Genomic DNA, 99,950 nt, shown 5'->3' with positions numbered 1-99,950 from the left:
ATTTTGGATTTTGGATTTTGGATTTTGGATTTTGGATTTTGGATTTTGGATTTTGGATTTTGCGAAAAAAAGCTGCGCTTTTTTTACTGATTGACTCAATCTGCAATCTATCCAGAGGCTTCGGGACTAAAAAACAAAATTTCCCTTCTGCCATCTTGTCATATTGATCGTATTTACGCTATCTTTGCACTTTGAAATTTTACAATGGAAAAGATTATTGAAGAAAGCAAACAGGGCGAAAGTCTTGTTTTGGAAAATAAACCCGGGAATACTAAAAAACTCTTTATAGAAAGTTACGGCTGTGCAATGAATTTTTCGGACAGTGAAGTCGTAGCATCCATTTTATCTGACGGAGGCTATAACACCACTACCGTTTTAGAAGAAGCCGACCTGGTATTGGTCAATACCTGTTCTATCCGTGATAAGGCCGAACAAACGATCCGTAAACGTCTCGAAAAATATAATGCCGTAAAAAAACGTACCAACCCAAAAATGAAAGTTGGAGTTTTAGGCTGCATGGCCGAGCGCCTTAAAAGTCAGTTTCTGGAACAGGAAAAAATAGTTGATCTTGTTGTAGGGCCTGATGCTTATAAGGACTTACCCAATTTACTGGCAGAGGTCGAAGAAGGACGTGATGCTATTAACGTAATCTTATCAAAAGAAGAAACGTACGGAGATATTGCACCGGTTCGTTTAATGAGCAACGGAATTACCGCTCTGGTTTCGATTACACGAGGCTGCGATAATATGTGTACGTTCTGCGTAGTACCTTTTACACGCGGACGTGAACGAAGCCGCGAACCTCAGAGCATCATGAAAGAAATTCAGGATTTATGGGATAACGGCTATAAAGAAATTACACTTTTAGGTCAAAACGTAGACAGTTACCTCTGGTATGGAGGCGGTTTGAAAAAAGACTTTGTTAATGCTTCTGAAATGCAGAAAGCAACCGCAGTCGATTTTGAGCAGTTACTTGAAATGGTCGCATCCGGTTTTCCTAAAATGCGCGTTCGTTTCTCGACTTCAAATCCGCAGGATATGCACGAAAGCGTCCTGCATGTTATTGCAAAATACCCTAACATCTGCAAACACATTCACCTGCCGGTTCAGTCGGGAAGTAACCGGATTCTGAAAGAAATGAACCGTCTGCACACCCGTGAAGAATACATGGATCTGATTGACAAAATCAAAACCATAATTCCGGATGCCGCTATTTCACAGGATATGATTGCCGGTTTCCCAACTGAAACAGAAGAAGATCATCAGGATACTTTAAGTTTAATGGAATATGTGAAATACAATTTCGGTTATATGTATTCGTATTCTGAACGTCCGGGAACTCTGGCCGGAAGAAAAATGAAAGATGATGTAGAGGAAGAAACAAAAGCCCGAAGATTACAGGAAATTGTCGATTTACAGCAAAAACATGCCGGATACAGAACCGAACAATTTGTTGGTCAGACTGTAGAAGTTTTAATTGAAAAAGTTTCTAAAAAGTCTCAGGACGAATTCTCGGGAAGAAATTCACAAAGTATAACCGTAGTTTTCCCTAAAGAAAATTATAAAATAGGTGATTTTGTAAACGTTAAAATCACCAGTTGTACATCTGCCACTTTAATTGGCGAAGCGGTTGGAATGAGCGAAATGAATTGATTTTTTTTTTTTGCCACAGATTAAAAGGATTAAAATGATTTATTTTTATATTATTTTTCTTACTTTTAAATTCGTGTTAAAAATAAAAATTCATGCAGTATTACAGAGAACGAGAAACTTACAAAATTATAGGGATTTGCATGGAAGTGCATCGAAATCTTGGATCCGGCCTATTAGAAGTAGTCTACAAAGATGCTCTGGAAATAGAATTTAAAGAAAACAATATTCCTTTTGAAAGAGAAAAGGAATATACAATTGAATATAAAGGCAAAATTTTACCTCATAAATTTTATGCAGATTTTGTAATTAACAAAGACATAATTTTAGAAGTAAAAGCTACAAAAGAGTTTTCGGGTGAACACATTGCTCAGATATTAAACTATATAAAACTTTCAAACTCAGAAGTGGGATTATTAATAAATTTTCAAACAAAATCACTTCAATATAAAAGATATATTTTATAATTTAGAAAATCTGTGTTAATCATTTTAATCTGTGGCAAAAGAAAAAATACAAGCCAAAGTTTAAAAGTTAAAGGCAAATTATAAAACCTGAAAACTGAAAACTTGAAACAAAAATCGATATGGAAACAGTTCAAGCAATAAAACAACGATTTGAAATTATTGGTAATGACCCCAAACTAAATCGTGCCATTGAAAAAGCCATTCAGGTTGCCCCAACTGACATTTCAGTCATGGTAACCGGAGAAAGTGGTGTTGGTAAAGAAAATATCCCCAGAATTATACATTCGCTTTCACACAGAAAGCATGGTAAATATATTGCCGTAAACTGCGGTGCTATCCCGGAAGGAACTATCGACAGTGAACTTTTCGGACATGAAAAAGGAGCTTTTACAGGTGCTACCAGTACTCGTGAAGGGTATTTTGAGGTGGCTGACGGCGGAACAATCTTTCTTGACGAGGTGGGAGAACTTCCTTTAACCACTCAGGTAAGACTGCTTCGTGTTCTTGAAAACGGTGAGTTTATTAAAGTAGGTTCCTCTCAGGTTCAAAAAACCAATGTACGTATCGTGGCAGCCACCAACGTAAACCTGTTTAAAGCTATTGAAAAAGGAAAGTTCCGTGAAGATTTGTACTATCGTTTAAGTACGGTCGAAATTACACTGCCACCTTTGCGCGAGCGAAATGACGATATTCATTTATTGTTTAGAAAATTTGTAGCCGACTTTGCTCATAAATATAAAATGCCGCCTTTAAAACTGGATGACGATGCTGTACAGCTCCTGCAGAAATTCAGATGGAACGGAAATATCCGTCAGCTTCGAAATGTGGCTGAACAGATCTCTGTTTTAGAAACAAACCGGGATATTTCAGCTTTTACCTTACAGTCTTATCTCCCGTCAGCAGAAGGAAGCAACCTCCCTTCGGTAATAAGTGAAAACAAAAAGGAAAGTGATTTCAGTACCGAAAGAGACATCTTATATAAAGTGCTTTTTGATATGAGAAGCGACTTAAACGACCTGAAAAAACTGACTCTGGAATTGATGAAAAACGGCGGCTCTTCAAAAATGCAGGACATTAATCCCAATTTAATTCAGAAAATATACGGCTCACAGGAAAACGACAGCGAAATTGATTTTGAAGAAGAACCACGAACTGCCGTGATGACACCAACAGTAAGAGAAGACAACTATCAGATTCCAGATGACAATTATCTGTTTGCCGAAACCATCGAAGAAGAAGAGATCCTGCGCCTGGAGCAAAAGGAAATCGAAATGATCAAAAAATCATTAGAAAAAAACAAAGGAAAACGAAAAGCTGCTGCAGACGAACTGGGAATTTCGGAAAGAACTTTATACCGAAAAATTAAACAGTTTGATTTATAAAAACTGCTAAAATTCAATATTAAAGTTTCAAACCCAAAATTGCAGTTTTAAAGAAACGTAAAACTCCAGTTTCAAATTAGTATCTTTGAGAAAAATTAAATTCCGTTTTAGGGAATTTCACTAATACCTATGAAAAAAATATATTCCTTATTTGCCTTACTCAGTCTGTTTATGCTAAGCGGCTGCGGTTTTTACAATTTTACAGGAGCTAAGCCAATCAATGCTAAGACCTTTCAGGTTAACTTCTTCCATAACAATGCCGATCTGGTTGAACCGGGAATCGACAGGGATTTTACACTGGCACTGCAGGATTTGATTATGAACCAGACCAATCTGAATATGGTCAGTAACGGAGGAGATTTGACTTATGAAGGAGAGATTATTGATTACCGAATTACGCCAATGACTGCTACGGCAGACCAGACAGCAGCACAAAACCGTCTGACCATTCGTATCAATGTACGTTTTACCAATAAAAACAAAGAAGCCGATGATTTTGAAAAACCTTTTGAGTTTTATTACGACTTTGCAGGAACATCACTCCCTACCGGAAGCGTCCTGAATGAAGCTATAAAAACAATATACGAAAGGATTACCCAGGATATCTTTAATGAATCACTGGCAAAATGGTAGTTTTTTAGATGTAACTGTTACATCCAGCTATTTGTTACAACGATAAAAACAAACCTTACAATTAAACCAATAAACGATTAAACTAAAAAGAATGAACGTTACTGATTATACCTACTTAATGAACAAACCCGATGCTATTACAGAAAAGCAGGTAGAAGCATTAGGAAGTGTTTTGAATGAATTTCCGTATTTTCAAAGTGCCAGGGCGCTTCGATTAAAAGGACTTTATGATCAGAACAGCTTTAAGTATAATTATGCTTTAAAAGTAGCAGCGGCTCATACTGCAGATCGTTCGGTCTTGTTTGATTTTATTACTTCGGAAACTTTCACTTCTATCCAAAATGATTTTTACGACCAAAAACTGAGGGACTTACTCGAAATAAATGTTTTCGACAGTGAAGTTGTAACCTTTGAAGAAGTTAAAAAAACACCGGAAATCCGTATTGATCCTATCGAGCAGTCTATTCTGAAATCAATTAAAGAAGCGACTACTGTTATTTTTGAGGAGCCTTCCAAAATCCAGGAGAGAGCTGCTGAACAGGCTGCATCGGCTCTGACAGAATCAGATACAATTCAGGAAACTACAGCTGCAGAAGAAAATACCATCGAACCTGTAGAGCAATCTATTGTAATCCCTACCGAAGAGGAAATACTAAGCACATTTGTAGAGATAAACAATACAGAGGAGCCGGCAGAAACTCCGGCGGCTGAATCTTCTATTGTAATTCCTAACGAAGAAGAGATTTTTAATTCTTTTGAAAAAGTCTCTGAAATTAACAGCCAGACTGCTGAAGCTGTTTCAAGCCCGGAAGAAGCTGCTGCCGTTTTCGGACAGACTCCGGAAATTGAGAATATAACGGTAGATGCCATTGTGAATGAGTCAATTCTGACTCCAAGTGAAGAAGAAATATTAAATACTTTTAAAGCTGTAAACGAAATCGAAGCTCCTGTTGAGCCTATCGCTGATTTAAGCGAAGATGAAATACTGAATACTTTTGAAGAAGTAACAGAACCTGAGGAGGCCGTTACAGAAACTGCCGCCGAAAAAACAGCGATAGAAGAAACCGTTGTAAATACGGCTAAAGAAACAGCCGCTGAAAAGACCACTGTAGATCCTATTACGATAAGATCAGCTGTAAGAGCTACGTTTTTTGATGAATTTGTAGACGACGACATTCTTGAACTGCATAGTGACCGAATCGAAAAACCTGTCTTAGTTTCTATAAAAGAAGCCTCAGCTGCTCCTTTTGAAAAACCACAAATCACAGAAGAACCAAAAACTATTGAAGCAGCTGCAGAAACTGAAGTTCCGGAAATCGAAATCCCGGAGATTACATTTCCGCTGAATGTAAGAGAAGCCAGAGAAAGTTTAGAAATAGGAAAACCAATTGACTTTTCTTCCAGAGAAAAACATTCTTTCCAGGAATGGCTTCAATTATCAAGAGCTGAACCAATTGACCGCAGCGGAGATATAGAAAACAGTGAAAAAAAAACCACTGAAACTATCGAAGTAATTTCTGTTGAAGAACAAAAAAAGAAAAAGGCAGAAATAATTGACCGGTTTATAGAGGCCAATCCAAAAATTTCGCCAATAAAACCTACGATGGCTAATCCGCCTATACAGTTTAATATTAATGAAGAGGAGAATTCATACCTGATGACAGAGACTCTGGCCCGGGTATATCTGGAACAAAAGAAATATACAAAAGCCATACAAGCATATGAAATATTAATTTTGAAATATCCAGAAAAAATTAGTTTCTTTGCAGACCGCATTTCGGATATAAAGATTTTACAACAAAATAACAATAACAATTAATACAAATGAGCACATTTTCAATTTTCTTAGTTTTAATCACAATAGTTTGCTTTCTATTGATCGTAGTGATTATGGTACAAAACCCTAAAGGAGGAGGATTATCTTCTACTATCAGCGGAACTCAAATGCTGGGTGGTGTACAAAAAACAACTGACTTTTTAGACAAAAGTACCTGGACATTAGCTACTATTCTGATTGCTTTAATCCTGTTATCAAGCTTAAGCTTTACAGGAGCTTTAGGTGATACAGGATCTAAAATTATTGAAAAAACAGAAGCACCTGCAGCTGCTCCTGCAGTACCTGCACAGCAGACTCCTGCTACTCCTGCTCCTGCAGCAAAATAATTTCATTTGTTTGATACAAATAAAAATGCCAGCCTGTCAAAGCTGGCATTTTTTTTAAGAAATAATGTCAGTTTATGGAGCATGGCACAATTTCTGAAAGTTTATAGAACATTAAAAAAACGTATAACTTAATAATAATATAATATCATGGCTTTAAACATTAAACCGCTTTCAGACCGCGTACTTATTGAGCCTGTTGCAGCTGAAACTAAAACTGCTTCAGGTATTTTTATTCCGGACACTGCCAAAGAAAAACCACAAAAAGGAACTGTTGTGGCAGTAGGAAACGGATCTAAAGATCATACAATGACTGTAAAAGTGGGCGACACTGTTCTTTACGGAAAATATGCAGGTACTGAATTAAAATTAGAAGGTACTGATTATTTAATTATGCGCGAGGACGATATCTTGGCAATTATCTAAAAAATATTGTATTAAGTACGAAGTATTAAGAATTAAGAACTTCATTAACTTTAAACAAATCAAACTTTAAACAAAAAATTAAAATGGCAAAAGATATAAAATTTGATATTGAAGCACGTGACGGACTAAAACGTGGTGTTGATGCATTAGCAAATGCTGTAAAAGTAACCCTTGGACCAAAAGGTCGTAACGTAATTATCGGAAAATCATTTGGCGGGCCTACCGTTACTAAAGATGGTGTTTCGGTTGCAAAAGAAATCGAATTAAAAGACGCACTAGAAAATATGGGTGCGCAAATGGTGAAAGAAGTGGCTTCTAAAACCAATGATTTAGCTGGAGACGGAACTACAACTGCTACCGTTTTAGCTCAGGCTATCGTAAAAGAAGGTCTTAAAAATGTGGCTGCAGGTGCAAATCCAATGGATTTAAAACGCGGTATCGACAAAGCGGTTGAAACTATCGTAGCTGACTTAGCAAAACAAGCTAAAGTGGTTGGAAGTGATTCTGACAAAATCAAACAAATTGCTTCTATCTCTGCTAACAATGACGAAGTTATTGGTGAATTAATCGCTACAGCTTTCGCTAAAGTGGGTAAAGAAGGTGTAATCACTGTTGAAGAAGCGAAAGGAACGGATACTTTTGTGGATGTTGTAGAAGGAATGCAGTTCGACAGAGGATACCTTTCTCCATACTTCGTAACAAACCCTGAAAAAATGGAAGTTGAATTAGACTCTCCATACATCTTATTATACGATAAAAAAGTTTCTTCTTTAAAAGAATTACTACCTGTTTTAGAGCCTGTTGCACAATCAGGAAAACCATTATTGATTATTGCTGAAGATGTTGACGGAGAAGCTCTTTCTACTTTAGTAGTAAACAAATTAAGAGGTGCCCTTAAAATTGCTGCTGTAAAAGCTCCTGGTTTTGGAGACAGAAGAAAAGCCATGTTAGAAGACATTGCTATCTTAACAGGAGGAACTGTAATCTCTGAAGAAAGAGGGTATACTTTAGAAAATACAACTATCGAAATGTTAGGAAATTCAAAAAGAGTTTCTATCGACAAAGACAATACCACTATCGTAAGCGGAGCCGGTGAAGCAGATATCATCAAAAACCGTGTAAACCAGATTAAAGGTCAGATGGAAACTACTACATCTGATTATGATAAAGAAAAATTGCAAGAGCGTTTGGCTAAATTAGCAGGAGGTGTTGCTGTTCTTTATGTGGGTGCTGCTTCTGAAGTGGAGATGAAAGAGAAAAAAGACAGAGTAGATGATGCTTTACACGCAACCCGTGCCGCTGTTGAAGAAGGAATCGTTGCTGGTGGTGGTGTGGCGCTATTAAGAGCTAAAGCTGTTTTAGCTGATTTAAAAGCTGATAACGCTGACGAGGCTACCGGAATTCAGATTGTTTCCCGCGCTGTTGAATCTCCTTTAAGAACTATCGTTGAAAACGCCGGTCTTGAAGGTTCTGTTGTAGTTGCAAAAGTTTCTGAAGGTTCAGGAGATTTTGGATACAATGCTAAAACTGACGAATATGTAGACATGCTAGCAGCCGGAATTATCGATCCTAAAAAAGTAACCCGTGTAGCCCTTGAAAATGCGGCTTCGGTTTCCGGAATGATCTTAACTACAGAGTGCGCTCTAATTGATATTAAAGAAGAAAATGCCGGAGGCGGAATGCCAATGGGAGGCGGAATGCCGGGAATGATGTAATTCATTCTCTTCTTAAAACTTAAAAGCGTCGGATTTCTTATCTGGCGCTTTTTTTGTTTGCCACGAATTGCACGAATTTCCACGAATTAATTTTTTCAATCTTTTGCACATATTTTAATTAGCCACAGATTATACAGATTAAAAGGATTTTTATTTTATGCAGATCTTAGATCATAAAAATTAAATTAATCTGCGTGAATCTGTAAAATCTGCGTGAAAAATTTTTAATGTATCCAATAAAGAAATCCTTTTAATCTGCATAATCTGTGACAATTTCTTTTACACAAAGCATTAGTGAAAATTAGTGCAATTCGTGGCAGCCTTTTTTTTATTTAACATTCTCTTTTTCTTTAAAAAATCTGTTATCTCTACCTTTGCGGTTATAATAAATTCAAAAAATGAAAAAGTATTTTTCCTTTCTCTTCTCTTTAGTTTTTCTTTCACTTTCCTTCTTTTTACAAGCCCAGAATAACAAAGACAATTATGTAGTTTTAGTTTCTATGGATGGTTTTAGATGGGATTATGCGAAGCAGTTTCATCTTCAAAATCTACCGCAGATTGCTAAAAAAGGCGTTCATGCCAAATCGATGAAACCCTCTTACCCTACCAAAACTTTCCCAAATCACTATTCAATTGTAACAGGACTTTATCCGGATCATCACGGAATTATCAACAATGTTTTTTATGATACTTCTTTAGATCAGGCATTTTCATTGTCCAGCAAAGCCAAAAATGATTCGCGTTTCTATGGCGGAAATCCTATTTGGAATGTCGCTGAACAGCAAGGCGTAAAAACTGCTTCTTTCTTCTGGCCGGGTTCTGATATTAACAAAAGAAATCCAGGTTATTATAAAAATTACGACAATAAAATCCCATACGGCGCCAGAATTGACACTGTTTTAAAGTGGCTGCAGCTTCCGGAAAAACAAAGACCTCATCTGGTTACTTTGTATTTTGATGAACCGGATCATTCCGGGCATAATTTCGGACCACTTTCGCCAGAAACTAAAAAAGCCGCCACCAAAATGGATTCTATTATGGGAGAGTTATCCCGTAGATTAGATCAATTGCCTATTGGAAAACAAATCAACCTGATTATCGTATCAGATCACGGAATGGCCGATATCAGCAATGATAAAAAAGTAGCGATTCTGGATTATTTAAAACCGGAATGGCTGGGCTATAAAGATGTTATAAACCCAATTATGAGCCTGCAGGCCAAAACAGGTTATCAGGATTCTATTGCAAATGCCCTGAAAAAAGTACTGCATATTAAATTCTGGAAAGCAGCTGATGTACCTGAGAGATTACATTACGGAACCAATCCCAGAGTACATGATTTTGTAGTGGAAGCCGAAAAAGGATGGAGTCTCGTAAGCAAAGAAAGTACTCATATAAAAGGCGGGACGCACGGTTATGATAATAACAATAAGGACATGCACGCTATTTTTTATGCAAAGGGCCCGGCTTTTAAAGTAAATAAAGAAGTAAAAACGTTTCAAAATGTTTCGGTGTATCCTTTAATCGCCCATATTTTAAGACTGCAAATCGACCCGGTTGACGGAAAACTAAGTGATGTACAATCAATGCTGGTTAATTAAAGAATGTGGTAATTAGAGAATGTGTCAATTTGATAATTAGATAATACCTATCTAACTATACAATCACAGGAACAGTCTTCGGCTTTAGACGGAACCTATTAAAGCTTTAGCCAGCTTATTGTTTGGCTAAAGCTTTTTTTATTGTTTAAAAACCTTTTAATGGCTGTTTTCTCCTGTTATCCTTATTAACTTCAGGGCTTAAATAGGTTTTTATGAAAAAAGTGATTACCCTTTTTGCCGCGGTTTTATATTTCAGCGTTATGTTCTTATCAAGAAAATATCCTGATATTCACATCCTGATTTTCTTTTTGGGTGTTTTAACCACCTTAATAATCGTGTTTTTTGTTTACAAAACCTTATCCAAAAGAAGCCCTAAAAAAAACTCTTAATCATCACATTTTCTAATTAGATAATATGTCAATTTAATAATATGTCAATTAGAATATTGGACAATTACTTTCTAATACTATAAGAGCTTATCAAATCCTGTGGCTGAACATAACCAAAAGGCTTTATCCTTTCGGATAAAGCCAAAAGCAGTTCAAACAAAAATGAAGTATCCAATTGTCACATTTTCTAATTATCTAATTGACAAATTATCTAATTACCCCCTTAAAATCCAGTCGAAATCGAAACCTTTTTCCAGCTTTCCAGTTCCCCCTGAACACTTGCAATTTTCTGGTTTGCCATATTATAAGCATCTTCTCCTAAAAACAAATGCAGCGGCGGATTTTGATCTTCGCTTGCTTTAATCAACGCTTCGGCCAGTTTTACAGGATCTCCCGGCTGATTTTCGTTGATATCATCTTTATGCGCACTTTCAGATTGTCTTACTTCTTTATAATCTGCAATTGGATTTTGAGGCAATAACAACGAACTGTCTTTTAAGAAATCGGTTCTAAAATAACCCGGATAAACAATTGTTGCATGAACTTCAAACGATTTTACCTCTGCAGCCAAAGATTCCGTTAAGCCTGCAACAGCAAATTTTGTAGAACAGTAAATCCCCCAGCCTGGAAATTCCCCATAATAACCGCCAACAGATGAGATATTAAAAATATGTCCTGTTTTATTAGCACGAAGAATTGGCATTGTATTTCTGATTACATTCAATAATCCGAAAACATTTACTTCGTAGTTTTTTCTGGATTCTGCATCAGTTAATTCCTCCAATGCCCCTAATAAACCATAACCGGCATTATTTACTAAAACATCAATTGTTTTAAAATGGTTTATGGTTTTGTCGATTGCATTTTTAACACTTTTTTCATCAACCAAATCCATTTCTAAAGGAAGAAAACTATTCGAAGTATTTCCTAAAACTTTAGTCAAAGCTTCTTCACTTCTTGAAGTTGCGGCCACTTTATATCCTTCTGCTAATAATTTTTTAGCCAATTCTAATCCAAGTCCTTTTGAAGCACCTGTGATAAACCAAACTTTTTTATTGTCCATGATTTTAATTTTTTACGTTATAATTACAAGACAAAGGTATTGGCAGAATGCTTCTCAACTATTAAAGCAATCAAGCAGGAAGTTGCAAAAATCAAACAATTTCAGCCAGACGATAGTTTTTGGGTGAGATCCGGGTGTTTTTCTTAAAGAAATTAATAAAATGCGACAATTCTTCGAAGCCCAGACACCAGGCAATTTCACTGATATTCCAGTTGGTCTGTTTTAAAAGAATCATTGCTTCCTGAACAATTCTTTCCGAAATAATCTGTGAAGTCGTTTTTCCGGTAGTTTCTTTTAAAGCTTTATTCAAATGATTAACATGCACATTTAACTGACTAGCATATTCTGAAGGTGACCTGAAATTAATCTGCTGTGTAATCGATTCGATGGGAAACTGACGTTCGAGCAATTCCAGAAACAAAGACGAAATTCGAATCGTAGCGTTGGATTTACTGTATAATGAAGTAGTTACCGTCTGCGTTTTCAATGCCAGATGAATAATTTCAAAAACCAGATTCCGAAGCACATCATATTTAAAGGCATAATCAGAATTGATTTCGTCAAACATTCTTAAATAAACCGATTTCAGAGATTCCGCCAGTTCCATTGTGATAGGTACAATTGGATTTCCTCCCGGCTGAAACAACGGATATTCTTTTAAATTACCATACTGACTAAAAAAGGCATCGGTAAAAATGCAGAAAAATCCGGTTTGGTTTTCATCGACCTGCTCCCAGTTATAAGGAATCTGCGGATTGGCAAAAAACAAAGCCTGATCTTCAATCACAGCGATCTTATCAGCATAATGCACTTTGTTTTTTCCTATAATCAAACTTATTTTATAAAAGTCTTTCCTGGTGTAAGGAAATGGCTTACAGATACTCCCAACAAAATCGTCGAGTTTAAAAACATTAAAATGTCCGATCTCCTTTTTAAGGTTCTCTGGCATTCCGTTTACTTTTATCGTGTAAAAATCTTCTAAGGTTTCTGTCAGTTTCATTTCGTAAAGTTACAAAAATCAATCTTTCTAATAAGATAATGAGATAATTTGTCAATTAGATAATGATACATCGCAGCTGCTTCGCATCGCTCCATTATTCTCAGCAGGCGTACAAAAACCAAACCCTACAGGCTTTATCCCGAGGCTTCAGGACTGTCGGGTTTAATTCGCAAAAATTATCAAGTCCCGTTAATTATCTCATTTTCTAATTATCAAATTGACTAATTAAAAAAATCTAAGACACCACCTTATACGTAGGATCTTCGATAACATTGACATTAATTATGGCATCGGCATTTTTAAGCAATTGTCTGCAATCGGCGCTTAAATGCTGTAATTCTACTGTTTTATTTTCCTGTTTGTATTTTTTGGTAATATTATTTAAAGCTTCAATGGCTGACATGTCGGAAACACGGCTTTCTTTAAAGTTAATAACAATATGATTGGGGTCGTTCTGTACATCAAATTTTTCTAAAAAAGCAGTTGTTGAACCAAAAAATAACGGGCCGTAAATTTCATAATGTTTTACTCCGTTTTCATCGATATAATGACGGGCACGGATTCTTTTGGCACTTTCCCAGGCAAAAACCAAAGCGGAGATAATAACACCAATTAAAACTGCTAAAGCCAGATTGTGCAATACAATCGTAATAAGAGCCACTAAAATTCCAACAAAAATATCATGTCTGGGCATTTTATTGATAATCCTGAAACTCGCCCATTCAAAAGTCGTTACCGCCACCATCATCATCACCCCTACTAAAGCCGCCATAGGCAGTTTTCCAATTACCGGAGCACCAAAAAGTATAATGATCAAAATCGTAACAGAGGCAATAATGCCCGAAAGTCTGGCTCTTGAACCTGCACCCAGATTTACCAGAGTCTGTGCAATCATAGGACAGCCGCCCATTCCGTAGAAAAACCCGTTTAAAATATTAGAACTTCCCTGCGCTATACATTCTCTGTTACTGTTTCCACGGGTTCCGGTAATTTCATCAACTAAATTCAGCGTAAGCAAACCTTCGGTTAAACCAACAGCCGCTACAATAACCGAATACGGAAAAATCACTTTGAAAGTCTCAAAAGAAACAGGAATATCCGGAATATGAAAAGGAGGAAACCCGCCCTGAACCGATGCAATATCCTCGACCGTTTTGGTCTCAATATTACAAACAATTACCAAAGCAAAAACCACCATAATCGCCACTAAAGAAGCGGGAACTGTTTTGGTTATTTTCGGAAAAACCAAAACAATGGCAATCGTAAGTGCCACCAAAGCCAGCATGATATACAATGGTGTTCCCTGAAGCCAGGAAACCTGCCCGTTTACGATTGTCTTAAACTGTTCGAGCTGCGACATAAAAATCACGACTGCCAGTCCGTTTACAAAACCAAACATAACTGGCTGCGGTACTAAACGGATAAATTTTCCGAGTTTAAAAAGCCCAACTGCTATCTGCACGACCCCTCCCAGCGCCACGGCTGCAAAAACATATTCTATTCCATGTGACTGCATTAAGGCAATTAGTACGATTACCGTAGCTCCTGCCCCGCCGGAGATCATTCCCGGCCTTCCGCCAAAAATGGCGGTAACCAGTCCGGCAATAAAAGCCGCGTACAAACCTACCAGAGGCGGAAACCCGGCCAGAATAGCAAACGACAGCGATTCCGGAATCATGGTCATGGCCACTGTTAAACCCGCTAAAATTTCATTTTTATAATTAACCTTCTGGTTAAAATCAAAGAGTTGGAACGCTTTTTTCATAGGCACAAATGTAGAAAATTATGTGCATACCACAGCTTATCTTATCAGGGACAGACTCAGAAAATACGCTTTTCAGGATTCCGGATCACGCCATGGAATTCAAACATACCGAAGCTTTAATTAAAGCCAGTCCTTTTATATGACGAAGCGGAAAATCTTTGGGTTCAAAGCGGCTGTCTTCGCTTACAAGTTTCACATACTCATTCCCTAATTCTGATTTCTGAATCCATTTAATCATGACAAATTCATCACCATCATCGTTAACGAGAACCACCAGGTACATTTCGCCCCAAAAAATACTGTTCAGGGCAGTACCTACTTTTTTATACAATATGATATCTCCGGCTTTTATTACCGGATACATACTGTTGCCGCTCACACTAAGCGCACCGTCGCATTTAGGAAGATTGGGAATAGTAATATAATCCAAAGGTTTTTCGTTATGATCTTCTGCAAACAATACTGCCGCCGCCTGCTGCTGCAGGGCATACAAAGGCACGACCTGTCTTGATGTAACGCTGTCTGCCGGCAGGGTAACCTTATAAGAGACGTTTTCTTCTGCTACATCCTTTTTTTCCAAAGAAGACAACTTCCTGATCATCCCCCCTTCGCCCATTAATAGCCAAAGCGGATCAATATCCGGACAATTGTCTATTATTTTTACCAGAATGCTTTCGCCTAAATCAGCATTTCGTTTTAACTGTTTTCCTAAATAACCATTCGAAAGACCAATATTTTCCTCAAAAGGCTTGGCTTTTATGCCTTTATACTCCATATATTCATATACTCTTTCGATAGCCTTCATAAAAAAAATAGAAAAAAGTCTAGTATTTTTCTTGCAAAATAGAAAATTGGTTATATATTTGCCTTTGCAATAAGAAACAATAGGGGAAAATGAGCAAAGAAACAAAAAAAAACAAAAAGTACACTTACGATCAAAGAATATTAAAAGCTTTGGTGGATAAGTACGGACTGACCGTAGTATACATACGGCAGTGTTTGAGCGGACACAACCTGAGCCCTACAGCTGACAGAATCAAAAGCGATTATAAAGAAATTGAAAAAGCTTTTCAAATCGTACTTACTGACCTTCTTAAAAGATAAACCATTATTAAATACTGGATATCGATCTCACAACCAATAGTATACATTACACACTTTACCAAACATGAAAACTTATATCAAAGCAGTCTTATTTTTCTGCGTTTCAGGATTACACTTTTCCTACGCACAGGTAGGCATACCCAACAATAACCCCAATAAAAATGCGGTTTTAGATCTAAATAAAACAGACGGTACTAACGACAAAGGTTTACTGCTGCCCAAAGTAGCCCTTCGCAGCACCAACGATCCCGCACCAATGGAGGCCCATGTGACCGGAATGTCAATATACAACACTGCCAATGCAGGAACAGGTATTTATGCCGTAACACCGGGCGAATATTACAATGACGGTACACAGTGGCTACGTGCAGCTTCTAATTCCTGGCAGCAGGGAGGAAACATCAACACCTCAATTAAAACACTGGGTACTAAAGACAATTTTGACCTTTCTGTTAAAACCAATAATACGGAAAAAATGAGAATTACTTCAGGCGGACAAGTATTGGTAAACACTGCGAGCCCCCTAGCCGGAGGAAGCAGTGCCAAACTTCAGATTAATAACGGAACGACAAATGGAGCTCTCCAAATTACAGACGGCACACAGGCTGACGGAAAGGTTTTAACTTCTGATGCTAACGGAGTAGCCACCTGGAAAACCCCTGCTGTACAATATTCTATTGCAGGAGTTATTCCAGCAGCTTCGGTTACTGTTGGCATGACTTCATCCAATACAACCTTTTACACCGGCTGTTATATTGATCTTCCTGCCGGGCAGTGGAATATTTTTACAACCCTGTACATCGATGCCGGAGGCACCGCCCTTAAAACTCCCGCCAGCAGCAATACCGGTTTTATGTCTTATTTCCTATCCACTTCCAGCTCTATTATTTCACCGCCAAATTACGCCTCTAATATCAAATCGATTATTTTACCTCCGGCATTTTTTAACAACTCTACTTTAATCCGGTGTTATGGAACCGGCGCTATCCCCATAACCCTTAACACCTCTCAAAGAATATACATATGGGCATTTCTGCTGAATGAAACCTTTAATTCACTACCTGCTGCCCCCAATACAGCAATAGCCAATGCTACCAGTATAAATAACTCTGCCTACACACAGCTGTATGCCGTTCCCATAACTTATTAATACTTATTTTTCCTGAAACCCTTTATTTTCAAACAGTATGAAGACCTATTTTAAATCAAGTTTTTTATTTTGCTTTCTGCTGGTAATGACAGCTGCCTATCCACAAGTAGGTATATCCACCAATACCCCGAATATAAATGCCGTGCTGGATCTCAACAAAACCAATGGCACTCATACCAAAGGATTACTATTACCCAAAGTTACCCTTACCAGCACTAACAGTTTCCTTCCCATGGATGCTCATGTTACCGGTATGGAAGTTTACAATACCGCAACAGCAGGAACAGGCATTTACGCTGTTACACCCGGTGAATACTATAATGACGGTACACAGTGGGTACGTATAGGAACTAATCCCTGGCAGATAGATGGAAATACTAATGCGGCCGTTAAATCAATAGGAACCAATGACAATTTCGACCTGCCTGTCACTACTAACAATACCGAAAAAATGCGAATTACTTCCGGAGGACAGGTACTGGTAAATACGGCCGCCTCTTTGGGAGGCGGTGCCACGGCAAAACTGCAGATTAATAATGGAGCCGTTCCGGGAGCTTTGCAGCTCTCAGACGGTACACAGGGAAACACCAAAGTTTTAATATCTGACGCAAATGGCGTGGGCAGCTGGAAACCCGCCGCAAGTCAGTATACCATTTTAGGAATAATGCCTTCTACCGAGATCAACGCCCCGGTTACTGCAAGTAATACCATCTTTTATACGGGCTCCTACATTGACCTACCTCCAGGACAATGGAATGTATTTGCTACTATGTGGCTCAAAGCAAAAGGAACTAATGTTATTACCCCTATGTCATCAAATCAGGGATTTATGTCTTTTTTTCTTTCAACCTCCTCATCGACTAATTCCCCGCCCAATTATGCTTCCAATGTAAAATCAATTATTTTACAGCCTCTGTACTTCAGCGGCTCTCCACAGATTGACACTTACGGAACCGGAATCATCCCAATTACCTTAAATACCTCTCAGAGAATATATGTCTGGGGATATGTCAATCCGGGCACTTACAGTTCACTACCCACTGTTGCGAATGCAGCAGCAGCCAGTATATCCTGTTTTAATTCTATTACCGGAACTTATGGTCCTTATACACAATTATTTGCTACCCCGGTAACATACTAATTGTAGTAAGAAAAAAATACTTCAAAAAACAATTTACTTCGAATTTTATGAAAACATATTTCAGAATACTATTGCGTTTTAGTGCCCTGTTTACCATTTCGGTTTATTCACAGACCGGTTTACAGGGAAACTCTCCCAATAAAAATGCCGTACTGGATTTGAATCAAACCAACGGCTCGAGCACCAAAGGATTACTTTTACCTAAAGTTGCCCTTAACAGTACTAATGACTATGCACCTTTGAATGCTCATGTTGCCGGAATGAAAATATACAATACAGAAACTGCGGGAACAGGAGCATATGCTGTAACGCCAGGCGAATACTATAATGATGGCAGCCAGTGGATTAAAATATCTGCTAATCCCTGGGTTTTAAACGGAAATACTAACGGCTCTGTTAAAACCATAGGAACCAATAATAATTTTGATCTGCCCGTTACTACCAACAATACCGAAAAAATGCGTATTACTGCCGGAGGACAGGTATTAATAAACACAACTTCTCCTTTGGTTGGCAGCAGCACTACAAAGGTACAGGTATATAACGGTAATACACCCGGAGCTATCCAAATTATCGATGGTACACAAGGAGCCGGGAAAGCTTTAACTTCTGATGCCAATGGAGTAGCCACCTGGAAAGCCCCCAGAAATCAGTATACCATTTTAGGAACCGTACCTGCCGCTCCAACTACCAGTCCCGTTACAGCAGCCAATACCTTTTTTTATTCCGGCTGTTATATTGACCTGCCAGCCGGACAATGGAATGTTTTTGCCACTATGTGGTTTACCGCTCAGGGAACCGGTGTTATTACAAACATGAATTCAAATCCGGGTTATATGACTTTTTTACTTTCTACCTCTGGTTCAACTGTCAGTACACCTACCCATCTTTCTAACATTCAGCAATATATTTTACAGAACCTGTATTTTAGCGGTCCATGGCTTAGTCAATATGGGGGCGGTTCGATTCCGATTACAGTAAACTCTCCCCAAAGAATATATATCTGGGGGTATGTAAGTCCAAATACGTACACTACATTGCCTTCAACTGCAAACACAACTGTAGCAAATGTATTAAGTTATAATAGCGCAACTGGGTCATACGGCCCCTATACCCAGCTATACGCCACTCCAATTAATTTTTAAAAGTCCTTTTGTGTCTTAGACCCTGATTACAGTAATAAACAAACAGGTACCCGCCATTGTAAGGCGTACCTGTTTTTTTTATTCTAAAAAGCAAATTTTACAAAGATCTAAAAACACGATTAAAACTGTACGTTCACCCTAACCGTGGCTTTTACCAGTGCCAGGGCTTTGATACTGCTTATGGGAAACTCTATGGTTTGGTACTGGCTGTTTTGAGAAACAAACTGCACATAAGAATCCTGATCGGATTTTTTTAGAAAACGGGTAAAAAAGTAGTCATTCCCATCGTTACTAACATACACCAGGTACATTTCGCCCCAGATAATATTGTTTTGGGGATTGTTAATTTTTTTAAAAACTACAATATCACCGCTTTTTAACAGCGGATACATACTGTCGCCGGTAACATAAAGTGCTCCGTCTGAATCATACACTTTGGCAATACTCATAAAACTGACTGGCTTTTGACCGGTATTTTCGGTAAACAAATCTTTAATCCCGGCAGCCGAATCGATATCATACAGTGGAATACTAAGATGAAGGTCCGGTTTTTCTTCTTTTTGAAGGTTCAATTTTAACATATTTCCCTTTCCGGTCAGAAGCCATTCCGGGTTAAGATCAGGAAATTGATGTAAAATTTTACATGCCTTGTCAGTCCCCATATTACTGCTATTGTCTAAAAACTTATTAGAGAAACCCAGCAATTGCGCGAACTTATACCTAGTAATACCTTTTAAATCAATATACTCCTTCACTCTCTCGGTAGCACCCATAAAAACGATTAATGTAATTTTTTACGTTAAAAATTTGTTTTGATGTAAGATTTTACACCATCTTTGTCCCGACTAAAAAACAAACAGAGCAATTCAACAAAACAATACACAAAAATATAAAAACAAAACTGAGTTATAATCAAGATACACTTAAAGATTGTATATAAGCTTTATATATGATCTTAGGCTGTGCTTATATATATCAATTTTTTTATAAGAATACAGCCTGCCCATTTTTTGCAATACCGTAAACGCCATTTGAGTCCGGTTTCCTAATATAAAACCGGTTTTCTTCTTTTATTCACACCCGGCTTTATACACCTTATTTTTTATTTTGTTTCAATACCACTTCCCGAAACAAGTTAAATTTTACCCAAACACTATTTCCAAAGACAGAAGTATGCCCTGTTAGTTTCTTATTTGAAAACAAAAACAGGCAGTTTATTTTTTTTGAAAAACTTTTTTTGAAAAGGTTTACTAAATCCCGGTCGTCCATCTTCTCAAAAAAAAAAAAAAAAACAATACAACAATTGATTTAATTAAACATAACGGTCCCTGCCCGGACCAGCATTATTCTATTATAAACTATGAAAAAGTATAGTAAAGCAATTCTATTTTTATTTTTTTTAGGATCACACTTTTCCTACGCACAGGTAGGCATCCCGAATAACAACCCCAATAAAAATGCAGTACTCGATTTAAACCGAACCGACGGCACCAGCACCAAAGGACTTTTACTGCCCCGTGTAGCCCTTACCGCTACCAACGACTATTTACCTATGGAAAACCATGTGGCCGGAATGAAAGTATACAATACAGCCATTTCAGGAACCGGAATTTATGCTGTGACCCCGGGAGAATACTACAACGACGGCACCCAATGGATCCGTGCCGACTCCAATTCGTGGCAGCTGGACGGGAACACCAATGGAACCGCCAAAACCATAGGCACCAACGACAATTTTGACCTGCCTGTAGAAACCAATAATACCGAAAAAATGCGAATTACCACAGCAGGACAGGTACTCATAAACACCCCGACACCGTTGGGAGGAGGCAACACCGTGAAACTACAAATTAACAGCAGCACTGCCGGAGCGCTTCAGCTGAAAGACGGCACCGAAGGCAATAACAGGGTATTAAGCTCCGATGCCAACGGAGTAGGCACCTGGAAAACTCCGGCCATACAATACTCTATTCCGGGTTTTATTCCCAGCACCGTTACCAGCACCCCTATGATATTTAGCAACACCACCTTTTATACCGGCTGTTATATCGACCTGCCGACCGGACAATGGAACATCATTACCACCCTGTTTTTTACAGCCGGCGGCAGCAGCCTTAGAACTCCTGCTACTTCAAATCCTGGTTTTATGTCTTATTTTTTATCTACTTCCAGCACCGTAAATGCTCCTCCGGTTTACGCCTCTAACATCAAATCGATTATTTTACCTGCCTTGTATTTTAACGGCGCCGCATCAATTGGCTGTTTTGGAACCGGAGCCATTCCTTTAACCATAAACAGCCCTCAAAGAATATACATCTGGGGATTTGTTGATGCCGGAAACTTTAGTTCCCTGCCAGCAACAGCCAATATATCAACAGCTTATGCATCCAGTGTAAATAACAGCGGCGGCGGCTACACCCAACTGTATGCTATTCCCATAACTTATTAAGTATTAAAATTTTGACAAAATACCTAATCCTTTTACGATTATGAAAATCCATTTTACAACCGTGCTAACCCTTTACTGCTGGGTATTAACCACCCTGTCTGTTTTTGCGCAGACCGGTATTCCCAATAACAATCCTAACAAAAATGCGGTACTCGATTTAAACAGAACCAACGGCAGCCATACCAAAGGCCTGTTATTGCCCAAAGTAGAACTCAGCAGCACCAATGACTATGCCCCTCTGGACAGCCATACAGCCGGAATGATTGTATACAATACTGCCACAGCAGGCACCGGAAACCATGCCGTAACCCCGGGCGAATATTATAACGACGGTACACAATGGGTACGCATCATGAACAACTCCTGGCAATTGGGCGGAAACAGCAACGGTAGTATAAAAACCATAGGAACCAACGATAATAACGATCTCCCGGTTAAAACCAACAATACCGAAAAAATGCGTATCACCACTAGTGGACAGGTCCTAGTTAACACCACAACCCCCTTAGCAGGAGGCAGCACTGCCAAAATGCAGATTAACAACGGTGCTATTGCAGGAGCCCTGCAGCTGGCAGACGGTACACAAGGTACCAATAAAGTTTTAACCTCAGATGCAGACGGAATAGGCAGCTGGAAAACAGCCGCCAGCCAGTATACTATTTTAGGAGTAATACCTTCAACCCGGACAAGTACTGCTGTTACTGCATCTAACACCACTGTCTATACGGGTTGTTATATCGATTTACCGGCCGGACAATGGAATGTTTATGCCACTACCTGGTTAAAATCTGAAGGATTAAATGCCATTAGCCCCAACAAATCAAATCCGGGTTTTATGTCTATTTTTCTTTCTACTTCAGATGTAACCAACTTACCGCCAACCTATGCTTCCAATATTAAATCGATTATCCTACAGCCCTTGTATTCTAGTGGTTCCTTATCAAATGAGGTTTACGGAAGCGGCTCCATTCCCATTACCCTGGCTGCCCCTCAAAGAATATATCTTTGGGGATATGCCAGCCCTGCCGCCTACAGCTCATTACCAGCTTCACCCAATGCGGCAACAGCAGCTCTTGCAAGCCTGAACGGACAGCCCGGAACCTATGGCCCTTATACACAACTATTTGCAACCCCTATGACTTACTAAACTTTAGATCTGAGGAACCACCTTATTCAAAAACAATTTATTTTAGAATTTATGAAAACGCATCTTATACTATTTTTCTGGCTGTATGGTTTGTTTACCATACCCTTTTATGCCCAGACCGGACTGCCCGGAAACAACCCTAATAAAAATGCCGTATTAGATTTAAACCCAACCAACGGCGGCAATACCAAGGGCCTGCTATTGCCCAGAGTAACCCTTAGCAGTACCAGTCTCCCTTCTCCCCTGAATGATCATGTAGCCGGAATGACCGTATACAATACAGTCGCTGCCGGATCTGGAGCCACTGCCGTAAGCCCGGGAGAATACTATAACGACGGCACACAATGGATACGGCTTACCGCCACTCCTTGGCAGATGGACGGTAATACCAACAACGCTGTTAAATCCATAGGAACCAATGACAATACAGACCTGCCCATTGTTACCAATGCTGCCGAGAAAATGCGTATTACTTCCGGCGGTCAGGTATTAATAAATACCGCAGCCCCCTTAACCGGAGGCGGCAATGCAAAAGTACAGGTAAACAACGGGACTACCGCAGGAGCCATTCAGATCACAGACGGCACACAGGGAGCCGGTAAAATTTTAACATCAGACGCTAACGGGGTGGCCAGCTGGAAAACATCAGCCAACCAGCAGACCATTTTTGGTACCATCCCGGCACCCACTTTAAACGCTGTTATCTCCACCGATACCTTCTTTTATACGGGCTGTTATATTGATCTTCCCCCGGGACAATGGAATGTTTTTGCTACGATGTATTTTATTGCCGAAGGATCGGCCGCTATTACCCCTATGAATTCAAATCCGGGTTTTATGGCCTTTTCACTCTCCACTTCCAGTTCTGTCAGAACGGCTCCTGTATACACTTCTACCATAACCAATTATCTTTTACAGTCGGTATATTTTAGCGGCTCAAATCTTAGTAATTACGGAAGCGGCTCCATTCCTATTGCCACAACCGCAGTTCCTACTCAAAGGATATACATCTGGGGATATGTACATGCAAGCACCTACAGTTCTTTACCGGCGGCGGCCAATACGGCTGTAGCACGTGTACAAAGTATTAATGATTCACCTGGAATGTACGGCCCCTATACACAACTATACGCTACACCAATAAATTTTTAATATCCGAGTACAGGATAAAAAAAAATAACACAAAAACACCTAACTCTTTAAAAATCAAGAAACACATGAAATAAACTCACAAAAAATAGAGTCCTTTCCCGAAGCTCCGGAGCAGCTGCCCTATGTTAACACAAATAAAACGTATTGGGGCAAATGCTCTATGGGAGCCATACTAGTTTTGCAGTAAATTTTTTTAAGTTTCGTAATAGGAAACTTGACTTTACAGAACTTTTTTATTTCAAAACAGTATGAAAACATATTTTACTTCTATTTTACTGCTATTAGGCTGTGCATTGGTATCTCTGCCGGCTTGTGCACAGGTGGGGATACCCAATAATAATCCTAACAAAGATGCCGTACTCGATTTAAACCGGACAGACGGTACCAGCAATAAAGGACTTTTATTACCTAGCGTAGAACTTACTGATACAAACGATTATGCCCCAATGTCTGCTCATGTAGAAGGAATGAACATTTATAATACCGTAACAGCAGGAACGGGATCCACTGCAGTAGCACCAGGCGAATATTACAACGACGGGACCAAATGGGTACGTATACCTATTGCTACTTGGCAGTTAAACAATAATGAAGCAACCAATCCTTCTGTAAATTTTATAGGAACCAAAGACAATCAAGACTTTGTAATCCGTACTAATAATACAGAACAAATGCGCATTACTAATACTGGAAAAGTTTTAGCAGGAACAGCCAGTGTACCTACAGGCAGTGCCAATGCAAAGTTGATTATATACAACGAAACTATGGCCGGAGCCCTTCAAATTAAAGATGGAACGGAAGCGGCAGGAAGGATATTAACCAGCGATGGGAATGGTGTTGGCACATGGCAACCTTTAAATATAGGATATAAATTAACAGATATTGACTATTCAGCACTTTCTTCCATAACAACATTAACCACAATTGGTATTGCTCCATCTACAGTTTATCAGTTTTTACCAGACACTTCACTAACCATCACTATACCAACCGGATATACAAACACTAAGATTGCCATACGATGGAATTTTGTAGCAGAAGTATCCACTTCAACAATTATTAACAATCAGGGGAATATTCGTTTTGCTATTAAACAAACTGGCACCTCTTCTGATCAAATTAATAGCATTTGCATGGCAGGCTGGACTATGCCAAGTAACACAAAAACAGTTAGATATAATGCTCCGGTTGCCTACATTATTAATGGACTTGCTCCTGGAAGCTATACTTTTCAACTTGGTATTGCAAGAGAAAATGAAATTTCTACCTCAGTAACTCATAAATGTACAATTGTAACTGGAAAAGCAGAAGTGTATGTGCAATAATTATTTTAAAACAACGAAGATGAAGAAAAATATAATATTAATTGGGATAGCAGTATTTTGTACAGCTTTTAATATTACCGCACAAGTAGGTTTTATGGGTAACATCTCAAATAAAGATGCTGTGTTAGACCTAAATAGCAGCAATGAATCTAACACTAAGGGATTACTATTGCCAAGAATGGCTTTAACTAGTCTTACGAGTGCAAATCCATTGACAGCACACGTAAAAGGAATGAAAGTATACAACACAGTTATTGCAGGTAACGGTACTACACAAGTAGTTCCAGGTGAATACATTAATGACGGGACGAAATGGGTTCGTACTTCATCATCTGCATGGCTGCCAACCGGAAATTCTCACACCACAGCAACAGTTAACAGTTTAGGAACCACAGACGCTACTGACTTAGTAATAAAAACCAATAATACAGAGCAAATGCGCCAAACTAAAAATGGAAATATATTAATAGGATCCACCACTCCTCCAGCCGGAGGTGAAACTACAAAACTAAGCATAAACAGTACTATTGCAGGTGCCTTGCAAATAAAGGATGGTACAGAAGGGAATGGTAAATTTTTAGTAAGTGATGCAAATGGCAAAGCAACTTGGGAGACTGTGGATTTAGGAAAAAGAGCCGTTAGCACTGATTTATGTTCAGTGATTAATAGTAAAACAACAATAACAACATATACTAATGCTTCATACAATAATTATCAACTCATACCTAACACAGTTTTAACTGTAACTATACCTTCGGGCTATGCTTCTTCCACAGTTGTTATACAGTGGGATGCATGGGCAGGTATAGAAATAAACGGCGCTTCTCCTAACCAAGGATCTTTACGTTATAGCTGTATCAGGACCGGTACATCTTCTGCTGTAACAGCTGCGGGTATGTCTCAGTGGACTAGATATCAATCAGGTTATATCCGAAGTGCCATTCCAATTGTACAAACATTTCAAAACTTAAGCCCTGGAACTTACAGTTTTCAACTAGGAGTTACAAGAGAAGATGAAACTGGTTCAGCCCCAACTTTAAATTTTTGGGGTGTGCAAGGTAAGGCAGAAGTTTACGTAGAATAAGGATACACCTTTTAATTTTGAAACTATGAAAATATATATAATAATGGTAAGCCTGTTAGTAACACTAGTAACTAATAAAATTTCTGCACAGACAGGAATAACAACCAATAACCCTAATAAAGATGCTGCATTAGATCTAAATAAAACTTCTGGTACCAATACCAAAGGACTTATATTACCAAAAATGGCTTTAATAGCAACAGACAGTCCTCTTCCTTTATCTGCTCACATAGAAGGAATGAAAGTCTACAATACAGCTACAGCGGGAACAGATGCTACAGCAGTTACTCCAGGAGCTTATTTTAACAATGGTACCCAGTGGGTTCGTATTCTTTCCAGTGCATGGGAATTAAATGGGAACATCGGAACTATTCCTACAATAAACTTTATAGGGACTACTGATACTGCAGACTTTGTACTAGAAACAAATAACACAGAACGCATGCGAATAACAAGTACTGGAAAAATTTTAGCAGGAACCTCTAATGTACCAACAGGAGGTGCAAATTCTAAAGTAATTATTAACAACGGAACCACAGCCGGGGCAATACAAATAAAAGATGGAACAGAAGGAATTGGGAAGCTACTCGTTAGTGATGCAAACGGTGTAGCTAAATGGCAGTCAATAAGTCTTGGATATAGATTAGTCAGTGCAGACATGTGCTCAATAATCAATACTCCAACAAATATAACCACCTTTAATAATCCAAATAATTATGTAAATTGGCAATTTATTACAGGATCTGCCCTATCAGTTACTGTACCTGCAGGTTATACTACCGTTAACGTTTTGATAAAATGGGATATTTGGGGAACTGTAGCATCTAGTGTCAGTAAAAATCAGGGATCTATTCGTTTTGCTATTAAACAAACTGGTACCTCAACAGCTCAGATAGCAAGCATCTCAATGACAAGCTGGGCAGTAGCAGCAAATAGCACAAGTACTTCATTTAATGCTCCTGTTGCATATAGTATATCTAATCTTGCTCCCGGAAACTATACTTTTCAATTAGGAATGGCTAGAGAGGAAGAATTTTCCACTGCTAATCCTTGCAGTCTAGAAGGCATACAAGGAAAGGCAGAGGTATTTGTAAAATAATAATCCCTGTCATATAGCCCTTATGTATATAATTGTCAATGTTTTTAGCTCCATCTTACAGAAATTTACAGCCCTTACACACAGTTATACGCTACGCCCATAAATTTTTAAGTATCTCATTTGAGTATTAAACTAAAAGTTACTTTTTAAGTTTTTTTCCCATCCTAACCAACCTTAAACCACTAAGGCACGAATCGCAGGGTTCGTGCTTTTTTTGTTTAGTATAAAAATACAATTGAAAAACAATCTGTAAAAACAGTAAACCTAGAGCTGTTTCAGCCATTCCAGCAGAGCCACCAAAAGCGAAAGAATAAAACCGGTCATCGTATATTTTTAAATTTTCAGAAGAAATTATCGTACAAAACTATATCAAAAAGCGAAATATACAGCTGCGTATTTCTACCTGTTTTTTAATGGCAAAAATCAATGGCAATTTCAATTTCAATGGCAATCAAAATAATAAATGGCATTAACAATCGTCATTTTAGCTATCCCCAACAACTCATAACTCATAACCCATAACTCTCAATCGAGTCGCACACAAATATATCCCAGACGGTTTACACACTCGATGATGATCTTCCAGCGGGGTTTAACGGCTTCGACCCTGAGGATTTTATCGCAGTCTTCGAGATCAAAATTAATTTTATAATCCGGAAAAAGTCTACGGATTACGGCTATTACAGAATCAGTATCGGATTTACTGTATACATTGGTTTTAAAAATTTCAACTTCCATAACTGGTATCATTTTATGCTGTATTACTTTTTCTGAAAAAGATTATAAGAGATTCCCATTCTGAAATACCCCTGCGGATCTTCTTTATGATCGTATACATAACGGCTCGTGCGTTCTCCTTTTTCGGTAACACGTGCACTCAAAACATGATTGACACCGCCTTTTACAAAAGCAATAATTTTGGGTGTAAAACAATATTCGTAGGTAATCCCGGATTTGAGTTCGAGCTGGTTGAGTTCGTAAACGCCTTTAAAATTGGGTGTATTCAGGTTTAAGTAAAAATTCTCGGTATTGAGTTCCGTTCCCAGCGAGAGCCTTCCGTTTTCAAGTAATTCCCTTCTGAACAGCAAACGCTGCGGCAGGATAAAATCCATATCCCATTTAGAATCTTTAAACTTATGGTTCAGCGTAAACAAAGGTGTCATAGGCACAATAGAGGAAGGATCGAGCAAAACCAAAACTCCGGCCGTAATAGTCGTATTGGGCGTTCGTTTTAGCACTAAAGCCCCCGAAACAAATCCTTTTACACGCTGAAGGTTGTCTTCGTTTCCGTCGACAATAGCTGTGGCATTGTAAATAACAGGTTTTTTTAAAAGCGACGACATATAGGTCGCACTTACCGCTCCGGCCCAGTAATGAAACTCCCGAAGGTCCCTCGTATACGTTTGCGTGGTATTGTAATTATAAATATTGCCAAATTCATAACTTTCGTATTTATAACGCAGCGAAGTTGTTAGTACCAGCCGTTTGGATTTCGAAGTATAAAAAGGCAGGTTAAAAGCGGCCTTAAAACGGTTATGCCTCTGGATACGGCCTCTTTCGAAATTATTTCCCATAAAATCAGAATCGTAGTTTGAAGGTCCCAGTGCTTCATATTGTACATCAAAGGTTCTGGTAGTGGGAAATTTGTCCACGAGGGCTTTTCCCAACGTTTTCATTCCCGGTTCTTTTTCCTGTGCGAATGCCTGAAGAGACGTAAAGACAACAACAAACGAAATGATTTTTGATTTCATAAATTTAGGATAATATAAAAATTGTATTGGGGGTTATATTTGAAATTCAGGGTCAAAAATAAGCGGGCCGTTCTTATTATAACAGAATTTTTATACCAGCGCCGTATCATTTATACGAACGCCATTGGTATAAATTATCCTTTACAAAGTGTTATAAACTATACGATTATAGTATTTTTGCCGTTATGACGATGCTTAAAATTTATCAGAACTTTTTTCTCCGCAACCTCATCGTAAACAGCTTTATCTTTGTGATTATTTTTGCCTGCGTTTACGACGAAATCCGATTAGACGGCCACGATTTGTCGTATATGCTCAGCAAAATAAGCGTGGGCTATTTTCCGTGCATTGTATGGATTACCATTTTTAACCTCTTTATCATCAAGCCTTTTTTGTTTAAGAAAAGGCTGAAAACTTTTTTTCTTCTCTTTGCCCTTTACTGGACGGCTTTTTATTTTTTCATGAACTGGTTTTTTCCCTTGGTCGGTCTTGGAAATTTTAAAACCCTTCAGATATTATCGCTGATTATCAACGGGATGTTTTTCTTTTTTATTCATGTGGTCATTACCAAAAAAATCATGGATACGGATAAGGACATTATGAATTTCAAATCGGAACTGTCGTTTTTAAAACAGCAGCTTAATCCGCATTTTTTATTGAATGCCATGAACAACCTGTACGGTGAATCCCTGGCCGAACCGGATAAGGTTCCGGACCGGATTCTAAACCTTTCGGACCTGCTGCGCTATCAGATCGAAGCCACCAAAAAAGATTATGTACTGGTGGAAGAAGAAATTGCTTTCGTTAAAAAATACATTGAATATTATACCTTTCGCAATGAGCGTTTAAAAGTGCAGCAAAATTTAGAAGGGGATTTTGATACACTCGAAATTCCGCCTTTGTTCTTTTTACCCCTTGTTGAAAATGCCGTGAAATTTTCCGGCGAAACAACGGAACCTTTTATTCTACTGGATTTAAAAGTAAAATGCCGACATTTGACTTTTACTTTAAAAAACAATTACCTCGATTCGGGTTCCCGACTTTCCGGCACCGGAATCGGGATTCAGAACCTCAAAAGGCGTCTGGAAGTGTATCATTTAAAACACGACCTGAGCTGTACGAAAGAGAAAAATATGTTTGTTGTAAAATTAAGTATATGGCACTTACCTACCGCTGTCTTATAGTCGACGACGAATCACCGGCCCATAAAGCGCTGGTTTCGCATATCTCCAAGTTTGACGAACTGGAACATTCCGGCAGTGCATTTAGCGGTATGGAAGCCCTGAAACTGCTGAATGCCAATACCTACGACATTATTTTTCTGGACATTAATATGCCTGTTATTTCGGGTGTCGAACTCATGGAACTGCAGCCCAATCGTCCGCTTACGATTATCACCACCGCTTATTCTGATTTTGCCCTTTCGGCCTATCAAAATGATGCGATCGATTATTTGTTAAAACCCATTTCACCTGAAAAATTTGCCAAAGCCATCGAAAAAGCCAAAACCTATTTTTGCGGAAACAGTCTTAAAAAAGAAAACAGCCCTGCCAAAGTCCTCTCCTACCGCCTCAACGGACAAATGACGGATATGCCGCTCAACGATATTATCTACATCGAAAGCCTGGGCAACTACATGAAACTCTACAGCAGCAGACTGCCTTTACCGCATATTATTTACGGTTCGCTCTCCAGCATCGCCTCCGAAATTGACCACAATAGTTTTATTCAGGTACACCGTTCGTTTATCGTAAACACGAATAAAATTAAAGCGGTCACCTTTAAAAACCTTACCATGTGCAACGATGAGGTAATTCCCGTAGGACGCAAATACCAGATTCTGCTGGATAATCTTTCGATTAGATAGTTTTTTTAATTAGATAATTGAGCAATTGGGATAATTGAAATAATTGGATAATTCTATCTCCCCCCTTTTTCTATTGTTTCTTAGATTGTTTGAATTTTAACTAATAGTAAATTATCCTGAATACAAGCAGTTGTCCTATTTATTTGGACAAACTAAACCGATAACCTCCTAAAAATGAGTATTTATACGCATAAACACCTCATGCAATAAAAATAAATTTGCTGTAAGATTTTAAGTGTTTATTTTTATACAAAAATTAAATTCCAACCTCCAAATTTATCTGTCATGAACAAAAAGCTGCTAATAGTACTTTTTCTATTATTTAATTCTCTTTTATTTTCACAGGTTAATCCCACGCTGGCGGTTGGTCTTGAAAAGTTGACCATGAACAAAGGGACTATTGATGTTGAGGTATTAACCCAGATTATCATTAGTAAACAAAAAGAACTCAAACAGGAAGCGCTTAAAAGGTTTATGTTCAGACTCTTTCCGGAAGCGAATTTTACCACAAAATACTATGTCCAAAATTGTTTGAATATTCTTTTAAACGAAAAAAATCCACAGGTCATCGAAAAAGAAATACTCGAACTTACTACGAATTATGCATTGTCATTAGGAGTCGCTTATGCTGTTATAAAATCAAATGACTCTGAACTTATTAATGTTAATAATACTTACAATGATTATAAAATATATTCTTCTTACTATCAAAATACACTAATAAGAGAAAAAGAAAATGAGTTTAAAAAACTAAGCAAAAGAGATAAACTACAGGCTTCAATTTCTGAATATGAGAAAAAAATTAAGGACATACTCCCTACCTTAAATAAAAAAGAGGATCTTAAAAAGTTAAAAGAATACAAAAAGTGTCTTGACAAATACAAAAACAAATTAGCCCGTTTAAATTTAAAAAACGGAATTGCAACTGATAACAAACTTGTAATTGAAGAAAAAAAAGAAGAAGCCCTGAAGCTTATTACAAAAATAAAGGAGTATTCCGGCAAATTGGGGATAATTCTGGAAACAGCAACTTTGGATGAAGTAGAAAAATATTTAAAAAACACTTCCAATACTGATAAAGATATTTTGCCTATAACCAATATTTTAAACGAAATCAATACAAAATTAGTTGAAATTACAGAAAAAGAAAAAGCTTTATCAACTCAGCTAGAAGCTGTTAAAACAGAAAACAAAGCGAATCAAAAAACCAACACCAAAAACCTAAAAGAACAAACTGCTTCAATAAACAAAGTAAAAGAGGAACAGGACTTAAAACAGCAGATTGAAAAATTAGATCTTGAAAACGAATTAGCTGCTGTTAATGCCGATATTAATGATTTAAAAAAATACATCATCGAAGTTCCTTTTGGAATCATCCTGGATGTGGTGAGCCTTTCATTATCGGACATACCCGAATTGCAAAAAAAAGGTTTTTTTAAAAACAAAATTGATTATCGTTCCGGTGAGTTTTACTTAAAATTAAGTGATGGTAAAGGAGATGTTGTTACTGCCAAAAACTTCAGAAACAGTCTTGACAATTTAAAACTGCATGTCTGCAGTAAAATCAGGCCTTATGTTCAGAACTATGATATTATCAATGAATTTCTAAAAAAGAACAAAGGCAAGAAAGTCAATGATATTATGAATGATCTGGAAGATGAAAGTATTGGTCTTATTGCTCCAATGCTGAATGAAAAAAAATGGGTCAGTATATATCCTAAAATAAAAAGCACACTTGATGATATAACCAAATTAGAGAATGCTATTCGAAATATAAACTCCAGTATTATTTCGCGTACTCCCGGACAAAATATCTTCACTCCCGTTGACTGCAGTGATGCCTGTGGCAGAGTCTTTCTTTCGGCTTACAAAGAATCTATCCAGTTTCAAAATTCTCTAAAAGCATTTAATAAAACCATTTCTGTTTCGGATGACGATATTAAAAGTAAGGCCGAAGGGCTTTTAAAACTGGTACCGTTATCAGCATTTGATTTTCCGAATAAACCAATGCCGAAATTAATTCTGCTGGAAAACACCGAAACTGATGCAGTTAAAACAACTATCAATAATTCGATCACGGCAATAAACAATAAAATTGCCAAATTAAACAAAACCAATAGGAACGAATTAACGGTTGAAATACTTACTGATGCCATTCAGCTGGAGAAAGACATTACTCCGCTTACAGCTAATGACAGCCTTATTTCTGTTATAAAGACCAATGACTTAATAAACGGCAGTTATATAACCATGAAGATGGACGATTTTAACACCCAAGTTGATAAAATAGAAAACTTAGTAATGGTGCTTTTCTCTACTATCGAAACCCGTAACAAGGAAAAAGAAAAGAAAAGAGAAGACAGTAAAAAAGAAATAAAGGATAAATACAAAATCATCGCCAAGTCTAATGATTTTTACAATGAATATTTAACTCTGGTACTGAATGAAGTGACAGCAACTGACAAGTTTAAGGTTACTGATTTAGATTCTGTTACTGTTTCTAAAGCTTCTCAGATTCTGCCCAATATACATGCCAAAATAAAATCGCTTATTAATAATTATGATATTCATATGAGCGATATTGTTTATATCGACGAATATATAACCGAAAAAATGATTGAGCTTAAAATAAGGGATCCTTATAATGACAAAGTATATAATAAAATCCTTGCCCATACTAAGATCATAATTCCGTTATTAAAAATCAAAGCTTTACAAAACATAAGCGGAATAGTCAATTATGACGAGGAACTAATGAACTTATTCGAGTTTATCGCTAATTTAAACAATCTTGACAAAGCGGAAACCTACCAGAGTATTGTTAATATGTTGAGGGACGGCAGTAAAAAAGTACAGGATAACCTTACCGAAGGAGAATTTAAAGACGGTTATACCCTTTTTATCAATGCCATGAAAAAATATACGCTTATTAACCCGTCTGAAGAATATGTTGAAATTGATGTCGCTTCTTTTTTAACTGACCTGCAGCAGTATTATGACCGAAACAATAAATCAAAATTCGCATTATACTTAAGTTTAGGATTAAATCAGAATTTCTTCTTTAATGATTTCAAAACTGCCGATCAGGAGTCTATAAACAATATTGCTTTTGCCTCAGAAAAAATTGGGGCAAAATGGCGTTTTGTAAACTTTAAGTATTATCAGGGGTATGAAAATGTAGTTAAAGACGATGTTTATCTCAATAAAAAAGCTCCATTTGTAAACGAGATGTATGCTTTGGTTTACGGAGCAGGATTACTTTATTCTGTAGCCAATACCACCACTAATGAAAATTTTGATTTTCCTCATGTAGGCACCGGAATCGGAATTCGTTTCTATAATGCTTTAGACTTAAACCTGATTGTCGGGTTTCCTTTTGTAAAAGATCAAAAGTTTGGTAATAATGCTTTTTGGGGCTTTGGACTAGATATACCTTTAGGAGAATATCTGGAAAAGCTGGGCAGTAAATAATGGCAGGATTGGTTCTGTCAGTACAGAGAATTTCACCTCTTTGCACTGCTGCATTTTTATTTGTTAAAAACCATCCTAATTAACTCGAATTTTCTTTCTTTGTAATTCAAAACCATAACTAATCCTAAATCTATGAACCTATTAAAAACAGCCCTTTTTCTATCGGGTTTTATTTTTTTATCCGGATGCAATCCTGAAGAATGTACCAAAGTTGTTGACATTCCTGAACATATGGTACAAACCGCAGCGGGTGTGACGTATGTTCCGGGGCAGGAAAAAAGAGTGCCTTGTAATTATGTGGAGGAAACCAATTATGAGGAAAGTTTCGAGCTTAAAAACTTCTCTTATGAGATTATCAGCTTTACATTTACTCCTGACACCGGAAACAATACATCAAGGCTGCAGTATGAAATTAAACTCAAAAACAATAACAATTTTACTGTTGCAGGAAATCCGGCTCTATCGCTGAACGCAGACGGAACGGTCTCTACCGCTTATCTGGGATCGTGTGAAACCATAGAAGCCAATTCGTACTGCACTATCTCGTTTGACCAGGAGCAATCTTTAAACTTTGGTTTAATCAAATCTGTTAAACTGGAATCTTTAAAATACATCTTAAAAAGGGTCGAATAATTATTCTTCCTTTTAAAACACAAACCTGCGCAATCCTGAAAATTTCAGGATTGCGCTTTTTTTATTAGAGAAATTAGTATTTAAAAATCTGACAGCCATTCGACCGGAGTACCGGAACTTTCCCCTGCAAAAAACCGTATAAACCCCTGACAACATGAATTTTATTATTAATAATTTTACTTTAAAAAAATAGTTTTTTCTGTTTTTCGGTTATCCTCCGTTGTTTTCATTACCCTCTCTTCAATCAGCCCGGCCTGATCTTCGCTTCGAAAAACAGGATTTCTTTTTTACCCATACGATTTCACCCCCAATCCAATTGTTGAATCAAAATCAAAACTCATGAAATCAATTAAAAAAAATGCCACCGGTAAATTAGTCTCTTTTTTGAAAAAGAACCTCATTAAATTGGGATACAGCGTAGATGCTACCGATCTTTTTGATGATGCTGTAGATACTGCCGTAAAAGAGTATCAAACCCAAAAACAGCTGAAAGTAGACGGTATCGTAGGAAAGGATACCTGGACTGCAATTTATATTGATACGGTTGCTCCCCGGACATCCGGTTCCAAACTCGACCGCGGCGACAATGTTTTACTACTGCATCCTGTAGTACGAAAAGCTGTTATTGCGACTTATGTACAGCTGCAGTCAGAAGATATTCCGTTCAGGATTTTCGAAGCTTTCAGAACTCCGGACAGACAAGCCGATTTATATGCTCAGGGACGCACCAAACCCGGAAACATCGTAACCTACGCACAGGCCTGGTCATCGTACCATCAATATGGGCTGGCGGTTGATTTTGTGCTTTTTATAGACGGAAAATGGTCATGGGAAGACAACACCACCCAAAAGAGACAATGGTGGAAAAAACTGCATACAATTGGTGAAAACGAAGGCTTAATGCGTCTGGATTTTGAAACACCACACCTGCAGCTTGCCGGAACCAGTTCCAGTGCATTAAGAGCCGGACTCTATCCTGCCAATGGAGACAGTTCCTGGAAAAACAACTTAAACACGGCCATTAGCCAGTGGAACAAAACACCTGCCGCACCTCCAAAAGTGCCTTAAAAAAATCAAAAACAGGTATAAATACGTGTTGCCACAATGATAATAAGTGGTAACATTGCGAAGAATAATTTTTATTTTAGAATGTAGTGTTTCCGCAAGGAAGCTTTTTAATTTTGTCACTTTTTTTTTTGGAACAAAGGTGGGATTTCAAATCGCTGGTAACGATTAGAAATCCCACTTTTTCTATTATTTCCCCTTTTTACAGGCGTCCAGCTGTTCTTCAAGATGGCGGTTGATCTTTTTAAGACCTTCAATTGTTTCCTGTCGGGCTTCCGCAAGTGCTTTATAATACTTCGTCTGCTCAGAATCTGACCCCTCATTTCTGTTATAAGGCTCTGCATCGTCGTTCAAAACGTCGAGTTTTGTCATGTTTCCAGCTCCGGTTAAGAGCCATACCGGGTTAATTTCAGAATATCTCTTTAGAATATTCTCTAATTTGTCAACACCTATCGTTCTGTTGTTCTTTAACTGGCTGGCAAAAGAACCATTTGACATGCCAACCTCTTTCTCAAAGGCACTTACATTACTGCCTATAGAGTCAATATAAATCTTTATTCTTTGTATAGTGTTTTCTTCCATTGTGTAATTTATTAGAAAATATCTTAAATTTTTATTGCAATTAAGAAATATCTTACTATATTTGTCTCATTTTTAATACAAATACAGCGATGGACAAAAATAGGAAAAGTAAACCAAGTTATAATCAAGATGTGCTAAAGATTATAAAAAATAAATACGGGTATTCTTACGACTACATCCGTAAATCGATTAGAGGCGACCGTGTAGGCGAAATCAGTGAGACGATTAAAGCCGAATACAACAAGCTCAACAGCGAAGCACTAAAGGCCATAAACCTGCAGGCCGACAAGCTTTAAACCGCCAAAATTCCCCCAGGAACACCAATACCACCAACCCGCTCACTTTTAAAACCGCAAGAGCAAACCTCCAATAAAACCACTGAAGTCCGCCCTAAACAACTTCACCCCTTTCCAAAAACTTAGCATTTCCTTTGCGGTAAAAAACAAAGTCTCCCAAAAACAAAACCTTCCCTGCTTTTCAAAAAAACTTCGCGTCTTTGTGCCTTCGTGGCAAAAAAACAGCTTTTCAAAAAAACTTCGCGTCTTAACGTCTTTGCAGCAAAAAACAAAGCATCCCCAAAACAAAGCCTTCCTTACTTTTCAAAAAGAAACTTAGCGCCTTTGCAGGAAAACCACCCCTACTTTTCAAAAAAAACCGTGCCTTTACAGCAAAAACCTCCTATCCTTTTCAAAAAAACCTAGTGCCTTAGCGCCTTTGTGGCAAAAAAAACAGCTTTTCAAAAAAACTTCGTGCCATTGTGCCTTCGTGGCAAAAACCTCCTCCCCTTTTCAAAAAAAAACTTAGCGCCTTTACAGCAAAAAAACAAAACCTTAGCAGCAAAAAATTGTACCTTTGGCTGCTCTGCGCCTAAAAACAAATTAAAGCCTCACAATCAATATGACACGAGAACATTATATTCCGTTTAATAAGGAATTTTTGCTCGGGCAGCAAATGGCCGCTTTTGCCCACGACCAGCAAAAGGTCGAAGATTTTAAAAAACTGTTCGATATTATCGAACATTATTACCATTACGAGTCTTTTAATTTAAACCGCAGCTTAAAGCAAAACTACGCCCTCTATGATCCTGATTTAAGCGAAAAAGAGCGCGAAGGATTTATAGGTAAAAGCGATTTCTCGATTTTCAAACAAACCCTGCTTACTGTTCTGGAGCGCGGCAATTATTACCGAATCAGTGAAAACACCCTCAAGGAAGCCATTGCAGAATCTGATTTAATAGGGCTGCGCCTGGCTATCGATTTTAATGCTTTTAAAGATTATGAACTGTATGCCCGCGGTCATCATAAGGCCAAAGAAAAAGTTAAAAAATTCTTCTTCTGGAAAAAAGAAGTCGAAATCGAATATTATGACCGGGTTTTAATTTACCTCAATTATAGTGATGCCGACTATCTGGCGCAGAAAAAGGTCAAATTAGGCAAAATGCCGATTGACCCGGGATCTATTGCTTTAAAGATCTTTAAGCGTGTGCCTAAAAATGATCTCGAAACTATTTTCCCGAATGCCATACCCAAAATGTCTTTAAAAGACAAACTGCTGCTTTGGGTTCCGGGAATCTTTGGAGGAATTTCGTTATTGAGTGCCAAAGTAATTCCGGCACTGATCAATATGTACGAAGCTTATCAGACCGGAGAAACAATTGATTTATTAAACAGTAAAACCTCGCTCAATCAGGGACTGATTGCTTTGGGGATTTTATCGGCCTACTGTTTCCGTCAGTACAATAATTTTATCAATAAAAAAATCAGGTATTCGAAAACCCTTTCGGACAGTTTGTATTTTAAAAATGTCGGCAACAACAGCGGGGCTTTTTATTCCTTATTAAATTCATCTGAAGAAGAAGCTTTAAAAGAAACCATTCTGGCTTATACTTTTTTAAACAGCAGTACGGATCCGTTAACGGCTGCCGAACTGGATTCGCAGATAGAATCCTGGTTTTCCGGTCACTTAAAAACCGACCTGGATTTTGATGTCAACGACGCTTTATTAAAATTAAAAAGTATTGGTCTGGGCACAGAAACCAACGGAAAATGGGAAGTAATCCCGCTAAACGAAGCTCTTATAAAAATAGACGAACTGTGGGACAATATTTTCGATTATAACCAGTCCTGATACTGAAACTGTTTCCTGATCTCTTACTTTAAAACTAAAGCTGCCGGAATTTAAAAAAAAACTATATTTTTAATATTCATTTCACCCGTTGGGTGAAATGGAATAAATAGCTTCATTCAAGAATTAAAATCTAATTTGATCTGCTAAAATCCTTTAAAATCTGCGTGAAATCTTTTTGCTTATAAATTTTTCACGCAGATTCATACAGATTAAAGCAGATTTAGACAGATTTATATCTAAGCTGATTTAATAGAATTGAAAAAAATAATTTCACCCAACGGGTTATTCCTTTCTAATGATACTGTTTTGAGCAAGACTTTTAAGGAAAAAATTATTCCGCTTATCGTAATGGTCGTATTAGGTATTCTGATCTTAAAGGGAATCGGGATATACCGAAAAACGTTTATCGACTGGTACCTGCTTTGTATTCCGGTACTTTTGGGTCCGGTTATCCTTTATCCGTTGTTAAAACCACTGTTCCTAAAATCAGGAGAAAACAAAAAAGGAGCCGCAATAATGACTTTTCTCTTTACAGCACCAGTCCTTTACTATTTATTTCTGGCACTTAACTTTTACTGCCCTGATTCTGAAAACTGTAATCAAAAGCTTTTAAAAATAAACCAGACAGGGAAAATGTCTGGTAAAAGCAAATCTGTATTTGCACCCTATATCCTGGTTCATTTTAATCAAATCGATAAACAGTTGATTTTTCCTCAGGAAGAACAGGCTCAAATAACCCAATCATCACATATCAAAATAGAATACTGCAAAGGTTTACTGGGATTTTATATCGTTAAGGATTATACGTTTCAACCGTAATCCGGCATACTTTTACTCAAAAAAACTGTTATCTTTTAAAAACTGCACCTTTGAATACGATACCCAATTATACCTGCTCCTGCTGCGGCCAGACGTTTAACGAAATGCCTTTATGTTTTGGCAGTGAATTTCCGGCTTATTATTTTGCCATACCGCCCGAAGAGAGGGAACAGCGTATTGAATACAGCGAAAGCTGGTGTTATGTAGACGAAGAACATTTTTTTCACAGAGGAAGACTTACGATTCCGATCATCGATTATCCCGAAAATCTCGTTTTTAATGTCTGGACCACTATCAGCGAAAACCATTTTGTATTACGGATGGAATTATGGGAGAATCCGGACAGGATACATCAGGAACCTTATTTTGGATGGATGCAGACGAATGTACCAACATATGGCGAAACACTTTCTTTAAAAACCATTGCCATTGAACAGGAACCCGGACTAATTCCCGAAATAAAAATGATAGAAGAAAACCATCCCTTAACACGGGATCAGGAAAATGGAATTACGTTTGAAAAAGCCGTTTCGATTGTAAATGAAATAATGAAAATACAGCACGGTAAAAACTAACCAAAATTTTATTAGATTTACGCTAACTAACCTTAAAACCAACCAAAATGAGAACATTAGACCAATGGTTTGCCGAATATGCCGTAAGTCATCAGAATCCTGTAAACAAAGCCATACACTATATTTGTGTACCGGCAATTTACTTTTCTATTGTAGGTTTACTAATGAGTATTCCGGCCGGTATTCTTGCCAGTACGCTTAAACTGAATCTCCCGGTAATCGAAAACTGGGCTTTTGTGGTTTTACTCTTTGTTTTGGTTTTCTACATTCGGTTATCAGTTGCTATGGCAGTCAAAATTGCTCTTTTTTCGGGAATCTGTTTAGTGGTCAATTATTATATTTCACAGTTTTTCCCTTTATGGATATTTTCGATTGCCGTGTTTGTAATCGCCTGGATCGGGCAGTTTTACGGTCATAATGTAGAAGGTAAAAAACCATCGTTTTTAAAAGACCTGCAGTTTTTGTTAATCGGTCCGGCCTGGGTCGTTGAAAATCTGTTTTCTAAAAAATAATATTCTTTCGGTATGTTTGATTTTTTCAAAAAAGACAAAAAGCTTCCGGAGTTTAGCTTCATCCTTACACATCCTAAAAAAGACCTGTATTTTTACCGAACAAAAAAATGGGGCCGACTGAATCCGGACGAAATTTTTCTGGCAGATAAAGACGAAAATGATCAGATAAAAATGATTACTATGGACTTTTGGTTTCAGGAAATGTTCCTGGATGCCGACGGACAAAAAACTATAGCAGAATATCTGCCTTTACTAATCAGACAATTTCAGGACAGCAAAATGAAAGTCCCTGCTGATCTGGACGAATTTATGATTGAAACTCTCGAAAGCCTGAAAAACGATTTACAGGCTATTGAATTCAGTACTGTTCCTGTTGAACCGGCTCCTGAATTCAATACTGCTTTGTCTGATAAAAAGTAAAATTAACCCAAAAAAAATATCATTTTATTCGTACATTAGAATGGAAACCTGCCGGATTTGTGATTTACTCACAGGCCAAAAGCTATCAGGGAACTTTAGAGTTAAAAAGAAGCAATTCTTTTTAATCCCTTACTACCATATTTTTTCGGGTTTAAAGTCAGCTGGCTTTAAACCCGATTTTTAGTATACCCTTTTTCATCTTCCAGCTATTCTTTAAGAAATCTCCTAATGTTTTCTTAATAAAAAAACAAGCCGTCAAATAATCGCTAATTTTAGTTACTCTTAAATAACTAACTAAATACCAGCGTTCACATGAAAAAAGTTTTCTTTTTACTATTCTTATGCCTTGTTAATACTGCGTTTTCCCAAAGCGGTAAAGTATACCTGAAAAATTCAAAATTTACTATCGGCGGTGAGAATACCTATGTTTATGAACCTCCAAAAGGCATGGTTATTAACAATGATTCTAGAGCTAATGTTTTATATTCCTTCCTCTCTGATTACGGTAATCTGTCGCAGAAATTAATCAAAAAAGGGAAAAACTACGAGTTTACAGCAAAACTGCCCGACTCAGCGAGAACCGCCGCTGTAGTGATTACCAACCTTCAAACCATTACAGACCATAATAATGAAAAAGGGTATATCGTAAATTTGAGAACAGAAAACGAATCAGAATTAAGCAAAACACTGGCCAATGCCATTTTTATACGTTCGTATATTAATTATGCTTTTAAACTAAAACAGGATGTTAAGCCGGAAACGCAGATCGCCGAATATGAAAAATTATTTGAAAAATATCCTAAGTTAAAAGAAGACAAATGTTATGTCTCCTATCTGTATCAGAAATACAATAAAAATCCGGAAGAAAGTCCTGCAGAGAGTGCCGCTTTTGCCGCAAAATGCCTGAAAAAAAACACCGAAGAATACACCATGCTTGCTTATGATTTGTACGATACTGCTAAAATGCCGGACGAAAAAGAAACGTTAGAAAAGGAAATCCTAAAGCAATACCCAACGGGGACTCTGGCAAGATATCAATACGTTAATCGTGTACTAAGTAAGGAAAACAAAACCGAAGAGTACCTGTTAAAATGTATCGACACCTGTAACACAAGATATAAGAATAACCCAAAAGGACTTATGATACGCTTTTATTTCGTTTTAATGGATATCTATCTAAAAGAAAAGAACTTAGAAAAAGCAAAAAGTATCGAATCCCACTTTTTTAATCCCGCTTATGATTACAATGAACTGGCCTGGAAATTATCAGGCGGCGACCTCACACTTCCTGTCGAGGATATTGATTTTGCTATTCAAATTTCTAAAAGATCATTAGACCTGCTGGAAGAAAACAAAAAGGAAAAATTCTATCCTGAATATCAAAACGAGTTCAATATGTATGCCGATACCTATGCCCTTTTATTGTACAAAAAGGGCCGGTATGACGAAGCATTTCAGTATCAGGACCGTGTAAGGGAAGCAGGCGGTCTGGATACCGGAGGTAAAGAACGTTATTTGGCCATACTTGAAAAAGTAAAAAGCCAGGAAGAAATCAAATCCTATATTGAAAATGAAATCAACCATAACAACGTTACTCCTGCCGGATTTCTGCCTAAACTGAAAGAGATCTATATTGCCCAGAACATTCCTCTGGAAGCCTATGAAAAACTAAAAGAAAAAGCCGATCAGAATGCTAAAGCGGAAAGATCTAAAAATGTCCTCGACCAGTTTGGAACCAAAACCGCTTTTGACTTCAGTCTGAAAAATATGGAAGGAAAAGAAATCAGGCTTTCTGATTATAAAGGCAAAGTGGTTGTTCTTGATTTTTGGGCTACCTGGTGCGGTCCTTGTAAAGCTTCGTTTCCTAAAATGCAGGATCTGGTTACGAAATATAAAGATAAAGACGTTGCTTTTTTATTTGTAAATACCTTTGAAAATAAAAAAGAAGAAGATGTTCTAAAAAACGTAACGGCTTATATCAGGGAAAAAAAATATGATTTTAATGTCGTATTTGATTCTAAAACTGAAGTAGCCACTAATTATAAAGTAAGAGGAATCCCAACCCGGGTTGTAATTGGCAGAGACGGAAACATTCTGTTCTCCGACAATTCGAACACCAACATAGCCGAACTGATTGAAGAACATTTAAAATAGAATAGAAAAATTTTTAACACGGAATGCGCAGCTGATAACTGCGCATTTTTTATTGGTATCTTTATTGAACTTAAAATCAGGCTATTATTAATTTAAAAATCAGATTTTATGAAAGTTACTTATTACGGACATTCGTGTTTTTCGGTTTATGCTAATGGAAAATACCTTCTCTTCGACCCTTTTATTACAGCAAATGAACTGGCCAGTCATATTAAGGTGGATGAAATAAAAGCCGATTATATTTTTATTTCACACGCCCATTATGACCATATTCTGGATGTGGAAAGAATTGCTAAAAATACAGGAGCAAAGGTACTGGGGAATTTTGAAATCTATAACTGGCTCTTAAAAGCCGGAATTGAAAATGCCCATCCTATTAATCCAGGCGGGAAATTCAGCTTTGATTTTGGAACCGTAAAATGTGTCATTGCCCAGCATCCAAGCAGTTTTATGGATGGCAGTTATGGCGGTATTGCCTGCGGTTTTGTACTGACCACCCCGGACGGAAATTTTTATTACAGCGGCGATACTGCCCTGACCCTTGACATGAAACTGATTCTAAAATTCACCAGACTCGATTTTGCTGTTTTTCCGGTTGGAGATGGTTTAACCATGGGAATCGAAGAAGCTGTCGAAGCTTCTAAACTGGTGGAAGTAACCAACGTTTTAGGCGTTCATTATGATACTTTCGGCTTCATCAAAATGGACCATCAAAAGGCTCTGGACGAATTTCGAAATGCAGGCCTGAACCTTTTTCTGCCTGAAATTGGCGAAACTATTGAACTGTAACAGTCTCTATATTTCGTAAAAAACCGTTTTTTTAGCGAAATAAAACCACAAAAACCGGCCTCCTTTTTCTTCAAAGCCTGATTTTAAATATTTTTCTCAACGGGCATTAAAATTGTTTCTTATTTCATTATTAATCAAAACTTTAAAATAATGAGCACATCAAAAATAGATGCCTATAATTCCGAAACGCAGTTTGCGGATTTTTCAGACCGAAAAATCGCGTACCGATCCATTGGCGAAGGAACCCCGATTATTTTAATCAACCGTTTCAGAGGAACACTTGACACCTGGGATCCTTTGTTTTTAAACCTGCTGGCAGAGAAACATCAGGTCATTACCTTTGATTACTCCGGTATAGGTTACTCGACCGGAACATTACCAACTGATGTTAAAGAAGTGGCTAAAGATGTAAAAGACCTGACCGGTTTCCTGAAAATAGAAAAAGCCATTTTAATGGGCTGGTCGTATGGCGGACTGGTTACGCAGGCCGCAACACACCAATATCCGGAACTGGTTACGCACACCATACTGCTGGGAACGGGCCCGATAGGAAAAAGAGTGGTACCACTCGAACAGTCTTTTCTGGACCATGCTTTAAAACCTGTAAATGATTTTGAAGATGAAGTAATCCTTTTCTTTGAACCTGAATCTGAAGAAAGCAGAAAAGCCGCAAAAGCTTCGCATGACCGAATTGCGAAAAGAATCGATGTTTCTAAAATACCATCAACTATGGAGGTTTTTCAGCTGTATTTTGCCGGAGGTGAAAATGCTGCCGAAGACAAGGAAAATTACAGGGATAAACTGAAAACTACCCAAACACCCATATTAATCATTTCCGGGGATCATGATACGAGCTTTGCTGTAGAAAATTGGTATCCGTTGACCAAACAGCTGCCAACATCACAGTTAATCCTTCTGCCTCAGACAGGGCATGCTCCTCAGCACCAGAATATTCCGCTGGTTATACATTACATTGATAACTTTTTGCAGCACAGCTAAAAGATCTCCGGAAATTTATTTTATACAGAAGGGCAGAAAAAATTATTCATTTCTGCCCTTTTTTATGTTTGAAATGAATTTGTCTGTATTTTTACGATTCCTGATAAAAACAGCGATCACATTGAATACAAAAGAACAGCTTACTGAAATAATACAGCAGGTTTATACTAAAACCAATAGAAACCTTTTTACTTTTTTGACCGGGGCAGGAATTTCTTCGGAAAGCGGAATTCCCACTTACCGGGGAACAGACGGCATATGGGTGAAAGGAACAAAATTTCACAAACCCGAAGAATTTGGAACTTTTAAATACTTTAAAGAAAATCCCGAAGAAGTCTGGCAGTATGCTCTTTTTAGAAAAAAAATGTTCGAAAATGCCCAGCCTAACCAAAGCCATCACGAGATTGCCGCAATAGAAAACCTTTTAAAGGAACGCTTTCATTTAATTACCCAAAACATCGATAACCTGCACAGACGTGCCGGCAGCAGCAGCCTGTACGAAATACACGGAAACAACCGGGAAATGAAATGCGCTAACGGCTGTAAAGGAATAGAAGTCCTGCCTGCCGAAATTAAAGGAAAAGACATAGACGAAGACCTTACAGAAAAAGATACCGAATTGTTAAAATGTAAAGAATGCGGCGGCTGGCTGCGGCCTAATATTTTATGGTTTGACGAACGTTATGACGAAAGGACACACAAAAGATTCAGTGCTTTAAAAATAGCCAAAAATTCAGGAATTCTTTTTATTACAGGAACTTCGGGCGCTACTAATTTACCAATGGTTATTGCCGAAACAACATTAAAATACGGTGGCACCATCGTAGACATCAATACCGAAGACAACCGGTTTACGGAACTCATCCAAAACAAGAAGAATAAAATAATAATCCGGGAAACAGCATCAACCGTTTTAAAAACAATTAGGGAAATTATTAAAGAGACAGTCAACAGATCATAACCCAATCTACTTTTAAACAACCAAAGAAACCTGATTAAAAAACAATAAACAGTTTATTAAAAACTACATGATTGAAATATACGATGCGGTTATATTCGGGGGCGGAATTTCGGGATTCTCAACTGCTTTACGATTACAGAAAAAAGGACTTAAAACCATTGTTCTGGAAGCTCACGGACAGCTTGGAGGCTGCGCCGGGTTCTTTTCGAAAAAGGGATTTTCTTTTGATGTGGGCGCTACTACCCTTGTAGACTTTGTGGAAGAAGGTGTTGGAGGGCGTTTTTTTAAAGAAATTAATTTAGAAATCCCAAAAGGGGAATATATCGATTATATTGCCTGGCTTCCTGACAGAAAAGTAACCCTTTACCGGGATCCTGAAAAATGGCAGAAAGAACGGCTGGAGAAACTGGGTTCCACCCAAAACCATATTCAATTCTGGAAACTTATGGACAAAGTAACCGAAGTATTCTGGAGAGCCAGCCGACAGAACACTAAACTGCCTGTAAGCAGCGTAAAAGATGTCATTACAGCTGTAAAAGCAATAGGAATTAAAGATCTCCACTTGTTAAGATATTTAAATGCCACTATGCTGGACGTACTTAAAGCATTTAAACTGGAAAGCGAAAAACCGCTTGTTGGGCTATTGTCGATGTTAATTGAAGATACGGTTCACAGCAGTATTGAAGAAGCTCCGTTTATTAATGCTGCTCTGGGTACCACCATCCGGGGTGCCGGTTTAATGCGTGCCGAGGGAGGTATGAAAAGTTTTTGGGAGTATCTGGCTGCTCATTATATACAAATTGGAGGAACCATAAAAAAAGGAAACAGAGTAACCGGCTTCAACAAGGCTGATGGAATCTGGATTACCCAATCGACAAAAGGCATTTTTAAATCCAAAAAAATAATCAGCTCCTTAGCTGTCGACCTGACTTATAACCTGAGTCCTGAGTCAGTAAAAATAAAATTAGAGCCGTATATAACCCAAAACGAAAAATACCATGGAAGTGCCATTGTGGTTTTTCTGGGCGTACCTGAAGCCGAAGTTTCCGGCCAGTCGTTAACCCATCATCAGATCCTGCTTAGTTATGAAAACAAATTAGGTAATGGAAATAATATGTTTATTTCTGTTTCCGCCAAAGACGATATCAACTCCGCACCTTCCGGGTTCAGATCTGTAATGCTTTCCACACATTGTGAAATTTCAGAATGGCAGAACCTGTCAGAAGAGGAATATCTGCTAAAAAAAGAAAACACCGGACAATACCTGATTCAATGTGCCAGAAAAGTATATCCGGATCTGGCATCCAATCCCGTTGTTTATGAAATAGGCACACCGCTGACCTACGAGAAATTTACTTCCCGAATAAAGGGAAGTGTGGGCGGATTTAAACAAACCTTACAAAACACTAATTTCAAGGCGGTTCCGCAGGATATTGGAGTTAAAAATTTCTGGCTCGCAGGAGACAATACCTGGCCGGGACTTGGTACTGTGGCGGGTTTAATTTCGGGCAGAATAGCCAGTCAGTATGCCGAAAAACAGCTGTGATTTTTTTTATTCAAAAAAGATTCAGATTTCAACATACCGTTTTTCAATATATTGCGTTTGTTTAGTACATTTATATTCCGTCAAAACATTCTTATTATGAGAAAAATAATTGTTTTATCGATGATTTCATTAGATGGTGTCATGCAGGCTCCCGGCGGACCGGAAGAAGATCCGTCTGGCGGATTTAAATATGGCGGCTGGACGGCTCCTTTTGGCGATGCTGTTTACAGTAAGGCCGTAGAGAACGAACTCCGGCCTGCAGATTATCTCTTAGGCCGGAAAACTTTTGAAATCTGGGAAGAGTACTGGCCTAAAAATGCCCAATTCTGGCCGGGAATTAACGAAGGGCGCAAATATATCCTTTCGGCTTCCCGAAAAAAATCTGACTGGAAAAACTCTGTTTTTATCGAAAGTCTCGCAGAGATCAAAGAACTTAAAAATTCCGAAGGACGGGACATTCAGGTTTGGGGCAGCAGCGAACTGGTTCATTTACTGCTAAAGCATGACTTAGTTGATGAACTCCGTTTAAAAATCCATCCTGTGCTGCTGGGCAAAGGGAAAAAACTATTTGATGATGCAGCGCATCCGTCGGGATTTACATTAACCGAAAATACAATGACTACAACCGGGGTAATTCTCGCCACTTATAAACGTGCGGGAGAAGTCCAAACGGGCAGCGCCGGGGAAACCATTAGATGATCTTTTTAATTAAATCCATACAGGAATCTGACTATTTTTTATAAACCAATGAACAAAAAACTAACCTCCTTTATTTTAACCATCTTTAGTATAACTCTTTTTGCTCAGGACAAAATCACAGATGAATTAAAAACTTTATCCGACACGGAGCAATATAATACTATAATTGATCAGTACACTTCGGCATATAAAGACTATTCGGCAAAATCCCTGTATTATATTGGAATTGCCTATTATATGAAAGAAGACGATGCCAACTGTATCAAATTCATGGATTTGTCTCTACATAAAGACGATAAAGATCCTGCTGCATTTTATATAAAAGCTTCAACCTTAAATTATATGGGAAAGTATGATGAGGCAATATCCTGTTTTCAAAAAGCAATCAGCCTGAAAGCAGATGATGGTGAATTCTACAGCGGTCTTGGAGATTCGTATTATCAGACTAAAAACTACGCTTTGTCTCTTGAAAATTATAAAAAAGCAACGGAACAGACTAAATGTCCCGACAGACCTTATTTGATGATTGCCCAAATTTATTCTGACCAGAAAGATACTGATAAAGCACTTGAAGCCTACTATAAGGCCAAATCCAAAATAGCCATTGGGTCCGTTTCCTATACAAACAATTTATTTAATATTGGCCTGCTGGAATCTCTAAAAGAAAATTACGACAAAGCCGAACCGGTATTTATTGAACTTATTCAGCTGAACCCTTCAGATTATCATTCTTATGCCAAACTTATTCAGATATGTTATCACAGAAAAGAATATGAAAAAGCAAAACCTTTTAAAGACAAATTGTATGAAGCCTATGCAAAAGGAGAACTAAAAGACAACTTAAAAGACATGTTCTGTTTTGACCAGTTTAAATGGAATGGTTATCTGGTACAGGTATTTGAACGCTATGAAAACCAAAATAAAGGAAATATTTACAATAAACATCTCTTTTACTTTTTTGATAATAATGATAAACTTGCTTTAAGGGTTCAAACAGAATTCTCTCCGATTTCTATTGAATTAGGCGGGCCAAAATATTTACTTTGTGCCAGCAAAGGAAGTACGCATTACAATCCCGGAATAGGATTTAATGATGACTTTAAATATGATGATTTAAAAACTCAGGCTCTTAAAGTTTTTGATAAATATACAAAGTAGAAGATAACTGACCCGAATTCACGAGCTATCTATGGGAAATATTTTTCATATAACAGCATAGACTTCTTTATTATAATTCTATATTCGCTAAAAGAAAAACAGTTTAATACAGCTCGTTTTTACAATAAATAACCTGCTGATCAATACTAAAAGTTATGGAAAACAAAAACAATAATGTTCCTGTATTTACTCTAAGCATAGTAGCTGTCATTGTAGGTGCTGCTTTGTGGAAACAATTTGATTTTAAAACCCTGGAATTTGAAAAACCGGCACTCTCGGCTGTTTATCTTATTGTCTTTGTGTTTTCTGTTTTTGTACTGATCAAAAACGCCAGAAAAAAACGATCGCAGAAATAAAAAAAGCCCTCATTCTGTAAGGATGATGGTTACTTTACGATAAGTCTTCATTAAAATTCTGTCGGCCAATTATTGAAATTATTTCAATTCTGTTATCATTCATTACACGATAATAAATCGTATCCACACCACATACGCAATACCGATATCCCGATTTTATATAATCCGCTGATGGAAATAAAAATGGATTTTTTTCTATCCTTTCAAAACAGTCATATATTATATGATAATATTTATCCGCCTGATCTATTCCAAATCTGCCAGCGCCATAATAATAAATTCTCTTTAAATCTTCTTTGGCCTCACTACTCAAAAAATAAGTATACATCTCACAATCCTTTCTTGAATTCTGCCAGCATTTCTGCTCTGCTCTGCTTTTTTTCAAAGCCGCTTTTCTCACCCTGATCTAACTTATTACGGACAAATTCATAATATTGCTCCTGTGAACGGGCTTGTTTAATCAGATAATTGATCGCTTCGCTCTTACTTGAAAATTCCTGATTTTTTACCTGTTCTTTTAACCATTCATCATTTTGACTGGCCAATGAAATAGTTTGTCGTGCCATAACGATTTTTTTATATGGTGTAAATTTACACCATTTTAAATGAAATTAAATAACTTTTTCTAAATAGACCTGCTTATCTAAATTGATAATCGTTACTTCAAAGAACATATAACTTCTACTCAACCCAAAAAATAATTTTTAACTATATTTGAGCAGGCTATGGTTTTCTTATTGGCTTCAAAAAAAGGCAGATAGTACAACCCTGGCAAAAGCAGACAAAAGCAATCAGAAAAATGAAAGTTTTCGTTCTTTTATAAGGAATAGTTTCGAGAAGAAATCAAAATATAAAACCAAAATTTTAAAAATGAAGAAAAAACTAACAGCCCTTTTATTTATCTGCTTTGCTGTAAATATGTCCGGGCAGGTACCCGCCGCATCAAATCCTGATAAAACCAGTTCTTCAAACAGCAAGTTATCTCCTGCTGAAATAGTGACTAATAAAGCCTTAAAACCGGTTAAAAAATGTACTTTAGACGAAGCTTCTATTCTGATTTATGATTACGACGGCTCTCTTTTTTCATACGATTTAGAGTCGGAACAAATTGGCTGGACCGTAAAAGCTTCAGATGCCCATACTGAAATGTGCGGTAATAAAATAACCCTGAAGAACGGAGTAGTATATGTTCCGTTTATAAACGGTGAAATTTATGCCGTAGACAATATGACGGGTGAGTTTTTCTGGAAATCCAGATTAGGCAATATCACAGATCAGATCGTTTTAAAAGACCAGACTCCGGTTATTCATGAAGGGAAATTGTATATAACTGCCCAAAACCAGAACCAGGGCAGTAACCTGTATGCCCTGAATACAAAAGACGGTAGTTTAATATGGACCTGTAAACTGGATTCGCCGGCTAATGATATTACTCCACTTCTTTTTAACGGCAAAATTTTTATTCCGAGTGCCACGAGTTTTTACAGCATCGATGCCAATACCGGAAAAGTCCTGAACCAAAAAACATTTGAAGAAAACCTGTCCGGAAAACCGGTAACAGACGGCGAAAATATATTTGTGGCCAGCGAAAAAAACACGCTTTTTGCTTTAACTCCGGACAAACTCGATTTGGTATGGCAGTTTAAACTCGACGAAAACCAATACAACATCAAGGAACGTATCGTCTGTAGTGACAAAAAATTGTATTTTGCAGCACAGGGCACCCATACAACCTCTGTATACGCTGTTGATTCCAAAACCGGAACTCAGTTATGGAAAACGGATTTTAAAGACGACAACATCGAATATATCGTCAAAGAAAATGAAAACCTTTGGGGCTATACCCGTAAAGCAAAACTTTTTGAATTAGACTTAACCAATGGCGAAACCGCATTTGAATTAAAACTGACTACCCTGCCGGTTTCCAACATCGAATTCCCTGCTGATGATAATTTATTCTATTATTATTGCGATGCCGGTTTAATTCAGTTTGATTTAAAAGAGAAAGACGAAAACGTTTATTATATGCGAACCTCTCTTAAAGACAATATTTACAGTGCTTATCTGAAGATTATTCGAGAATAGAAAAAGGCCCGGGGATTTAGATTTCCGGGCTTTTTTGTCTATTTTTCTACCTAACAAATTCAGGCGATTAAGAGAATACTACTTATATTTTTAATATAGCTAATCCACAAATTCTCTTTTATGTTTTCTGATATACACAATTTGTAATTGCTGCAGGTTTTCCTTTTCATACAAGTCATAAAATTCATCATCAAACTTGTTTAACGGATTGTTTTCATACGATTTACTAAATCCCTCTATTGTCCCGTCCTGATATTGTGTTATTTTTTTATTCTCTTTTTCATAAGTGTCATTAGCCCGTTTTGTCAGGTTGGCGAATTTCTTTGCCCCCACTAGTTCCAGAGCATTTGGTAAATGTTTGTAAAACTGTCCGCTTGCGTTGTTGTAAAACTGATTATAGCCGCCATTATTTACTTCTCCTTCTAAAAGGCAAATCATATAAACAGCCTGCTTTGATTTGTTCCATGACAATACAAAATCATAGTGTTCCTGATTCTGAAGCGGCTGTTTTTTATAAAGATTATCAAAAATGACTTCCACTAAATTTTCATCCGAAATAGTATCAATCACCTGTTCAGTCAATGGATTCTGAAGCTTTTTAGGTGTGAACATTTCTATTAACTTCTCATTTCTTTTTTCTGCTTCATTGGTCAGCTGGTCGTTTTCTTTTTTTGTTTGTCCTGAACAGCCCAAAAGATTTAAGATTACTGCTAAAAAGCCTATACCTATTAGTTTTTGTATCATTGGTGTCTTCCTCCTAGTTAAATTTTACAATGGATTATTTTTAGAAAGTTACTATATCCCGTTTTGTAATTCGATGTTTTTAATCCATTCCTTTATGTCCTTAACGGCTTCCCGAACATCCTCAATTTTATATTCGTTCATCCTGGGATTGTAGTCAAAAAAGTCCTTTTTAAAACATAACTGGAAAGTTTGTTTATCCAATTCATAGCTGTTTGAAACCATCTTGGTAGAGGATCTGCTGCAGAAGCCATTAGTCTGTGTAATACTAATACCAGTTTTATTAGCCTTAATATAAAACTCACTCAGTTGCTTGGTTTCTATACAGTAATCTACAAACGCTTTTATCTCATTGGCTTCCCAATTGTACATGGAAATGTTTTTATTAAAAAAATCTGAAATTGCATTCCATTGTCTTTCAGAATTCATTTCACACCAATATCCCGAATCTCTTTGGTACCAGCCTTCACAAAGCTCTTTTACCGAACCGGATACCAATTGAAATTCCCCATCCCAATGATTATTGTAATGTCCCCATATGCCATTTTCATCTTTTCTGTAACCTATTATCAAATCGGAGTCGTCATAAAACTCGCCTATCCGTAAAAAATTCTTTTCCTTATCAATTTGCAAATTCTCATGCGGATACAGCATTTGACATTCAACCGCATTGAAAAGACCCAGGGAGTAATACTCCTCTAAATATTCTGAGCAATTATAGCCATCGGGCTTAGATTTCATAATTCAATTTAAATAGAATGCAGCAAGTTTATTTAATAATAGAAGTTACGTTACCGCTGTTAAAACACCTCTTTTAAACAAATATAAAATTAATATCTTAACTATAAAATCAGGTTCATTTACAAAGAAGAAAACCAGGTCTCGTTTGAAATTCCTTACACTAGTGCTGTAGAAAATTAAAAATTGCAGGGCAATCAAAAAGCCTGAGAATTTAAATTCTCAGGCTTTCAAAATTTATAGTGACCTTAGCGGTACAGAATTCGAACCATTTCGTGGAGGGTTTAAGATTTTAAAAGATGTATAATCATTTGATTTATGTTAATTCAACTAGTTTTCAGCTATCGCATTCTTATCCATCTAGTACGAAAAGTATAGAATCACTTAAAAGCCCTTTCGATCATTTTTAAGCTTATTATTATATATTTGATAATAAGTAAGATGCCAATTTTCACCAGACATGTCTGCCCGATTTTGGGTTGATATGTCCGATGTTTTAAATAAATAAACTTCTGGAAAAAGAGTCGTTACTGGCCACGGTGCCATAATTTTATGTAGTAACCTAAACAAATCTCAATTAAAATGAAAGTATTTAAATCCATAAAATTTATTGGTTTGGCGGTAATCTTATTTATAAAGACAGGTTATGGACAAACAAGAAATGAAGCAGCAATTAATGAGTTTTTACATTGGAAACTGAACCCAAAGCAATCTACTGAAAACAATGCCGCTCAGGCGAATCTTCCTATTGAATCAATTTCTCATAAGGTAGTGCCAGTTGCCGTGTTAAGTAATCAGACAATTAAATTATACAAGATTGACAAATTGTTGACAAAGGCTGATATTATAACCATGAATCAGCAAATAAAATACTGGAATAATACAAAAAAATGGGACTCAAAAACTTATAAATTTCCATTTATAAATCCAGATACTTTGACCGACCCTGCAGCACCATTTTTAGAATTGTCCATCCCAATATTTTCAAAAAACAAACAAATTTGCTTGCTCAGATCCAATATCAGCTGTCATCAAAATTATTGTCATGACGAAATGATCGCCATTTATCAGAAAAAAAACATCGGGGAATGGAAAATAATTAAAGTGATACATCATGTAACTTTTTAGTATATAACTATTTAATTTTGACATCAGAACAATAAAAACTACTTAACAAATAGACAACAAAAAAGAAAAGCGATTGCGTACAGCGAGATTTACGAAATCAGAAGAATTGGCTTAATCTAGTTCAAACCCTCTGTAGTACTGGGAGTACACAGTAAATAACCGAAACACTCAACAATGGAAATACTCATAATACTATTAAGTATAATTGCAGGATTAATAATTTTATATTTTGGATTAGCATTTATTTTAATTCAAATCCGCAGACCAAAATTCAATAAAAAAGGTTATACGAAACTTGAAAAAAAACTTTTGGATATTTTTACATCTATGTTTGATCCTGATTCAGCTGACAAAATTAAGAAGCAAATTGAATACTTCGAAAATAAACGTAAATGGAGGCAGTACTGGGAGAAGAGTATGTCAATAGAACTATATGGAGATAAAAAAATGCCGTCTGACTTAAAATACTCAAGACAAGATGATAGTAAAATCGCAACGATTAGATTTAAAGTAAACGAAGAAAAATACAGTATTGAATTTGATAGTTATGACGGTAGGATTTGGGGATGGAAAATAAGACCTAATCCCAGCCGAATTCAAAAAACAGACAATATTGAAGTAATTAGTAAAAAGATTAACAATGATCCAAATGAGAAAGTTGTAATTAGTATCGAAAAAACAGAATTCAGGACAATTCCAAATTTTGAAGGCGTGATTGGAGAGATTGCAAAAGTGAAACCAATTAAAACCGCCTATAATCCGTTAATTCCACAGCAAATTGAGATATTTAAACTAAAAATTGATTCGGTACTCCCAAATGGTTACATACAAATCATTGAGCAAACCGAGGGCTTGGAATTTCTGGAATTTCGAATTTCAGGAATTTCTGAAATACAGAGAACCGGATTAGATGATGGAAATTATTTTCATTTAGCCGAATTTGACGATGGAATAATTGCCGTAAAAGAAAATGATAAAAATGGTGAACTTTATTTTTGCCATTTTTCAAATGGATTGATTGATAAATTGGGAACGGATTTTGACACGATATTAAAAGAAAAAATCGCGTAACTACACAACATAGCAGCTATTACAAAGTTATTCATGATTTTGAATTTGAAAAAAACTGGCGACGAATTTAGGAATGATACTAAATAATTGATGCAAAAAAAGAATCCTTGATTGGATTCGAACCAAAAAAGCCTGCAAAATATACTCTTTGCAGGCTTTAATTTTTTTTATAGTGACCGCGGAGGGGTTCGAACCCCCAACCCTCAGAGCCGAAATCTGATATTCTATCCAGTTGAACTACGCGGTCAAAAATATTTAAAATTCAATTTTTTAAATTGAGCTTTCCAATTTGGAATTTGGAATTTCCTATATTGGAATTTCCTATTATTGGAATTTATTACGAAAGTAATCTTTTTACAATTGTAGAAATGGTTTTTCCTTCAGCAGTTCCGCCCAATTGTGCCGATGCTAATCCCATTACTTTACCCATTGAAGCGATTCCGGAAGCACCTGTTTCAGCGATGATTTTCGCTATTACGGCTTCTACCTCTTCTTCACTTAACTGAGCTGGTAAAAATTTCTCAATTACAGCTACCTGAGCCAATTCAGGTTCAGCTAAATCGGGACGGTTTTGCTCTGTAAAGATTCTGGCGCTTTCTTTACGGGTTTTAACCAGTCTCTGTAATAATTTTATTTCATCATCTTCTTTCAGGTCTTCTTTTGATCCTGAAGAGGTAGCTGCCAGTAACAATTCTGATTTAACTGCTCTTAAGGCTTCTAAAGCTACGGTATCTTTTGCTTTCATGGCCGTTTTGATTTCGTCCATGATCTTTGCTTGTAAACTCATTTTTATTTGTATTTAAATAAGCTGTGCTTATCAATGAATATCTGTTGAAAGTATTTCTACTCCGCCTGAACTGACAGCAAATTTAACTTTAAAAGTCAAATAAAGAAGTCAAATTTCTAAATTCTGTGCGAAGATAAAAAAAATAACCCGAAAATTAAATCCAATTTTCGGGTTACCCTTATATTAAGATTGAAAAATTAATCTACGTTGTCGTGCAAAAAGGAATTATTGGAACGAAGCTGTAAATCATTATTACTGTCTGTTCCCACCGAAATCCTTGAATTAGTGTTGTTTGACTGTGAATTAGACAAATCAATTCCTAATCTTTTGTAAGCCGGTTCTTTTTCAAGTTCATCGATTCTGGAAACATTATTATGGAATTTATAATTAAATTCTTTTAGTTTCTTTCTTCTTTCTTCAGCTCTTAAACGAAGTGTTTCCTCAATTGTTAATTCCATTGGAGAAACTTCAGACGTTGTGGTAAAATCAGGCTGGCTAAAGTCAGCTCTTGATTTTAAAGTAATATTCAATTCTTCAGGAACAGTTTCTTCTGCCACTTTTTCAACCGGTTTAGAAGCCAGTAAGTCGTTTTCGACCTCCATATATTCTTCTAACGAATATTTAATGATTCCGTTATCTGAAAGTTCTGTTACCGGTACAAATGAAACCGGATCATTTACTTTAATATTACGGGTATCATTCGACAATTCGAATACAATTTTATTGTCCTGTTCTGCTGCAGGCTCTCTTTTTATTTCCGGCTCCGATTTGAAAAGCGGCAAATCGAATGAAAAAGTAGTTTGTTGTTCTTCTCTTTCAAAAGTTCGCTGCTGTACCGGTTGTTTTATTTCCTGAACCGTTTCGGCTGCCGGAGTTGTAATTTTAAAGTCAATATCGGTAATTGGTGAAACAATTTCAAAAGTGACATCCAGATTTTTAATAAACTCAGACATTACAACCAGTTCTTCCTGATTGATGGTAGGCGTTGTTGGAGCCGCTGGAGTCTGTACGGGAGCAACCATATCGTCTTCCATTAAATCAAACACGATCTTTTCTTCTGATTTTGCTGCAGGTGTTTCTGCATTTACATCAAAAGAAGTAAGCGGTCTGCTGGTTAAATTATGAACACTTCTCTGTTCATCTTCTAACGTGTGAATGATTTTTTTAGGCTCTGTATTTACAATTTCGTTTTGCTGTTCTACATCAAAACCGGTAGCAATAATAGTTACCGCAATAGCATCACCAAGGCTTTCGTCTTCTCCAACCCCCATGATAATATTGGCATTATAACCTGCTTCTGCCTGAATATGATCGTTGATTTCCCCGATTTCGTCAAGCGTTATCTCGTCAGATCCAGAAACGATAAGCAACAATACGTTTTTGGCACCTGTAATTTTGTTATCATTTAATAATGGGGAATCCAATGCTGATACGATAGCATCTTTGGCTCTGTTTTCTCCCTGCGCCACAGCAGATCCCATAATAGCCGTTCCGCTGTTTGCCAAAACGGTTTTGGCATCACGTAAATCGATATTCTGGGTATAGTGGTGCGTAATTACTTCGGCAATACCTCTTGAGGCTGTTGCCAAAACTTCATCGGCTTTAGAGAATCCGGCTTTGAAACCTAAATTTCCGTAAACTTCTCTTAATTTATTATTGTTGATTACAATTAAAGAGTCAACCTGTTTACGTAATTTTTCGATTCCTAATAACGCCTGTTCCTGACGTACTTTCCCTTCAAACTGAAACGGAATAGTCACGATACCTACGGTAAGGATTTCTCTTTCTTTGGCTAACTGAGCGATAACAGGAGCTGCCCCGGTACCGGTTCCTCCCCCCATACCAGCGGTAATGAATACCATTTTGGTCCCGCGGTCTAACATTTTTTCGATGTCAGCGATACTCTCAATAGCCGATTGCTGTCCTACATCAGGATTTGCACCTGCTCCAAGACCTTCTGTTAAATTTACTCCTAACTGAATTTTGTTAGGTACTGAACTGTTTTGCAGTGCCTGTGAATCGGTATTACAAACTATAAAATCAACCCCTTTAATACCTTGTTTAAACATGTGGTTGATAGCATTGCTACCGCCGCCGCCGACACCTATTACTTTGATTACATTTGACTGGTTTTTTGGTAAATCAAATGAAATACTTCCAAATTCTGAGTTGCTCATCATCTTTTTGGTTTTTGAAATTCTTATTTAGTACATTTTTTACTTCTTGACTTGGGGCCAGAAAGTAATCCTTCTCTTTTATTATTCTGCGTTGTCTAAAAAATCCTTGATTTTATCGACATATCTGTCAAAAAATGATCTTCTGATTTTTGTTTCTGTAGATTCTGCTCCGGCCTTTACTGTTTTCACTTCTCTTGGCTGTTCGATTGTTTCTACTTTTTCAACGTAGTTTTCCTCAACTTCGTATCGCTGCTGTACAGGCGGTTCGATATTTCGGTACACTACTTTTGGCTGTTCATTTACAACTTCTATTCTGACAGCACTCTGTGTACTGTTTTCGATGCTGTTCATTACTAGACCTACTGCCGTTGCAAATAACGGACTTGAAATTTCTTCGCTTGAGTTTCCTGCTAAATGCTCATTCGGATATCCAATTCTGGTATCCATACCTGTAATGTATTCTACTAACTGTTTAATATGTTTCAGTTGTGCACCACCACCGGTAAGAACAATTCCTGCAATTAACTTTTTACGCGGATCTTCGTGTCCGTAAGCTTTGATCTCGGCAAAAACCTGTTCTACAATTTCCACTACTCGCGCATGGATGATTTTGGAAAGGTTTTTTAATGAAATCTCTTTGGGTTCTCTGCCTCTTAATCCCGGAATAGAAACAATCTCGTTGTCTTTATTTTCGCCCGGCCAGGCTGAACCGAATTTAATTTTTAAAAGTTCGGCTTGTTTTTCGATAATCGAACAGCCTTCTTTGATATCATCCGTAATTACATTTCCTCCAAAAGGGATTACAGCGGTATGACGGATAATACCGTCTTTAAAAATGGCCAGATCGGTAGTTCCGCCGCCAATATCGATAAGGGCCACTCCCGCTTCTTTTTCTTCCTGACTCAAAACGGCATCAGCAGAAGCTAATGGCTCCAGGGTTAATCCTGATAATTCGATTCCGGAACTCTGAATACATCTTCCCACGTTTCTGATAGAAGAAGCCTGCCCTACTACTACGTGAAAACTGGATTCTAATCTTCCGCCGTACATTCCGATAGGTTCTTTAATTTCAGACTGTCCGTCGATTTTAAATTCCTGTGGTAAAACGTGAATGATTTCTTCTCCCGGTAACATGGCCAGTTTATTTACCTGGTCGATTAAAAGCTGAATGTCTTTTTCGCCAATTACTTCCTCCGGATTGTTACGGCTGATGTAATCCGTATGCTGAATACTTCTGATGTGCTGTCCGGCAATACCTACCACCACATCTTTTATTTTGTAACCTGAATTATTTTCTGCCTCAAGTATTGCCTGCTGGATAGACTGAATAGTCTGCGTAATGTTGTTAACAACACCTCTCGCCACTCCCAGGCTTTTGGATTTTCCAATACCCAGAATTTCCAGTTTCCCATACTCATTTTTCTTGCCTATCATGGCAACTATCTTTGTCGTTCCAATATCTAGACCTACTGCAATGTTATCTTTTTCCATTTTCTATTATTTTGTGCAAACTACTTGTTCCGTAAACCTAAGGTCAATTTTATTGTATTTGTATAACGAACTATCCAAAACAGCCTTTTGAAAAAAGGCTTTATAGTTTCTAAATTTTTTATCAACATTCATTGTACGACCAAAATCTATGAAGTAATCATAGTTTCGGTTAAACATTTTTAGGCTGCCATTAGGCATAATTTCGATTGCAATGATGTTTTTTTTCAAAAACGCATCGTCGTAAATTGTGCGAAATAAAGCAGCTAAATCTTCGTTATTTTTTTCATTTATTGCCCCTGAAACAAGAGGAACTCTTGCGGTGAAATTATCAGATAAGGGCATTTTATTTCCCTCATAGTCAATATAAAAAGAGCGACCACCATCATAGACTCTTGCTACTGGTGTCTTCTGTTTTACTACCGCTTTCAGAACGCCGTCGATACTTACAAAAACATCAGAGCTTTCGATCATGTCTTGTGTATTGAGGGTTTTCTCTATCTTATTCAAATCTACTTCATCTTTTCTAATACTGGAAGCGTCTCTTTTATTTTCTATCAACAATTTATTAACCGTTTCCGGCTTTACGAAAAGCGTATTTTCTCCTACAAAAACAACCATCGATTTTTTCAGTTTTCGGTCTCCGTTTCGGTGCTGCGCAAACGAATATAAAAAGAGCACAAGACCCAAAATAAGCACTAATCGAATATTGGTCCAGTTAAATATTTTCATTTAGCATTTTTTTAATTGACGGTACCATTTCACCAATATCACCAGCTCCAATTGTTACAATTACCGGCGCATCACTGGCTTTGATTTCCGCTAATAAATTTTCTTTTGCAACAATCTTTTTGTTCGGATTGGTCATTTTACCCAGCAGCCATTCTGATGTGATTCCTTCCATCGGTAATTCACGTGCCGGATAAATATCCATTAAAAATACATCATCAAACTGCGACAGGCTTTCAGCAAACCCATCGGCAAAATCCCTTGTTCTGCTGAACAAATGCGGCTGGAAGACAGCCAGAACTTTACGCCCCGGATACAGCTCCCTAACAGCCTGATGCACAGCGTTTATTTCTGTTGGATGATGCGCATAATCATCGATATACACTAAATTTTCAGATTTAATCTGATACGAAAAACGTCTTCTGATTCCGTTAAATGAAGCAATGGCTTTTGCAATAGCAGCGGTTGGGGTGCCATACGTTTTTGCCATCGCAATAGCCATTAATCCATTCATCAGATTGTGTTTTCCAGGCAGTCCGAAACGAAGGTCTTTCATAATTTCTGACGGTGTCTGCACGTCAAAAACATAACTTCCATTCTCAATTCGCACATTGTATGCTTTATATACTGCATCTTCATTTATAGCACACTGAACACCATCAAGAGGCAGTTCTTTGGTGATAAACAATTTGCTTTTATCTTCTACTTTCGAGGCAAATTCCACAAAAGAGGCCTCAATAGCATCACTCGTCCCATAAATATCCAAATGATCAGCATCCATTGACGTTACACAGGCAATATCCGGATGCAGATGGAGGAACGAACGGTCAAATTCATCCGCTTCTACAACAGTAACTGTTTTTCCGGTTCCAATTAAATTAGAATTGTAATTTTCTACAATCCCGCCCACAAAAGCCGTTACATCAGCACCGCTTTCATATAAAATATGACCTAAAATACTCGATGTTGTGGTTTTACCATGTGTTCCGGCAACTGCAAAACTAAAAGTGTCCTTGGTTATAATTCCTAAAACCTCGGCACGTTTTTTAATTTCGTAATTTCTCTCAATAAAATAATGCCATTCTGAATGCGAGGCAGGTACAGCAGGTGTAAAAATTACCAGTGTATTCTCGGCATAATAATCCTTCGGAATCAGACCGATATTATCTTCAAAATGAATATCAATACCGCTTTCAATTAATTCACTGGTAAGCATTGACGGCGTTTTGTCGTAACCTGAAACCTGTTTCCCAATATATTTGAAATAGCGGGCCAGGGCACTCATTCCGATACCTCCGATACCAATAAAATAAACGTTTTGTATTTGATTTAAATTCATTTCTTTTTTGCTTTTATTTGCTTTAAGCAATAGGCAGTAAGCTTCAGGCTTTCTACCTTTGTCTTTATTTTTTCTTATTCTCTTACTTTGTTTTAGTTTAAACTGCACGCAAAAAGCTTAAAACTTATGGCCTGCGGCTTACAGCTAAATCAACTTCACAATCTCTGCTACAATATCTTGTGTCGCTTTTGGTTTGGCCAGTTTTTTAATATTAGCACTTAATTGTTTTTGTTTTCCATCATCTTTCAGCAGCGCTTCAAAAACAATGCTAAACTGACTGTCCAGTTCTGATTCTTTCAACAAAATTGCGCCTTTGGCTTCTACAATAGCCTGAGCATTTTTAGTTTGATGATCCTCAGCCACATTAGGCGACGGAATAAAAATGACCGGCTTCCCTACAATACATAATTCCGATACCGAAGAGGCTCCTGCTCTTGAAATAATCACATCGGCAGCCGCATAAACAAAATCCATTCTTTCAATAAAATCAACCACTTTTACGTTTTGCTGATTGTATTTTTTGTACTCTTCAAAATACAGCTTTCCACACTGCCAGATTACCTGAACTTCTTGTGACAGAAAATTGGACAGCTCCTTTTCAATTAACTGATTGATTCTTCTGGCGCCTAAACTTCCGCCCAGAACCAGCAGTGTTTTTTTATTGGGGTCTAAACCGTAAAAAGCAATGGCCTCATCACGTTTGCTCTCGATATCTATCAAATCCTGACGAACCGGATTTCCTGTCAGAACGATTTTTTCTTTTGGAAAAAACCTCTCTAAATTTTCATAGGCTACACAAATTGCATTTGCCTTTTTACTCAGCAGTTTGTTGGTAATGCCCGGAAAAGAATTCTGTTCCTGAATTACCGTCGGGATTCCCGCTGCACCTGCTGCCTGTAATAACGGGCCACTGGCAAAACCTCCTGTTCCGATTACTACATTGGGTTTAAATTTCCTGATGATCCTTTTGGATTCCAGTAAACTCGAAGCCAGCTTTAAAGGAAACATCATGTTTTGTAAAGTCAGTTTTCTTTGTAAACCGGCAATCCAGAGACCTTTTATTTCGTAACCTGCCTGAGGCACTTTCTGCATTTCCATTTTATCTCTGGCACCTACAAAGAGAAATTCTGCATCAGGATATTGTAATTTTAATTCGTTTGCAATCGCAATTGCAGGATAAATATGTCCTCCTGTTCCTCCTCCGCTCAGTATGAATTTATACTTTGTCATAACGCTGTATTATCCTTCTTATTTATTTAAAACTGCATTCATCGGGTTTCTCGAATTGTCCTCGATAGAATACAGGGCTTCTTCTTCGTAAATCTCTTCTTTTGTGTCACTGCTTAAATCTTCTTCAGCCAGTTCTTTATCAATTAATCGCTGTAAAGCTTCTCTTCTTCTTTCTTTTTCTTCCTGTTCTTCGGCAATTTCTTCTTCTTTTTTGGTCACACTGATAATGATTCCCAATGAAAAACAAGTCATCCAGATCGAACTACCTCCAGAACTTATCAGCGGAAGCGTCTGTCCTGTTACCGGCAATAACTCTACCGCAACCGCCATATTAATCATGGCCTGGAATATCATGGGAAATCCAAGACCCACGACGACTAATTTTCCAAACAGTGTATTGGCTTTATGAGACGCAATCACAAACCGGAACAATAAAAGCAGGTATAGCAACAATATCGAAACTCCACCTACTAATCCGTATTCTTCTACTACAATGGCATAAATAAAATCTGAAGACGACTGCGGCAGGAAGTTTTTCTGAACACTTTTCCCGGGACCTAATCCTCCTAATTTTCCGGATGCAATAGCAATTTTTGCTTTTTCAATCTGATAATCATCTTCATCCGGCTTGTCAGTTGTAAAGTTCAGAATACGACTTTCCCAGGTAGACACCCTGCTGAAGAATCTTGAATCCGGAAATGCTTTTGCCACCAAAAGAAAAAAAGCCAGCATGGCAATTCCTGAACCAATGATAAAAGCAATATATTTTAACGGGTATTTACCAATGAACGTAAGCATCATTACCATTGAAAATATCAACGCTGTAGTTGAGAAGTTAGCAGGTAATATTAAAGCCAGAGTTATAAAAACCGGAATCCAAAGCTCTATAAACGAGGTTTGAAACGGTTCGTTTTCTTCTTTTGTTTTCGACAGATAACGGGCCACATAAATAAACAATACGCTTGCCGCCAGAGTCGAAGTCTGAAACGTGATTCCAATGAACGGTACCTGAATCCAGCGACTGGCATTGGCTCCCGCAATTACGGTTCCTTTTAACAACGTATACAGCAGTAACAGCCAGACTATTGGCAGTGCAATTTTTGAAATCGCCCTGAAATAATGATACGGCACTTTATGAACCCAGTAAATAATCAAAAAACCTATACAAACGTGAGCTAAATGCTTCACCAAATAACCTAAAGTATTTCCGGTTCCATGACCTATATACGCCAGATTACTGCTCGCACTAAAAACAGGCATAAATGAAAACAACGCCAATAAGGCCACAAATGACCATATTACCCTATCTCCTTTTAGTTTGTTAACTAACTCCTTCATATTTTAGATTTTAGAGTTTAGATTTCAGATTTTTCCTTCCTAAACCTTTAAACTAACTTTTACTATTAATCCTGTTGTTTACTGTTTTTAGACTACTTACAAAAATGGCTGTTAGCTCATTTCCTTCCTTCCAAATTATTTCTAATTCAGACTTTGCAATCCACATTTTTTCTTTTATAATTTCTAACCAAAATAAAGTTTCATCCGCTTCTTCTAAAACGATATTCATTTTAGCAACAAATTCCCTATCACTTCTAGCTCGGCAAACGGCTCTATAATTTGCTCCAACAGATGTTCCACTCCTTACTATTTGATTAGTAATTACTCTAATCACATTCGTATTTGGCATTTTTTCAACCAATTCAATTATCATTAAAGAGAACTTTTTCGTTCTCATTTTCATCTCATCCGTCGTCATAATCAAAAAGAACTTCTATTATTTTTAAAGTCAAAGCTTAGAAAAAATCTAAAATCTAAACTCTGAAATCTAAAATTATAAATTGTGCACCGCCTGCTTAAACTGTTTCCCTCTGTCTTCGTAGTTTTCGAATAAGTCGAAGCTGGCACAGGCCGGAGACAATAAAACAGCATCTCCTTTTTCTGTTAATCTCTGAGCTGTTTTTACAGCATCGTTCATATTATTAACCTCCACCATAATATCTACTACCGCCCCAAAAGCGTCAATAATTTTACGGTTGTCGATTCCTAAGCAAATAATAGCCTTTACTTTTTCACGAACCAATGACATCAATTCGTTATAATCATTTCCTTTATCCACACCTCCCACGATCCAGACTGTTGGAACCGTCATACTGTCTAAAGCAAAGAAAGTAGCATTTACATTGGTTGCCTTTGAATCGTTGATATATTGTACATTCTGTATTTTTAATACTTTTTCTAAACGGTGTTCTACACCCTGGAAATTAGATAAACTTTCACGAATCGTTGCATTTCTAATTTGCATCAATTTTGCTACAGAGCTTGCTGCCATTGCGTTTTTCATATTATGTTTTCCTTCTAACGCAATGTGTTCTGTATCCATTGTAAACTCTTCTTGGTTGATCTTTATTTCCATTTTGTTGTTATTTATAGAAGCCCCTTCACCGAATGATTTCGTCAATGAAAAAGGAATTAATTTTGCTTTTGTTTTGTTATTTTTTAACCATTCTGTGCTTGCCTCGTCGTCTGCGTCGTAAATGAGATAATCACTTTCGGTCTGGTTCATCGTTATCCGGAATTTCGAATTGATATAATTTTCATATTTATATTCGTATCGGTCTAAATGGTCCGGGCTGATATTGGTTATAATCGCTATATCCGGCCTGTAATCTATAATTCCGTCTAACTGAAAACTGCTTAATTCAAGAACGTAGGCATCGTATTTATTTTCGGCTACCTGCCAGGCAAAACTCTTTCCTATATTTCCTCCCAAACCTACATTGAGTCCGGCCGATTTCAGCAGATGATGCGTAAGCATTGTCGTGGTCGTCTTACCGTTGCTTCCTGTGATTCCAATTGTCATCGCTTCTGTAAAAGGCTTGGCAAATTCTATTTCCGAAATCACTTTTACTCCGGCTGCTATAAGCTTCTTGACTATTGCCGATTTATCGGGAATTCCGGGGCTTTTCATTACCACATCGGCATTCAGGATCAGATCTTCTGTATGCTGTTCTTCTTCCCAGGCAATTTTATTTATGATAAGAACTTCTTTATAGCTTTCTTTTATCTTTCCAAAATCGGATACAAAAACCTCGTATCCTTTTTTCTTACCAAGGATTGCGGTTCCAACACCGCTTTCTCCTCCTCCAAGTATTACTAGCCTCATACTTTATAATTAAAAATTGAGAATTAAAAATTAAAAATCATTGCTGATCCTATATAATTGAATTCTTATTTTCCTTTTAAGGTTAATATAATTTTTGCTAATATTCTGCAAATCTCATCTGCCTCACTAAAGAGACTGCTAAATTCATTTACAGAAATATAATCTGTTGCTTTTAATAACTTTAACCAATAAATTGTTTCCCTTGCCTCTTTATATGAAATTTCAAGTTTAAACAGAAACTCTTTATCAGAACGTCCTCCAATCGACTCTTCAATATTTGCTCCTATTGAAGTCCCGCATCTTAAGATTTGTTTACTCAGAACAAATTCTTTCTTGTGATCAGTCAGATATTTGTATAAATTGACAATTCTAACTGCAAAATCAAATGATTTGTCCTGAATAATATTTTCTTTCATTAAATAAGAACGTGTTTCTTTTAATTTTTAATTGAGAGTTTATCTTAGCTTTAAAGTAACAATCGACAATATGGCTAACATTACCGCTACAATCCAGAAACGGGTTACGATTTTACTTTCATGGTATCCTTTTTTCTGATAATGATGGTGCAGTGGTGACATCAGGAAAATTCTTCGCCCTTCACCAAAACGTTTTTTGGTATATTTAAAATAACTAACCTGAATAATTACAGAAGCACTTTCGGCCAGGAAGATTCCGCAGAATAAAACAATTAATATTTCTTTTCTAACCGCAATAGCCAAAACAGCAATAATTCCTCCAATGGTCAAACTTCCTGTATCTCCCATAAATACGGATGCCGGAAATGAATTGTACCAGAGAAACCCGATTAACGCTCCTACAAAGGCCGATATAAAGACAGTCATTTCTCCTGAATTGGGTATGTACATTATATTGAGGTAATTCGAAAAGATGATATTCCCTGAAACGAATGTAAAGATCCCCAGTGCGAGTACAGAGACTGCGGAGGTTCCGGCCGCGAGACCATCGATTCCGTCTGTTAAATTGGCTCCGTTTGAAACCGCTGTAATGATAAAAATTACAACCGGAATAAATACTAACCAGGCCCATTTTTCGTATCCGTCTCCCATAAAAGATAATACTTCAGCATAATCAAACTCATTGTTTTTTACAAAAGGAATAGTGGTCGCTGTTGATTTTTCTTCAACTGGGGCAGGAAGCACAACTGTTGTATTGGATGCTGTTTTAAAAACATCTGTACGGCCTGTATCTGTTCTTACCGTAACAGCCGGGTTAAAATAAAGAACTGCTCCTACAATAATCCCAAGACCAACTTGTCCGATTACTTTAAAAATCCCTTTTAATCCCTGTTTGTCTTTTTTGAATATTTTGATATAATCGTCAACAAAACCAATGGTTCCCATCCATAAGGTAGTCACAATAAGCAGTACGATATAAATGTTATGCAGTCTGGCAAATAAGAAAACCGGAACCAATGTGGCAAAAATGATAATTAGTCCTCCCATGGTTGGCGTACCCGCTTTTTCGTTCTGACCGGCAAGACCTAATTCACGTACCGTTTCTCCAACCTGCTGACGGCGCAAAAAGTTAATCACTCTTTTACCATAAATAGTTGACAAAAGCAATGAAAGCAAAAATGCCAAAGCCGATCTGAAAGTAATGTACTGGAAAACTCCTGTTCCCGGCACATCAAGTGTTTTGTCAAAATATTCAAATAAGTAGTACAGCATATCCCTCTATTTTTTTAAATTCCAATTTTGAATGAAATCCCAATTTTTAAATCCCAAATTCCAATGTTATATTGGTTTTTGGAATTTGGAATTTGTTCTTTTTATTATTTATTCAGTTGTTCTAAAATTTCTTTAATCGTTTCCATATCATCAAAATGGTGGCGGACCCCGTTTATTTCCTGATACGTTTCATGTCCTTTTCCTGCAATCAGGATAATATCTTTTGCTTCTGCCAATTGACAAGCAGTTTTAATTGCCTGTTTTCTATCCGTAATTCGAAGCATTTTTTTGTAATTCTGAGGTTCCACTCCTTGCTCCATTTCATCCAGAATAACTTCCGGATCTTCATTTCTCGGATTATCAGAAGTTAAAACTGCTTTATCACTTAAATCCGAAGCAATCTTTGCCATAATCGGACGTTTCGTTTTGTCTCTATTTCCTCCGCAGCCTACAACTGTAATCAATTGTTCATTTTTAGTACGAATGTCATTGATCGTTTTTAGAACATTTTCTAAAGCATCCGGTGTATGTGCGTAATCTACGACAGCCGTAATACCACCATCTGAAACGATGTACTGAAAACGTCCCGAAACACTTTCTAAATCTGACAGTAAACGCAAGGCTTCAAGGCTTTCAATTCCAAGCTCTACGGCTGTTCCGTAAATAGCTAAAACATTGTATGCGTTGAAAGTACCAATTAGTTTTACCCAAACTTCATTGTCATTAATTTTCAATAACAATCCGGATAATTGACTTTCTAAAATCTGCGCTCTGTAATCTGCATATGATTTTAAAGCGTAAGTCAGTTTTTTAGCAGCTGTATTTTGAAGCATTACCGAACCATTTTTATCATCAATATTTGACAATACAAATGCTGATTTTGGAAGTGAGTCAAAAAATGATTTTTTCACATCTCTGTATTCAGCAAACGTTGGATGATAATCCAAATGATCGTGAGAAAGATTCGTGAAAATGCCGCCTACAAAATGCAAAGCTTCTGTACGTTTTTGGTGGATTCCATGCGAACTTACTTCCATAAAACAATGTGTAACCCCGGCTTCAATCATTTCATTGAGATAATGATTAATAGTCAGAGAATCTGGTGTTGTATGTGTTGCCGGATATTCCGTTTTATCTACTACAATTTTTACAGTGGACAACAATCCCACTTTAAAACCTGCTTTTTGAAACAATTGAAACAATAAGGAAGCAATTGTTGTTTTTCCGTTTGTACCCGTTACACCAACTAATTTTAGTTTTGCAGAAGGATCTCCAAAATAATTGGCCGCCATAAAAGCCAAAGCCGTATTGGTATCTTTTACCTGAATATACGTTACTTCATTTGCAATATTTTCAGGAAGCGTATCACAGATAATTGCTTTTGCTCCAAGCTGAATTGCTTTTTCAATATAATCATGTCCGTCTGAAAGCGAGCCGCGAATCGCCACAAAAACATCATTTGCTTCCACTTTACGGGAATCAAATTCAATTTTAGAAATAGCAATATCTGTTGAACCTTTTACAGATTCAATAGCCGCTTTATATAATATGTCTTTTAGTATTTTCACGATAATTCTAATACTATAGTTGTGTTTTTAATAATACTCTGCCCGGCCTGAATAGACTGGTGTTTTACTTTTCCAACTCCGTTTATCCTTACTTTTAAACCTAAATTCTCCAGTAAAGCAATGGCATCCATTCCCGGCATTCCCTTTAAATCCGGAATCTGATTTAATTTTTTGTTTGATTCTTTATCAAACTTATCATAGCTGATTTCCTGTTTTGAAATCTTAGAATCCAGCTGTTTTATTTTGTTTGTTGAAGGTGCATCTGTAAAAATCTTTTGTGCGATTCTTTTAAAAACCGGTCCGGCCACATCTGCCCCGAAATAATTATTTCTGGATGTATTGGGTTTATGAACTACTACAATACAAGAATATTTTGGATGATCCGCAGGAAAATAACCTACGAATGAAGACGCATAATACAATGCCGATTTTCCTTCTTTTCCTCCATAATTCATCTGAGCCGTTCCTGTTTTTCCTGCCATCGAAAAATCTTTAGAATACAGCTTTGAACCTGTTCCTTTTTTTACCACATTCGCCAAAACCGCTTTTACTTTTTTTAATGTCTCCGGCGAACAAACTTTTGGGTTGATAACCTCTACATCAAACTTTTTAATGGTTTTATTCCATTCTTTAATTTCTGAAACAAACTGCGGTTTTACCATTACACCATTATTAGCAACTGAATTGTACAATGCTAAAGTCTGCATTGGCGTAACCGAAACATTATATCCAAAAGCCATCCACGGAAGGGTAGTTCCTGACCAGTGTTTGTCTCCCGGCTGTGGAATATACGGTCTTCCTTCTCCTTTAAAATGCAATCCTAATGTCTTATTTAATCCTAACGCATTAATATGATTTACAAACTTAGCAGGGTTACTTTTATAGGCTTCATAAACCGCCTGAACCATTACAGTATTTGACGAAAGCTCGAATCCGCGTGCCAATGACACTTTTCCGTAACCTCCGTTATGTGAGTCACGTACTGATCTTCCGTAATATTTTACTACACCGTTGTGACTGTCGTAAACCTTACTGGTATCAGCTACTTTATCTTCTAAAATCGCTATTAAATCGACTAATTTAAAAGTCGATCCGGGTTCGTGAGATTCCGCAATAGCATAATTTGTTGTTTCGTAATACGATCCGTCTTCTGCTCTTCCTAAATTTGAAATGGCTTTTACATGCCCCGTTTCTGTTTCCATTACAACCACACAACCGTGATCTGCTTCATAATCTTCCAGTTGCTTCAGCAAAGCATGGTGTGCAATATCCTGAATAAAAACATCTATGGTCGAAATAACATCGTAACCGTCAATTGGATCTACTTCGTTTACATCCCGAATAGGTTTCCACTGTCCTTTTGCGATTTTCTGCTTTAGGATTTTCCCGTCTTTCCCATTCAGATAACTTTTAAAAGCCCACTCAATTCCTTTTCCAACTTCTACTCCGGTTGCCGGATCAATTTTGTCATAACCAATAGTTCTTTCAGCAATTTTACCTATAGGGTGTTTTCTAACAGTTTCCTGTTCTACTATAATTCCACCTTTAAAAGCTCCCAAACTGAATAATGGAAAATTTTTTATTCGTACATATTCTGTATAACTCAGCTTACGGGCAATCAGATAATAACGGTTTTTATTCTCCCGGGCCTTTCTAAGTTCCTTTTCATAATAACCGGAAGGTCTGTCTAAAACGACCTCTAATGAATCTGATAACTGCTTAATATATTTTTCAAAAGTTTCCTTGTTTGGTGCTTTTGCGTCAAAACGAATTTCATAATTCGGAATAGAGGTAGCCAGCAGACTTCCGTCAGCCGAATAAATATTTCCTTTATTAGCCGGGATTACAAAGTTCCTAACAGTACGCTGTTTCGCCAGTTTTCTGTAATAATCTCCATCAACCCATTGAATATTGGTTAATTTAACGACAATAGCAATTGCCATCAAAAAGATGAAAACTGCTACGAGGTAAATTCTGTAGGATATATGTTTATCGTCTACTGCCATATTCTTTGAAAGAAATTTTTCTTTTCTTCTTTTTTAACTTCTATTTTGACCGGAGGAACTGTCGACGGAAAAATCTGCTTTTCCTGCATTTTATCCGAAATCGTTGACTCCATTTTTAATTTCATCAGTTCTGAACGGCGGTCTACAAATTCAGATCGCAGTTCTTTTACTTCATTGTTTAATTTTGCTATTTCAAAAACCTTCTGCTCATAGCGCTGTGTATTCGCGATCATCAGAATTGCCAGCAAAATAATAAAGACAATAAAACGCCAGTTTTTAACTGCATCATCATGAATTAGAAATCTTGCTTTTAATATACCGAATACTCCACTTTTCATTTTTTCTACCTATATATATTATATCTTCTCAGCAATTCTCAATTTAGCACTCCTGGCCCTGTTGTTTATTTTGATTTCTTCTTCATCCGGAACAATCAGTTTTCCAATACTTTTAAAGGGCACCGAATAATTTCCAAAAAAATCTCTTTCCGGCTCTCCTTCAAACATTCCGTTTTTGATAAATCTTTTTACCAGCCGGTCTTCTAAAGAATGGTAAGAGATCACCGAAAACCTTCCGCCTGGTTTTAAAATTTCTAACGACTGCTCGATAAATTCTTTTAAAACATCCATTTCCTGGTTTACCTCTATCCGGATTGCCTGATAAATCTGAGCCAGTACTTTATTTCTAACTTTCTCCGGCAGATATTTCTTAAGAACTTCTTTTAACTCGTCCGTAGTTTTGATTATCCTGTGATGTCTTGCTTCTATAATGGTTCTCGCTAAAGCAGGCGCATTTTTCAACTCCCCATAATCAAAAAAAACACGACGCAAATCCTGTTCTTCATATTCGTTGACCACACGAAAGGCATTTAAATCATTTTTCTGACTCATCCGCATATCGAGTTCAGCATCAAACCGGGTCGAAAAACCTCTTTCCGGAACATCAAACTGATGTGATGAAACCCCTAAATCAGCCAAAATTCCATCAACCTCTTTTACACCATGAAAACGAAGAAACCTTTTTATATATCTGAAATTCTCATTAATCAGCGTAAACCTTTCGTCAGGCAGCGCATTGGCCAGCGCATCTTCATCTTGGTCGAAAGCAAATAGTTTTCCGTCCGGCCCTAAACGTCTCAAAATTTCTCTTGAATGGCCTCCGCCGCCAAACGTTACATCTACATAAATACCGTCTGGTTTAATATCTAAACCATCAACGGTTGGATGAAGTAAAACCGGATTATGATATTCCATTGTCGTCGTCATTAATATTTCCCATTACTTCCTCGGCTAAATCAGCAAAATCCATATCTTCGCCACTTATTGATTTTTCATATAAATCCTTATCCCAAATTTCCACAATATTAACCGCCGATGAGAAAACAACATCTTTAGAAATACCTGAAAAAGTCACTAAATCTTTTGGAACCAGCAATCTCCCTAATGCATCAATCTCTACCACTTTTACACCGGCAGTGAATCTGCGGATGAAATCATTGTTCTTTTTCACAAAACGATTCAGCTTGTTAATTTTCGCCATCATCAAATTCCACTCTTCCATTGGATACAACTCCAGACACTGCTGAAAAACGGAACGCTTCAAAACAAAACCGTCCTGAAGCGAGGAAGCCAATTGCTTTTTAAGGGGCGCAGGTATCATAAGCCTCCCCTTTGCATCAACTTTACACTCATATGTCCCTACAATCGTATTCAAAAAAAACCACTTAACATGTTATACAGCAAAAATATAAAAAATTTTACCACATATTACCACTATATACCACTTTGTTAATAAGTTTAACCACTTTACTACCACCTGATTTAATTATTAAATAATCAACACTTTAGATAAAAATCAGCCTCAGAAACAAATCCTTTAACAATTACAAAAAAAAGATAGTCTTTCTCTTAAAAAAGTAATTATAATGCAATCATTTTAACATTTTAAGAATATAACAAAACAGGCTCTAAAACCTGATTTTTAAACAGTTATAAATTCTACTAAAATTATGTAGTTAAAAAATGGCATCAAAAATTCATTTTTATTTAATTAACCCTATATTTGTCGAAATTGAAATTGGCATAAAACTAGATGGACAAACACTACAAAAAAGAAGGCAAATACAGCTATTTTGAAGCTGGTGAAGGAACTCCTATTGTAATTTTACACGGACTAATGGGAGGTCTGAGTAACTTTGATGGTGTAGCACAATATTTCCCAACAAAAGGATATAAAGTTGTTATTCCGGATCTGCCAATATACACCCAGAGCATTTTAAAAACGAACGTAAAAAGTTTTGCCAAGTACGTTAAAGATTTTATTACTTACAAAGGATTCGACAAAGTAATTCTTCTTGGAAATTCTCTTGGAGGACATATCGCATTGTACCACACAAAGCTTTATCCTGAAAAAGTTGCCGGACTTGTAATTACCGGAAGTTCCGGACTTTACGAAAGCGCAATGGGAGACAGTTACCCAAGAAGAGGGGATTACGAATACATCAAAAAGAAAGCTGAAGATGTATTTTATGACCCAAAAATTGCCACCCCGGAGCTTATCGATGAAGTTTATGCAACCGCAAATGACCGAATCAAATTAATTAAAACCTTAACGATTGCCAAAAGTGCCATTCGTCATAACATGGCCAAAGACCTGCCTAAAATGGAAGTCGACACTTGCATTATCTGGGGTAAAAATGATTCTGTAACACCTCCAAATGTTGCCGAAGAATTTCACACGTTACTGCCTAATTCAACTTTATACTGGATTGACAAATGCGGACATGCCGCCATGATGGAACATCCTCAGGAATTCAACGAAATTCTTGAAAAATGGCTTACTGAAAAGAATTTATAGCATTTAACTTTCGATTTGAAGGAGGTTTTAAAACCAAAAAAATATGAAAATTAATACCGCCGAATTTATTATCAGTAATTCTGATGCATCCAAATGTCCGAAGGATTTTTTACCGGAGTATGCCTTTATAGGCAGATCCAATGTAGGAAAATCATCCTTGATCAACATGCTCACCAATAATAAAAATTTAGCAAAAACATCATCAAGACCCGGGAAAACGCAATTAATAAATCACTTTAAAATCAACAACAACTGGTTTTTAGTAGATTTACCAGGTTACGGTTATGCCAAAGTTTCAAAGAAAACAAAATCAATTTTTCAGAAATTTATAACCGATTACTTCGAAAACAGAGAACAGCTCGTATGTGCATTTGTTTTAATTGATATTCGCCACGAAGCTCAAAAAATTGACATTGAATTTATGTCCTATATGGGCGAAAGTGAAATTCCGTTTTGCATTATTTTTACCAAAGCCGATAAAATCAGCAAAGGAAAAATTGATTCCCATATTGCCGCTTACCGCAAACAGATGTTCGCCAACAACTGGGCAGAAATGCCGCAGTACTTTGTAACCTCATCGACAGAATCAACCGGAAAAGAAGAGTTACTAAACTATATTGATGAGATCAATCAGGAAATGTTTAACAGATAAATCCTAAATTACAATACAAAATACTCCATAAAAAAAATCCCAAATTCCAGTTTTCACAATTGGAATTTGGGATTTTAAGTTTTGGAATTTCAAATTTATTTGGTCAGTTCCAGTTTTTCTGCAAAGTAATCGCAAAAATCTTTCATGGTATCTGACATTTTCTCGTCGTCTGTAGCACGTTTAAAAGTATCAGCCATCGCTACTAAAGTCTGGTGAAAAAAGATTTTCATTTCATCTACCGGCATATCTTTAGTCCACAAATCGATTCGCATGGTTTCCTGTGCTTTACTGTCCCAGATTGACAGCATAATTGCTTTAGCCTCTTCTGCTTCCACCCCTCCGTCTTTCGCTGTCCACGAAAGTTTTTCCGGCACTCGGTTTTCATCTAGCTCAACGTTGAATTTAATTTCTGATTTTATTGTATTTGACATTATTTCTTAGGTTTATATTTTGATTTTTCGAATATTTCTTTTGCATTTACTTTTAACAATTCAGACAGCGGTACATTATTGTTTTTCATATACGAACGAACAATCTGCCAGCCCAGCCAGGCTCCCACACGTCCGGGAGAATCATTGTCAATCTCTAAATAAAATTTAGAAAAAGGCGCAGGTGCCACAAAACGGGTCGTAAGTTTAGGATCTAAACTATACAGCATTTCGTTCTCAAGAAAATAACGCCACATATAGCTTTCATTTTCTTCACACCATTTGATCTGCTCCGGACTGTATCCCATTTTCTCCGCATCGGTATAATCCGGCAGCAGCAGGTCTTTTGCGTATAATTGTTTCCCTTCAAAAATCATCTGGGAAATTAAATTTTTATCCGGATAAGCCGGAATATTTCTATACGTAAAGCTGGAAACCACATCCGGCATAATCTGTTTTTCTTCAAAATTGTATTTCAGATAATTAGGAAACTCATAAAACTTATGATCTCTTCCCAGATACAGCTCCAAAGCCACCACCACAAGACTGTCTGCATAAATAGCTTTAGCATTATAATCCATTTCTCCAATTACCGTAATTACTTTTGGTGTTTTCGTTTTTGGAAAATAATATTTTATGTGTTTAAAAAGCTCATTAAACTCTTCCCGCACCGGCTCAAAATTGGCGTATTTCTTTTGTACCTCTTCATAAACCTCTCTCCAGATAGGTTCTTTCATTTTCTGAAGCCATACATTATCGTCGTTTCCGGGAAAAAAGTACGGATATTGTTTTTTTATTTTTGACAGATCTTCAGGTTTAGTCTCAAAAAACACTTTATCAAAGCGCTCTACTTTAATATCAACCGGAATTTCTTCTACTTCTTTTTCAACCTTTGTTTTTTGGTCACAGGACAAAAAAAACAAGCACAGAACCACTACAAAGCGATACATTTTCATTTTATTTTAATTAGATTTGTGTTGCTGGAATCTGAGTATTTTTCTACTCAAAAAAATAATTCTGCAAATATAATCCCTGCATCTTAAACTTGAACTATTATGGCTAAAAAAAGCACAATTCAGACAGAAAAAGTAAACACGCATATTGTTGAATGGTTAAAAAGTTATGCCGCTGCTGCAAAAGTGAACGGTTTTGTAATTGGAATTTCGGGCGGAGTGGACTCTGCAGTAACTTCTACGCTTTGCGCACAGACCGGATTGCAGGTTTTATGCGTTGAAATGCCGATTCATCAGGCTGAAAGTCAGGTATCAAGAGGAAGAGAACATATTGAGCAGTTAAAAAAACGTTTCCAGAATGTTTCAAGCCTTCAAACAGATTTAACTGACACTTTTGAAGCATTTAAGGCTGCCGTACCGACTTCAAAAGATTCAACAAAAGTTAATTTATCGTTAGCTAATACCAGAGCACGAATCCGAATGACTTCCTTATACTATTTAGCCGGCATTCACGGGCTATTAGTAGCAGGGACAGGCAATAAGGTCGAAGATTTCGGTGTTGGGTTCTATACCAAATACGGCGACGGAGGCGTAGATTTGAGTCCGATTGCCGATTTAATGAAATCAGATGTTTACGCTCTTGGCGAATATTTAAGTGTTCCGGATTCAATTTTAACGGCTGCTCCAACCGACGGACTTTTTGGAGATAACAGAACCGATGAGGATCAATTGGGTGCCAGTTACGACGAACTTGAATGGGCAATGATTGCCGCGGAGTCAGGAAAAACGGCGGATGACTTCGACGGGAGAGAAAAATCTGTCTTCGAAATTTATAAAAGATTAAACACCAGTAACAAGCATAAAATGGACCCAATTCCGGTTTGTTTGATCCCAAAAACGTTAAAATAATTTTTTTAACATTTGTCTGCAATTAATTACAGAATTTATTTATTAATTTTACAGCTCCAAAAACATGATAACAATTCTAAAAAGGTAAAATTATGATTAAAGTATGTCTTGCAGACAATCATCCTGTGACTCACTTTGGCGTTAAGTCTTATTTTAAAGACCACGATCAAATTTCAATTGTTGCCAACGTAGGCAATTTTTCAATGGTTAGAGATATTCTTCAAACGAAGGAGATCGACATTCTGATCTTAGATTTAGAATTAGAAGGTCTTTCAAGTATCTTTGAAATTAAATCAATCCTGAAAAATTTCCCAAAAACAAAAATTGTAATTTTTAGTGACCTTGCTGAGCAAATGTATGCTCCAAACGCAATTAAAGCAGGAGTATCCGGGTATGTACACAAAACAGAAAAACTTGAAACTTTAGGTCTTTCTATTATCAAAGTACACGAAGGAAAAATTATCATCAACGAAACAGTTCGCAAAAACATGGCCCTTATTGCTAAACAAAGCAAAAGCGAACGTTTGTACAGAAAACTTTCTAACCGTGAAATCGAGGTTTTACGTTATTTAAGTGATGGTAAGAAAAACAATGAAATTTCTAAAATCTTAAACCTGAACGAAAAAACGATCAGTACTTACAAATTAAGATTATTAACTAAATTAAACGTTACTAACTTAGTTGACTTAGTAAACAAAGCTAAGACTTTAGAAATTATTTAATTTGATGGTATTCTGACTGCTCCGGCAGCCACCAACCATAAAAAAAGCTCTATAGTGTTCATCATTATAGAGCTTTTTGATTTTTAGGCGCTGTGATAAGGAACCACTACCCTTCCCAGTTTTTTTGAAAAATTATTGAGCAGTTTCGAATAATCAACCACCATAGACAATAATTCCGAGTTATCTTCTTTTGGATCTGAAAGCAGTGTCTGTTTCAGCTCGTGTATGATTTTTGAAACCAAAAACCAGCGCATCGAAAATATCGTATCCGAAACATTTTGTTCAATTGTTACATTTTTATGCTTTGGAAAAATATTCTGCCCTTCCCAGTTATGAATCGTCAGCCTTTCATCTTCCATCAGAATATTAGTCACTTCCTGAGCAAATTCAGGCTGCAGGTGCATTAAATATTTATCCAGATTGAAAGTTTCATTCTGATTATAAAAATCAATAAGATTGGCGTAAATATTCTGAAACAGCATATTGGATAATTCGACCTCATCCTCCTGAAGACTCAGATAGATTTTTTGAAATACCTTATATTCTCTTTTTTCCGAAACTTCTTTTACATTACCTTCTTCATCAGCTTTTAAGTAAACATCTTCAAAACTTTCAACAACACTGCCATATAGAAGCAGGATTTCTATAATTTTTTTTTCAAAGCCATATAAAATATCCACTTTTTCTGTTTGTTCTTCAGGATAATAACCCGGTTCTCCCGGATAATAATCGTCCGGCGGCCCTGTTCTTGGATCTTCGGGATCACCTCCTGAAAAAGTACCCGCTTTCGGGCTTTGATTCTGGTTTTGGTTTTGATTTCTAAAAACCTGAAAAGGTTTCTGTTCCTGTTTTTGCTTTTTAGCCGCTTCAGTCATATCTTTCTGAACCAGCTGCGCCAGCGTACTTACTAAGACCTGTTCTGAAATATCCATAATACGGGCACATTCCTGAATATATACTTCACGCTGAATACGATCCGGAATTTTAGAAATACTGGTCACCATATCACGAATCAGGTCCGCTTTTTTGATAGGATCGTTTTTGGCTTCATTCATCAGAATTGAAGCTTTAAACTGTATAAAGTCTTTACTGTTTTCTTCCAGATAGCTCACTAAAGCATCGTGCGAATTTTTACGGGCAAAACTGTCCGGGTCTTCTCCATCAGGAAAAGAACAAACACGTACATTCATTCCTTCCTCAAGAATCAAATCGATTCCGCGGATAGAGGCCCGCAGACCTGCTGCATCTCCATCAAAAAGAACAGTTATATTTCTCGTTAAACGATTTACCAAACGAATCTGGTCCGGTGTTAAAGCAGTTCCCGAGGAAGCCACTACATTTTCTATTCCGGCCTGGTTAAACTGAATGACATCGGTATATCCTTCTACTAAATAACAGTTATTCTGCTTGGCGATAGACTGCTTGGCGTGGTAAATTCCGTAAAGTACTTTACTTTTATGGTAAATTTCACTTTCAGGTGAATTCAGGTATTTAGCTGCTTTTTTATCATTGGTAAGTATACGTCCTCCAAAACCCAGAACACGTCCCGACATACTCTGAATAGGAAACATGACACGCCCTTTAAAACGGTCAAACGGACGATCTTCTCTTGGAATAGTAAGACCTGTACTTTCCAGAAATTCTAATTTATACCCTTTTCCTAAAGCTTCTTTGGTTAAGGCATCCCAGGTTTCGGGCGAATACCCCAAACCGAATTTTTTAATGGTTTCGTTTGTGAATCCTCTTTCTTTAAAGTAGGACAAACCAATTGCTTTTCCTTCTTCAGAATTCAAAAGGACATCCTGAAAATATTTAGCCGCAAATTCCGAAACCAGATACATACTCTCACGAACATCTGTAATGGCTTTTTCAGCTTCTGTCTGTTCCGTTTCTTCAATTTCGATATTGTATTTTTTAGCTAAATAACGAATGGCTTCCGGATAGGTAAAATGGGAATGCTCCATCAAAAAGGCAACTGAGTTCCCTCCTTTTCCGGAACTAAAATCTTTCCAGATTCCTTTTGCCGGCGATACCATGAACGAAGGCGAGCGCTCATCTGAAAACGGACTCAGTCCTTTAAAATTACTCCCGGCACGTTTTAAATTAACAAAATCACCAATAACCTCCTCGACGCGGGCAGTTTCAAAAACAGCATCTATTGTAGTTTGTGAAATCAAAACGTAAAATCTTTTTTTAATAATGAGCCTGTAAAAGTACATAATTCAGGGGGAATTTAAATAAAAAAAGTGCCTCTTTCGAAACACTTTTTCCACTAACTAAACTCAACTTTATTTCTAATTTAAATCAAGACGTAACCCTAAAGAGATATTATTCTCTTTCACTAAATTATCCTGAAATATTGGATTCAGATCATATTTCAAATACAAACTCCAGGCTCTGTAACCTATATAAGAACTTAATCCGTAAATAAAATTATTTACATTATAATCGCCTTTAATAGTCGTTTTATACTTAAGATCATCTTCTTCAAATTTTAGAATCTGCTTCGATTTTACGTTTATTCCGGCATAACCTCCTACTCCAAAACGAAAACTTTTATGAGTCCTGAAATATGTTTTTCCATTAGTTTCTGTTGGTCTTGTAAAATCAAATTCTAAATGTACCGGCACCGCTAAATACACATTTCTAAAGCGGGATTCTGTTAAATGAACCGGATTCACCTCAAGATCTGTCTGATCCCCATTTACCACAAAACTTTTGTTATCGGTAGGGCGGATATTGTTATACATCAGCGAAAGTCCGTATTTGGCATGAAGCAGATTATCATTTTTTAATAATCGTGAATTATAGGTAAGTCCCCATTCGTAAAAATGCGATCCCATAAAACGATACTGAGAATCCTGAAGTTTTCCATCGGTCATCGTATTGTTTAATCCCATTGCAAATACAAACTGTGAGGTTGTTCTTCTTTCACCACGGGCAGAATCTTTCTTTTTCTTATTATCACTCCACTCTTTATCATTCCAATGAATAATTAAAGAATGCTTTCTTACAGAATCTCCTTCCTTGATTTTCCCGTCAACTTTCTGCTGAACCAGATCGTTTAGCTCGTTTTGCGCCAGAGTTACTTTTTCTTCAATGATAACAGCACGGGCTTCCGCTAATTCTTTTTTGCGTTTATCCGCTTGTGCCTGTGTAATTTTTCCTTCTGACAGCTGCACATTAACCGCTTCTATTTCTTCCTTCAGCGTTTCTTTTTCCTCTTTTGTAATCTTCTCTATTTTATTAGCAATTTTTTTCGCCCTTGCTTCAAAAGTTTCCTGCCCCAGTACTTTGCTTACAAATAAGAAAACCAGGATTACGAGATAAATGGTAAAATTTTTCATGATTGATTTTTTTTTAATTGATTGTGATTGATTGATGATTTTTAATATTAAATTGTTATTGCCATTGTTATTGTTATTGAAAAAAACCTATTCCTGCTGGTTTCGGTTAGCCAGCGCCACCTTAACAGTCTGGTAATTTTTATTGACTTTGGTAATTACTTTTTCACGAAAAGAAAGCTCCAGCTCACCGTCGACCTGATTAAGCAGATCCGACGCATTGATTTTTACTTTTGTTTTTTTTACCGGATTTTCTGCCAGAACCTTATGCTCTGCCGTTTCCAATAACTGGTCAATATTTTCTTTCCCGGTATTTTCGGCCATTACAGCCTGATTGTTGTTGATTGATTGTTTTTCCTGATTGTTGATGATGATTGAAGACTCCGCTATTTGATCTGATTCATTTTTTAGGTTTTTATCTGATTTTAGGTTAAAATTATTTTCTGGTTTCTGAGACTTTTGCCCTGAAGGTTTTTCTGCAATTACTGTTTCGGTCTTAACGGAATCATCATTATCTAAAACCGGTTTCATCACTGAATCGGTTTTGGCATTTTCTTCCACTACTACACTTTTTGTTACATCGACCTTTTCTTTTTCTTTCTCCTGATTAAAAAAGAAGGTTCCAGCCAGTAAAAACCCGGCCATACTGGCAGCGATATACAGCCATTTTCTTTTCTTTTTTGGTTTCTTTTCTTCAGCGATGCTTAACATGGCATCCAATCGGTCCCAGGCTTTATCGCTTGGTTCCATTCTGCGCTCATTTAGCTTTTCACGGAAATCCTTTTCAAAATTATTCGGTTCCATTATCTTGTTTTTTTAAAATAGTAATTTGTGTCTGCAGCATTTTTCTGGCGTGCGATAACTGCGATTTTGATGTTCCTTCATTAATCCCTAGCATTTTGGCAATTTCATTGTGTTTATACCCTTCGATTGCATATAAATTGAATACCATTTTATATCCGTCCGGCAGGGCATCAATTAAAAACTGAATCTGTTCGACCGTAAACTGGCTGTCTATTTCGTTGAAACTTTCCTCTATGAAAAACTCCTCTTCGGCAAATTTGACTTTCTTCTGAACTCTTAAATACGATATGCATTCGTTTACCATAATCCGGCGGATCCAGCCTTCAAAACTGCCTTTATGCTCAAAGTTTTTCAAATTAGTAAACACTTTCATGAAAGCGGTGATCATGACATCTTCTGCCAGCTGAATGTCCTTTATATACTGTCGGCATACACTTAACATCTTTGAGGAATATTTCCCGTAAATCTGCTGCTGTGCCTGTCGGTTATTTTCGACAGCCAGCTTTATGATTTTGGTTTCTTCCTGATGTAAATGAATAATTTTCATTAATAAGCTTTTCAGTTTTTGGTTTTAGAAACAGAGTTCTATCAGCATAGACGATTGTCAATTTGAAATGGTTGCATGAGGTATGAAATTTTTCAATAAAAAAAAATCAAATCCTAACAAAACAAAAATAGACAACTGATTTACAACAAAGTAAACCAATTATCTAATTAATAAATTTTCTGATTTTCTAATTAAAGAAATTATTTTTTTCTTTCAATAACGTAGTTTACCATTAAGGTAAGTGCTGCTTTGAATTCAGAATTGGGGTAATTTTCTAAAAGGGAAAGTGCTTCCTGCTGGAATTCGACCATTTTATTTTCGGCGTAAGCCAGACCATTATTATCTTTTACAAAGGCAATAACTTCTTTCACCCGTTTTTTGTCTTTGTTGTGATTCTTGATGGAGTTGATCAGCCACTTTTTTTCCTGCGGGGTACAGGTATTTAAAACATGAATTAAAGGCAGGGTCATTTTTTGCTCTTTAATATCGATTCCGGTTGGTTTACCGATAGCTTCTTCGCTGTAATCAAACAAATCGTCCTTGATCTGAAAAGCCATTCCGATCAGCTCGCCAAATTTTCGCATATTCTCCACCTGAATTTCATCTTCGATTACAGCTTTTGCACCAAGGGCACAGCAGGCTGCAATAAGGGTTGCTGTTTTTTTGCGGATAATTTCATAATAAACATCTTCTGTAATATCAAGTCGGCGGGCTTTTTCGATCTGAAGCAGTTCCCCTTCACTCATTTCCCGAACCGCTACTGAAATGATGCGGAGTAAATCAAAATCACCGTTATCAATTGACAATAACAATCCTTTGGAAAGCAGATAATCCCCGACTAAAACAGCAATTTTATTTTTCCAGAGTGCATTGATCGAAAAGAAACCACGGCGGCGGTTACTGTCATCCACAACATCATCGTGAACCAGAGTCGCTGTATGAATCAGTTCAATAACTGAAGCCCCGCGATACGTTCTTTCGTTTACAGTGCCGCCGGAAACCATTTTGGCCGTCAGAAATACAAACATCGGACGCATTTGTTTTCCTTTTCGGTTTACGATATAATAAGTAATCCGGTTCAGTAGCGCAACCTTTGAAGTCATCGATTCATGAAACTTTTTTTCAAAAAGTTCCATCTCTGTTAGAATGGGCTGTTTTATTTGTGAAGTAATATTCATTTCGATTCCAAATATACTATTTTAAATAAAAAAACGTTGTCTATTTTATGTTAGTATATCAACAATTTCAATACTAATCAAAAAAACAATCCAAAAACACCTCAATCTAATACTAATTTGAATTCATTAATTAAAAGTAAAACCAAGAAAACTATTTATTATGAAAACAAAATTTTTATTGATGGGAATATGCATCGCTTTATCATTATTTATAAGCTGTAATTCTGATGAAAGCACAAATGACGGGACTAGTAAAGTAATTACAAATGATGAAATAGCAGCCAATGCCAAAATTGATGCTTCTATAGATGATGTCACCAATATTGCCGAAGACCAGTTTAATTCACAATTAAATATAAACAGCAAACACAGCGGCCCAATTAAAAACTTTTTGCCAAGCTGTGCTGTTATTACAACCGTTCTTACTAATAATACTTTTACAAAAACAGTAGATTTTGGTGTTGACGGCTGTACACTTGATAACGGGAATACGGTAAAAGGCAAAATGGTCATTTCATTTTCCAATGATTTTTCGGCTTCTACTCAAAACATCAGCTACACTTTTGATGGCTTTTATCATAATGGTAAAAAACTACAGGGAAGCAAAAGTATTGTAAGAACTGTAAAAGCAACGGATTTACAGGCAGAAGCACATCCGGTATCAACAGCAGCAATTGATTTGACTATTACTTTTGATGACGGAAGTACGTATATCAGAAAAGGATCTTTGGTAAAAGAAATGACAGAAGGTTATGATACCTGGTTTAACTGGGAAGACAATGTGTTTGTTGTGACCGGAAGCGGAACGACAACTTTACCTAACGGAGATACTTATTCAGCTGAGATTACTACGTCTTTGGAATTTAAAGCCTCCTGCCGAAAATCATTTGCGGTTAAAGGAGTCGTATCGGTTACCAAAAACGGGGCTTCGGCTACGATTGATTATGGCAATGGAGATTGCGACACTTTGGCTTCTGTAACCAAAGACGGTGTAACGGAAGAAATTGACCTGAAAAAATAAAATCCCCTTTTTGCCCAAAAAAAGCATTAAGAACAAGATTCACCCTTGTTTTTAATGCTTTTTTGCTTATCAGTGTTTTTGATCCAATATCCCTGCAGGACATTGTGTACGGTATATCTTTTTTTTATCCTTCTTTATTAGCTAATTGGCCACAGGCAGCATCAATGTCTTTTCCGCGGCTTCTTCGCACTTTAACGACTACACCTATATTTTCCAGTGCTTTGATATAAGCCATAATAGATTCTTCTGAAGCCTGCTGAAACTCACCATCATCAATTGGATTGTATTCAATTAAATTGACTTTACAGGGAACATATTTACAAAACTTCACTAATGCATCTACAGAAGCCTTATCGTCATTAATTCCTTTCCAGACTACATATTCATAGGAAATTTTGCTTTTGGTTTTTCGGTACCAGTATTCCAGTGCTTCCCTCAAATCCTTTAAAGGAAAGTTTTTACTGAAGGGCATAATCTTCGCACGGGTTTCGTCGATAGCAGAATGCAAAGAAACAGCCAGTCTAAATTTTACGTCATCATCGGCCATTTTTTTAATCATTTTTGGAATTCCGGATGTTGAAAGGGTAATTCGTTTTGGAGACATTCCCAATCCTTCCGGTGAAGTAATCATATCGATCGCTTTAATGACATTATTGTAATTCATTAAAGGCTCTCCCATTCCCATAAAAACAATATTAGAAAGCGGGTGGTTGTAATACAAACGGCTTTCTTTATCAATGGACATGATCTGATCGTATATTTCTCCCGGTTCGAGATTTCGCATACGTTTTAATCTTGCCGTAGCACAAAAATTACAATCCAGACTACAGCCCACCTGACTGGAAACGCAGGCAGTTGTTCTTGTATCAGTAGGAATTAAAACAGATTCTACCACCAGACCGTCGTGCAGGCGTACGGCATTTTTAACCGTTCCGTCTTCACTGCGCTGCATGGTATCGACTTTAATGTGATTGATCACAAAATTTTCTTCAAGCATAGACCTTGTTGATTTGGCAACATTGGTCATATCATCAAAACTATGCGCTCCCTTGTTCCAAAGCCATTCATAAACCTGGTTGCCGCGAAAAGCTTTGTCGTTGTTTGCGACAAAAAAATCACGTAACTGATCTTTTGATAAGGCTCTTATATCTTTTTTCTCAATTTGCATGCTGCAAAGTTAATCACTTTTGTCATTTTTTTTGCCTTTTAGATACATTCTTAAGTTTTCGGCATAAAATCAAAAAAAAACTCCGGTCATTAAAAATTTCTGTCTGGGTTTATAAACAGGCATTCAGTAGTATTTCATAAAAAATTAGGATCTATCAGATTAAACACTTTACAATCAAAACATTAAAATATTGATAATAAAATACTTAATCTAAAAATTTCTTTCTCAAAAACTAAAATTCAGCTTCGGGTCTGTTCTGACACTCCTTACTATATTAATTTAATAAAATTTTGGCTATGATTTTTATCATTTCTTATGCTCTAAGTAGGTGATAATTTTGGTCTAAGAAAAAAGGTCAGTTCATAACCACATCAAAGAACTTTCCTAATTAAAATTAACCTATACATTATCAAAAATGAAAACAATTAAATCAATCCTATTAACAGTGATTTTCACAACCCTGTCATTACAAATAAATGCTCAAAGAACATATACTGTAGATTCAAAATCAACTTTTGAAGTTGCCGGGACTTCCACTGTACATGACTGGGTAATGAGATCTACAGAAGGAACCGGTATCGCAAACTTAACTGTAAAAGACTCTAAACTTGCCGGTATAAACAGCCTAACCATTACTCTTCTTGCAGAGAGCTTAAAAAGCTACAAATCAAGTATGGATAAAGTTGCCTATGAAGCTTTGGATACCGAAACTCATCAAAATATTCAATATGTTTTGAAATCTGCGACTAAAGTAGATGACACCACCTGGAACTTAACCGGAACCTATACCATTGCGGGTGTCAGTAAAGAATACGAGACTCAGGTAAAAGTTACCTCGTCAAACGGAACCTTTATTCTTCAGGGATCTAACCAAATCACTTTTGGCGATTTCGAAATGACTCCTCCAAAAGCAGCTCTTGGTGTGGTAAAAGCAGGAAAAGACCTAACCGTCATTTTCAACATTATTCTAAGCTAAACAGGTTTATCTCCTTGAAATTATAAATAAAATACGTTCTTCAAAATTACTTCACAGACTCCCTCAAATAACAATTTGATAAAAATCAAGAGTCATTTTTAACACTATGACTGATTTACATAAAAATGAAAACGTTGTAGTTATTAAATATCAATTTAATAAAATTTTAACAATGATTTTTATCATGTATTAAACTGATTTATAGGGGGATCTTTGATACAAGTTAAAACAACATAATCAGCACTAAGTTAAAACAGGCCTAACATTAACTTAATTTTTTTTAAACAAAAACATGACAAAAATGAAAACCAGTACAATAAAACTTTTCGCAGCTGTCATAGCATTTTTCGGAATTACCTCCATTGCTACAGCACAAAAATCATACACTTTAGACAGCAAATCTACTTTCTCAGTTGCCGGAACTTCGACACTGCACGACTGGGAAATGAAATCGGCCTCCGGAACCGGAACTGCCAATTTCACGATTGCCAACTCTAAACTAACCGATATAGAAGCATTAACAATCAACCTTCCGGCAGAAACCATAAAAAGTGAGAAAAAAAGCATGGATAAGGTAGCTTACGAGACTTTAAAAACAGATAAAAACAAAACCATTAAATACGTACTGAAATCTGCCGAAAAAGTAAACGAAACAAGCTGGGAGCTAACCGGAACTTATACTATTGCCGGAGTAAGCAAAGTGTACAAAACTACTGTAAAAACAACGGTTACCAAAGACGGACTGAATCTGCAGGGAACCAACAAAATCACTTTTACAGAGTTTGGAATGAAGTCTCCAACAGCGATGCTGGGCACTATTAAAACCGGACAGGATTTAACTATAAAATTTAACCTAAACTTTAATCTATAACCGCCATGAAAAAGATTTATGTATTATGCATTACTTTAATCAGCACATTTGCTGTCAATGCACAAGTTAGTTTTGGAAACATGCAAAACCAAATCTCCAGAGGGAAAGACGGTATCAATGTTTTCGACGTACAAAAAGATACCAGAGAATTTAAAGGCCTCAGCATTGACCTGGGAGGTGCTTTCAATATGGATTTCCAGGCAACAAATTCATTCAACGACCAGCCTGCCAGTTCTACGACTACGACTACTACAGCTGCCGGAACTACTGTCAGATCTATTACAGGATATCGTTTAATGAATACGGAAAACAATTTTACGCTTCCTGGAGCTGACATGTATCTTGGAGCTCAATTGTTTGACGGAGTAAGAGTAAACTTAGATATTTATTTAGCTTCAAGACACCACAATGATTCTTATGTAAAAGGTGGGTACTTGCAAATTGACAAGTTAGACTTCATCAAAAAAGACTTCCTGGCTGATGTAATGAAATATGCTACCATTAAAATTGGACAGATGGAGAACAATTTTGGTGATGCCCACTTCAGAGGTTCTGATAATGGTAATACAATCCGAAATGCCTTTGTTGGAAACAATATCATGTATTCTTTTACAACAGAAATGGGTATGGAGGTTTACTACAACAGAAATGGACTGGTAAGTATGTTAGGGGTTACCAATGGTAATTTAAATCAAAGTAATGAAGAAGTTTTCTACACTACCGGACCAAACACCAATACAACACACAGCCCTTCAATCTTAGCTAAACTGGGTTATGACAAACAGCTTAATGAAGATTTAAGAGTGAGATTAACGGGTTCTCTTTATCATAATGCCAATCTTGGAAACGCAAACATCTATTCTGCTAACAGATCAGGATTTGGTTATTGGGGTATTCTGAATAATAATGCCTATAAAAATACGATCACTAAGACAGATACCAACGGGAATGTTACTACAACTGTTAATGATGTTGCCACTACTTTTAGTAAAACATCTACTCCGGAAGCAACATACAATCCTAATTTCAAAAACTGGGCTACTACCTACATGATTAACCCATTTGTGAAGTATAAAGGACTTGAATTCTTCGGAACAATTGAATTAGCTTCAGGAGGAGATAAAGCTGGTACTGACGACAAACGTACTGCTAATCAATATGCTTCAGAGCTTATTTACAGATTTGGAAACAGTGAACAATTCTATATTGGAGGAAAATACAATACCGTATCCGGAAAATTATCTAATGCCGATGCTAAAAAGGTTACCGTAGATAAATTTGAAGCTAGTGCCGGCTGGTTCATGACTAAAAACATCTTAGCTAAACTAAACTACGTTAATCAACAATATAAAGATTATTCACAATTTACAGGAGATCCTGCTACTGGAAACCTAAACAACTTTTACGGTGGTAAATTTGAAGGTTTAGTATTCGAAGCAACCATTGCGTTCTAATAAAAAAAAAATGAAAACGAGATTTGTTATCTTAATTATGGGTTTAGTAATATTCTTTTTATTAGGAAGTGCTAAACCCACTTTTTTAGCAGAAGATACTGCTCTGGTAATAAATAAAATAAAAATAGAAATTACCGGAATATCTACTGTGGGCAAATACAATTGCTCTAATACCTTTTCTACAAAAGATACGGTATATATAAATTCCGTTAAAAAGAGTGCTTTTAACACTGATATTAAAATGTCCAACTTTGACTGCGGAAATAAAATTATGACCAAAGATTTACAGGGAACTGTAAAAGTGAAACAATTTCCAAACAGCACCGTGTGCATCAGCGATGTAAAACAAAACGGAAAAAACTACAAATGCAGACTTAATTTTTACATAACCGACAAAACATTAAAATACAAAGATTTCATTCTGTACAATACCGATGATAAAATTCAGGGAACCCTTAATTTAAAGTTTTCTGATATCGAACTGGAACCGCCTGTAAAGATGGCCGGTTTAATTAAGGTAAAAGATGATATTATTATCAACTTCAGTCTTTACAAAGACTAACCTGTTTTTCTGAAAATCCTGATTTCTTTGATTTATTTTTTTTCTGCAGTTTTTCTAAAATGAAAATTTTGGCACAAGAATTGTCTTGCACTTTTCAGAAAAAATAATCTTACAAAGCGCGCACTAATTTTAAAATTTGTATTTTTATTATTCCACTTTATAACCTTTTAAATTTTATAACCTAAAAAGACAAATTATTATGAAAAAACAAATTTTAAGTTTAGCTGTGGTTGCTTTATTAGCATTAGGTGTTCAATCCTGCGACAAAAAAGAAACAAAACCTGCAGATGAAGAATTAACTCTTGGCAACAAAGTTGATTCTCTGACAACTGATATCGAAGAAGTAAAAGACAGCGCTGTAAGCAAAGCAGAGAATGCAGCCGTAAAAGCAAAAGATGCTACTCAAAATGCTGTTCAGGATGTAAAAGATGCTTCTAAAAAAGCGGCTGAAGATGTAAAAGACGCTACTAAAAAAGGAGCTGAAAAAATTGAAAACGCTGCCAAAGCTGCCAAAGACGGAACGGTAAAAACAGCTAAAGACGTCAATGAAGCTTTGAAAAAATAATTTTCATTCAACCTAAATTCAAAACCATTCGTAAACACGGATGGTTTTTTTATGCCGGATAACCTCCGGATATTTTTTTGTATTTTTGTATCCAATTACAACTACTACAAAATGCATTTTATATCACAGGAATTAGAAGACTATATCGAACAGCATTCTGAAAACGAACCGGAACTGCTGGCGAAACTTAATAAAGAAACCTACCAGAAAATACTTTTGCCCCGAATGCTGAGCGGACATTTTCAGGGCCGCGTTTTAAGCATGCTCTCCAAATTAATCCGTCCGGTAAATATTTTGGAAATTGGGACTTACACCGGTTATGCGGCGCTTTGTTTATGTGAAGGAATGCAGGAGAACGGACAGCTGCATACTATTGATATCAAAGAAGAATTAGTCGATTTCCAGAGAAAATATTTTGATGCTTCTCCCTGGGGAAATCAGATTTTTCAGCATTTAGGTGAAGCCATTGACATTATTCCCTCATTAGACATCAAATTTGACCTTGTATTTATTGATGCCGATAAGGAAAATTACCTCAATTACTGGGAGCAGATTGTTCCAAAAATGAACAAAGGCGGAATCATTTTATCTGATAATGTATTATGGAGCGGGAAAATCCTGGAGCCGGTTCATCCTAATGACACCAGTACCAAAGTACTTTTAGAATACAACCTGCATTTAAAAAACGACCCAAGAGTAGAAACCGTTTTACTGCCTATCCGAGACGGATTGACGGTAAGCAGGGTTTTATAAAGCAACCCAACCCCAGGCCAACCTGAGACTATAGTATAAAGACTTTAAAAACATGAATTACAGTACCGAAATAAACGCGGAAGGTTTTGCTATTATAAACCATGTTTATTCTGAAAATGAAGTAGAAAAACTGATTTCATTAATTGAAAAAGCAACCGAAAAAGATTCGGACAATGCCGTTTTCAGAAAATCTCAGGATTTATTTGCAATCAGACAATTTCATAAAGAGATCCCGGAAACCTTAGAACATATTTTCAATCAAAATTTAAAAGAAATCATAGCGCTGAATTTTGGAAAAGGCTATTTTATAACCAAATCCATTTATTTTGATAAACCTGAAAAATCAAACTGGTTTGTCGCTTACCATCAGGATTTAACGATATCTGTGGACAAAAAAACAGATGCAGAAAATTTTGAGAACTGGACTGTCAAACAAAATCAGTTCGCAGTACAGCCCCCTAAAGAAATTTTAGAAGACAACTTTACTGTCAGAATTCATATTGACAAAACCACGAAAAAGAATGGCGCTTTAAAAGTCATCAACAATTCGCATTCCAAAGGAATTCTGAGAATCGAAAATCTGGATTTTGAAACCGAAAAAGAAACAATCTGCGAAGTAGAAAAAGGCGGTATTATGATCATGAAACCTTTGTTATTTCATGCTTCCAATAAAACTACCAACAACGAACGAAGAAGAGTAATTCATATTGAATTCAGCAGACAACAGCTTCCGGGAGGTCTGGAATGGAGTGAAAAAACGATTTTGAAGAACTAACTTAAAACAAATAAGGCTTTAACCAAACGGATTAAAGCCTTATTTGTTTTTATATATAAAGCAGGAGATTCCTCTAAACATCTAAAAATTATCCCGGAAAATATTGTGGTTTTAATCTTCGGTACGCCAGATAAATAAGGAATCCGAAAAGAGCTCCAAAACAATATCCGGCCAATATATCACCCGGATAATGCAGACCTAAATAAATGCGGCTGTAAGCAAAAATAAGAGGCCATAAAAACAGGAAGCCCAGATATTTAAAATAACGTTTTAAAACCAGATACAGGAAAGTGGCTACTGCCATTGTATTGGCCGCATGTCCGGAGAAAAAACTAAATGATTTTCTAACCTGAACAATTCTTATTATAGAACTCAGATCAGGATTGTTACATGGTCGTAACCGCTGGAAAGTATGTTTAAATAAATTACAGGTCTGATCCGTAAAAGCAATTAAAACGGCTATAAAAAGCAGTAAATACAAAGTCTGTTTTCCGCCTATTTTTTTATAAATAAGATAAAACAACAGCAAAAAGAAGGGAGTCCAGTACAGCTGATTGGTAATAATCAGCCAGAATTTATCGTATGTTTCAGAACCTAATCCGTTTAAATATACCAATAAACTGATATCTAATTCTTTTATTTTTTCAAGCATATTATCTCTGACGTTTTATGGGCCCTGAAAGTGAATCTATATCTTCTTTTACTTTGTCAATTTCAGCAGTTGTATCACTAATATCAAGTAAATTATTCGTGTCACCTAATAAATTAGATTTTGCGTTGTGAATCTCGGCGTTAATATTCCCTGTCAGATTATTCAAAGATTTTGCATCAAGACCATTTGCCTCCGCTCCTTTTTGAATTTCGCTTTTAATATCGTTAGTTGCATTTTTTAACTGAGCCATAGCTTTCCCCATAGTACGTGCAATTTCCGGAACTTTATCTGAACCAAAAAGCATTAGTACTATAAACAGTATGAAAACTAATTCTCCTCCTCCTATACCGAACATATCTTTTATTTTTGATGTGCCACAAAGATATTAAATTTTGAAGCGCACAGTTTTAAAATTTACTTAAAAAAAAAAAGACTCTTTGCAGAGTCTTTTAAGTGTTTCCTTAGTCAAATTTGGATTTTTGTTCCACTTTTGGCCATGAATTATTCGTTACATCAATATCAGCCGTCAATAATTTCGGGTCGATTTGTATGCTTTTTATAGCTTTTGCAGTAGCATAAACTTTTTTAGCCGTCTCGTTACTTTTTCTCCAGATCTGAGCCGGATACTGATAATTCTCTTTGGTACCGTCTTCATAAGTAATTTCAACGAGAATAGGCATAATCATTCCGCCTGGCTTATTAAATTCAACCTCATAGAAGTATTTAGGTGATTTAATACCCGCTTTTTCTTCAGCTGTAAAAGTCTGGTCAACATAATCTGCAAGCGGTTTTACATCTTCCAGTTTTAACTCTTTTTTCTTAGCAGCATTCACTTCCGGATTATCTCCTGCCACTAAGTAAACAAAAGGACCTTTTTCGTATCCAAAACGGCCTTTTCTTACTTTTACGTCTTTAAGATCTGCTGTCGGGGTATCCGAAACATAATATTGCTTTACTTCTTTGATTCCGATATCTACAAAATCAGTTGAATAAAACCATCCTCTGAAAAACCAGTCCAAATCTACCGCAGAAGCATCTTCCATCGTTCTGAAGAAATCTTCAGGAGTAGGGTGTTTAAATTTCCATCGGTTGGCGTAGGTTCTGAAGGCATAATCAAACAAATCTTTTCCCATAACTACTTCTCTTAAAATATTCAAACCTGTAGCCGGTTTTCCGTAAGCATTATTTCCAAACTGATGAATTGTTTCAGAATTAGACATAATAGGTTCTAAGAACTTTTGATCGCCGCTCATATAGGGAACAATATTTTTAGCTGGTCCGCGTCTTGAAGGGAAAGTCGAATCCCATTCCTGTTCTGCCAGATACTCTAAAAAGGAATTCAGCCCTTCGTCCATCCAGGTCCATTGACGCTCATCAGAGTTTACAATCATAGGAAAGAAAGTATGTCCCACTTCATGGATAATAACCCCGATCATTCCGTTTTTAACCTCTTTACTTGTCACGCCGTTTTCATCCGGACGTCCGTAATTCCAACAAATCATTGGATATTCCATCCCCTGATCTTCAGCCGAAACGGATACTGCTTTTGGATACGGATAATCGAAAGTATGGGAAGAATAGCTTTTTAAAGTATGCGCCACAACTCTGGTAGAGGTTTCTCCCCAAAGCGGGTTAGATTCTTTTGGGTAAACAGATTCCGCCATAACGGTTCTGTTCCCTATTTTCACAGCCATTGCATCGTAAATGAATTTTCTCGAAGAAGCAATTCCAAAATCACGTACATTTTTTGCGCTAAATTTCCATGTTTTTTTCTTTTCGGAAAAACCTTTCTCTGCTGCTTCTGCTTCTGCCTGTGTTACAATTACAACCGGATTATCAAATGATTTCTGAGCCTGTTCGTAACGTTTCACCTGTTCAGCTGTAAAGACTTCGCTTCTGTTTGTTAATTCTCCCGTTGCATCTACAACATGGTCAGCAGGAACAGTAATGTTTACGTCAAAATTTCCAAAAGGAAGGGCAAACTCACCGCTTCCCCAAAACTGCATATTCTGCCATCCTTCTACATCATTATACACTGCCATTCTAGGATAGAACTGCGCAATTACATATAATTTATTACCATCTTTTTCGAAAAATTCATAACCTGAACGTCCGCCTTCTTTTCTGTAATTATTGATATTGTACCACCATTTTACAGAAAATGAAATTTTTTCTCCCGGTTTTAAAGGTGAGGCCAGATTAATACGCATCATCGTTTCGTTGATGGTATACGAAAGCGGATTTCCTTTAGCATCTTTTACCTGTTCGATATTAAACCCGCGTTCTAAATCTTTCTTAAGGTATTTAGACGAAAAACCTTCGAGTGGCAAAACCTGATTGATTTTTTCTCCTTCTGCCAAAACCGACTGTCCGTTTGCTCTTGCCTGATTCTGATCAAGCTGAACCCATAAATATTCTAAACTATCAGGAGAATTATTAGAATAGGTAATAGTTTCAAAACCGCTGAGTTTTGAATTTTTATCATCCAATTCAATGTCAATTTTATAATCGGCCTGCTGCTGGTAATAAGCAGGTCCCGGAGCTCCTGAAGCAGTACGAAACATATTAGGCGTAGCCAGCAGATCATACATCTGACTGAACTTATTGGTATCGTATTTCCCCTGCTGTCTGGGTGTAGCTGTTTTTTCCTGAGCAATTAATATGGCAGGAAAAAGTAATAATAACGAAAGCTTTTTCATAAAATTTTACTGGTAATTTTGTCAGTGTGTGAAAATAGTAATTAATCTTATAATCTAACCCATTAATTAATACTTTAACAATTCTTTCCTTGACGATTCTGTAAAAAGAACACTTCTTTTGGTACCAAATGCTGAAATATGTGTAATATTCTGCTGTTCAGAATTCCAGTCAACAAGTATCGTATTGGATATTTCAATGGTTTTAAATTTGTCAATATCTTTTATTCGGGAGTAACAAACCAAAACATCACCTTCTACTTCTTTAGACAAAAAAGTAATGGGCTTTAACTGCCCATTTATCTTAATACTAAAATTTTCGGAAAGATATTTTTTTAATAAATCCACATCGGCAGGAGTTTCCCTCTCTGTGCCTGCAAATGTTTTTTTGTGGTATTTTTTTTCAAGCCCGTTGTTCAGGTCATCAATAAAAATACGTGAGGTAATCTGAATCATTTTCTTCTCGGCGGCATACTCCACCTGAAAAACCCCCACATAAAATTTATGGAACGCAAAAGCCGAAAGGGAAATAAATAATATCCCGATCAAAGGATAAATAAATCGTTTTTTCATTATTGGGAAGCTTTCACTTTTTTAAACTCATTGTTTTTATTGATCAAAAAATCAATCAGCTCAAATTTCTGATCTTCATTAAGATGTCTTTTTGACTCAGGATCATTAGAGCAGTACATCAAAAACAAATCAATTTCATCTTTTTTCAGCCCTAAAGTCTGTGTAAAGAAATCCGGTTTGAAATTTGCTTTAGAATACTCCACAAAAGCGATATCCGAAATAACTTCTTCTTTTACTTCATCGTCTTTAGAAAGCAGTTTTTTAACGTCCTTAAAAATTCGGACAAAATCCATTCCGTATTTAATGGTCTGATCGGAATACATTACCGTATTTTTTGCTGTTGACTGTTTATCGTCTTCGAACTGCATATCAACATATTTCTGAGTATTACTATCCAGGGATTTTACCTTTAAATCTTTATGAACCAAAACCTCTTTTAATTCATTACTAACTAACTCCAGAGGAACTGAAAAAAGAATCTGTGAACAGTCTTTTTCTGTCAGTACTATTTTTTTGGCCTGAAAAGCCAGTCCGGTAAAAAGCAGTGTATCTTTTGGTTTTGCCAAAATATCAAACAATCCGCCAGGTCCTATAAAAGTTCTGGATTTGGCATTAATATTCATAACATAACCGCTTTCAATATTAAGCGATTTGTTGGTAACCTGACCATGTAATGGCTTCCTTACTTCGTTTTGTCCAGACATTATTTGACAAAATACGCAAACAACGAATACTACTAGTTTATTTTTCATTTTCAAGAATTATTAGATACTTTCGGGCTAAATCTGTTATTAAAAACATACTCATTGTTTTGTTCTTCGTATCCAAAGATACGGCAAATTCGGCATCATCCACACAATACAACTGAAATCCTTTTATGTCATCTGCCGGAATTTTCAATCTGTCAGTATAATAATTCTCATCAAAAAGGTATTCCATCTTTTTAAAAAGCATCTCCTTTTTTTCTACTTTGATCTCTTTTTTGAGCATTGCCGTACGGCCTGAAATCGCATTTAAAACTTTATCCACAGAAGTGGATGTAGCGGTATATACTTTCCTTTCGGCAGGCGTATATGTCTTTTGCCCGCGGGGCACTATTCCTAAATTTTCAGCGGTAATTCCGTAATTATCATTAACTACCACTTCTTTCAATTCAATTTCTTTAGCTGTCATTTTAATTAGCAGGACACTTACATTTAAATCTTCTGCAGAAATACGCCGTTTAAGAGGCTCCAGGTTTACCGCCGAAAAAACCAACACATCTCCTTCTTTAACCGCAATAGCAAACCTTCCGTCGGCATCCGAAACCGTAGAAACCTGTGTCGTATTATTAACAACCGTTACACCGTCAACCGAAGTGGTTTTTTCAAAAATCTGTCCTAACATTTCTTTTGGAGAGGCACTTTGAGCCAGTCCCAGCTGAACAAAAAAGAATAAGAATATATGTAAAGTGTTACTTAATTTCACCTGCAAGTGTTTCTATATATTGCAGAGCCAGCTGATTCATTAACGGCTCCAGTTTTACTTTATTATTTTCTCTCAAAAACCCACAAACCTCCTGATTTTCGACAACATAAAACTTAAATCCCGCAACGTATTCACTTGGGATTTTTAAATAATCAATATAATAACGGTCTTCAAAAAGATACCCTAATTTCTCAATACTGATCTCTTTTCTTTCTAACTCAACAAGCTTTTTTAGTCTGGCTGTCCGCCCATTAATCTTATTGATAACAGGATCTATCTGCATTGAACCTCCCAGCAGACCTAAAAAAGCCGAAGGCTTCAGATCGCCTGCAGCCGCAAGTTTTCTTTCAGCCGCCGTATATGTCTTTTGCCCGTGAGGCACAATTCCTAAATTTTCTGCCGTAATTCCGGCTCCTTCCTTAACAAAGACTTCTTTCAGCCCGATTTCCTTTTCTTTCATTTTAATGACAAGAAAATTTAAATCTTCCGGGGAAACCCGTAATTTATAAGTTTCCAGATTTACTGAAGAAAAAACCAGAACATCACCTGTTTTTGCCTCAATTACAAACTTCCCATCAACATCTGAAACCACAGAAACCTGAGCAGCAGTATTTATAACATTTACCCCCTCAACAGGAGCAGCACTCTCAAAAATCTGTCCTGTTATCTTTTTAAAAACAGCTTCCTGCCCAAAACTCAGCTGAGCAAAAGAAACAAACAGAACACTATTGAAAAGACTACTTAATCTCACCCGCAATCATCTCTTTATACTTTACTGCCAGTTCGCCCAGCAGAAACTCTGTTGATGTTTTATTTTTAGAATTTAAAATATTGGTAAACTGTTTGTTTTCGACCGCATAATACTCAAATCCTTTTACATATTCGGCCGGGATTTTCAGACGGTCAATAAAATGTTCCAGAGTAAACATTTTTTCCAGAAGCCTCATAAAAAACTCTTTCTTTTCTACTTCAACCTCTTTTTTCAGCATAGCAGTCCTGCCGGAAAAAAAATTCAGCAGCGGATCTGCCGAAATAGAACCTCCCACCATACCTCCGGCATTTGCTTCTGCATTTAAAGCCGAAGCCGTATGCAGTTTTCGTTCGGCTTCTGTATACGTTTTCTGGCCTGCCGGAACAATCCCTAAAGCCACTGCATTTATATTGTCATACCGTTTTACAATAACTTCCTGAAGCTGATGCACAATGAGACTTAACCGTACTGTAAAATTCAGGTCGGTAAAACTTTCACAAGTCAGTACAACCCTGTTTTCCTTAAACTGAATAGATGAAAAAACCAGTGTGTCATCAGGCTTCGCTAAAATAGAAAAAGATCCTGATGCATCAGTAGCCGTCATCTCCTCAGTCTGCATATTAACCACATACACTCCTTCCAGATCATGTGTGTTTGCTGCTATTTTTCCGCTTATAAGCGAACGCTCCTGACTTTGAGACCAGGTATTCTGACTCAAAACAGCCACTAAAAAACAAACGATATGCTTTGTCAAAATAAAAAATTTAAGATTTTATTAAAAAGGTAAAAATATCCTAATGTGTTCCAAATTTAGTATTAACGAGTTGGTAAAAATATGTTAATTAAACCCGAATTCATCATTTACGAACCACTGCGCTTTTTTTTAATACCTTTAACCCATTAGAATTTGAGTTTAAAATTATGAAAAGCATTATCATCGCCAGCACCTCTACCCTTCACGGCGGCAGTTATCTGGAGTATTTATTACCCACACTAAAATTACATTTTAAAGACTGCACCACTGTTTTATTCATCCCTTATGCACGTCCCGGAGGTATCTCTCACGACGAATACACAAAAAAAGCAGCTGCGGCCTTTGCTTCCATAAACATTTCCCTTCAGGGAATCCATGAATTTGAAGATCCGCAAAAAGCCATACAAAATGCAGAAGGAATATTTACGGGCGGCGGAAACACATTTCTGTTAGTAACACAGCTTTACAAACACAAAATTATGGAGCTTCTTTCAAAACAGGTAAAAAACGGAACACCCTATTTAGGAACAAGTGCCGGAAGCAATATCTGCGGTTTATCAATGCAGACAACTAACGACATGCCCATTATTTACCCGCCAAGTTTCCAGACCTTAGGATTAATCCCTTTTAATTTAAATCCGCATTATCTGGATGCTGATTTACAATCTAAACATATGGGAGAAACGCGAGAAACAAGAATTAAAGAATTTCATGCATTCAATACTATTCCGGTTTTAGGATTAAGAGAAGGAAGCTGGCTGGATGTAAAAGGAGACAAAATCACTTTGAAAGGAGATTTATCCGCAAGATTATTTAAACAAAATCAAGAAGCTACAGAATTAGAACCTGAAAGTGATTTGAGCGATATAAAATAAAAAATCCAAATTCCAAATTCCAAATTCCAAAATAAAAAAGTAGGTAACTATAAAATTGGAATTTGGAATTTACATTTTGTCTAAAACAAAAAAGCCTCAAACAATGCTTGAGGCTTTAAAAGAGCGAAAGACGAGGCTCGAACTCGCGACAACCAGCTTGGAAGGCTGGAGCTCT

99 protein-coding genes and 1 tRNA gene are annotated in these 99,950 nt (G+C 36.8%); 55 read left to right on the top strand and 45 right to left on the bottom strand.

Annotated elements, in window-relative coordinates; translation table 11 throughout:
- The first annotated feature begins 204 nt into the window (after positions 1-204).
- The 10 genes from miaB to ACODST_RS21580 all read left to right on the top strand — a co-directional run bounded on the left by miaB (position 205) and on the right by ACODST_RS21580 (position 10,423).
- Positions 205-1,653 (top strand): tRNA (N6-isopentenyl adenosine(37)-C2)-methylthiotransferase MiaB, encoded by a 1,449-nt coding sequence (miaB, locus tag ACODST_RS21625; RefSeq protein WP_488934168.1) that lies wholly within the window; start codon positions 205-207, stop codon positions 1,651-1,653.
- Between the two features lie 92 nt (positions 1,654-1,745).
- On the top strand, positions 1,746-2,117 hold the full coding sequence (locus ACODST_RS21620; RefSeq protein ID WP_488934167.1) for a GxxExxY protein: 372 nt from the start codon (positions 1,746-1,748) through the stop codon (positions 2,115-2,117).
- A gap of 119 nt (positions 2,118-2,236) precedes the next feature.
- Positions 2,237-3,499: a sigma-54 interaction domain-containing protein gene (locus ACODST_RS21615; protein ID WP_488934166.1), complete on the top strand. Its 1,263-nt coding sequence runs from the start codon at positions 2,237-2,239 to the stop codon at positions 3,497-3,499.
- 129 nt (positions 3,500-3,628) lie between these two features.
- Complete coding sequence (locus ACODST_RS21610) at positions 3,629-4,132, top strand: LptE family protein (RefSeq protein WP_488934165.1); 504 nt, start codon at positions 3,629-3,631, stop codon at positions 4,130-4,132.
- A 91-nt stretch (positions 4,133-4,223) separates the two neighbouring features.
- Positions 4,224-5,951, top strand: coding sequence for a tetratricopeptide repeat protein (locus ACODST_RS21605; protein WP_488934164.1), 1,728 nt, complete (start codon positions 4,224-4,226; stop codon positions 5,949-5,951).
- 5 nt (positions 5,952-5,956) lie between these two features.
- Positions 5,957-6,295, top strand: coding sequence for a preprotein translocase subunit SecG (gene secG / locus ACODST_RS21600; protein WP_488934163.1), 339 nt, complete (start codon positions 5,957-5,959; stop codon positions 6,293-6,295).
- A gap of 147 nt (positions 6,296-6,442) precedes the next feature.
- Positions 6,443-6,718, top strand: a complete 276-nt coding sequence (locus tag ACODST_RS21595; RefSeq protein WP_012023920.1) for a co-chaperone GroES — start codon at positions 6,443-6,445, stop codon at positions 6,716-6,718.
- Between the two features lie 83 nt (positions 6,719-6,801).
- Positions 6,802-8,433, top strand: coding sequence for a chaperonin GroEL (groL, locus tag ACODST_RS21590; protein ID WP_488934162.1), 1,632 nt, complete (start codon positions 6,802-6,804; stop codon positions 8,431-8,433).
- 398 nt (positions 8,434-8,831) lie between these two features.
- Positions 8,832-10,034, top strand: a complete 1,203-nt coding sequence (locus ACODST_RS21585; protein WP_488934161.1) for an alkaline phosphatase family protein — start codon at positions 8,832-8,834, stop codon at positions 10,032-10,034.
- 212 nt (positions 10,035-10,246) lie between these two features.
- A complete protein-coding gene (locus ACODST_RS21580; protein ID WP_488934160.1) occupies positions 10,247-10,423 on the top strand; it encodes a hypothetical protein in 177 nt (58 codons plus the stop codon).
- Between the two features lie 223 nt (positions 10,424-10,646).
- Here the strand turns inward: ACODST_RS21580 and ACODST_RS21575 are convergent, their stop codons facing one another.
- From ACODST_RS21575 to ACODST_RS21560, 4 genes are all read right to left on the bottom strand, one after another.
- Positions 10,647-11,486, bottom strand: coding sequence for an oxidoreductase (locus ACODST_RS21575; protein ID WP_488934159.1), 840 nt, complete (start codon positions 11,484-11,486; stop codon positions 10,647-10,649).
- 91 nt (positions 11,487-11,577) lie between these two features.
- Positions 11,578-12,486: a helix-turn-helix domain-containing protein gene (locus tag ACODST_RS21570; RefSeq protein WP_488934158.1), complete on the bottom strand. Its 909-nt coding sequence runs from the start codon at positions 12,484-12,486 to the stop codon at positions 11,578-11,580.
- A gap of 235 nt (positions 12,487-12,721) precedes the next feature.
- Positions 12,722-14,251: a SulP family inorganic anion transporter gene (locus ACODST_RS21565; RefSeq protein WP_488934157.1), complete on the bottom strand. Its 1,530-nt coding sequence runs from the start codon at positions 14,249-14,251 to the stop codon at positions 12,722-12,724.
- 85 nt (positions 14,252-14,336) lie between these two features.
- Complete coding sequence (locus tag ACODST_RS21560) at positions 14,337-15,056, bottom strand: S24 family peptidase (RefSeq protein ID WP_488934156.1); 720 nt, start codon at positions 15,054-15,056, stop codon at positions 14,337-14,339.
- An 89-nt stretch (positions 15,057-15,145) separates the two neighbouring features.
- On the opposite strand from ACODST_RS21560, the gene ACODST_RS21555 reads away from it, so the two are divergent.
- The 4 genes from ACODST_RS21555 to ACODST_RS21540 all read left to right on the top strand — a co-directional run bounded on the left by ACODST_RS21555 (position 15,146) and on the right by ACODST_RS21540 (position 18,791).
- Complete coding sequence (locus ACODST_RS21555; protein ID WP_488934155.1) at positions 15,146-15,355, top strand: hypothetical protein; 210 nt, start codon at positions 15,146-15,148, stop codon at positions 15,353-15,355.
- A 64-nt stretch (positions 15,356-15,419) separates the two neighbouring features.
- Positions 15,420-16,505, top strand: coding sequence for a hypothetical protein (locus tag ACODST_RS21550; protein WP_488934154.1), 1,086 nt, complete (start codon positions 15,420-15,422; stop codon positions 16,503-16,505).
- A gap of 37 nt (positions 16,506-16,542) precedes the next feature.
- Positions 16,543-17,646, top strand: coding sequence for a hypothetical protein (locus tag ACODST_RS21545; protein WP_488934153.1), 1,104 nt, complete (start codon positions 16,543-16,545; stop codon positions 17,644-17,646).
- A 47-nt stretch (positions 17,647-17,693) separates the two neighbouring features.
- Positions 17,694-18,791, top strand: a complete 1,098-nt coding sequence (locus tag ACODST_RS21540) for a hypothetical protein (RefSeq protein WP_488934152.1) — start codon at positions 17,694-17,696, stop codon at positions 18,789-18,791.
- Positions 18,792-18,910: 119 nt separating this feature from the next.
- Here the strand turns inward: ACODST_RS21540 and ACODST_RS21535 are convergent, their stop codons facing one another.
- Positions 18,911-19,564, bottom strand: coding sequence for a S24 family peptidase (locus tag ACODST_RS21535; RefSeq protein WP_488934151.1), 654 nt, complete (start codon positions 19,562-19,564; stop codon positions 18,911-18,913).
- Between the two features lie 587 nt (positions 19,565-20,151).
- On the opposite strand from ACODST_RS21535, the gene ACODST_RS21530 reads away from it, so the two are divergent.
- The 6 genes from ACODST_RS21530 (at position 20,152) to ACODST_RS21505 (ending at position 27,047) form a co-directional block, all read left to right on the top strand.
- Complete coding sequence (locus ACODST_RS21530) at positions 20,152-21,240, top strand: hypothetical protein (RefSeq protein WP_488934150.1); 1,089 nt, start codon at positions 20,152-20,154, stop codon at positions 21,238-21,240.
- Between the two features lie 40 nt (positions 21,241-21,280).
- A complete protein-coding gene (locus tag ACODST_RS21525) occupies positions 21,281-22,387 on the top strand; it encodes a hypothetical protein (RefSeq protein WP_488934149.1) in 1,107 nt (368 codons plus the stop codon).
- 51 nt (positions 22,388-22,438) lie between these two features.
- Positions 22,439-23,539 carry a hypothetical protein gene (locus tag ACODST_RS21520; protein WP_488934148.1) on the top strand — a complete coding sequence of 367 codons (1,101 nt, stop codon included), beginning with the start codon at positions 22,439-22,441 and terminating at the stop codon, positions 23,537-23,539.
- A gap of 248 nt (positions 23,540-23,787) precedes the next feature.
- Complete coding sequence (locus ACODST_RS21515) at positions 23,788-24,864, top strand: hypothetical protein (RefSeq protein ID WP_488934147.1); 1,077 nt, start codon at positions 23,788-23,790, stop codon at positions 24,862-24,864.
- 19 nt (positions 24,865-24,883) lie between these two features.
- A complete protein-coding gene (locus ACODST_RS21510) occupies positions 24,884-25,948 on the top strand; it encodes a hypothetical protein (RefSeq protein ID WP_488934146.1) in 1,065 nt (354 codons plus the stop codon).
- A 25-nt stretch (positions 25,949-25,973) separates the two neighbouring features.
- Positions 25,974-27,047 carry a hypothetical protein gene (locus tag ACODST_RS21505; protein WP_488934145.1) on the top strand — a complete coding sequence of 358 codons (1,074 nt, stop codon included), beginning with the start codon at positions 25,974-25,976 and terminating at the stop codon, positions 27,045-27,047.
- A gap of 525 nt (positions 27,048-27,572) precedes the next feature.
- Here ACODST_RS21505 and ACODST_RS21500 read toward each other — a convergent pair.
- The gene (locus tag ACODST_RS21500) at positions 27,573-27,785 is read right to left on the bottom strand and encodes a hypothetical protein (RefSeq protein ID WP_488934144.1); all 213 of its coding nucleotides are present in this window, start codon (positions 27,783-27,785) and stop codon (positions 27,573-27,575) included.
- Positions 27,786-27,808: 23 nt separating this feature from the next.
- Positions 27,809-28,798, bottom strand: a complete 990-nt coding sequence (locus ACODST_RS21495; protein ID WP_488934143.1) for a DUF6268 family outer membrane beta-barrel protein — start codon at positions 28,796-28,798, stop codon at positions 27,809-27,811.
- Positions 28,799-28,983: 185 nt separating this feature from the next.
- On the opposite strand from ACODST_RS21495, the gene ACODST_RS21490 reads away from it, so the two are divergent.
- The 5 genes from ACODST_RS21490 (at position 28,984) to ACODST_RS21470 (ending at position 35,837) form a co-directional block, all read left to right on the top strand.
- A complete protein-coding gene (locus tag ACODST_RS21490) occupies positions 28,984-29,982 on the top strand; it encodes a sensor histidine kinase (protein WP_488934142.1) in 999 nt (332 codons plus the stop codon).
- A complete protein-coding gene (locus ACODST_RS21485) occupies positions 29,955-30,665 on the top strand; it encodes a LytR/AlgR family response regulator transcription factor (RefSeq protein WP_488934141.1) in 711 nt (236 codons plus the stop codon). The genes ACODST_RS21490 and ACODST_RS21485 overlap by 28 nt, the downstream gene beginning before the upstream one ends.
- A 285-nt stretch (positions 30,666-30,950) precedes the next feature.
- The gene (locus tag ACODST_RS21480; RefSeq protein ID WP_488934140.1) at positions 30,951-34,136 is read left to right on the top strand and encodes a hypothetical protein; all 3,186 of its coding nucleotides are present in this window, start codon (positions 30,951-30,953) and stop codon (positions 34,134-34,136) included.
- Between the two features lie 132 nt (positions 34,137-34,268).
- Positions 34,269-34,769, top strand: a complete 501-nt coding sequence (locus ACODST_RS21475) for a hypothetical protein (RefSeq protein ID WP_488934139.1) — start codon at positions 34,269-34,271, stop codon at positions 34,767-34,769.
- A 339-nt stretch (positions 34,770-35,108) separates the two neighbouring features.
- Positions 35,109-35,837, top strand: a complete 729-nt coding sequence (locus ACODST_RS21470; RefSeq protein ID WP_488934138.1) for a peptidoglycan-binding protein — start codon at positions 35,109-35,111, stop codon at positions 35,835-35,837.
- Between the two features lie 186 nt (positions 35,838-36,023).
- On the opposite strand, the gene ACODST_RS21465 is transcribed toward ACODST_RS21470, so the two are convergent.
- Positions 36,024-36,416 carry a hypothetical protein gene (locus tag ACODST_RS21465; protein WP_488934137.1) on the bottom strand — a complete coding sequence of 131 codons (393 nt, stop codon included), beginning with the start codon at positions 36,414-36,416 and terminating at the stop codon, positions 36,024-36,026.
- An 89-nt stretch (positions 36,417-36,505) separates the two neighbouring features.
- On the opposite strand from ACODST_RS21465, the gene ACODST_RS21460 reads away from it, so the two are divergent.
- The 14 genes from ACODST_RS21460 (at position 36,506) to ACODST_RS21395 (ending at position 49,531) form a co-directional block, all read left to right on the top strand.
- Entirely contained in the window at positions 36,506-36,712 is a 207-nt protein-coding gene (locus ACODST_RS21460; protein ID WP_488934136.1) for a hypothetical protein, read from the top strand.
- A gap of 601 nt (positions 36,713-37,313) precedes the next feature.
- Positions 37,314-38,543, top strand: coding sequence for a TMEM143 family protein (locus ACODST_RS21455; protein ID WP_488934135.1), 1,230 nt, complete (start codon positions 37,314-37,316; stop codon positions 38,541-38,543).
- A 255-nt stretch (positions 38,544-38,798) separates the two neighbouring features.
- A complete protein-coding gene (locus ACODST_RS21450; RefSeq protein WP_488934134.1) occupies positions 38,799-39,362 on the top strand; it encodes a hypothetical protein in 564 nt (187 codons plus the stop codon).
- Positions 39,363-39,412: 50 nt separating this feature from the next.
- Positions 39,413-39,937 (top strand): DUF2199 domain-containing protein, encoded by a 525-nt coding sequence (locus tag ACODST_RS21445; protein ID WP_488934133.1) that lies wholly within the window; start codon positions 39,413-39,415, stop codon positions 39,935-39,937.
- A gap of 47 nt (positions 39,938-39,984) precedes the next feature.
- Entirely contained in the window at positions 39,985-40,449 is a 465-nt protein-coding gene (locus tag ACODST_RS21440; protein WP_488934132.1) for an Mpo1 family 2-hydroxy fatty acid dioxygenase, read from the top strand.
- A gap of 12 nt (positions 40,450-40,461) precedes the next feature.
- A complete protein-coding gene (locus tag ACODST_RS21435; RefSeq protein WP_488934131.1) occupies positions 40,462-40,869 on the top strand; it encodes a hypothetical protein in 408 nt (135 codons plus the stop codon).
- Positions 40,870-41,181: 312 nt separating this feature from the next.
- Positions 41,182-43,023, top strand: a complete 1,842-nt coding sequence (locus ACODST_RS21430) for a TlpA disulfide reductase family protein (protein WP_488934130.1) — start codon at positions 41,182-41,184, stop codon at positions 43,021-43,023.
- A 108-nt stretch (positions 43,024-43,131) separates the two neighbouring features.
- Positions 43,132-43,812 carry a metal-dependent hydrolase gene (locus tag ACODST_RS21425; protein ID WP_488934129.1) on the top strand — a complete coding sequence of 227 codons (681 nt, stop codon included), beginning with the start codon at positions 43,132-43,134 and terminating at the stop codon, positions 43,810-43,812.
- 150 nt (positions 43,813-43,962) lie between these two features.
- Complete coding sequence (locus ACODST_RS21420) at positions 43,963-44,811, top strand: alpha/beta fold hydrolase (RefSeq protein WP_488934128.1); 849 nt, start codon at positions 43,963-43,965, stop codon at positions 44,809-44,811.
- 121 nt (positions 44,812-44,932) lie between these two features.
- Positions 44,933-45,772 carry an SIR2 family NAD-dependent protein deacylase gene (locus ACODST_RS21415; RefSeq protein ID WP_488934127.1) on the top strand — a complete coding sequence of 280 codons (840 nt, stop codon included), beginning with the start codon at positions 44,933-44,935 and terminating at the stop codon, positions 45,770-45,772.
- A 67-nt stretch (positions 45,773-45,839) separates the two neighbouring features.
- A complete protein-coding gene (locus tag ACODST_RS21410; protein WP_488934126.1) occupies positions 45,840-47,318 on the top strand; it encodes a phytoene desaturase family protein in 1,479 nt (492 codons plus the stop codon).
- Between the two features lie 96 nt (positions 47,319-47,414).
- A complete protein-coding gene (locus ACODST_RS21405) occupies positions 47,415-48,017 on the top strand; it encodes a dihydrofolate reductase family protein (protein WP_488934125.1) in 603 nt (200 codons plus the stop codon).
- 48 nt (positions 48,018-48,065) lie between these two features.
- Entirely contained in the window at positions 48,066-49,175 is a 1,110-nt protein-coding gene (locus tag ACODST_RS21400; RefSeq protein WP_488934124.1) for a tetratricopeptide repeat protein, read from the top strand.
- Between the two features lie 155 nt (positions 49,176-49,330).
- Positions 49,331-49,531 (top strand): hypothetical protein, encoded by a 201-nt coding sequence (locus tag ACODST_RS21395; RefSeq protein WP_488934123.1) that lies wholly within the window; start codon positions 49,331-49,333, stop codon positions 49,529-49,531.
- Between the two features lie 34 nt (positions 49,532-49,565).
- On the opposite strand, the gene ACODST_RS21390 is transcribed toward ACODST_RS21395, so the two are convergent.
- Both ACODST_RS21390 and ACODST_RS21385 read right to left on the bottom strand, forming a co-directional pair.
- Complete coding sequence (locus tag ACODST_RS21390) at positions 49,566-49,859, bottom strand: type II toxin-antitoxin system RelE/ParE family toxin (protein WP_488934122.1); 294 nt, start codon at positions 49,857-49,859, stop codon at positions 49,566-49,568.
- Position 49,860: 1 nt separating this feature from the next.
- Complete coding sequence (locus tag ACODST_RS21385; protein ID WP_488934121.1) at positions 49,861-50,097, bottom strand: ribbon-helix-helix domain-containing protein; 237 nt, start codon at positions 50,095-50,097, stop codon at positions 49,861-49,863.
- A gap of 304 nt (positions 50,098-50,401) precedes the next feature.
- On the opposite strand from ACODST_RS21385, the gene ACODST_RS21380 reads away from it, so the two are divergent.
- Entirely contained in the window at positions 50,402-51,616 is a 1,215-nt protein-coding gene (locus ACODST_RS21380; RefSeq protein ID WP_488934120.1) for an outer membrane protein assembly factor BamB family protein, read from the top strand.
- Between the two features lie 99 nt (positions 51,617-51,715).
- Here ACODST_RS21380 and ACODST_RS21375 read toward each other — a convergent pair whose 3' ends face one another.
- Positions 51,716-52,360, bottom strand: coding sequence for a DMP19 family protein (locus ACODST_RS21375; RefSeq protein WP_488934119.1), 645 nt, complete (start codon positions 52,358-52,360; stop codon positions 51,716-51,718).
- A gap of 51 nt (positions 52,361-52,411) precedes the next feature.
- A complete protein-coding gene (locus tag ACODST_RS21370; RefSeq protein ID WP_488934118.1) occupies positions 52,412-53,098 on the bottom strand; it encodes a hypothetical protein in 687 nt (228 codons plus the stop codon).
- Between the two features lie 579 nt (positions 53,099-53,677).
- On the opposite strand from ACODST_RS21370, the gene ACODST_RS21365 reads away from it, so the two are divergent.
- On the top strand, positions 53,678-54,223 hold the full coding sequence (locus ACODST_RS21365; RefSeq protein WP_488934117.1) for a hypothetical protein: 546 nt from the start codon (positions 53,678-53,680) through the stop codon (positions 54,221-54,223).
- Positions 54,224-54,397: 174 nt separating this feature from the next.
- Positions 54,398-55,294: a hypothetical protein gene (locus ACODST_RS21360; RefSeq protein WP_488934116.1), complete on the top strand. Its 897-nt coding sequence runs from the start codon at positions 54,398-54,400 to the stop codon at positions 55,292-55,294.
- Between the two features lie 173 nt (positions 55,295-55,467).
- On the opposite strand, the gene ACODST_RS21355 is transcribed toward ACODST_RS21360, so the two are convergent.
- From ACODST_RS21355 to ACODST_RS21275, 17 genes are all read right to left on the bottom strand, one after another.
- Positions 55,468-55,541: transfer RNA gene (locus ACODST_RS21355), tRNA-Arg, on the bottom strand.
- 90 nt (positions 55,542-55,631) lie between these two features.
- Positions 55,632-56,081, bottom strand: a complete 450-nt coding sequence (locus tag ACODST_RS21350) for a GatB/YqeY domain-containing protein (protein WP_488934115.1) — start codon at positions 56,079-56,081, stop codon at positions 55,632-55,634.
- Between the two features lie 197 nt (positions 56,082-56,278).
- Positions 56,279-58,261 (bottom strand): cell division protein FtsZ, encoded by a 1,983-nt coding sequence (ftsZ, locus tag ACODST_RS21345; RefSeq protein ID WP_488934114.1) that lies wholly within the window; start codon positions 58,259-58,261, stop codon positions 56,279-56,281.
- A 78-nt stretch (positions 58,262-58,339) separates the two neighbouring features.
- The gene (gene ftsA, locus ACODST_RS21340; protein ID WP_488934113.1) at positions 58,340-59,749 is read right to left on the bottom strand and encodes a cell division protein FtsA; all 1,410 of its coding nucleotides are present in this window, start codon (positions 59,747-59,749) and stop codon (positions 58,340-58,342) included.
- A gap of 6 nt (positions 59,750-59,755) precedes the next feature.
- A complete protein-coding gene (locus tag ACODST_RS21335) occupies positions 59,756-60,478 on the bottom strand; it encodes a cell division protein FtsQ/DivIB (RefSeq protein ID WP_488934112.1) in 723 nt (240 codons plus the stop codon).
- Positions 60,465-61,814, bottom strand: coding sequence for a UDP-N-acetylmuramate--L-alanine ligase (gene murC, locus ACODST_RS21330; protein WP_488934111.1), 1,350 nt, complete (start codon positions 61,812-61,814; stop codon positions 60,465-60,467). Before murC ends, ACODST_RS21335 begins: the two co-directional genes overlap by 14 nt.
- Before the next feature lie 144 nt (positions 61,815-61,958).
- Positions 61,959-63,044, bottom strand: coding sequence for an undecaprenyldiphospho-muramoylpentapeptide beta-N-acetylglucosaminyltransferase (murG, locus tag ACODST_RS21325; protein ID WP_488934110.1), 1,086 nt, complete (start codon positions 63,042-63,044; stop codon positions 61,959-61,961).
- 18 nt (positions 63,045-63,062) lie between these two features.
- Complete coding sequence (locus ACODST_RS21320; RefSeq protein WP_488934109.1) at positions 63,063-64,382, bottom strand: FtsW/RodA/SpoVE family cell cycle protein; 1,320 nt, start codon at positions 64,380-64,382, stop codon at positions 63,063-63,065.
- A 52-nt stretch (positions 64,383-64,434) separates the two neighbouring features.
- Positions 64,435-64,755 (bottom strand): four helix bundle protein, encoded by a 321-nt coding sequence (locus ACODST_RS21315; protein WP_488934108.1) that lies wholly within the window; start codon positions 64,753-64,755, stop codon positions 64,435-64,437.
- 120 nt (positions 64,756-64,875) lie between these two features.
- Positions 64,876-66,207, bottom strand: coding sequence for a UDP-N-acetylmuramoyl-L-alanine--D-glutamate ligase (gene murD / locus ACODST_RS21310; protein WP_488934107.1), 1,332 nt, complete (start codon positions 66,205-66,207; stop codon positions 64,876-64,878).
- A 65-nt stretch (positions 66,208-66,272) separates the two neighbouring features.
- Entirely contained in the window at positions 66,273-66,623 is a 351-nt protein-coding gene (locus ACODST_RS21305; RefSeq protein WP_488934106.1) for a four helix bundle protein, read from the bottom strand.
- Positions 66,624-66,662: 39 nt separating this feature from the next.
- On the bottom strand, positions 66,663-67,895 hold the full coding sequence (mraY, locus tag ACODST_RS21300; protein ID WP_488934105.1) for a phospho-N-acetylmuramoyl-pentapeptide-transferase: 1,233 nt from the start codon (positions 67,893-67,895) through the stop codon (positions 66,663-66,665).
- A 104-nt stretch (positions 67,896-67,999) separates the two neighbouring features.
- Complete coding sequence (locus ACODST_RS21295) at positions 68,000-69,463, bottom strand: UDP-N-acetylmuramoyl-L-alanyl-D-glutamate--2,6-diaminopimelate ligase (protein WP_488934104.1); 1,464 nt, start codon at positions 69,461-69,463, stop codon at positions 68,000-68,002.
- On the bottom strand, positions 69,460-71,469 hold the full coding sequence (locus tag ACODST_RS21290; protein WP_488934103.1) for a penicillin-binding protein: 2,010 nt from the start codon (positions 71,467-71,469) through the stop codon (positions 69,460-69,462). Before ACODST_RS21290 ends, ACODST_RS21295 begins: the two co-directional genes overlap by 4 nt.
- A complete protein-coding gene (locus ACODST_RS21285; protein ID WP_488934102.1) occupies positions 71,460-71,807 on the bottom strand; it encodes an FtsL-like putative cell division protein in 348 nt (115 codons plus the stop codon). The genes ACODST_RS21290 and ACODST_RS21285 overlap by 10 nt, the downstream gene beginning before the upstream one ends.
- An 18-nt stretch (positions 71,808-71,825) precedes the next feature.
- On the bottom strand, positions 71,826-72,734 hold the full coding sequence (gene rsmH / locus ACODST_RS21280; protein ID WP_488934101.1) for a 16S rRNA (cytosine(1402)-N(4))-methyltransferase RsmH: 909 nt from the start codon (positions 72,732-72,734) through the stop codon (positions 71,826-71,828).
- Positions 72,709-73,182, bottom strand: coding sequence for a division/cell wall cluster transcriptional repressor MraZ (locus ACODST_RS21275; protein ID WP_207297629.1), 474 nt, complete (start codon positions 73,180-73,182; stop codon positions 72,709-72,711). The genes rsmH and ACODST_RS21275 overlap by 26 nt, the downstream gene beginning before the upstream one ends.
- A gap of 378 nt (positions 73,183-73,560) precedes the next feature.
- Here ACODST_RS21275 and ACODST_RS21270 point away from each other — a divergent pair, with 378 nt between their 5' ends.
- Positions 73,561-74,325, top strand: a complete 765-nt coding sequence (locus tag ACODST_RS21270; protein ID WP_488934100.1) for an alpha/beta fold hydrolase — start codon at positions 73,561-73,563, stop codon at positions 74,323-74,325.
- A 43-nt stretch (positions 74,326-74,368) separates the two neighbouring features.
- Entirely contained in the window at positions 74,369-74,977 is a 609-nt protein-coding gene (gene yihA / locus ACODST_RS21265; RefSeq protein WP_488934099.1) for a ribosome biogenesis GTP-binding protein YihA/YsxC, read from the top strand.
- 95 nt (positions 74,978-75,072) lie between these two features.
- On the opposite strand, the gene gldC is transcribed toward yihA, so the two are convergent.
- The gene (gene gldC, locus ACODST_RS21260; RefSeq protein ID WP_488934098.1) at positions 75,073-75,408 is read right to left on the bottom strand and encodes a gliding motility protein GldC; all 336 of its coding nucleotides are present in this window, start codon (positions 75,406-75,408) and stop codon (positions 75,073-75,075) included.
- Positions 75,408-76,361 carry a gliding motility lipoprotein GldB gene (gene gldB / locus ACODST_RS21255; protein WP_488934097.1) on the bottom strand — a complete coding sequence of 318 codons (954 nt, stop codon included), beginning with the start codon at positions 76,359-76,361 and terminating at the stop codon, positions 75,408-75,410. Before gldB ends, gldC begins: the two co-directional genes overlap by 1 nt.
- Positions 76,362-76,460: 99 nt before the next feature.
- Here gldB and nadE point away from each other — a divergent pair, with 99 nt between their 5' ends.
- Both nadE and ACODST_RS21245 read left to right on the top strand, forming a co-directional pair.
- Positions 76,461-77,267, top strand: a complete 807-nt coding sequence (gene nadE, locus ACODST_RS21250) for an NAD(+) synthase (protein ID WP_488934096.1) — start codon at positions 76,461-76,463, stop codon at positions 77,265-77,267.
- Positions 77,268-77,359: 92 nt separating this feature from the next.
- Complete coding sequence (locus ACODST_RS21245) at positions 77,360-77,989, top strand: LuxR C-terminal-related transcriptional regulator (protein ID WP_488934095.1); 630 nt, start codon at positions 77,360-77,362, stop codon at positions 77,987-77,989.
- An 83-nt stretch (positions 77,990-78,072) separates the two neighbouring features.
- Here the strand turns inward: ACODST_RS21245 and dnaG are convergent, their stop codons facing one another.
- From dnaG to ACODST_RS21220, 5 genes are all read right to left on the bottom strand, one after another.
- Positions 78,073-80,166 carry a DNA primase gene (gene dnaG / locus ACODST_RS21240; RefSeq protein WP_488934094.1) on the bottom strand — a complete coding sequence of 698 codons (2,094 nt, stop codon included), beginning with the start codon at positions 80,164-80,166 and terminating at the stop codon, positions 78,073-78,075.
- A gap of 117 nt (positions 80,167-80,283) precedes the next feature.
- Positions 80,284-81,336 (bottom strand): ATP synthase subunit B family protein, encoded by a 1,053-nt coding sequence (locus ACODST_RS21235; RefSeq protein ID WP_488934093.1) that lies wholly within the window; start codon positions 81,334-81,336, stop codon positions 80,284-80,286.
- An 87-nt stretch (positions 81,337-81,423) separates the two neighbouring features.
- Positions 81,424-82,137 carry a hypothetical protein gene (locus tag ACODST_RS21230; RefSeq protein WP_488934092.1) on the bottom strand — a complete coding sequence of 238 codons (714 nt, stop codon included), beginning with the start codon at positions 82,135-82,137 and terminating at the stop codon, positions 81,424-81,426.
- A complete protein-coding gene (locus tag ACODST_RS21225) occupies positions 82,124-82,684 on the bottom strand; it encodes an RNA polymerase sigma factor (RefSeq protein WP_488934091.1) in 561 nt (186 codons plus the stop codon). The genes ACODST_RS21230 and ACODST_RS21225 overlap by 14 nt, the downstream gene beginning before the upstream one ends.
- Positions 82,685-82,884: 200 nt before the next feature.
- Complete coding sequence (locus ACODST_RS21220) at positions 82,885-83,862, bottom strand: polyprenyl synthetase family protein (protein WP_488934090.1); 978 nt, start codon at positions 83,860-83,862, stop codon at positions 82,885-82,887.
- Between the two features lie 160 nt (positions 83,863-84,022).
- Between ACODST_RS21220 and ACODST_RS21215 the strand changes: the two genes are divergently transcribed.
- Positions 84,023-84,883 (top strand): hypothetical protein, encoded by an 861-nt coding sequence (locus ACODST_RS21215; RefSeq protein ID WP_488934089.1) that lies wholly within the window; start codon positions 84,023-84,025, stop codon positions 84,881-84,883.
- 124 nt (positions 84,884-85,007) lie between these two features.
- On the opposite strand, the gene rlmN is transcribed toward ACODST_RS21215, so the two are convergent.
- Positions 85,008-86,051 (bottom strand): dual-specificity RNA methyltransferase RlmN, encoded by a 1,044-nt coding sequence (gene rlmN / locus ACODST_RS21210; protein ID WP_488934088.1) that lies wholly within the window; start codon positions 86,049-86,051, stop codon positions 85,008-85,010.
- Between the two features lie 415 nt (positions 86,052-86,466).
- Here rlmN and ACODST_RS21205 point away from each other — a divergent pair, with 415 nt between their 5' ends.
- From ACODST_RS21205 to ACODST_RS21175, 7 genes are all read left to right on the top strand, one after another.
- Complete coding sequence (locus ACODST_RS21205) at positions 86,467-87,027, top strand: YceI family protein (protein ID WP_488934087.1); 561 nt, start codon at positions 86,467-86,469, stop codon at positions 87,025-87,027.
- A 301-nt stretch (positions 87,028-87,328) separates the two neighbouring features.
- The gene (locus ACODST_RS21200; protein ID WP_488934086.1) at positions 87,329-87,898 is read left to right on the top strand and encodes a YceI family protein; all 570 of its coding nucleotides are present in this window, start codon (positions 87,329-87,331) and stop codon (positions 87,896-87,898) included.
- 5 nt (positions 87,899-87,903) lie between these two features.
- Positions 87,904-89,352, top strand: coding sequence for a hypothetical protein (locus ACODST_RS21195; protein ID WP_488934085.1), 1,449 nt, complete (start codon positions 87,904-87,906; stop codon positions 89,350-89,352).
- A gap of 10 nt (positions 89,353-89,362) precedes the next feature.
- Positions 89,363-89,914 (top strand): hypothetical protein, encoded by a 552-nt coding sequence (locus tag ACODST_RS21190; protein ID WP_488934084.1) that lies wholly within the window; start codon positions 89,363-89,365, stop codon positions 89,912-89,914.
- A 199-nt stretch (positions 89,915-90,113) separates the two neighbouring features.
- Positions 90,114-90,479: a hypothetical protein gene (locus tag ACODST_RS21185; RefSeq protein WP_488934083.1), complete on the top strand. Its 366-nt coding sequence runs from the start codon at positions 90,114-90,116 to the stop codon at positions 90,477-90,479.
- A gap of 111 nt (positions 90,480-90,590) precedes the next feature.
- Positions 90,591-91,232: an O-methyltransferase gene (locus tag ACODST_RS21180; RefSeq protein ID WP_488934082.1), complete on the top strand. Its 642-nt coding sequence runs from the start codon at positions 90,591-90,593 to the stop codon at positions 91,230-91,232.
- Positions 91,233-91,284: 52 nt separating this feature from the next.
- A complete protein-coding gene (locus ACODST_RS21175; protein WP_488934081.1) occupies positions 91,285-92,007 on the top strand; it encodes a phytanoyl-CoA dioxygenase family protein in 723 nt (240 codons plus the stop codon).
- Between the two features lie 88 nt (positions 92,008-92,095).
- Here the strand turns inward: ACODST_RS21175 and ACODST_RS21170 are convergent, their stop codons facing one another.
- The 8 genes from ACODST_RS21170 to ACODST_RS21135 all read right to left on the bottom strand — a co-directional run bounded on the left by ACODST_RS21170 (position 92,096) and on the right by ACODST_RS21135 (position 98,900).
- On the bottom strand, positions 92,096-92,659 hold the full coding sequence (locus ACODST_RS21170) for a phosphatase PAP2 family protein (protein ID WP_488934080.1): 564 nt from the start codon (positions 92,657-92,659) through the stop codon (positions 92,096-92,098).
- A 1-nt stretch (position 92,660) separates the two neighbouring features.
- Positions 92,661-93,014 (bottom strand): Sec-independent protein translocase subunit TatA/TatB, encoded by a 354-nt coding sequence (locus ACODST_RS21165; protein WP_488934079.1) that lies wholly within the window; start codon positions 93,012-93,014, stop codon positions 92,661-92,663.
- A 106-nt stretch (positions 93,015-93,120) separates the two neighbouring features.
- Positions 93,121-95,358, bottom strand: coding sequence for a M1 family metallopeptidase (locus tag ACODST_RS21160; RefSeq protein WP_488934078.1), 2,238 nt, complete (start codon positions 95,356-95,358; stop codon positions 93,121-93,123).
- A gap of 66 nt (positions 95,359-95,424) precedes the next feature.
- Positions 95,425-95,928, bottom strand: coding sequence for a DUF6702 family protein (locus ACODST_RS21155; RefSeq protein ID WP_488934077.1), 504 nt, complete (start codon positions 95,926-95,928; stop codon positions 95,425-95,427).
- Positions 95,928-96,680: a BamP family beta-barrel-assembly machinery protein gene (gene bamP / locus ACODST_RS21150; protein WP_488934076.1), complete on the bottom strand. Its 753-nt coding sequence runs from the start codon at positions 96,678-96,680 to the stop codon at positions 95,928-95,930. Before bamP ends, ACODST_RS21155 begins: the two co-directional genes overlap by 1 nt.
- Positions 96,670-97,314: a carboxypeptidase-like regulatory domain-containing protein gene (locus tag ACODST_RS21145; RefSeq protein WP_488934169.1), complete on the bottom strand. Its 645-nt coding sequence runs from the start codon at positions 97,312-97,314 to the stop codon at positions 96,670-96,672. Before ACODST_RS21145 ends, bamP begins: the two co-directional genes overlap by 11 nt.
- Before the next feature lie 67 nt (positions 97,315-97,381).
- Positions 97,382-98,146: a carboxypeptidase-like regulatory domain-containing protein gene (locus ACODST_RS21140; RefSeq protein ID WP_488934075.1), complete on the bottom strand. Its 765-nt coding sequence runs from the start codon at positions 98,144-98,146 to the stop codon at positions 97,382-97,384.
- A complete protein-coding gene (locus tag ACODST_RS21135; protein WP_488934074.1) occupies positions 98,133-98,900 on the bottom strand; it encodes a carboxypeptidase-like regulatory domain-containing protein in 768 nt (255 codons plus the stop codon). The genes ACODST_RS21140 and ACODST_RS21135 overlap by 14 nt, the downstream gene beginning before the upstream one ends.
- A gap of 167 nt (positions 98,901-99,067) precedes the next feature.
- Between ACODST_RS21135 and pepE the strand changes: the two genes are divergently transcribed.
- Positions 99,068-99,775, top strand: coding sequence for a dipeptidase PepE (pepE, locus tag ACODST_RS21130; protein ID WP_488934073.1), 708 nt, complete (start codon positions 99,068-99,070; stop codon positions 99,773-99,775).
- Positions 99,776-99,950 lie beyond the last annotated feature (175 nt).

It is taken from the genome of Flavobacterium sp. FG19, from assembly GCF_057809475.1.
The sequence above is the reverse complement of the archived record's forward strand: the minus strand, read 5'-3'. Positions and strand labels throughout refer to the sequence as shown.

Bases quoted from the DNA above. Each gene is read 5' to 3' on its own strand.
- gldC (WP_488934098.1), bottom strand. From the start codon at position 75,408: ATGTCAAATACAATAAAATCAGAAATTAAATTCAACGTTGAGCTAGAT.
- murC (WP_488934111.1), bottom strand. From the start codon at position 61,814: ATGAATTTAAATCAAATACAAAACGTTTATTTTATTGGTATCGGAGGT.
- ACODST_RS21220 (WP_488934090.1), bottom strand. From the start codon at position 83,862: ATGAATATTACTTCACAAATAAAACAGCCCATTCTAACAGAGATGGAA.
- ACODST_RS21550 (WP_488934154.1), top strand. From the start codon at position 15,420: ATGAAAACTTATATCAAAGCAGTCTTATTTTTCTGCGTTTCAGGATTA.
- ACODST_RS21555 (WP_488934155.1), top strand. From the start codon at position 15,146: ATGAGCAAAGAAACAAAAAAAAACAAAAAGTACACTTACGATCAAAGA.
- ACODST_RS21580 (WP_488934160.1), top strand. From the start codon at position 10,247: ATGAAAAAAGTGATTACCCTTTTTGCCGCGGTTTTATATTTCAGCGTT.
- ACODST_RS21605 (WP_488934164.1), top strand. From the start codon at position 4,224: ATGAACGTTACTGATTATACCTACTTAATGAACAAACCCGATGCTATT.
- ACODST_RS21420 (WP_488934128.1), top strand. From the start codon at position 43,963: ATGAGCACATCAAAAATAGATGCCTATAATTCCGAAACGCAGTTTGCG.
- ACODST_RS21405 (WP_488934125.1), top strand. From the start codon at position 47,415: ATGAGAAAAATAATTGTTTTATCGATGATTTCATTAGATGGTGTCATG.
- ftsA (WP_488934113.1), bottom strand. From the start codon at position 59,749: ATGGAAAAAGATAACATTGCAGTAGGTCTAGATATTGGAACGACAAAG.
- ACODST_RS21235 (WP_488934093.1), bottom strand. From the start codon at position 81,336: ATGAAAAATTTTACCATTTATCTCGTAATCCTGGTTTTCTTATTTGTA.
- ACODST_RS21460 (WP_488934136.1), top strand. From the start codon at position 36,506: ATGGACAAAAATAGGAAAAGTAAACCAAGTTATAATCAAGATGTGCTA.
- ACODST_RS21585 (WP_488934161.1), top strand. From the start codon at position 8,832: ATGAAAAAGTATTTTTCCTTTCTCTTCTCTTTAGTTTTTCTTTCACTT.
- yihA (WP_488934099.1), top strand. From the start codon at position 74,369: ATGAAAATTAATACCGCCGAATTTATTATCAGTAATTCTGATGCATCC.
- ACODST_RS21375 (WP_488934119.1), bottom strand. From the start codon at position 52,360: ATGATACAAAAACTAATAGGTATAGGCTTTTTAGCAGTAATCTTAAAT.
- ACODST_RS21520 (WP_488934148.1), top strand. From the start codon at position 22,439: ATGAAAACGCATCTTATACTATTTTTCTGGCTGTATGGTTTGTTTACC.
- ACODST_RS21245 (WP_488934095.1), top strand. From the start codon at position 77,360: ATGATTAAAGTATGTCTTGCAGACAATCATCCTGTGACTCACTTTGGC.
- mraY (WP_488934105.1), bottom strand. From the start codon at position 67,895: ATGCTGTACTACTTATTTGAATATTTTGACAAAACACTTGATGTGCCG.
- ftsZ (WP_488934114.1), bottom strand. From the start codon at position 58,261: ATGATGAGCAACTCAGAATTTGGAAGTATTTCATTTGATTTACCAAAA.
- ACODST_RS21540 (WP_488934152.1), top strand. From the start codon at position 17,694: ATGAAAACATATTTCAGAATACTATTGCGTTTTAGTGCCCTGTTTACC.
- ACODST_RS21365 (WP_488934117.1), top strand. From the start codon at position 53,678: ATGAAAGTATTTAAATCCATAAAATTTATTGGTTTGGCGGTAATCTTA.
- ACODST_RS21610 (WP_488934165.1), top strand. From the start codon at position 3,629: ATGAAAAAAATATATTCCTTATTTGCCTTACTCAGTCTGTTTATGCTA.
- ACODST_RS21320 (WP_488934109.1), bottom strand. From the start codon at position 64,382: ATGAAGGAGTTAGTTAACAAACTAAAAGGAGATAGGGTAATATGGTCA.
- ACODST_RS21490 (WP_488934142.1), top strand. From the start codon at position 28,984: ATGACGATGCTTAAAATTTATCAGAACTTTTTTCTCCGCAACCTCATC.
- ACODST_RS21510 (WP_488934146.1), top strand. From the start codon at position 24,884: ATGAAGAAAAATATAATATTAATTGGGATAGCAGTATTTTGTACAGCT.
- ACODST_RS21215 (WP_488934089.1), top strand. From the start codon at position 84,023: ATGAAAACAAAATTTTTATTGATGGGAATATGCATCGCTTTATCATTA.
- ACODST_RS21335 (WP_488934112.1), bottom strand. From the start codon at position 60,478: ATGAAAATATTTAACTGGACCAATATTCGATTAGTGCTTATTTTGGGT.
- ACODST_RS21195 (WP_488934085.1), top strand. From the start codon at position 87,904: ATGAAAAAGATTTATGTATTATGCATTACTTTAATCAGCACATTTGCT.
- ACODST_RS21455 (WP_488934135.1), top strand. From the start codon at position 37,314: ATGACACGAGAACATTATATTCCGTTTAATAAGGAATTTTTGCTCGGG.
- ACODST_RS21545 (WP_488934153.1), top strand. From the start codon at position 16,543: ATGAAGACCTATTTTAAATCAAGTTTTTTATTTTGCTTTCTGCTGGTA.
- ACODST_RS21570 (WP_488934158.1), bottom strand. From the start codon at position 12,486: ATGAAACTGACAGAAACCTTAGAAGATTTTTACACGATAAAAGTAAAC.
- ACODST_RS21200 (WP_488934086.1), top strand. From the start codon at position 87,329: ATGAAAACCAGTACAATAAAACTTTTCGCAGCTGTCATAGCATTTTTC.
- rlmN (WP_488934088.1), bottom strand. From the start codon at position 86,051: ATGCAAATTGAGAAAAAAGATATAAGAGCCTTATCAAAAGATCAGTTA.
- ACODST_RS21480 (WP_488934140.1), top strand. From the start codon at position 30,951: ATGAACAAAAAGCTGCTAATAGTACTTTTTCTATTATTTAATTCTCTT.
- ACODST_RS21525 (WP_488934149.1), top strand. From the start codon at position 21,281: ATGAAAATCCATTTTACAACCGTGCTAACCCTTTACTGCTGGGTATTA.
- gldB (WP_488934097.1), bottom strand. From the start codon at position 76,361: ATGAAAATGTATCGCTTTGTAGTGGTTCTGTGCTTGTTTTTTTTGTCC.
- ACODST_RS21505 (WP_488934145.1), top strand. From the start codon at position 25,974: ATGAAAATATATATAATAATGGTAAGCCTGTTAGTAACACTAGTAACT.
- ACODST_RS21360 (WP_488934116.1), top strand. From the start codon at position 54,398: ATGGAAATACTCATAATACTATTAAGTATAATTGCAGGATTAATAATT.
- ACODST_RS21575 (WP_488934159.1), bottom strand. From the start codon at position 11,486: ATGGACAATAAAAAAGTTTGGTTTATCACAGGTGCTTCAAAAGGACTT.
- ACODST_RS21440 (WP_488934132.1), top strand. From the start codon at position 39,985: ATGAGAACATTAGACCAATGGTTTGCCGAATATGCCGTAAGTCATCAG.
- ACODST_RS21410 (WP_488934126.1), top strand. From the start codon at position 45,840: ATGATTGAAATATACGATGCGGTTATATTCGGGGGCGGAATTTCGGGA.
- ACODST_RS21500 (WP_488934144.1), bottom strand. From the start codon at position 27,785: ATGGAAGTTGAAATTTTTAAAACCAATGTATACAGTAAATCCGATACT.
- ACODST_RS21190 (WP_488934084.1), top strand. From the start codon at position 89,363: ATGAAAACGAGATTTGTTATCTTAATTATGGGTTTAGTAATATTCTTT.
- ACODST_RS21350 (WP_488934115.1), bottom strand. From the start codon at position 56,081: ATGAGTTTACAAGCAAAGATCATGGACGAAATCAAAACGGCCATGAAA.
- ACODST_RS21620 (WP_488934167.1), top strand. From the start codon at position 1,746: ATGCAGTATTACAGAGAACGAGAAACTTACAAAATTATAGGGATTTGC.
- ACODST_RS21615 (WP_488934166.1), top strand. From the start codon at position 2,237: ATGGAAACAGTTCAAGCAATAAAACAACGATTTGAAATTATTGGTAAT.
- ACODST_RS21180 (WP_488934082.1), top strand. From the start codon at position 90,591: ATGCATTTTATATCACAGGAATTAGAAGACTATATCGAACAGCATTCT.
- ACODST_RS21205 (WP_488934087.1), top strand. From the start codon at position 86,467: ATGAAAACAATTAAATCAATCCTATTAACAGTGATTTTCACAACCCTG.
- ACODST_RS21595 (WP_012023920.1), top strand. From the start codon at position 6,443: ATGGCTTTAAACATTAAACCGCTTTCAGACCGCGTACTTATTGAGCCT.
- murG (WP_488934110.1), bottom strand. From the start codon at position 63,044: ATGACAAAGTATAAATTCATACTGAGCGGAGGAGGAACAGGAGGACAT.
- ACODST_RS21165 (WP_488934079.1), bottom strand. From the start codon at position 93,014: ATGTTCGGTATAGGAGGAGGAGAATTAGTTTTCATACTGTTTATAGTA.
- rsmH (WP_488934101.1), bottom strand. From the start codon at position 72,734: ATGACGACGACAATGGAATATCATAATCCGGTTTTACTTCATCCAACC.
- ACODST_RS21465 (WP_488934137.1), bottom strand. From the start codon at position 36,416: ATGGAAGAAAACACTATACAAAGAATAAAGATTTATATTGACTCTATA.
- ACODST_RS21185 (WP_488934083.1), top strand. From the start codon at position 90,114: ATGAAAAAACAAATTTTAAGTTTAGCTGTGGTTGCTTTATTAGCATTA.
- ACODST_RS21475 (WP_488934139.1), top strand. From the start codon at position 34,269: ATGAACCTATTAAAAACAGCCCTTTTTCTATCGGGTTTTATTTTTTTA.
- ACODST_RS21495 (WP_488934143.1), bottom strand. From the start codon at position 28,798: ATGAAATCAAAAATCATTTCGTTTGTTGTTGTCTTTACGTCTCTTCAG.
- ACODST_RS21390 (WP_488934122.1), bottom strand. From the start codon at position 49,859: ATGTATACTTATTTTTTGAGTAGTGAGGCCAAAGAAGATTTAAAGAGA.
- ACODST_RS21290 (WP_488934103.1), bottom strand. From the start codon at position 71,469: ATGGCAGTAGACGATAAACATATATCCTACAGAATTTACCTCGTAGCA.
- ACODST_RS21530 (WP_488934150.1), top strand. From the start codon at position 20,152: ATGAAAAAGTATAGTAAAGCAATTCTATTTTTATTTTTTTTAGGATCA.
- ACODST_RS21400 (WP_488934124.1), top strand. From the start codon at position 48,066: ATGAACAAAAAACTAACCTCCTTTATTTTAACCATCTTTAGTATAACT.
- ACODST_RS21155 (WP_488934077.1), bottom strand. From the start codon at position 95,928: ATGAAAAAACGATTTATTTATCCTTTGATCGGGATATTATTTATTTCC.
- ACODST_RS21270 (WP_488934100.1), top strand. From the start codon at position 73,561: ATGGACAAACACTACAAAAAAGAAGGCAAATACAGCTATTTTGAAGCT.
- ACODST_RS21485 (WP_488934141.1), top strand. From the start codon at position 29,955: ATGGCACTTACCTACCGCTGTCTTATAGTCGACGACGAATCACCGGCC.
- ACODST_RS21380 (WP_488934120.1), top strand. From the start codon at position 50,402: ATGAAGAAAAAACTAACAGCCCTTTTATTTATCTGCTTTGCTGTAAAT.
- ACODST_RS21560 (WP_488934156.1), bottom strand. From the start codon at position 15,056: ATGAAGGCTATCGAAAGAGTATATGAATATATGGAGTATAAAGGCATA.
- ACODST_RS21305 (WP_488934106.1), bottom strand. From the start codon at position 66,623: ATGAAAGAAAATATTATTCAGGACAAATCATTTGATTTTGCAGTTAGA.
- ACODST_RS21170 (WP_488934080.1), bottom strand. From the start codon at position 92,659: ATGCTTGAAAAAATAAAAGAATTAGATATCAGTTTATTGGTATATTTA.
- bamP (WP_488934076.1), bottom strand. From the start codon at position 96,680: ATGAAAAATAAACTAGTAGTATTCGTTGTTTGCGTATTTTGTCAAATA.
- ACODST_RS21370 (WP_488934118.1), bottom strand. From the start codon at position 53,098: ATGAAATCTAAGCCCGATGGCTATAATTGCTCAGAATATTTAGAGGAG.
- pepE (WP_488934073.1), top strand. From the start codon at position 99,068: ATGAAAAGCATTATCATCGCCAGCACCTCTACCCTTCACGGCGGCAGT.
- ACODST_RS21470 (WP_488934138.1), top strand. From the start codon at position 35,109: ATGAAATCAATTAAAAAAAATGCCACCGGTAAATTAGTCTCTTTTTTG.
- ACODST_RS21160 (WP_488934078.1), bottom strand. From the start codon at position 95,358: ATGAAAAAGCTTTCGTTATTATTACTTTTTCCTGCCATATTAATTGCT.
- ACODST_RS21395 (WP_488934123.1), top strand. From the start codon at position 49,331: ATGGAAAACAAAAACAATAATGTTCCTGTATTTACTCTAAGCATAGTA.
- ACODST_RS21430 (WP_488934130.1), top strand. From the start codon at position 41,182: ATGAAAAAAGTTTTCTTTTTACTATTCTTATGCCTTGTTAATACTGCG.
- ACODST_RS21425 (WP_488934129.1), top strand. From the start codon at position 43,132: ATGAAAGTTACTTATTACGGACATTCGTGTTTTTCGGTTTATGCTAAT.
- groL (WP_488934162.1), top strand. From the start codon at position 6,802: ATGGCAAAAGATATAAAATTTGATATTGAAGCACGTGACGGACTAAAA.
- ACODST_RS21435 (WP_488934131.1), top strand. From the start codon at position 40,462: ATGTTTGATTTTTTCAAAAAAGACAAAAAGCTTCCGGAGTTTAGCTTC.
- ACODST_RS21565 (WP_488934157.1), bottom strand. From the start codon at position 14,251: ATGAAAAAAGCGTTCCAACTCTTTGATTTTAACCAGAAGGTTAATTAT.
- murD (WP_488934107.1), bottom strand. From the start codon at position 66,207: ATGAGGCTAGTAATACTTGGAGGAGGAGAAAGCGGTGTTGGAACCGCA.
- ACODST_RS21230 (WP_488934092.1), bottom strand. From the start codon at position 82,137: ATGGAACCGAATAATTTTGAAAAGGATTTCCGTGAAAAGCTAAATGAG.
- ACODST_RS21515 (WP_488934147.1), top strand. From the start codon at position 23,788: ATGAAAACATATTTTACTTCTATTTTACTGCTATTAGGCTGTGCATTG.
- miaB (WP_488934168.1), top strand. From the start codon at position 205: ATGGAAAAGATTATTGAAGAAAGCAAACAGGGCGAAAGTCTTGTTTTG.
- ACODST_RS21225 (WP_488934091.1), bottom strand. From the start codon at position 82,684: ATGAAAATTATTCATTTACATCAGGAAGAAACCAAAATCATAAAGCTG.
- ACODST_RS21175 (WP_488934081.1), top strand. From the start codon at position 91,285: ATGAATTACAGTACCGAAATAAACGCGGAAGGTTTTGCTATTATAAAC.
- ACODST_RS21385 (WP_488934121.1), bottom strand. From the start codon at position 50,097: ATGGCACGACAAACTATTTCATTGGCCAGTCAAAATGATGAATGGTTA.
- secG (WP_488934163.1), top strand. From the start codon at position 5,957: ATGAGCACATTTTCAATTTTCTTAGTTTTAATCACAATAGTTTGCTTT.
- ACODST_RS21285 (WP_488934102.1), bottom strand. From the start codon at position 71,807: ATGAAAAGTGGAGTATTCGGTATATTAAAAGCAAGATTTCTAATTCAT.
- ACODST_RS21145 (WP_488934169.1), bottom strand. From the start codon at position 97,314: ATGTTAGGACAGATTTTTGAAAAAACCACTTCGGTTGACGGTGTAACG.
- ACODST_RS21315 (WP_488934108.1), bottom strand. From the start codon at position 64,755: ATGATAATTGAATTGGTTGAAAAAATGCCAAATACGAATGTGATTAGA.
- ACODST_RS21535 (WP_488934151.1), bottom strand. From the start codon at position 19,564: ATGGGTGCTACCGAGAGAGTGAAGGAGTATATTGATTTAAAAGGTATT.
- nadE (WP_488934096.1), top strand. From the start codon at position 76,461: ATGGCTAAAAAAAGCACAATTCAGACAGAAAAAGTAAACACGCATATT.